The following is a 115,343-nucleotide window of genomic DNA, read 5'->3' as shown; positions in this document are numbered from 1 at the left end:
TTGATCAATACCAACGGCGAGGAACGCCGGGCCGGGCTGGAGCGTCGGGTGGCGAGCACCAACAGCTTCAATCAGTTTGCCTACCGTTCGCTTGAGACAGCCAGAAACGAAAACGCCGCGGGGAGCGGCGTGGTCGGGGTAGCGGAAGAATTTGATTCGTTGTGGAAGTCGCTGTAACGGGGAGCCCAAAAGCAAAAGATCGCAGCCTTCGGCAGCTCCTACTGGTGTCCACATACCCATGTAGGAGCTGCCGAAGGCTGCGATCTTTTGATCTTTTTAGAGCTGCCCGTCGCGATCCCGGAAGCCCAGCAGATACAGCACGCCATCCAGCCCAAGGGTGGAAATCGCCTGCTTCGCTGATTGCTTGACCAGCGGTTTGGCACGGAACGCTACACCCAGCCCGGCAATCGCCAGCATCGGCAGGTCGTTGGCACCGTCACCCACGGCAATCGTCTGCTCCAGACGCAAACCTTCCTTATGCGCCAGCTCACGCAGCAGATCCGCCTTGCGTTGCGCATCGACAATCGGCTCGACCGCCACGCCAGTAACTTTGCCATCGACCACAGCCAGTTCGTTGGCGAACACATAGTCGATGCCCAGCTTGGCCTGCAGTTGCTTGGCGAAGTAGGTGAAGCCGCCCGACAGAATCGCCGTCTTGTAGCCCAGACGCTTGAGTTCGGCGAACAGGGTTTCGGCGCCTTCGGTCAGGCGCAGCGAGGCACCGATGGAGTCCAGCACGCTGACGTCCAGACCTTGCAGCAAGGCCAGGCGCTCTTTGAAGCTGGCGCGAAAGTCCAGCTCGCCGGCCATCGCCCGCTCGGTAATCGCAGACACCTGGTCGCCCACACCGGCGGCCTTGGCCAGTTCGTCGATGACTTCGGCTTCGATCAGCGTCGAGTCCATGTCGAAGACCGCCAGACGGCGGTTACGGCGGAACAGCGAATCTTCCTGGAAGGCGATGTCGACGTTCAATTCTTGAGCAACGCTGAGGAATTCGGCCCGCAGCGCTTGCGGATCCGCAGCCTCGCCGCGCACGGAAAACTCGATGCAGCCCTTGCCCTTGTCGGCCGGAGTGTCCAGCGGCATGCGCCCGGACAGGCGATCGATATGATCGATGTTCAGTCCATATTTGGCGGTGATCGAGCTTACGCGCTGCAATTGCTCGGCGGTCACTTTGCGGGTCAGCAGGGTGACAATGTGGCGTTTCTTGCCCTGATTGCCGACCCACTGCTGGTAATCCTCTTCGGACACCGGCGTGAAACGCACCTGTTGCTCAAGCTCATAGCCTTTGAACAGGATGTCCTTGAGCACCGAGTTACCTTGTTCGGTATCGGGAATTTCAACCAGGATGCCAAACGACAGGGTGTCGTGGATCACCGCCTGACCAATGTCGAGAATGTTCACACCACCCTGGGCCAGAACGCCGGTAATGGCCGCAGTCAGACCCGGACGGTCGACTCCCGTGATGTTTATCAGGACGATTTCGCGCAAGGCGCACCCCCGCAGGTGGAAAAAAACCGCATTCTACCCATTTTCAGTGACCATCGGGCACCGCGAGCGCTTTGACGGCCTAGGGCCTGTCGCTATACTGCGCGTCAACTTCACGGACAAAGAGCCGAGCTCAAGTGAACCGGCCCACGCCAGTAAAAACCGATAACTTCTTTCTGCTGATCTTCCGGGCACTGCGTCATCGCCGTGTACCGATCGCATTGCGCATTGCCAGCCATAACGTGATCCTGGTCGCTCTGGCCCTGGTGATCTATGCCTGTGTGATGGGTTTGCAGTTCAAGCAGGCCATGCACGAGCAGGCGGATGCCCTGGGCGAAAGCCTGACCACCCAGACCGCGACCTCGGCCACGGAACTGTTGGTGTCCAATGACATCCTCAGCCTGAACGTGCTGCTCAACAACCTGACCAAGAACAAACTGGTGGCCCACGCCGCCATCTACAGTGTGGATAACCGCATCCTCGCCGAAGCCGGTCAGCGCCCCAAGCATAGCCTGCTGGGCGAAGCCGAGGGCATGTACCAGAGCAAGATCACCTTTCAGGACGTGACCGCCGGGCAACTGCGCATCAGCCTGGACATGGACCAGTTTCAGCAGCCGATGACCATCAGCCTGCAAAGCATGGGCATTCTGAGTGCGATTCTGCTGGCGCTGTCCCTGGCCTTGAGTCTGCGCCTGGGGCGCAATCTCTCCACACCGCTGATGCAACTGCGAGTGTGGCTGCGCAATATCGACGAATACACCCCGGCCACCGAGCGCCAGGATGAAGTTGGCGACCTCGCTCGCCAGCTGCACGCCAACTTCGCGCCGGAGCCTGCCGAGCCCGAGCCCGTGCCAGAACCTGAGTTCGACGACAGCGATTACGACGACGAAACCGATCCGGCCTTCGAAGTGCGCAACCTGCGCGATCCGAGTTTCGACGAAACCAGGCCTGTCGCCGGCCTCAAGCCTGCGCCGCGGCGCATTGTCAGCACCGTCGAAGACGATGATGACGAAGATCCGTTTGCCGACCTGCGTGATGACTCGACAGACAGCGCACCGAAACCAGTCGTAAAGCCGCAGGTATCGAATCTGCCGCAGCACAGCGCAGTACTGGCCGTGCAGCTGGGTGCGCAAGATCAATTGCGCCGCCTGCCCCGCGCACGCCTGGAAGAGCTGCTGAAGCGCTATCGCGATTGCCTCGATCAGGCTGCGTCGCTTTACCAGAGTGAGCTGCACACATTGAATGATGGCAGCACGCTGATGCTGTTCCACACCGAAGACAGCGGCGACGATTACCTGACCAACGCCATCTGCTGCGGTGAGTTGCTGCGCGCCTTGGGTCATCAGTTGCAGATCGAAGTCGCCGACAGCGGCATCACCCTGCAATTGCAGCTGGGTCTGACGCTGGGTGACGAGTTGTTCGGCATGAGCCAGATCGACTTGCTGCTGACTGAAACCGCTCAGGATGCACTGGCCCTGTCGCAACACAGCCGCAACCTGCTGCTGGTTGAACGCAAGATCAGTGACGACGCGCTGATTCGCCAGCGTGCGCGGATCCGCCCGATCGCCAGCCCTGAAGGTGCATGTTGCGTAGAGCGTTTGATGGAGCCTTATCCGTCGATGCTGGAACGGCAACTGGCACGGATGCACGAGCGCCGGGCGTAAACGCTAGCCCCCCGCTATAAAGAAGCCCGCAGATGAGTGATTGTCTACGGGCTTTTTGGTGACCGTCTGAAAAGATCGCAGCCTTCGGCAGCTCCTACAAACGCATGCACCTGCAAGGCCGCGGTCTACACGGTCCCTGTAGGAGCTGCCGAAGGCTGCGATCTTTTGATCTGGGCTTTTTGTTGCCTGTCCCGACGCCTTCGCGGGCAAGCCCGCTCCCACATTGACCTCTGCGAATAAAAAACCTGTGTACGACAGAAATCCCTGTGGGAGCGGGCTTGCTCGCGAAGAGGCCATCAGAAGCACTGAAGATTTCATTCCGCAGAAACAACAAAGCCCGCATCAATGGCGGGCTTTGCTTTGGATCAATCCAGGCTTAGAACCTGAACACTTCCATATCCGTGCGAATCGGCGAAGCCATCGGGATTTTCGGCTGCTTCTCCGGTTCTGCTGCCGGTGTCACAGGTTTGGCAGCTGGCTTGCGAGGTGCTTCGGCGATCGGCGGCTGGTTCGCCAGTGGCTTGAGCGCCGTCGACAGCTGCTCGGCCAGACGCTGCAGCAACACACCCTGAGCCTGAACCTGAGCCGCAGTCCCGCCGGTGTGCTGTTCCTGCAGATGAATGATGCGGTTATCACGCACCTGACCACGACGGTCAATCAGCCGCCATTGGGCATCAAGGATCGCCGGTTGCGATGCACCCGAGTCCAGACGCGTGATCGTCAGCAGCACCTGAACATCCGGCGTGAAGCCTAATGTCGCCGGTGCCAGGACAACGCGCTGGCTGTCCAGATGGCCGGCGACCTGACGCAGCAACAGCTGATCGATGTCGGAAGACAGGCTACCCGCCCAACGACCATCAGCCGAAGCTTGCAGGCTGCCATCGGGCTGACGCTGCAACAAGGTTTCGCGTTGCAGGTAGTCGGCAACCGTTACCGGGCCCAGCAATACCGCCATGCCAGCGCTTTGCGCAGGCTGAGCCGGACTTCCGCTGTCCAGCTGATACAGCGACACCGGTTGGTGAACGCTGCAACCCGCCAGGCCAAGTACGCCGGCGAGCATCAAAATAAAAGGAAGGCGCAGAGCAGTCATCGTCCCATCCAGGTGGCTGCCACAAGGCTAACCACAGTGAAAATACTCAAAAAATATGAAGAACGCTCGGCTACGCCGGCGCTTGAAAGGCCATATCATCCGTGAATATGCGTTCCGACTCCAGCGGCAAAGCGTCGATCTACGCTTTAAATCGTAGATCGAGCGCTCTAGGACGCTTAATTGAGGTTTTCGACGAACAGCGCATCAACCCTCTGAAAGCCACGTGGCAGTTTGTTACCGCGACGTCCACGCTCACCTTTGTAGTGTTCGAGGTCGTCCGCCTTCAGTGACAAGGTACGTTTTCCGGCCTGCAGCACCAAAGTGGCACCCTCCGGCAAAACGGCAATGTCCGTGACATATTCTTCGCGACTGGCAACACGTTCACCGGAAATTCCGATGATCTTATTCCCTTTACCTTTACCTAATTGTGGCAGATCGCTGATTTTGAAAATCAGCAGGCGACCTTCGGTGGTCACCGAGGCCAGCCAGTTGTGCTCACGATCGGCTACCGGGCGCGGCAGAATCACTTTGGCGTTGTTCGGCAAACTCAGCAGGGCCTTGCCCGCCTTGTTCTTGGCCTGCAGGTCTTCACCCTTGACCACGAATCCGTAACCGGCGTCGGAGGCGATCACGTACAGCGAATCGTCTTCAGGCATCAGCACGCATTCGAAACTCGCCCCTGGCGGAGGCGTCAGGCGGCCGGTCAGCGGCTCGCCCTGGCCACGGGCCGAGGGCAGCGTGTGTGCAGCCACCGAATAGCTGCGACCAGTGGAGTCGATAAACACTGCAAACTGGTTGGAGCGACCGGGCGCTAAGGCCTTGAAACCATCCCCGGCCTTGTAGGAAAGCCCGGTGGCGTCGATTTCGTGCCCCTTGGCAGAGCGAACCCAACCTTTTTCCGACAGAACTACGGTCACTTTCTCGTTCGGCAGCAGATCGTGCTCGGTCAAGGCCTTGGCTTCTGCACGCTCGACGATTGGCGAGCGACGGTCGTCGCCATACGTTTCGGCGTCCTTGATCAGCTCGGTGCGTACCAGCTTTTTCAGCTTGGCTTCGCTGCCCAGCAGGGCTTGCAGCTTGGCCTGTTCCTTGAGCAGTTCATCCTGCTCGGCACGCAGCTTCATTTCTTCCAGTCGCGCCAACTGACGCAAACGGGTGTCGAGGATGTAATCGGCCTGGATTTCGCTCAGGGCGAAACGCTCGATCAGTGCGGCTTTCGGGTGTTCCTCGGTGCGGATGATGTGAATCACTTCATCCAGATTGAGGTAAGCGATCAACAAACCGTCCAACAGGTGCAGGCGACGCTCAACCTTGTCCAGGCGGAATTGCAGACGACGACGCACGGTCTGCACCCGGAACTCCAGCCACTCGACCAGCAAGGCCCGCAGGTTTTTCAACTGCGGCTTGCCGTCCAGACCGATGATGTTGATGTTGACCCGATAGCTCGACTCCAGCTCGGTGCTGGCGAACAGGTGCTGCATCAGCGCGTCGTGATCGAAGTTTTTGCGTGCACCCGGAATAATCACGATCCGGCATGGGTTTTCGTGGTCGGACTCGTCGCGCAGGTCAGCGATCTGCGGAGCCTTGGAGGGCTTGGCCTGCATCATGCCCGCGATCTGTTCCAGCACCTTGGCACCGGACACCTGGTGCGGCAGCGCGGTGACGATGATATCGCCGTCTTCAATGTGGTACACGGCGCGCATGCGCACCGAGCCCTTGCCGGTTTCGTAGATTTTCAGCAGGTCGGTGCGCGGCGTGATGATTTCCGCTTCGGTCGGGTAATCCGGGCCCTGGATGTGTTCGCAGAGCTGCTCGACCGTGGCTTTAGGCTCATCGAGCAAGCGCACGCAAGCGGTCGCGACTTCGCGCAGGTTATGCGGCGGTACGTCGGTGGCCATGCCCACGGCGATACCGGTGGTACCGTTGAGCAGGATGTTCGGCAAACGGGCCGGTAACACCAAAGGTTCTTCCAGCGTGCCGTCGAAGTTCGGCCCCCAGTTCGCGGTGCCCTGGCCCAGTTCGCTGAGCAGCACTTCGGAATAACGCGACAGCCGCGCTTCGGTGTACCGCATCGCGGCGAAGGACTTCGGATCGTCCGGCGCACCCCAGTTACCCTGGCCGTCAACCAGCGTGTAGCGGTAGCTGAACGGCTGGGCCATCAGGACCATGGCTTCGTAGCACGCCGAGTCGCCGTGCGGGTGGAACTTACCGAGCACGTCACCGACGGTACGCGCCGACTTCTTGTGTTTGGAATCGGCGTCCAGCCCCAACTCGCTCATCGCATAGATGATGCGCCGCTGTACCGGTTTCAGGCCGTCGCCGATATGCGGCAAGGCACGGTCCATGATCACGTACATGGAGTAGTTGAGGTAGGCATTTTCGGTGAAGTCAGCCAGTGACCGGCGTTCTACACCGTCCAGGCTGAGATCAAGGGAGTCGCTCATGCGGGCCTCATCGGTTCGTTGTCTGGCGCAGCAGCATGGTGCCACCGCGCTGGGTAAATTCAAGTTTGTTCAGTGCGCTCATACCAAGCAGCACCTGATTGCCGTGCAAACCGGGCGCCACCAGCGCGCGAACGTCACGCAGCACGATGTCGCCCAATTGCAGGCGGTCGAGCCGGGTTCGATAACCCTCGCTCAAGCCATTGGCCGTGCTCAGGGTCACCCCGAAGCCTTTTTCCAGTTTCAGTCGCTCGGCCATTTCGGCCGGGATCGACACATCGGTCGCGCCGGTGTCGAGCATGAAATCCACCGGCTGGCCGTTGATCTGGCCAGTGGCGACAAAATGCCCCTGACTGTTACTGATCAGCTTCACTTCGATAAAACCTTCGCCCTGTTCGGAGCTGACCACCCCATTCGGGTTTTGCTGGCGCTCTTCCCATTGACCGAAAAACCGTGTTGCCAGAAACAACGCCGCGCACCAGGCCAGTACCATCAATACTCGACCGGCGCGTTTGCCTGGCGGTTGTTGACTCATGGCTTGGCACTCCAGCCACCTTCAGGCGCGGCAAAGCGCCAGACAATCGGGCGTTTCTCGCCGTCGACGCGCGCACCATTATTGTTGTCGATACCGACCCAGGCGCCATCGGCGTCCACGATCAACGCTTCCGCCAGCCCGAAGGGCTGTGGATAACGACGGTTTTCCTGCAAGGCCTCGGTGGCAAACGACCAGCAGCGCTCCACCTTGGCTGTCGCTGCATCACGGCGGCAAACCTGAAAGACGTTGCGCTCAAGGGTAAACAGCTTGCCGTCGAACAATGACAGATCGGCAAGATCCCGGGAGCGCGTTCTGGCCTTGGGAAACTGCGCTGGTTGCATCTCCACCCCGGCTTCACTCAGCAGCACACACCCCCCCTTGCAGTCCCAGACCGTTTGCTGGCGCTTGATCATCAGCAAACCGCGGCGCTCACGTTCGGCGGCCAGCCACAGCGTGTCACCGGCCGGATTGATCGCCAGCCCTTCGAACAATGCATTGAAGTGCAGCAGCATGCCGCTGGCCCGTGCTTCGCGTACCAGCATCGGCGAGATTTTCAGCCAGGACGCAGGCCCGATTGGCGGAACTTGCAGCACCGCGGCGTGCGCTTCGCTGACGATGTAACGATTGCCGGCGCTGTCGCAGGTGATACCTTCGAAATCCAGGTTCCCGCCCCGCACGAACGATGCCACCCAAGTCCGTGAACGCAAGCCCCAAGGCAAACCGCTATCGGGCGCCACGGGTACGTCGATGCGCACGGTTTCGGCTTGCCAGGTGTTGTTGCGGGTGTCGAGGCGATAGATTTGATCATCGTCCCGATCCGAAACAGTCCACAGGTCCTTGCCGCACTGGGCCAGCCCCGACAGATTGCCGCCGCGCATGCCGTCGACGGCATGCTCGGATAACAGGCGCAGCTCGGGCGCAGGCTCCGCCGAAACCGTTACCGAGGTCAGCAGCAACGCACACGCCAGGGCCCAGCCAAATCGCATCAGCCCAGAACCTCGGCCAGGTTGCCCTTGGACTCCAGCCAGGACTTGCGATCACCAGCGCGTTTTTTCGCCAGCAGCATGTCCATCATTTCCGAGGTCGCGTCGAAATCTTCCAGCGTCAACTGCACCAGACGCCGAGTGTTCGGGTCCATGGTGGTTTCGCGCAACTGCGGCGGGTTCATTTCACCCAGACCTTTGAATCGGGTGACCTGTGGTTTGCCGCGTTTCTTCTCGGCTACCAGGCGATCGAGGATGCCATCGCGCTCGGCCTCGTCCAGGGCATAGTAAATTTCTTTGCCCAGGTCAATACGGTACAGCGGCGGCATGGCGACGTAGACGTGACCGGCATCCACCAGCGGACGGAAATGCTGGACGAACAAGGCACACAGCAATGTGGCGATGTGCAGACCGTCGGAGTCGGCGTCGGCGAGGATGCAGATCTTGCCGTAACGCAGCTGGGCGATGTCCGCCGAGCCCGGATCGACACCGATGGCCACGGCGATGTTGTGCACTTCCTGGCTGGCCAGCACTTCACCGCCGTCGACTTCCCAGGTGTTCAGAATCTTGCCGCGCAACGGCAGGATCGCCTGAAATTCTTTGTCCCGCGCCTGCTTGGCCGAACCGCCGGCGGAATCACCTTCCACCAGGAACAGCTCGGAGCGCATCGGGTCCTGCCCGGCGCAGTCAGCGAGTTTGCCCGGCAGTGCCGGCCCTTGGGTAATGCGTTTACGCTCGACCTTCTTGCTGGCCTTCAGACGACGGCCGGCGTTGTTGATCGCCAGTTCCGCCAGCAGCATGCCGGTTTCCGGGTTGGCGTTGAGCCACAGGCTGAAGGCATCCTTGACCACACCGGAAACAAAGGCCGCCGCTTCACGGGATGACAGGCGCTCCTTGGTCTGACCGGAGAATTGCGGTTCCTGCATCTTCATCGACAAGACGAACGCGATACGCTCCCAGACGTCTTCCGGCGCCAGCTTCACGCCACGCGGCAATAGGCTGCGGAACTCACAGAACTCGCGCATCGCATCGAGCAAGCCCTGACGCAGACCGTTGACGTGCGTACCGCCCTGGGCTGTCGGGATCAGGTTGACGTAGCTTTCCTGAACGCTGTCGCCGCCCTCGGGCAACCACAGCAACGCCCAATCGACCGCTTCTTTGTTACCGGCCAGGCTGCCGCAGAACGGCTCGTCCGGCAGGCGTTCGAATTCGCTGACCGCGTCCACCAGATAGGAGCGCAGGCCGTCTTCGTAATGCCATTCGACTTTCTCGCCGGTGGCCTTGTCTTCAAAACTGACCAGCAGCCCCGGACACAGAACGGCTTTGGCCTTGAGCACGTGTTTGAGGCGGCTGATGGAGAATTTCGGTGAATCGAAATACTTCGGGTCCGGCGCAAAGAACACGCTGGTGCCGGTATTGCGCTTGCCGACGGTGCCGACCACTTCCAGCTCGGTCTTTTTGTAACCGTCGGCGAAAGTCATCTGGTATTCGTTGCCGTCGCGTTTTACACGCACCCGGACTTCGGTCGACAAGGCGTTGACCACAGAAATACCCACCCCGTGCAGACCGCCGGAGAACTGGTAGTTCTTGTTGGAAAACTTGCCGCCCGCATGAAGCTTGGTGAGGATCAGCTCGACACCCGACACACCCTCTTCAGGGTGAATGTCCACCGGCATGCCACGGCCGTCATCGCTGACTTCCAGGGAGTGATCGGCATGCAGGATGACCTGTACCGATGTCGCATGCCCGGCCAAGGCTTCGTCGACGCTGTTGTCGATGACTTCCTGGGCGAGGTGGTTCGGCCGACTGGTGTCGGTGTACATGCCGGGGCGTTTGCGCACCGGGTCGAGGCCCGAGAGGACTTCGATGGCGTCTGCGTTATAAGAGCTAGCGCTGGGAGTGGCCATGGGGTCTCGTCGTCCGCCTGTAAAAAGTGTTCTGTGAAAAAGAGGCGACGACTCACAGTGCAGTGAAATCAATCGCCTGATACAAATCTGCGCCGATGCCGGCGAAACTCAGCATTGCCGGCAATTGCTCGGCAAAACCCTGGAAACTATGGTCGCCGCCCGCCTGGATGCGCAAGGCGCAGGCCCGGTAATACTGCTGGGCGAGGCGATAATCCAGCGTTTCGTCGCCGGTCTGCAACCATACTTGAAACCGCTGCGGATCCTTGGGCGCCGGCACTTCCAGCTCGGCCAGGGCCGTTATGTGGTCGTGGGTCAATTCCCAAGTCTCATCGGTGTACAGATTTTTCTGCGTTCCCAGGAACCCGTCGAACATCCGGTGTGGGCTGACGGCAGGGTTGATCAACAGGGCTTTCAAGCCATGGCGCTCGGCCAAGTGAGTCGCATAGTAGCCGCCGAGTGAGCTGCCGACCAGCAGTGGCCGCCCCAGCTCGGCAATCGCCTGCTCCAGCTGACCGATGGCCTCGCGGGGATGGTGATGCAAGGCCGGCACACGCAACTGATCGCTCAAGCCCAGCCGTTCCATCACATTAATCAACTGACAGGCCTTTTTCGACGCCGGCGCGCTGTTGAAACCGTGGATATAAAGGATCGAACCGGACATTTGAGCTCCCTGTGCGTCGGGTAAAGAGGCGCAGTTTACAGGGTGTCGGGAAAATCGGGGATATGCGTGGAAATCAGGTTGCCTGAGCGAACACCATCGCGGGCAAGCCCGCTCCCACAAGGATCTTAGGCGCTCACAAATCCCCTGTGGGAGCGGGCTTGCCCGCGATGGCCGCGCCTCGGTCTTTGGAAATGACAAATAAATCAGTAGCCGTTAGAGCCGTAATCGATTTGAAAATCGAAACCGGTGACACGCTCAACGCCTGTTTCGAGCTGGCCATCCGGCAACAACCGCAACCATCGATACCCCGGCGCCTGCTCGCTCACCTTGAAATCATCACTGCCCGGCTCGAACTGAATGCAGGTCGAGGGTGATGCGATCAGGCGCACACCGTTGCGCACCTGGTCAATTTCCTGATGCACATGCCCCCACAACACCGCTCGCACCTGTGGAAAGCGATCCAGCACCGCAAACAACGCTTCTGGATTGCGCAAGCCAATGGGCTCCATCCAGGCACACCCGATCGATACCGGATGATGATGGAAACACACCAGATGATGCCGCTCCGGTGCCTCACTCAACGAGCGAGCGAGTAACTGCAATTGCTCATCCTGCAAATACCCCGGCACCGACCCTGGCACCGCCGAATCGAGCAACGTGACCCGCCAGTTGCCGATGTCCACCACCGGCTCCAGCAGCGCACTTTGCACCGCTGCTTCGGCCATGATCTGCGGCTCGTCATGATTACCGGGAATCCAGCGGGCCGGCGCATCGATCTGCCGGGTCAGGTCACGAAACAGCTGATACGACTCCAGTGTCCCGTCCTGGGAAAGATCGCCGCTGGCAATCATCAGATCAATCTGCGGCTGCTGCTTCAATACCAGCTCAATGACCTGTTGCAGGCTGTCGCGGGTATTCATGCCCAGCAATGTCCCGTTCGCCTCGGCAAACAGATGGCTGTCGGAGAGTTGCACCAGCAACGCCGGATCGGCGGTAGTCAATGTGGATACGCTCGGCAAGGCGTTCTCCCAAGGCGTGATCACGGGATGGGTAAGTGCCGCAATTATGCTGGGGGACGATCAAAAGAGGAAATCTGTGAACCGGACGCAGTTCACAACTACACAGGGCTCTTAGCGCACAACGGCGTACTCGTGACCGCAAGCCAGGCAATGGCTCAGCCATTCCCCCAGGAACAGATTGAGCTGAGCCTTTTCATCCGGCTGATGCATTGCGGCGTTCGGGTAAGGATAGATGCCCCGGAAGCGTCGTGCATGTTCAGCGCTGACCACTTCGGCCATGCACGCGTCGTGATACACCTGAACTTCCAGTTGAGGCACCGGCAGCCACGGCAGGCTGTGTTCCTGGCGTATTTGCAGGGTCGTGGTGTACGGACAGACCTGCAGCACTTCGAGGGCCAGCACGCCCAGCATCTGGTCGCCATGGGTGACGGCGATGCGCCGCGCCTCCGGTTCGCTACGCATATCCGGTAGCAGTCGCATCAGGCGCGCGTAGTTGGCCTCGCAGGAGGCTTGCAGCCCCACGAGGTCGATCCGGTAGCGATCGCGCAGCTTGTTTACGACCATAACCCCCTCACTTCAACGCGGTTCAAAGCCAGCCATTGCAAGGCAATGATGCTTGGCGCGTTGGCAATACGTCCGTCGCGTACGGCTTGCAGGGCATCTTCGAACGCCCAGACCGTGACGCGAATATCTTCTGCCTCTTCCTCCAGCCCATGCAGGCCGCCAACCCCGGTTGTCTCGCAACGCCCCAGGTACAAATGCACAAATTCGTTACTGCCGCCCGGCGATGGAAAATATTTGGTCATCGGCCAGAGCGCCCCGAATACAAGCCCAGCTTCCTCCTGCGCTTCGCGGTGAGCAACTTCTTCCGGTACTTCATCCTTGTCGATCAGACCGGCGACCAGTTCGATCAGCCACGGGTTATCGATCTTGCCCATGGCGCCGACGCGAAACTGCTCGATCAACACCACTTCATCGCGCTGCGGATCGTAAGGCAGCACGCACACCGCATCATGGCGAACAAACAGTTCACGATTGATCTCGCGACTCATGCCACCGGCGAACAATTCGTGACGCAAGTGCACGCGGTCGAGCTTGTAGAAACCCTCGTAGCACTTTTCGCGCCGAACGATATCAACGGCGGTCGGAATGGCGTTGGCAAAATCAGTCATGACAATCCTCGTTTACTACAAATCCGTTACGAGGCTCCTTTTTGTTACTTGCAACCTCGACTTCGCGCCATCCTAACGCGCCCGCGATGTTTGATGCAGCCCCTTTCCAGTCAGCGGGATAGACGGTGAGGGCGAAACCAACTCTAATTAGCTTAGTGGCGAACTGACTGCTTCGTTGAGAGTCGAAGCGGGTAACTTTTCGCCTTTCCCTGTTTTATGAAGGACGCCCATGTCGCTTTTTAAAATCGCCTCCGTGGCCGCCATCGCCCTGACCCTGGGCGCCTGCCAGAGTTTGTTCCAGCCCAACTATCGGGCGCCGCTGGAAACTACCCGCGACGCATCGGAACAGTTGAAACCAGGCTGTGCCAACCCTGAATGCCCGTTGGTGAATATCGATACGCTGCGTTTCCCCGATGAGCCTGCACTTGACGGCATCATCGAAAAACGCCTGTTGCAAATGACCCGCACCTCACCCGAAGCCCCCGTAGCGCCAACGCTGGCGGCGTATCGCGAGCAGTTCTTGAGCAGTGCCGGGCCGCGCTACAGCAGTTACCTGCAAGCCAAGGTACGTGAGCAGCATGACGGCTTGGTGATCGTTGAATTATCCAGCTACCTGGACACCGGCGGAGCCCATGGCACGCCGGGCCGCGGTTTTATCAACTATTCACGTCAACAGCATAAAGTGCTGACCCTCTCGGACATGTTGATCCCGGGACAGGAAGAGGCGTTCTGGAAAGCCGCCCAAGTGGCGCACAACAGCTGGCTGATCAGCACCAAGCTCGATCAGGAACCGGAGTTCGTGAAGAGCTGGCCCTTCGTGAAAACCCAGAATGTGGCGCTGACCTACGGCGGGGTGATCCTCAAGTACGAAGTGAGTACCCTTGCGCCTTACGCATTGGGCCACGTCGAACTGAAGATCCCCTACCCGCGCCTGAACGGTATTCTCAAGCCTGAACTGTTTCCCGGCCGTAGCTGAAGGCCCGACCGAGCAGCAGTTGCAGCAACCCTGCCAGTACCAGCGACGGCAGGGTTGCGCCGATGTCCGGATAGAGATTGGCCAGCAGATGATAGGTGCTCACCCCGCCCAACCAGGCGAGCAATGCTGGCCAGCGCAATGCAGCTGACACTACGTGAGCGCTGCGCCTGCGCAGGATGAAATGATCCACCAGCACCACGCCGAACAGCGGCGCAAACACCGAACCGATCAACAACAGGAAGTTCTGGTACTGGGCCAATGGCGCCAGGCAGGCGATCAGCGTGCAGATGACGCCGATGGCCAAGGCCAGATGCTCGACTTTCAAGCGCAACAGAATCCCGCTGGATACCGCCGCCGAGTGAATATCGGCAAAGGCATTTTCCGACTCATCCAGCAAAATCAGCAGCAATGGAATCCCCAGGCCTGCACCGGCCAATGCCAGCAGCAAGGCATTCACTTCGCCGCTCGGCGCGAACGCCAGGGTGTAGGCCACGCCCAGGCTCATCAGCCAGAAGTTACCGATAAAGAAGCCCAGCGCCGTACCGCCGAAGACGTTTTTCGCACGCTTGCCGAACCGCGAATAATCGGCAATCAGCGGCAGCCAGGACAGCGGCATGGCGATCGCAATGTCAAAGCCCACGGCGAACGGCATCGAACCATCACCGGCCTGCGCCCACAACGCCGCAAGGTCGGCTTTGGCGAACAGGTTCCAGGTCAGCCAGATACACGCGGCCAGCAGCAGCCAGATACCCCACTTGCGCAAGATCTTGCGCACGAAGGTCAGTGGCCCGCTGACGGCCAGCAAAGTCGCCAAACCACCGAAGAAAACTGTCCAAAGCAGCGCACTCGACAACAGGCTGCCTTCGCTGAATGCGCGGGCGCCGAGCAGGCTGGCAGCGTCGCGCATCACGATGATTTCGAACGAACCCCAACCGATCAGTTGCAGCAGGTTCAACACCGCCGGAAGACTCGCGCCATGACGGCCCAAGCTGAGTTTGAGTGCCGCCATCGACGACAGGCCGGTGTCGCTGCCGATCACACCGACGGCGGCCAGCAACAGAACGCCGACCAGCGTGCCGAGAAAAATCGCCAGCAACGAGCCAGACAGGCCCAGACCCGGTGCGAGCAAAGCGCCGGTCTGCAACACCATCAGGCCGATGCCAAGGGAGAACCACAGGGAACACAGATCACGGCCGCCGAAGACACGTTTGTCGATCGGCACCGCGGTATCCGGGGAGTAGGTGCTGGGTTGGATGCTCAAGGGGTGTTATCTCAGAGGGACATTTGTTGTTTTTGGGATCGCTATCGCCAGCAGGCTGGCTCCCACAGGGGACTTGTGAACACCACAAATCCAGTGTGGGAGCCAGCCTGCTGGCGATGAGGCCCTTTCAGGCCCCACCTTTTGAGGTTAGATCAAACCTTCTTGTACAACTGACTGCCTTCCTGCTTGAACCTCTCGGCCTGTTCCGCCAAGCCCTGGGCGATTTCCGCATCGACGGTTTCGATCCGCTGGTTGGCCGCGTATTCACGGACTTCCTGGGTGATCTTCATCGAACAGAATTTCGGCCCGCACATGGAGCAGAAGTGCGCGACCTTGGCCGAATCCTTCGGCAGCGTTTCGTCGTGGTACGAGCGCGCAGTGTCCGGGTCCAGGCCCAGGTTGAACTGGTCTTCCCAACGGAATTCGAAACGCGCCTTGCTCAAGGCGTTGTCGCGAATTTGCGCCCCCGGATGCCCCTTCGCAAGGTCGGCAGCGTGGGCCGCGATTTTGTAGGTGATGATCCCGGTCTTCACATCATCCTTGTTCGGCAGGCCCAAGTGCTCCTTCGGGGTCACGTAGCAAAGCATCGCGCATCCGAACCAGCCGATCATGGCCGCACCGATACCCGAAGTGATGTGGTCGTAGCCCGGCGCGATGTCTGTGGTCAGCGGGCCGAGGGTGTAGAACGGCGCCTCGTCACAGCACTCGAGCTGCTTGTCCATGTTCTCCTTGATCAACTGCATCGGCACGTGGCCCGGGCCTTCGATCATGGTTTGTACGTCATGCTTCCAGGCGATTTTGGTCAGCTCGCCGAGGGTTTCCAGCTCACCAAATTGTGCCGCGTCGTTGGCGTCGGCAATCGAACCCGGACGCAGGCCATCGCCCAGCGAGAAGCTGACGTCGTAGGCCTTCATGATTTCGCAGATGTCTTCGAAATGGGTGTAGAGGAAGTTTTCCTTGTGGTGCGCCAGGCACCACTTGGCCATGATCGAACCGCCACGGGAGACGATGCCGGTCACGCGTTTGGCGGTCAGCGGCACGTAGCGCAGCAATACACCGGCGTGGATGGTGAAGTAGTCGACGCCCTGCTCGGCTTGCTCGATCAGCGTGTCGCGGAACAGCTCCCAGGTCAGGTCTTCAGCGGCGCCGCCGACTTTCTCCAGAGCCTGATAGATCGGCACGGTACCGATCGGCACCGGCGAGTTACGGATGATCCATTCGCGGGTTTCGTGAATGTGTTTGCCGGTGGACAAGTCCATGACCGTGTCCGAACCCCAGCGAATGCCCCAGGTCAGTTTCGCCACTTCTTCTTCGATGGACGAACCCAAGGCGCTGTTGCCGATGTTGCCGTTGATCTTCACCAGGAAGTTACGGCCGATGATCATCGGTTCCAGTTCGGTGTGGTTGATGTTGGCCGGGATGATCGCGCGACCGCGGGCGATCTCTTCACGGACAAATTCCGGCGTGATGATTTTCGGCACGCTGGCACCGAAGCTGTAGCCGGCGTGTTGCTGATCCAGCAAACCTGCGGCACGAGCCACTTCAAGCTTCATGTTTTCGCGGATGGCGACGTATTCCATCTCGGCGGTGATGATGCCCTTACGGGCGTAGTGCATCTGGCTGACGTTGGCCCCGGCCTTGGCGCGGCGCGGGTTATTCACGTGGGCGAAACGCAGTTTGGTCAGCTCCGCATCGGCGAGGCGCTCCTGGCCGAAGTTGGAGCTCAGACCCGGCAGACGCTCGGTGTCGCCACGGGATTCGATCCAGGGTGAACGCACATCGGCCAGGCCTTTGCGCACGTCGATGATGACGTTGGGATCGGTATAGGGGCCCGAGGTGTCATACACCACCACCGGCGCGTTGATTTCGCCGCCGAAGTCGGTCGGGGTTACGTCCAGGCTGATTTCGCGCATCGGCACAAGGATGTCGGGGCGAGAGCCCTGGACATAGATTTTTTGCGAGCGGGTAAACGGCTGAACCGATTGCTGATCGACCTTGGCCGAGTCACTCAGGTTGGTTTCGATTTTTGATTTTGTAGTCATCACGGGCTCTCCAGACACACATCCAGGCAGTGGATTTTTGTCGGAGCGAACCTGTAAACGAATGGACGCACGGGCGCTGGGAAAACCAGCTGGTGCTGTGCTCGGTGCTCGAGGGGTATTCGATTGTCGAACAACATCCCGGACGAAGCACAAGAGGACTCGCCGGGTGACGAGAAATCTTGTTCCCTACGCAGGCGCTAACCTGATCAGGTTCAACGGGATCCGAAATTATTCGATCTCAGCCTCATAGCAAGGCACCCCGACAAGAACCCGGCCAGTCTAGACACAACCGGCAAAGAACGCCAACTCCGCAGCAAACACCATGATGAATGGCGCAATTACCGGATTGTTGCCGTGCCCGCGTGCAACTACACTCGCTACGCCGTGCCGCGCCTTGACGCTGCAGGGCGCCGCGCCGTAGCCTTGGCGCTCAAATTATCAGCGTAATTTTTAGGGATGGCCTCATGCTGCGCAAACTCTCACTGGCCCTTGCCGTGTCTTGTGCGTCCAATGGAATGGCCTGGGCAGCTGAAGCGCCTTTATCGACCAAGACTGACCTGGTCAGCGTCTATCAGGAAGCGGTGGACAACAACGCCGACCTCGCCGCCGCCCGCGCCCAATACGGCGCTCAGAAGGAAGTCGTGCCCCAGGCCCGCGCCGGGCTGTTGCCCAACCTGTCCGCCGGTGCCGACCTGAACAACACCCGCACCTCACTCGACCAGCCATCGCTGACCTCGACCCGCAGTGGCACGGTGTATCAGGCGACTCTCGCGCAACCGATTTTCCGCGCCGATCGCTGGTTCCAGTTACAGGCCGCCAAGGACGTTAACGAACAGGCAGCCTTGCAACTTTCGGCCACTGAACAGAACCTGATTCTGCAAAGTGCCGAAAGCTACTTCAACGTGCTGCGCAGCCAGGACACTTTGGCCTCGACCAAAGCCGAAGAAGCGGCGTTCAAGCGTCAACTCGACCAGTCCAACGAGCGCTTCGACGTCGGTCTGTCGGACAAGACCGACGTGCTGCAATCCCAAGCCAGTTACGACACGGCGCGGGCCAACCGGATTCTTGCTCAACGTCAGGTGGATGATGCGTTCGAAGCGCTGATCACCCTGACCAACCGCCAGTACAACTCGATCCAGGGCATCGTCCACACCTTGCCGATCCTGCCGCCGGCACCGAACGATGCCAAAGCCTGGGTCGACACCGCCGCCAAGCAGAACCTGAATTTGCTGGCCAGCAACTACGCGGTGAGCGCCGCCGAGGAAACCCTCAAGCAGCGCAAGGCCGGACACGCGCCCACCCTGGATGCGGTCGCGCAATACCAGAAAGGTGACAACGACGCCCTCGGCTTTACCAACCCGAACCCGAACGGCGTGCGTTACGGCGGCGATGTCGAGCAGCGCACGGTTGGCCTGCAACTGAGCATCCCGCTCTACAGCGGCGGGCTGACCAGCTCGCAGGTGCGTGAGTCCTACTCGCGGCTGACCCAGTCCGAGCAGCAACGCGAAGCGCTGCGTCGTCAGGTCGTGGAAAACACCCGCAACCTGCACCGCGCCGTCAACACCGACGTCGAGCAGGTACAGGCCCGCCGGCAGTCGATCATCTCCAACCAGAGCGCGGTGGAAGCGACCGAAATCGGTTATCAGGTGGGAACGCGCAACATCGTTGACGTGCTCGATGCCCAGCGTCAGCTGTACACCTCGGTGCGTAATTACAACAACACCCGCTACGACTACATCCTCGACAACCTGCGCTTGAAGCAGGCCGCCGGCACCTTGAACCCGGGGGATTTGCAGGACCTGACGCGTTACCTCAAACCCGACTACAACCCGGACAAGGACTTCCTGCCACCGGATCTGGCCAAGGCTGCGGCGGAGCAGTTGAGGGCTAATCCGGCTCAATAAAAGCAAAAGATCAAAAGATCGCAGCCTTCGGCAGCTTCTACGCGCCCGTTGGGCGCTGCCGAAGGCTGCGATCTTTTTTTCAGGCGACTCGGTCTAACGCTCGATCAACCGCCCCAACCCATCCAGCAACCGCTGCAACGCGCCCTGATTGGTGCGCATCACTTTCAGCCCCGCCTCTGCCATCCGCTGCGCATCGCTCGGCAATTCGAACAGTCGCTGCACCGCCAGCGCCAGACCTTCGGCATCATCGACCTCGGCCAACGCCCCGGCACTGCGCAACTGCGCGGCGATTTCGAGGAAGTTGAACAGGTGTGGCCCGCTGAGCACCGGTTTGGCCAAGGCCGCCGGTTCCAACAGGTTATGACCGCCGTTGGGCACCAGGCTGCCGCCGACAAAAGCGCTGTCGGCCAAGGCATAGAGAAACAGCAACTCGCCCATGGTGTCGCCCAACAGCACCGAAGTGTCTGCGGTAACCGGCTCGCCCGTCGAACGCCGCACCGTGGCGAATCCCTGCTGCCGGCACAACTCGAACACCGGGTTGAAACGCTCCGGATGACGCGGCACCAGAATCAGCAAGGCATCGGGATGATTGGCCAGCAGCCGACGATGGGCGGCCAGCACCACGTCGTCTTCGCCTTCATGGGTACTCGCGGCGATCCAGACCGGACGCTCTTGCGCCTGCCACTGCCCACGCAACTCGGCGGCACGTTGCAGCAGTTGCGGGTCGATGGTCAGGTCGAACTTGATCGAACCGGTCACTTCGACGGTTTCCGGGCGCGCGCCCAAATCGCGGAAGCGCTGTGCCTCGGCTTCGGTCTGTACCGCGAACAGGCTCATCTCGGCGAGCATCGGCCCGGTCAGTTTATGGAAGCGGCCATAGCCTTTGGCCGAACGCTCGGACAGTCGTGCATTGGCCAGCGCCACGGGAATCCCGCGCTTGGCGCATTGGTGGATATGGTTGGGCCAGAGCTCGGTTTCCATGATCACCGCCAGTTTCGGCCGGGCTCGATCAAGGAATCGCTTGGCTGCGCAGGGCAAGTCGTAAGGCAGATAGCAGTGCTGAAGGCGCGGCTCGTTGGCGAACAATGCCTGGATCCGTTCGGACCCGGTCGGGGTCATGCAGGTGATGGTGATCGGCAGCGTCGGATACCGTTGCAGCAAGGCACGAATCATCGGCGCCGCGGCGATGCTTTCGCCCACCGACACCGCGTGTACCCAAATACCGCCCGGCTTCATTGCCGGTAGCGCGAGGGAGAACCGTTCGCCAATGCGTTTGGCGTACGCCGGTGCTTTGCGCGCCCGTAGCCAAAGCCGAATCGCTACCAATGGCAGCCCCAGGTAAAACAGCGCGGTGTAGAGAGTTCTATTCATGGCGGCGGAGTTTATCGGTTTTTTAGCCAATCGCCTGCAAGTGCACGGCAAAACGTTCAGCCAACCAACGGGCCGCCGGGCCCAGGGGTTCGTCGCGACGCCAGACCAGTTCGACAATCAACGCTGGCGGCGTCCATTCGCTGACCAGTTCGACCATCTGATTCTGATACGCCGGGTACTGCACCACATGTCGCGGCAACCAGGCCCAGCCAAGACCGCGCATCACCCATTCAGCCATCACATAGAAACTGTCGGCGCGCCAGACCTGCGGGCTGGCCGGCTCACTGCCGGGATAGACGCTGGATTGCGTGGACATCAGCAACTGTCGATGCTGCGCCATTTGCTGGCAATCGACCTGCGCCTGCTTCGCCATGGGATGCCCCACGCCGCACACCGTAACCATTTCGACGCTACCCAGCACCCGCCGCTCGAGGGCTTCGGGAATTTGCTCATGATAAAACAGCAAGCCCAGATCAGCCCGGCGCTCCACCAATTTGCGCGCGACATCACCCTGGGCGGCGCTGGTCAGCTGCACTTCGAGGCTGGGAAACTTTTCTGCCAGAGCCTCGAAGCTTTCAACCACTGCTTGATAGGGCATCGCCTCGTCCTGAGCCACACGCAGACTCGCTTCCTGGCCGCGCATCATCGCCAGCGCCCGGCCATTGAGGCGCTCACATTGGCGCAGTACTTCCCGCGCCTCCTCAAGCAGGGCGGTGCCGGCTTCGGTGAGTTTCGGCTGACGACCACTGCTGCGATCGAACAGGCTGACGCCCAGGTCCTCTTCCAGCAGCGCAATCGAACTGCTGACCGCTGACTGTGCCTTGCGCTGATCCCGCGCCACCGCGGAAAACGAACGTTGTTCCGCGACGCTGACAAACAAGCGCAGTTGTTCCAGATTCCATTGCATGTTCATGGCTCAACCCATCTTCAGAACAGATAGGTAATGACTTTACCGCATCTGGCGAATCTCTAGAATGCCGACCTCAGAAAGCAACGCTTCACACGAGGATTGACCCATGACCGCTTACTACTACCTGGCCATCGCCATCTGCGCCGAAGTGATCGCTACTGTTTCGATGAAAGCGGTCAAAGGTTTCAGCACGCCATTGCCGTTGCTGTTGGTCATCGTCGGTTATGGCATTGCTTTCTGGATGCTGACCCTGGTGGTGCGCAGCGTTCCGGTGGGCGTGGCCTACGCGGTGTGGGCCGGTATGGGGATCGTGATGGTCAGCGTCGCGGCTCTGTTTATCTACGGGCAGAAGCTGGATGTGCCAGCGATGCTGGGGATGGCGCTGATTGTGCTGGGCGTTGTGGTTATTCAGCTATTCTCGAAAACCGCGGGGCACTAAGGCCCTAAGCACTTTCCATTGTGGGAGCGAGCCTGCTCGCGATAGCGGTCTTGCATTCAACCCTTATGTTGCATGTGCCGGCCCCATCGCGAGCAGGCTCGCTCCCACAGGTTTTGCATCCATCCGATTGATCACCAACAATCCCCTTTTCTTCGAGTCTGTATACTGCGCCCTCGTCTTGAACACTGAGGTCGTTGCATGCCATCCGTTATTTCCACCGACGTTCTGATTGTCGGCGCTGGTGTCGCCGGCCTCTGGCTGAATGCGCGCCTGCGCCGCCAGGGTTTTTCGACCGTGCTGGTGGAAAGCGCCAGCCTCGGTGGCGGGCAGAGCGTGAAATCCCAGGGGATCATCCACGGCGGCGCCAAGTACGCGTTGCACGGCGCCCTGACCGGCGCCTCGGAAGCCATCGCCGACATGCCGCGTCGCTGGCGTGAAGCGCTGGCCGGCGACGGTGAGCTGGACCTGTCTGGCGTGCGTCTGCTGTCCGACGCCCATTACCTCTGGTCCCCCGGCACCCTCGCCGGCAACCTCACCAGTTTCTTTGCCAGCAAAGCCGTGCGCGGGCGGGTCGATCAGGTCAAGGGCGAACAATTGCCGCCAGCCCTGCAAGACAAGCGCTTCAAGGGCAAGGTCTATCGCCTGGCGGAACTGGTGGTCGATGTGCCAAGCCTGATCCAGCGCCTGGCCGATTTGGCCGGTGACGGTCTACTGGCCGGCCAGCACATCGAACCGCTGCTGGAAAACGACGAACTGGTCGGCTTGAAAGTCGACGAACGCGAGATTCGCGCCCAGCGCATCGTTCTCAGCGCCGGTGCCGGCACCGCCGATCTGCTCACGGCGCTGGGCCTGAGCCAACCGGCCATGCAGCGCCGTCCCCTGCACATGATCATCGTCAAAGGCCCGGGCCTCAAACCGCTGTACGCCCATTGCCTGGGCGGCGGGCCGAAGCCGCGCATCACCGTGACCACCCACCCGGCCGCCGATGGCCAATGGGTCTGGTACCTGGGAGGCGACATCGCCGAAGCCGAAGGCGTGGCGCGCGATCCTGCGGCGCAAATCGCCACGGCGAAAAAAGAACTCGGCAACCTGCTACCGTGGATCGACTTGAGCACCGCGCAGTGGGCGACCTTGCGGGTCGAGCGCGCCGAGCCGCTGCAATCAGGCCTGACCCGCCCGGACAATGCCTTCCTCGCCGAGCAGGACCGCCTGCTGGTGGGTTGGCCGACCAAACTGGCCCTGGCGCCGGATTTCGCTGACCGCGTCCTCGCCGCGCTGCAACGCGACGGCATCCAGCCGAGCCATCCGGCGCCGCTGCCGGAACTGCCAAAACCGCCGATGGGCGTCCCTGCCTGGGAGCAACTGCTGCCATGAGCCAACCCACCCTGCACGATCTGCATCGCCCTTTGGGCAGCACCGGCCTGCTGGTTTCGCCCCTGGGCCTGGGCACGGTGAAACTTGGCCGCGATCAAGGGGTGAAATACCCCAATGGCTTCCAGATCCCCGGCGATGACGAAGCGCGCATGCTGCTCAAACTCGCGCGCGACCTGGGCATCAACCTGATCGACACCGCGCCGGCCTATGGCCGCAGCGAAGAGCGTCTTGGCCCGTTGCTGCGGGGTCAACGTCAGGACTGGGTGATCGTCAGCAAGGTTGGCGAAGAGTTTGCCGACGGCCAGTCGCACCACGACTTCAGCGCCGCCCATACGCGCCTCTCGGTGGAACGCAGCCTGCAACGGCTGGAAACGGATGTTATCGATCTGGTGTTGGTGCATTCCGACGGCAACGACCTGGCGATCCTCAATGACAGCGAGGTCTATACGACCCTCGCCGAGCTCAAGCGCGAAGGCAAGATTCGCGGTTTCGGGTTTTCCGGTAAAACCGTCGAAGGCGGCTTGAAGGCTCTGGAACAAGGTGATTGCGCGATGGTCACCTACAATCTGAACGAGCAGAACGAGAAGCCGGTCATTGACTATGCTGCTGCTCACGGCAAAGCGATCCTGGTCAAAAAAGCCTTGGCCAGTGGCCACGTCTGCTTGAGTCCGGGTGTGGACCCGGTGCGCGCCAGCTTCGAGTTGTTGTTTGAACACCCGGGTGTGGCCAGTGCTATTGTCGGGACCATCAATCCGCTGCACCTCGCCCACAACGTCGCGACCGTTGTCCAGGTCCTTCGTAGCCATTGATGCCGCCCACGCGGCCTTAAGCAGGAGCCGACATGCCGCGTACGCTGATAAGAAAGAACCCGAGCAACTTCAAGACCCTGCCGTTATTCGTCGAAGCGACACCCGAAGGCCTGAGTTACCAGAGCGTCGGGATGCCGCTGAATTTCTCCCAGACCCTGCAACGTCGCCGCCCGGTGACGGTGCCCGACAGCGAGCGGTTTGCCCTGGAGCTGGCGAATCTTGGGGTTTCGGTGCGCCTGACCCTGCATTGGCGGAATCGCGATTACTGGGTGTTGGTGCGTCAGCGCCGGCAGGACCGCGGCGATGTGGTGCTCAAGCTGATCTCGGGTTACGTGCCGGCCCATGAACTGACCCTGCCGCTGCACACGGCGACCCAGGAAATCGCCGAAGAGTGCCTTCTGGAAACCCCGGAAGGCTGGCTCAGCGGGCGTTTCAACGACACCTGGCTGCCCGCACCCTACTCATCCGCCCTGCATTACCGCGAAGCCCTGCCGTTTCGCCTGACACCGCTGTCCGGCTCGGCACGGCCGGTGCGCTGCGCCAACATGCCGCTGATCGAGCGTCCTCGGGCCTACGTGCATTTGCCGACCGCGTCGCTGCAATTGATCTACGACTTGCGCCTGGATGTGCCCAAGGAAGCCAAATCCCTAAGCCTGTTTCATGTCGACGAACGACTGGAAGGCGATCAACTGGTGGCCCGGCTCGATCGCAAACGTCCCGATTTGTATCTGATGCCACTGCAGGACGGCCAGCCGATGGCCGAGCTGTATACCCTGAAAAAAGATCAGTTGTACCCGGCGAGTACCCGCGGGCTATATCTGGCGGAGAGTTTTGCCCGACAGGAAGGATGGCTGGTGAAGGATGAGCGGATTCGCTGGAAAGACTGGGTGCGGCAACAGGGTTTGACCCCGCCGGGGAAGGATTCGGGTTTAGCCCGCCTGCATGGAAAAGCAAAGCAGCTGCTGAAAAGAATCGTGCCGCGCAAGAAAGTCAGCTCTTAAGCAAAAAGATCCATTGAAAGCAAAAGATCGCAGCCTTCGGCAGCTCCTACGGGGTTATATGCACACCCATGTAGGAGCTGCCGAAGGCTGCGATCTTTTTCATGATCCTTCCCACAGAGTGGGAAGGATCATGTTCGGTCAGTGATTGCGGATCTTCTCGACAATCGCCGTGGTCGAGCTGTTTTCCACCAGCCCCAGCACTTTCACAGCCCCGCCGTAAGCAGTGACGATGTCTGCGCCAACCACTTGCTCGATCCCGTAATCGCCGCCCTTGACCAACACATCCGGCTTGACCTCGCGCAACAGGTTTTCTGGCGTGCCCTCAGGGAAGCTGATGACCCAGTCCACGGCGCCCAGACCGGCCAGTACGGCCATGCGACGGTCGACACTGTTGATCGGCCGACCCGGCCCTTTCAAGCGGCTCACCGACGCATCGTCGTTGACCGCCACGATCAGACGATCGCCTTGGGCACGCGCCTGTTCGAGGTAGGTCACGTGGCCGGCATGCAGGATGTCGAAGCAGCCATTGGTGAACACAATCTTCTCGTTGTGTGCACGTGCATCGTCGACTGCCAGCAACAGCTGCTCCAGCCCCAACACACCACGCTCGGAACCTTCTTCACGCTGGATCGCACGACGCAATTCCGGGGCACTGATGGCCGCGGTACCGAGCTTGCCGACCACGATGCCTGCCGCCAGATTGGCCAAGGCCACCGCGTGGGGCAGTTCTTCGCCAGCGGCGATCGCTGCCGCCAGGGTAGAAATCACCGTGTCACCGGCACCGGTCACGTCGAACACTTCACGGGCACGGGCCGGCAGGTGCAGTGCCGGATGATCCGGGCGCAGCAAGGTCATGCCGTGCTCGCCACGGGTCACCAGCAAGGCGCCGAGGTCGAGGTCGTGCATCAGCTGCGCGCCCTTGCTCACCAGCTCGTGCTCATCGGCGCAACCACCGACAATGGTTTCGAATTCGCTGAGGTTCGGGGTGATCAGGCTCGCGCCGCGGTAGATCGAGAAATCCTTGCCCTTGGGATCGGCCAGCACCGGAATCCCACGAGCACGGGCAGCCTGGATCAGCACCTGATGGTTTTTCAGCGCGCCTTTGCCGTAGTCGGACAGCACCAGCACCTTGATGCCTTCGAGCAATTCGTCGACTTGCTCGCCCAGCGCCAGGGCGTCGGTTGCGAAAGGTTCTTCGAAGTCGATACGCAGCAATTGCTGGTGGCGGCTCATCACCCGCAGCTTGACGATGGTCGGCTGGTGGGCGATGCGCTGGAACAACGCCCGCACGCCGGCACCTTTGAGGCTGTTGACCAGGCTGTCGGCAGCCTCGTCGTCGCCGGTCACGCCGACCAGCGAGGCCGGCGCACCGAGCGCGGCAATGTTCAGGGCAACGTTGGCGGCACCGCCCGGGCGGTCCTCGATTTGCTCGACCTTGACTACCGGTACCGGCGCCTCAGGGGAAATCCGTGAGGTACCACCATGCCAGTAACGGTCGAGCATGACATCGCCGACCACCAGGACAGGGGCCTGATCGAATCGTGGCATGGATAACTTCATGGAAACTCCAGGGGCAATAAAAGCGTCGCGGATAATAACATAGCGAAAGAATGCGGCCGCACCCGAGCACACAGGCTCAGCGGCGGTCATTCTGTGGAGGGGCATCCAGCGGACGCACCCAGAAAAGTTCATGTCGGCGCACCGCTTTGCGGAAGAACTCGTCTTCACCTGTGCGGGGCCAGCAACGCCCGGCCAACAACCGCTGAATCACCCGGCGCAGACGTCTTTTGAGCGGTGGACGGCCCTGCAAGTCGTGCTGCATGCCTAAGGCCATGGCTTTGTCCAAGCGGGTTGGCGCGTCCAGCAACGGACTCCATAGCCCATCAGCCGGCAACGACTCGATGGTCGGCGGCAGGGCAATGCCATAACCCGCCGGGCCCATCGGCCAGCGGTCGTTGTCGTGCAGGTGATTGGCATAGAGCAGCAGGGTGCGCGGGCGCCAGGTACTGAGTTCAATCGCGTCCATCAAGGCGCGCGTGCTGGCGACATGATCGCTGTGGGGATCCAGTTCGGGATGGGGTGTCAGCACCGCGTCGGGACGGTGATGCTCAAGCAGACGCGCCAGATCAGCCACCAGGTTGCGCCAATGGGGCTGACCATCGACGTCACCCGGCAGGCGCAGGGCATTGTGCCGACGCACGTCACGTATATCGCTCTCCCCCGACTCCCGGGAACCGAAGCTTTGCTCCGGCTGCTGCGCCATCGCATTCAGTTGCAAGCAGTAATAGCCCAATTGCACACACTGTTGTTGCGCCACCCCGCCCCACAGCGGCACTGCCAGGCTATCCCAACTGCGCAGGCGCCCCTTCAGACGGGCGGCCTGAGCGGCGTCGAGGCCCATATCGCGATAGTGTTCGGCCTCAATCTCGCCTTGGGTCAGTGTGACGATAGCCACCTCGGACGCCCGGCTATAAAGACCAAAAGCAGCCAGTTCAGCATCATCGGCATGGGGGGCGATGATTAGCAGACGCTGCTGAGCAAAATCCGGATTATTCAGGGCGTGCAAAGTTGCCTGTGGCGCCAGGCTGCAAAAGCGTCCACGTAAGGTCAGGGTCCCGGCAGCCAGCGCCGAACCTTGCCCGGAAAGATTGAGAAAACGCTCTCCCGCGACACCGCGCTCCAGATCCTGACGGTCGTCACCGATCCATACCTGGGGGTCAAGAAAGCGACCCAGCCAATGGCTCTTGACCCGCACCTGCAAAACCAGGGTTTGCGCCACGCCAAAGTCCCCCGTCACCTGCAAGGCACCATTGACCAGGGTGGTGGGGAACTGCGGCGTATCCGCCGGGAAGTCATAGCGATAATCGTCGCCCGGGGCATAGAACAGATGGTCGGCGAACCAGGCTTCATGGGCGATCCAGCCCAACAGCAGGAACAGCGGCAACGGCCACCAGGCGACAAAAATGCCAAATAATAATGCAGCCAACAACGCACCGATCAGCACCACACGTTTGCGTTGGCGATGGCGTTTAAGCAATTGTTGCTTGCGTGCGCTCATGACTGCCTGTCCTCGCTCAAACCTGATAGACCGGAACCCGGTGACACCAGCGATCCTTGTATTCGCGATCGGCGCGGCCGAACGAGTAACGCAGCGGCTTGCCCACGGCGCGGGCCTGCTCCCATGCGGCTTGGGTGTTGACGAAACTGAGTACACTGCCAGGGCTGAACTCGCGGTTTTGCGGGTCGACACCGCCGTTAATGTATTCCAGGCTGACCCACTTGGGCGCCTCGACCCGGTACAGAATCTGGATCGCCACCGGTTCGTCGTTCAGGTAGATCAAGGACCCGGTCATAAACTCACGCAACAGGCTGAACACTTCAGAAAGACGCGCCTTGCCCGGTGCTTCAAAGTTCCAGCGGCGCTGGAACAGGTCAGCATAGATGGTGGCCTGTTCGCTGGCGCTCAGCTCCAGCATCGGTCGGATGATGCCACCCGCCTCTTCAAGCAAACGCTGGTCACGACGCTGGTTGTAGCGAAATTTCTTACTGTAGTCCTCTGGTTCACGAGCCAGCGCCAGGCCTTCAGGTTGCTCAGCGAGACCGGTGATGTTTGGGGCATTGAGTTCGGACACATAACGCGCGCGATGCCGCACACGAACCTGGACGTCTTCGGCAACCGGCAGGATGATCTCGGCATTGCCAAGATCGAGCAGGCCACGTTTGCCCTCTCGCTTGAGCACTTCCTTGGACAAGGCCACATGACGGCCCCAGGTCGGCATCGCGGCGCACAACTCACCGTCGACGAACCAGCCCAGATAACGCACCGGGATGCCTACCAGCCCCGCCAGACGCTCAACCACGTCGGGATGAGTCGCCACGCTGCCGCCGAACTGTTGCCAGGCCTGGCTATAAGCCGTTGCATCGATGGGCGCCCAGCCGCTTTCTCTCCAGGCTCGCCAGTAACTCAAAATCAAACGTGGGACTCCGTCATCGCCTCGTCGGTGCTTTCGACGAAGTCCTTCTCGTGCAGGCGTGCGTAGTGACCGTTCAACGCCAACAACTCGGCGTGGGTGCCGCGTTCGACGATGCGGCCCTGGTCCATCAACAGGATCAGGTCAGCCTTCTCGATGGTCGACAAGCGGTGAGCGATCACCAGCGTGGTACGGCCCTTCATTACTTGTTCCAGAGCTGCCTGAATGTGGCGCTCGGATTCGGTGTCGAGGGCCGAGGTAGCCTCATCGAGAATCAGCAATGGCGCATTCTTGAGCAGTGCCCGGGCAATCGCCAGACGCTGGCGCTGACCGCCGGAAAGCAGCACACCGTTTTCGCCCACAAGGGTGTCGTAGCCTTGAGGCATTTGCTCGATGAACTCGGCGGCGTAGGCATCTTCGGCTGCCTTGCGCACATCTTCGAACGGTGCGCCGGCGAGGTCGCCGTAGGCAATGTTGTTGGTGACACTGTCGTTGAACAGGGTGACCTGCTGGGTCACCAGGGCAATGTGACGACGCAGGTTGGTCAGCTTGTATTCCTCGACATCCATACCGTCGAGCAGGATCTGGCCCTTGTCGTGGTGATAGAAACGCGGAATCAGGTTGGCCAAGGTGGATTTGCCGCTGCCTGAACGCCCCACCAAAGCAACCATCTGGCCCTCTTCGGCGGTAAAGGAAATATCGTTGAGCACGAGTTTCTCGGTGCCCGGGTACTGGAAGCTCAGGTTACGCACTTCCAGGCGACCGCTGACGCGCACCATTTCCTTGGTGCCCGTATCGACTTCCGGTTCTTCGTCGAGCTGCTCGAAGATGCTCTCCGCACCGGCCAGTCCTTTCTGGATCGTGGCGCTGACTTCCGACAACTGACGAATCGGCTTGGGCAACAAACCGGCAGCGGTGATGTAAGCAACCAGTTCGCCAGCAGAGGCATCGCCGCGAAGGTAAAGCACCAGATACATCAACACGGCCATGCCGATGTAAATCACCAGTTGCAGCATTGGGGTGTAGATCGATTGGGTGCGGGTCATGCCCAGGCTGCGGTTCATGTTGTCGGCGCTGGCCTTGTGGAAACGCTCGATTTCGTAAGTCTCACCGCCAAAGCTGCGAACCACGCGGTAGCCCTGGATCGTCTCCGAAGCCACATGGGTCACATCGCCCATCGCCACCTGGATTTTCTTGCTTTGCTTGCGAAATTTTTTGCTGGCGCTACTCACCAGAATCGCGATGACCGGCAGGATCGCCAGCAATACCAGGGTCATTTTCCAGTTGCTGTACAGAAGGTAACCGAACAGGAACACCACCGTCAGGCCTTCACGGATCACCACTTTGATCGCATCGGTGGCGGCACCGGTGACCATGGTCACGTTATAGGTAATACGGGAAATCAGGTGACCGGAGTTGTTGTTGTCGAAGTAGCGGTTAGGCAGGGTCAACAGGTTGTCGAACAAGGCGCAACGCAGGTCGTGGACCACGCCACGGGCAACCTTGGCCAGGTAATAGTTACCCAGAAATGAGCCGATACCCTGGTAGACGGCAATCAGCACAATCAATAACGGTACGCCGAGTACCAGCGAGACACCCAGAAACTTGGTGTCATTGGGTTTTTGCAAGGCGTCGAGAAAATGTTTGAGCATGTCCGCCAGCATCGGCTGGCTAGATGCGAATAGCACGAAGCCGATAATACTGAGGGCGAAAGCGCCCCAGTACGGGAGCACGTATTTCAGCAACCGCAGGTAAATCTTCATGCTTGATTGCTGGTCGGAATTGGCCATTCGGCACGCCTCGTACGTTTGAAAAAGACAGACAACCTGTGGATTGTAACAGCGAACGAATTACAACATAGGCTCAGCCCGGACGCGGCGCCGAAAACGCTTCAGCACTTCGCTACCGGGCCAGGAGTATCAGTAGCTGAAACACTCCAGAGGGAAGTTTTGGTTTGATTGCTACCACGAGTGGCCAATACGATACTCAAGGCAATCGGTAACCAGGTGATCAACCAGTCCGCGTTGGGCTTGAGCCAGAGGCCGATGCCATCGGTCATCAACGACGTCCCGGAAAACACCCAGAGCGCCAGCAACACCTGCCCCAGTGGCTGCGCGCGCGAAACCCAGCCACGCCAGCCAACCACCAGCCACAGCCAGCCGAACAGCAGTAGGCCAGGCACACCGAGCCGCACACCGATATCCAGAAAAAGATTGTGGGGATGTTTGAATGCCTGTCCGATTTCAGGGACAGGAATCAGGTACTCATGAAATCCCAACCCCATCACCCAGTGGTCCAGCATCAATTGAACGCCACCGCGCCACAGCTCGGGACGAAAAGAAACGCCACGCTGCATGAGGATTTCCGGCTTGAATACAGCAATGGACGCCAACCCCAAAACCGTCAAAATCATCAGTCCGCTACCCAGGCGCGACGGTCGCGCCACGCCCATCACGAACAGGCAGGCCAGCAAGCCGATCCATACACCACGGGTTTGGCTAAAGCCCAGGAATAACGCATACCCCAGCGCCGGAATCAGCAGCAACACCATCACCCAGGGATTGAAGCGCTTGGTCTGCAGCGTGAAAACGCCAAGAATCGCCAGAGCCCCCACCCCGTGCGCGGCCATGATCGCAGTGTCCCACAAGCCAATGGCAATCAGCCTGCCGCTAAACGGCTGAGCGGACGTTTCATAAAAGTAGACCCAGGAAGCCGCAGCAAAAAAACCGCCGATAATCGATGCGTACAACAACATGGATTCCAACCGCCACTTGCGGTTCTGGGCAGCCAGTAGCACGCCTAAGAGGGCAAGGGACACGTAGAGCGTCACCTTGCTTTTGCCGACAACGTTAGCGCCCCCCTCAACCATCAGCACCAATAATGTCCAAGCCACGAAAATGGCGAAGAGGATGCACTCCGGTTGCTTGAGCATCAGCCGAAAATCCCGATGGAACAGCGCCAACATGGCGGGTAACCAGAGCAGGAAAATTATCATTTGGTGATAAAGCTTATTGTCCGGCAGTACCCATGCCCCGCACAGCAGCACGAAAAGACCGATAGACGCCCACGCCGCCAGGGCATTCCTATCGATCAGTTTTTTCATTCCTGTCAGCATTCGGCTTTACCCAGCATTCGATTGGCGACCCGCTGCAACTGGGCCTTGTCGGCGTTCTTCCAGCCACCCTTGATACAGTAGTGTTCAGAGAGGTAATGGAGAAAATTACGCCGCAACCGATCATCGAGCGGCCATTGCGGGAAAGTGCGTGCCAGTTCCACCACTTGCTCGGCGTTATCGGCATGCATTACCAGCCCCTCGATATTGAAAAACGCCTGACCCAGGGTCAGCACGGGCTTACCCAAGAGGAGGCTTTCCAGGCCAACCGTCGAGTTCAGCGTGATCACAAACTCACTGGACTCGATCAACTGCTGAGTGGCGTTGCCGTTGGCGAACAACAGACGCTCGTGAGTACGCTCATGCAACTCAGGATACGTTTCGCGACTGGATGGATGCTCCTTGAACACCACTGTCAATCCAGTCTCTTTGGCCAAGCGCTCGCCCAAGGCGAACATCTCGCGCATGTTCTTGATCCAGGGAGAAAACAGCCGAACCTGACTATCGCGGTCGTCCTGGAACGGAATAAAGACGAACTGCTCCGGCAGCACAATCGGTGCCGGGCCACTGGTACGAGGCTGGCGTGGAATCAGCACGGGCGCCGCCTGATTTTCAGGAACCGAATAAGGATAGTTGAGATAAAAACCGGCCTCGCGCGGAACGGCGTTCAGGTAGTTCACGCCCTGCGGATCAACGGTTGTGGTATCGGGCAACAAGCCGTTCTCGAAAAAGAACGTCTTACAACCCGCCGGCGCCAAGGCCGTCAGCAATCGGCAGTAACGATGGGAACCATTCCAGAACACCAGCGCGTCGGGGCGCTCACGATCAAGCAAAGCCTGGGCACGCAGCGCCATCCAAATCAGCTCAAGACGTAACAACAGACGATACAAGCGACCATCGTTTTTGTTCTTGACGCGTCGCTCCTCGCATTTTTCTTCGATCAGGCTCAGCCAGTCGATTCGCGAAAGCACTCTGGAAGTCTGCGACAACCTTGGCCAAGGCATCTGTGGTGGGGTAACGACTTTACCTTGTAGCTCGGTCTCGTTGAGTAACCGATTGAAATAGAGGCCTTGATGCTTGGCCAAGGAAATGAACAGCATTGTCGTCATAGGGTGTCCAAAAAATAGGCCGCATCCACCCGCCAAAGCGCAATATAACCATGTGCGACAAGTCCGCAGACATCAACACCCTGTTATTCGCCCGTCCGCGTATGGAAGTATAAAACCAAGAATCAGAAGCAAGCACTCTGTGGTATTGCGCCAGGCACCCCCGTGAACGGGCAACTGCCTCTTAAAAAGTGCGGCGATTGTACCACAGCGGTTTTTTGCGGCATGCGCACTGCGGTAACATAGGCGGCTGCCCATCCCATCAGGCCAAGCCTTTGGAGCCTTGATGCAAACGCTCGACCATACCGCTTATCTCAACATGCGCGAGGGCGCCGACGTTCTCGAGGCCGATGGTAAAGGGGATAAAGTTTTGTGCCTGGCCGATGGCTCGATGCTCAAGCTGTTTCGCCGCAAACGCCTGCTGACATCTGCGCTTTGGGCGCCTTACGCCCGGCGCTTCGCCGACAACTGCCGAGCACTGCGCGAACGCAATATCGAATGCCCAACGGTACGCCAGGTTTATCGCATCCCAAGCATCGAGCGCGATGCCGTGCATTACGATCCTCTGCCAGGTCGCACGCTGCGTCAGTTGCTAGGCACCGATAACAACGAATTTCTTCGGGCACAACTGGGTGAGTTCATTGCACGCCTGCATGAGGACGGCATCTACTTTCGCTCCGCGCACTTGGGCAATGTGGTATTGACGCCTGAAAACACGCTGGGGCTGATTGACATCGCTGACCTGCGCGCCTATCGCAAGCCGCTGCGCAAAGGCCTGCGCCTGCGCAATTTCAAGCATATGTTGCGCTATCGCCAGGATCGCGAGTGGCTACTCAAGGACAACCAGTTCCTTGAGCATTACCTGAACCACCAACGTGTGTGCAGTGGACGGGAATTGAGCCTGGCGCTCACCCCTTAACCCTTCAAGCCATCAGTGTCAGCCGGCGGCAGACAGCCTGAAGGTCTCGAAGTCACGCGCAGGGTCTGCGCCTCGCAACAAGTTATCAACCAGTTGAATGGTCTTTGCCAAACCCTGAGAACCGTATACCAGGTGGTAATCGGCAAAGCGTCGGGCTTGGGCCACATGCCCCGGATAATCCTGCTCAAGCGCTTGTAGCTGGCGGGAAAACTCATGCTCATCGCGCACTTGAAGCCCAAAAAACAGCGAGTGAGAGAAAATATCCACATCGCCGCCCGCATTCACATGGATTACCGGCCGGCCCGCCAGCCCTGCCTCGATACCAGCATTGGACATGATATTGACGACAACGCTGGCCTGCGCCAGAGCGTCCGCCAGTGAACACTTGCTGTCCAGCAAGTCGATGTTGGCTAACTGCGCAGCGGCATCGCTCCAGAATTGCGCCTTGCTGCGCGGATGACGCTTGAACAGCACGCGATAATGCGGATGCTGCTCGGCCCAGTCGCGCAGTAACTGATAGGTGCGCTGGTAGCCCGACTCTTTTTCCCGATCAGGGCCAACCCCCAGAATCAACAACGTATGGAGAGCAGGATCGGCAACTGGCAGATCATAGGTTTCATCGGCGAGGTAAGAACCGATCAACACCACCGTCGACTCACCGAATCGCAATGTTCTTTCCTGCAAGGCAACCAGCGAACTATGGCCAAAGACGCCGTAATAGTCGTAATCGTTCATCCCCAGTCGCCGTGAAGATTCCAGCGTCGTGGCATGGGCCAGTTGCAGCAATCGGGCACCACGCGCAGCCAATGCCAAGCGCAGGAACGGCGCATGAAGACTACCGTTGCGTTCGTTGATCAGTACCTTGGGCGAATACGTCGTCACCAGCCACTGGGCATGGGCGGCGTACACCAGATAACGCAGCGGCACAGACTGCGGCGGCGCCAGGAGCATGCGCTGGGCGCAGGCGTCCGATGGAGAACGTAACGCGGCCTCTGTCAGGTGGTGCCCGCGCTTGCGCAAGCCCTCGATCAGAATATTCTTGCGTTGCAGCGCCATGGACTTTGGTGCCGAATGCAACAACAGCACCTCACAGGGTGCAGCAACCACCGAAGCACTCAAGCACGCCTTGGCGCGTATCCCGACCGCCACATCCACCAGCACATCACGAATCAGGCGCAAAAGACTGCCACAGCGACCATGACGCTCGCGCAGCAGCTTCCAGCGATAACGATCCAGCTCACGCGCTTTTTGTGTCCAGCCCCCCTCAGCCTGGAGCGCACTTGCCTCAGACGGTGGCGCGCTCACTTGAACAATAACCGGATGGCTTTGCGGGTATAGGACCAGCGCGTCAGAGAGCGCAGATCGGCGCGCACGGCGCGGGCATAAAAAGCCTTGGCGTTGACATAATCGCCGGCACTGTAGCAATCGCGGAACAACGACAGGCAGCGCTGAGCCAGGAAAGCCTGGCGCAGGTCCTGCAGTTCTTGAGGCATTCGGGCCGAGGAAAATACTTCATCAACCATCCCCACGCCCGCCGCCAGGCTTTGCTTGAGGTCATGGCGCATGCTGTCGCCATGCTTGTAGATCAACGCCAGGGGCTGATCGAGCACACTGCACGGGAAACGCGCCAGCACCTGCGCAAACACCGGAATATCTTCAACGTTGCGCAAGTGCTCAGGATAGTTGCCCGGCGCGAACACTTCGCGATGCATCGCGCAGGCGCCGTTGGACAGCGATACCGTCTTGTCCAGCAAGTAGCCACGCACACGCTGGCGCGGGGTAGCTGGCAAGGGTTTGACTGCGTGCTGGACACGACGACCGTCGTCGAACACCGACCAGTGACCGCCAATGATCAAACGGCTGTCAGGGTTGCTGGAGATATGCCGGGGCAACGCAGCCAGCGCACCAGGCGCCATCTCATCATCGGCATCGAGGAAGATCAGGTATTGCCCCCGAGCCTCCTCGATCCCGCGATTACGCACCGAAGACAAACCGCCATTGGGTTTGCGCAGAGCTCTAAAGCGTCCCGCATGTTCAGTCAGGAGCTGCTCCAGAACTTGTGGCGTCGCGTCAGTGGACCCGTCATCGATTACCAGCAACTCAGCCTGGGCATCACCCAACTGCGCCAACACCGAATTCACCGCACGCGGCAAGGTTTTGGCGTAGTTATAAGCAGGAATAACGATACTGATCAGCACGTCAGTCAACCGCATACTCGTTCGCACCTTCTTTGACCACCAGAATGTCTTCCATGATCAGGTACTGCAGGTCGGAGCCGAAGAACATGTTCAAGGCGTCGGTCGGCGAGCAGATCATCGGCTCGCCACGACGGTTGAGCGAGGTGTTCAGCGACACGCCGTTACCGGTCAGCACTTCCAGCGCCTTCATCATGTCGTAGTAGCGTGGGTTGTATTCGCGCTTGAGCACTTGGGCCCGGGAGGTGCCGTCTTCGTGGACGACTTCCGGCACGCGGGTTTTCCACTCTTCAGCCACTTCGAAGGTGAAGGTCATGAACGGCGCAGGGTGATCGATCTTGATCATTTGCGGCGCAACGGTGTCGAGCATCGACGGGCAGAAAGGCCTCCAGCGCTCGCGGAACTTGATCTGGTGGTTGATGCGGTCAGCCACACCGGTCGCGCTCGGGCAACCGATGATCGAACGACCGCCCAAGGCACGCGGACCGAACTCCATGCGGCCCTGGAACCAGGCCACCGGGTTGCCGTCGACCATGATCTTGGCGATGCTTTCCGGCATGTTCTCAAGCTTGCGCCATGCAGGCTTGCTCGGGTGACGGGCACAGGCGGCGAGCACGTCTTCGTTGCTGTAGGACGGGCCGAGGTAGACGTGTTCCATCTTCTCGACCGGCACGCCACGGGCGTGGGACACGTAAGCCGCAGCACCAACCGCGGTACCGGCATCGCCGGACGCAGGCTGAACGAACAACTCTTTGATGTCGTCGCGGGCAATGATTTTCTGGTTCAACTTGACGTTCAACGCACAGCCACCGGCGAAGGCCAGCTTGCCGGTTTCCTTGAGCACATCGCCCAGGTAGTGGTCGATCATCTGCAACGCCAGTTTTTCGAACAGCGCCTGCATGCTCGCGGCGTAGTGGATGTACGGCTCGTCGGCGATGTCGCCTTCGCGCTTGGGCCCCAGCCACTCGATCAGCTTCGGCGAGAAGTAGAAACCTTTGCCCTTCTCTTTATAACGGCGCAGGCCGATGACGTTGGCGTAGTCGGTGTTGATCACCAACTCGCCGTTTTCGAACGAGGCCAGACGCGAGAAATCGTATTTGCTGGCGTCGCCGTACGGCGCCATGCCCATGACCTTGAACTCACCGTCGAGCATCTCGAAACCGAGGAACTCGGTGATCGCGCCGTACAGGCCGCCGAGGGAGTCCGGATCGAAGAATTCCTTGATCTTGTGGATCTTGCCGTTTTCGCCGTAACCGAAGAAAGTCGTGGCGTACTCACCCTTGCCATCAATCCCGAGGATCGCGGTTTTCTCTTTGAAACCGGAGCAGTGATAGGCACTGGAGGCGTGGGCAAGGTGGTGCTCGACCGGCTCGATCTTGATTTTCTTCGGATCGAAGCCCAGTTGCTCGAGGCACCAGACAATCTTGTTGCGATAGCGCTTGTAGCGACGGTTGCCCATCAGGATCGCGTCGAGGGCGCGGTCCGGGGCGTACCAGTAACGCTTGGCGTAGTGCCAGCGAGCCTTGCCGAACAAGCTGATCGGCGCGAATGGAATCGCTACCACATCAACGTCGGACGGCTTGATGCCAGCCTGCTCGAGGCAGAACTTCGCCGATTCGTAAGGCATGCGGTTCTTTGCATGTTTATCGCGCACGAAGCGCTCTTCTTCAGCCGCAGCGACCAGCTTGCCGTCGATATACAGGGCTGCGGAAGGATCATGGCTAAGGGCGCCGGACAGGCCAAGAATCGTCAATGCCACAGGGGTCTAGCCTCTTTAGTCTGCATGCAGGCGCAACGCGCCTCAAAAATTAATGTGCCCTCGCAAGGGGCGAGAGACAGCTAAAGGGCGGGATTATAGCTTAAAAGCGGTGGCAAGCCTCTAGCGAGAAGTGGCAAGCCGGCGCGTTGACAGATGAAGGACCTCGACATAGACTCCTGCGCAAATGGACTGGGGGATCCCGGTCGGCGTTGTGGCCTCGGTGAGTTTCACCGGGGCTTTTCGCTTTCTCAGAGAGGGAAAATCTTTAAACCCCAGTTCTCGAAACCCTCCCCCACATTGTTACGCCCACCACTGCAGTAGAACTTGCGCTTGAGTACATCAAAGGCACGATTTTCTTGCCCAGACCGCAAAACGCTCATACCAATGGGTCTTGCAACAAGATCCGCTAGTTGTAACCCCGTAGAATTCACTTGCTTGGTTGCAAAGACAATATCGAACGGCAACTGAATGCCCAATCGATTCGCGCCATCGCACATGCGACGAAACTCCAGTTCAAGCTCGTTATCCTCCCGCTTCCCTCGACGCTCGAAAATCACATGAGTTAAAACGCTCTGCTGATTCTTTTCTTGTAAGTACTCATAAAGCGTTTCCAGACAGAAGCCGAGTGCGACGTGATAAGGATTGTGGACAGGACCTTGTTTTTCGCGAAGGGCAGCTTTGTCAATAACACAACTGATCAGAACGAAATTGCTGGCCTCAATGATGCCCGTCAACTCGTCGAGAAAGGCATGTTTGTGTTGCCTCGACGTGAATAGACTGGAGAATGCTCCCTTTTCTTTTCGAATCTCCAATTCATGCAGACCGATTAGATCGTGCCCCATATGATTAAATTTAAACTTCTGAAGGGCAGGAATAACCTTCTCGCAATAATGCCTTTTATGAAACACACAAAATGCCAGAACAAACATTGGATAGTTTGGATCTAATGTTTGCATCCCATGATCGCCGCTCTCATCTACATAGATTATGAAATCGCTGTACCTTCCGAGCGGAGGTAAAAGCTTTTTCGCCTCAACATTAATTTTAGCGTCGCTTTCGTTTTCGCTTTCAAAAAGAACAAACTGTTGAGAGTGCAAAATCGAGGTCGACACGAGCTATTCACCCTTTGTTTTTCGAGCCAGATACGCTAGGTGTAGCACCCACACGCAGGAATACAAAAGAGTTACCCGTGACCCGGACGCCCGTAAATCCTGATATTGCCGTAGATTGCCTGCCGGTAAATGGTGTACGGCAAGGCAACCGTGTCCAGTGCACCTGACAAGGTCAGATCCAGCAAGACAACCTGCACCAGAATACCGGTGGGATCAGGCGGCGCATGCAGTCGGCAAAAATTGTGGGCCAGACCGCTATAGATGCGAGGGATGGACTGGCAGTAGGTTTTTTGTTTTCTGAGGCCACGGGCGGCCTCCTCGTCACCCTGCAGCACTGTGACGGCGGTTCCACAGCCGGATAGCGCCAGTGAGAAAGTGCTCAGCAACATAGCCATTTTTATCGTCAATATCTGCCCTCCGAGAACGTCAGGCAAACTAGCATCGTGGCTATTCAGGGAACAGTTCACGGGGTCTGTAGATCATGTAGGACGGTTCATAAGAACTTGTCCTCTAGATCTCGGGAGACTGATCTGCCGCCATCGCGGGCTTGCCCGCGACAAGGTCAAAGACCCGACTCAAGCAGCGCTGGAAATGTCTTTGGGCAAACGCTGATCAATCACCCGATACAACGCACTACTCTCGGGCCAATTGCGCATGAACCGCGCCCGATCCCGCGCATACGCCGGGGCAAAGCTACTGAGCGAGCTATGCTGACACATCGAATCCAGATCGATCAGCGCCCAGCGATCCTGCTGCCAGAACAGGTTATGGCCCTTGAAATCGCCATGGCTGATGCGCTCGCGAATCAGCTCGGCGAACAGGTGATCCAGGGCCTGCAGCTCCGCTTTCGGCGCGTCGCCGCTTTCCACGTAGGGTGCGAAGCGCTCGATGATGTCCGGACCCGGCAAATATTCGGTCACCAGGTACGCCCGGCTGCGCAGCCAGAGAAAACGCTTCTCCCACAATGCCAGTGGCTTGGGCGTGGCGATGCCCAGAAATGCCAGGCGATTGCCTTCACGCCATGAGTGCCAGGCGCGGCTCGGGCGCCAGAAACGTTTGAGCCAATGGGCAAAGCCCTTGATGTTGTAGCGTTTGACCAGCAATGTGCGACCCGCCACTTCGACCTTGCCGACGCTCGCGGCGCCGCCGGTCTTGTACAGATGGCCTTGATCGAGCAAGGCATCGGCCTGCTCCAGCACCGGCAACATCGCCGCCTCCTCTTCACGGCGAATCGCCCGCAAGCCGAACGCCCCGCGCTGGACGCAGAACAACGTGCATTCGCGGCCGACCTTGATCAGGAAATCCTTCAAACGCCAGCGACGGACCTTGTCGATCTGCTTCTGCAACGCTTCCATGGGCAAGGCATGCTCGCCGTTTCCCAGCAGGTAATACACCAGCAATTCTTCGGTGAAGGGTTCCAGCGATTTGGGCAACTGGGCGAAAAACACCCCGAGGTTTTCCAGGACTTTGTGCTGTGACAGTGGCTTGCCAGCCGTCTCGGCACAGATGCCGGCGCCATCGATCAAATACAACTGACCGCCATGACGCAGCAGGTTGTCCAGATGCAGGTCTTCCTGCCACAGGCCTTTGCTGTGCAGATGAGCGATCGCACCCAACGCCTCGGCCAGCACGGCTGATTGTTCATCCGCCAGCACTGGCAAGTGTTCGACCTGTTTCCAGGCGTCCCCCAGGCTCTCGGCGCCCTCAAGGAAATCGAACAACAACCAGCCGCCCTCGCCGTCCTTCAGGCCATCCGCCAATAACAACGGCGTGGTCAACCCCTGAGCGGCGAGTAAACGCACACCGTCCAGCTCACGCTGAAAATGCCGCGCCGCTTTACCGCCGACCAGCAATTTGGCCAGCACCGGCCGGCCGCGCCAGACGCCGGCGCCCACATAACGCTGCCCCGGCAACACCCGCAGCAGGCTCAGCAATTGCAACTCTGCAGCCCCTGCGGCATCGGCCAGTGGAATGCTTAGAGGCAGGCCTGGGCTGCGGCCCGCATGTTTCAGTTCGGACAAACGCATCAACGCGTCTCCTTGTGACTACGCCGCGCACTCAGGCGCGATACCCAACTGTCCACCAGCGAACTGTTCAAGGGTTGATCCAGATAAGCCGCCAACAACTCGCGCAGCTGACTTTCGCTCCATTCCGACGCCCGACGCAGCAACGGCTCCAGGTCCTTGACCCGATCACGTTGGCCAAACAGCAATGGCCGGGTTTTTTCCAGGTCGATCAACTGAGCCTGGTAACCGTCACCGGTGGCCTGGAGAAAAATATGCTTGGGATAGAAGCACCCGTGCAGTTGACGCTCCTCATGCAGGCGTCGCGCCAGTTGCCCACAGGCTTTCAGAATTGCCGTGTGCTGCGCCGCGCTCAGGTTAGACCAGCGCTGCAACAGTGAATCCAGATCATCCCAACCGTCCAGCGCACGGGTCAGCAGAATCGCCCGGACTTCGCCGCCGACTTTGCGCTCACCGAAGAACGCCGCCTGCAACGCCGGAATGCCCAGTTTCTGATAACGCCTGATGGTGCGAAACTCACGGGCAAAACTTGGCTCGCCAAAGGGAGAATGCAATGTACGCGTCAGGTAGTTGCACTGGCGCTTGAGGTAGTAACCATGACCTTCCAGCTCTAGCCGAAATACACTGCTCCAGCCACCACCGACGGTATTGGGTTCATCCACCGCCTCGAGCTGTTTGGCCCAGAGTGCGTCGAAGGTGCCGAGGCCATGACGCTCAAGCAGCGCACGGTCTTCAGCAGCCAGAAAATCAGTCATTCGCGTCCCTCGAAAAATCTCACCACGTGCCGAATCCGTTTCTTGTCGGCGGCATCGAGCCGGGTGCTTTGGCGGTATTGCAGGTAGAAGCGCAGGCGCTGGGTGGCCGACAGATGATATTTGGCCACTTTGTCCAGACACGCCAAGTCTTTGGTGATCCGGTACTTGAGCCAGAAGCCGCGCCAGAAATCACCGTTGGGGCAGTCGATCAGAAACAGCCGCGCCTCATCGTCGATCAGCAGGTTGCGCCATTTCAAATCATTGTGGGTAAAACGATGATGGTGCATGGTCCGGGTATAGCCCGCCAGCTGTTGACTGATGTTGTCGACCCAGGCGCGGTCCGCCAGTTTCGGGTCATGTCGGTCAGCCAGGGCCGATAGATCTTCGGTATTGGGCAGTTCGCGCGTGATCATCGCCCCACGGTCGTATGCCACGCCGCGCCGCTCCAACCCCCAGGCCACTACTTCGGCGGTGGGAATTCCCCACTTGGCAAAACGCTTGAGGTTCTGCCACTCGGCCTTCACCCGTGGCTTGCCCAAATAACGGCGCAGGCCTTTGCCGGCGCCGACATAGCGCTTGACGTAATAGTTGACGCCATTGCGCTGGACGCGAATGACCTCGGACAGTGGATCACGGGTCAGTCGCTCGCCTTCGAGCGCGAACACCGCGTCAAGACTGCCGAAGTCTTCTGCCAGATCGCTGTAAGCAGGTTCCAGTGTCCAACCCGACATCAGAGCGCATCCCCGTATCGCTGCTTACGCTCGTAGAGCTTGTTGGCCTTGCCTTCGAGCCATGCCAGCAGTCCCGCTTCTTCAGCCAGAATCTGGCGCAGGGGCTGTTGGAAGTACCCCTTGAGGAAACGCAGTTTGTCGCGACGGGTCAGGCCAATGTCGAGCGCCGAAAAATACAGCGCCGCCAGGTCCTTGTTACGCCAGCGTTGGGTAATCGTCGGACGGGTCTGGGCACGGTGCAGATCGATCACCGACAGCTTGAAGTCGTCGGCTGTCACTGGTTTATCGGTGTGCAGCAGGAAGTGACAGATGTAGCAGTCGCGATGGTTAACCCCGGCGCGGTGCATCATGCCGGTCATGCGCGCGACCTCGGCGATCAAGGCGCGCTTGAGTTTTGGCTCGGGCGGTTGCTTGACCCAGTCGATGCTGAAATCTTCGAGGCTGACGGTGGGCGCCAGCTCTTGTGTGACGATGAACGAATGCTGGTCCGCCGGATTGCTGCCCTTTTCGCCGTAAGCGACAGCGGTCATGGTCGGCACGCCGACTTCTTGCAGGCGCTGAATGGCCTTCCACTCCTGGCCCGCGCCAAGCACTGGCAGCTTGGCGGTCAGCAGGTTTTTGAAAATCTCGCCCCAGCCGATGCCACGGTGGATTTTCACGAAGAACCCGTGACCGTCCACTTCAGTACGCAGTGTCCGGCGCGCTTCAAGCTCGCGGTACACCTCGCCCTTGAGGGCCTCGACTTCGGCGAACGGATCGCGCCCGGCCCAGAGGCTCTTGAACGGTTCAGCCAGCATCAACTTCATTAAGCGTGCTCCGCCAGAATCACATCGGCCGCGTGCTGCGGCATGCTGTAGAGGTCGGCCGTCTCGGCGAAAGCCAGACCGTTGCGGCTCCAGGCCGCCCGTGCATTTGCGTCATTCAACATGCCGGTCAGGTATTGCGTCAGTTGCGCCTGATCGAAGGGTTCGTCCAGCACCAGGCCTGCGTCGGCCTCGGCGATGTAATGGGCATAGCCGCACACCGCGCTCACCAGCACCGGCAAGCCGGCCACCACCGCTTCAAGCAGCACCGTCCCGGTGTTTTCGTTGTACGCCGGGTGGATCAACAGATCGGCACCGAGCAGGAAACGCGGGATATCGCTGCGGCCCTTGAGGAACTGCACGTTGTCGCCGAGCCCCAATGTGGCGCTCTGCAACTGGAATACTTTGGGGTCGTCCTGGCCAATTACAAACAGCCGGGTGCGCTTTCTCAGTTCGGCGGGCAAGGCGGCCAGCGCCTTGAGGCTGCGGTCCACGCCTTTGGTCTTGAATCCGGAGCCGATCTGCACCAGCAACAGTTCATCATCTTTCAGGTTGAACTCGCGACGAAACCCGGCACGGATCTCGGCGGCATTGGTCGGCGCGCGACGGTCCAGAGAAATACCCGGCGGCAGCAAATGGAAGCGCGCAAGCGGCGTGTCGTAATGCTTGATGAACAGCGACTGCTGGACTTCGGAAATCATCAGCACTTCGGTTTTGGCGTCCTTGGCGAACACCGCGCGCTCGTACTCGGCGAAGTGCCGGTAGCGGCCCCAACGACGGTACAGCGAGTTGCGCAGGTTTTGCGCCTTGTCTTCGAAGCAGCCGTCGGCAGCGTAGTAAACGTCCAGGCCCGGCATCTTGTTGAAACCGATCAAGCGGTCCACCGGACGCTTGACCAGATCGGCCTCCATCCACTCAGTGAGCTTCTCGTTGCGCCGATGATTGAAGAACGCCTTGACCGGTGCCACCAGTACTTCGAAACCCGGCGGAACGTCGCCTTCCCAGATCAGCGTATAGACACGAATCTGATGACCGCGTTGCTGACACTCCAGGGCGATGCGCATGAAGTCGCGCTGCAAACCGCCAAAGGGAAAGTACTTGTACAGGACAAATGCCAATTGCATCAGCGCAGCTCCTCAGCCAGTAACAACGTGCTCAGTCGGCTCGCGACACGCTCGGGATTCAGACGCGTGAAGCACAGGGGCCACTCGCGTTTCAGGTCGAACCGACGGGCATCGTCGGCCGTCGGTTGATAGGTGCATTTCTTTTGCAGGCACGGTGCGCAGGGGAAGTCGCTGGCCATGTGAATCTGCGACTTGCCGTACGCGCCGGTCAGGCCCGGGTTGGTCGGGCCGAACAGCGACAGGGTCGGCACGTCCAGCGCCGCAGCGAGGTGACCGAGACCGGTGTCCACCGCTACGCAGGCTTGCGCTCCGGCCAGGACTTTGCCGACACCCGCCAGGTTCAGTTTGGGCAGCACCTCGACATGTCTCATATCTTTGGCGATGCGCTCGGCGCGGGCCTTTTCGACCGGATTACCCCACGGCAGCTTGACCGCTACGCCAAGGTAACCCACACGCTCGGCCAACTCGCGCCAATAGGCTTCTGGCCAGTGCTTGGTGTCCCAAGTGGTGCCATGGAGAAACACCACGTATGGATTCTTGCGCGGCAATTCCACCAGTCGTTCGACGTTCAGGCCATAGTCGCCCAGCCCCTTAGGCAGGTCGTAACCCAGTGCGACCGCGAACAGCTGGCGCACTCGCTCTACCGCGTGCTGCCCACGGGCCACGGCCAGACGTCGGGAATAGAAGCGCGCAGCGATGGGTTCGCGGGCCGAGTTTTTGTCCAGCCCGGCCACTGGTGCTTTGGCGTAGCGAGTCAGCAACGCGCTTTTCAGCAAGCCCTGGGCATCGATCACCAAGTCATATTTGGTCGCGCGAATGCTTTGCTTGAAGCGCTTCCACTCGCCACTCTTGATGGTCTGCCAGATGTTCTTGCGCCAGCGACGGATCGCCACCGGAATCACCTTGCCCACGGCCGGGTGCCAGGTCGGAATCTCGGCGAAGCCTTCTTCCACCACCCAGTCGAACGTGATGCCGGGGATCGCCCGCGCCGCGTCGGTCAACGCTGGCAACGCGTGAATCACATCGCCCAGCGAAGAAGTCTTGATCAACAGTACCCGCAAACTATTTGACCTCGACCACAGTGCCCAGCAACCGCTGCAAGGCTTCGTTCACCGCTTTGGGCATGAGTTGGCGCAAGCAATTGTAATGACCGAAACGGCAGGTGCGATCGAAGCACGGACTGCATTCGATGCCCAGGCGCACGATCTCGACGTGCTCGGCCAACGGTGGTGTGAAACCCGGCGACGTCGAGCCGTACACCGCCACCAACGGGCGGTTCAGCGCGGCAGCCACGTGCATCAGGCCGGAGTCGTTGGAGACCACCGCATCGGCGCAGGACAGCAGATCGATGGCCTCGGCCAGGGACGTGTCGCCACTGAGGTTCACCGACTCTTCACGCAAACCCGGAATCAGCCGCGCACGAATGTCTTCGCCTACCGCATGATCGTTTTTCGAGCCGAACAGCCAGACTTGCCACCCTTCACGGATCTTCGCTTCGGCGACCTTGGCGTAGTGCTCGGACGGCCAGCGCTTGGACTCGCCGAACTCGGCACCGGGACACAGCGCCAACACCGGACGGTCGAGGGCCAGACCGAACTTGGCCAGCGCACCGTCGCGGGTCACCGGGTCGATCTGCAGGCTCGGCCGTGGATACGGCTTCGGCAACTCGACGCCGGGCTCAATGGCCAGGGCCATGAAGCGTTCGATCATCAGCGGGTAACGTTCTTTGTCGAGCGTGCGCACGTCATTGAGCAGGCCGTAGCGGAATTCGCCACGCCAGCCGGTGCGTTTCGGGATACCGGCGAAAAATGGCACCAGCGCCGACTTCAGGGAGTTGGGCAGCAGGATGGCCTGGTCGTACTGACCGGCCAGGGATTTACCGATGCGCCGACGCGTCGCCAGCTCCAGCACGCCGTGGCCGAGCGGGAAGCTCAAGGCCTGGCGTACTTCGGGCATGCGCTCGAGAATCGGCCGGCTCCACTCGGGGGCCAGCACGTCGATTTCGCACTGCGGGTGGCGCTGCTTGAGACACTGAAAAAGTGTCTGCGCCATCACCATGTCACCGACCCAACTGGGCCCAACGATCAGAATTTTCATGTGGTTTCCAAAAACGAGCCGGGGAGGCATACGCCTCCCCGCCTCGAGAATCCAGCACCTTCGGGGTGAACCGTCAGGTCATTTGGACGAGCCGATTGGGGCTCGTCGGATCAATTTAATACACATTCATGTCAGTCAGCATAAACCTCTGTGGCGAGGGAGCTTGCTCCCGCTGGGCTGCGCAGCAGCCCCAAAACTTGCCACCGCATTCTCACTGACAGACCGCACAAGCTGATTGGGGAGCGCTTCGCACTCCAGCGGGAGCAAGCTCCCTCGCCACAAAAGCCCGCATCCACAATTTCGTTGCTCAGCTTAACCCCAGTTCGCGCCAGATCCGCATTACCTGCTGTCGTTCATCCACGAACTGGTCGCCCGGTATTACACCGGCGTCCTTCTGCAAGGCCTCCCGGTGAGCGGCGGAGCGGAAGGCCTTATAGGCTTCACGCAACAGGCTGGCGTCTTCGGCGGGCATCAGCCCGACCTCCTCCAACCCTTCCAGAATGCGGATATTGTCGGTATAGCGCAGCAATGACGGATGCGCTTCAGACCATGCCAGAGCCGCGTATTGCACCATAAATTCAATATCGACGATACCTCCGGCATCCTGCTTGAGATCGAACGGCGCCGTGGCATCGAAGGCATTTGCCGCGGTGCCCGCCGCCGTGCTCTTGCTGCCGAGATTATCGCGCATCTTGGCGCGCATTTCGCTGACCTCCTGGCGCAAGGTCGGCAGGTCCCGCGGCTTGGCCAATACTGCGGCGCGAACCTTCTCGAAGGCCTGGCCGACATCCTGACTGCCCACCAGCACCCGTGCCCGCACCAGCGCCTGGTGTTCCCAGGTCCAGGCTTCGTTTTCCTGATATCGGGCAAACGCCCCCAGGGAACTCACCAGCAAACCAGACGCACCGGACGGCCGCAGGCGCATGTCCACTTCATACAGCTGGCCGGAGTTGGTCTGCGCCGTCAGCAAATGAATGATGCGCTGCCCGAGCCGGGTAAAAAACTGTGCGCCGTCGATAGGCTTCGGCCCGTCGGTTTCCGCCTGCGGATCGCCGTCGTGGATGAACACCAGATCCAGGTCCGAACTATGCCCCAGCTCCAGACCGCCGACTTTCCCATAACCGACAATGATGAAACCAGGGTCGCACAAGCTGCCGTCGGTGCGCAGCGGCGTGCCGTACTTGGCCACGGTCTGGCGCCAGGCCAGGGCCAGCACTTGTTCGAGGATCGCTTCGGCGAGCCAGGTCAGGTAATCACTGACCTTCATCAAGGGCAGGCTGCCGGCGATTTCCGAGGCGGCGACGCGCAAGCGGTGCGCCAGTTTGAAATGCCGCAGGGCTTCCATTTGTTGCTCGAGGTCATCTTCGGGAATCCGCGTCAGACGCTCGCGCAATTCAGCGGCCAATTCCGGCGCCAGTGGCGGCTTGAACAACCGGCCTTCGTTGAGCAATTCGTCGAGCAGCAGCGGAAAGCGCGTGATCTGCTCGGCAATCCATGGGCTCGCGGCACACAGCGTCAGCAGGCGGCGCAGGGCCCCGGGGTTCTCGGTCAACAACACCAGATAGGCGGAACGACGCGCGACAGCTTCCACCAGCGGCAGCACCCGCTCCAGCACCAGATCGGGATTGGCATGTTCCACAGCCTGAGCCAGCAAGCGCGGAATAAAAGCATCGAGGCGTTCCCGCCCCAGGCGCTGCATGGCGCGCAATTGCGGGCTGCCACGCAGACTGGCCAAGGCTTTCAGCGCCTTGGAGGCGTCGGCGAAACCACCCTCTTCCAACTGACGGCACGCGGCCTCCTCGTCCTGCGCCTCCTCCCACAGCGGCAGCCATTCCCCGCCGACCACCACTTCGCTCTCGGCGCCGTCCTCTTCATCAGGATCTGCAATCACCTGAGCAAAGTGCCAGGCCACCCGGCCACGCCAGTACATCAGCTGTTCATGGAACGCCGTCCAGTTGGCAAACCCGAGCATAAAGGCAATGCGCGCCTGATCCTGTTCACCATCCGGCAGCATCTGGGTCTGGCGGTCGGCAATGGCCTGGATCGCGTGTTCGGTGTAACGCAGAAATTCGTAGGCTTCGCGTAACTCGCTGACCACCGCTGGCGGCAGGTAACCCTGACCTTCGAGGGTGCTCAGTACTTTTAATAGAGGACGCTGCTGCAGGCTCAGGTCGCGGCCACCGTGAATCAGCTGGAAGGCCTGGGCGATAAATTCGACTTCACGAATGCCGCCGGAACCGAGTTTGATGTTGTCGGCCATGCCCTTGCGCCGGACTTCCTGCTGAATCAGCTGCTTCATGGTGCGCAGCGCTTCGATCGCCGAGAAGTCCAGGTAACGCCGGTAAACGAACGGGCGCAGCATCTCTTGCAGTTGCGCCCCCGCCACTTGATCGCCGGCCACCACGCGCGACTTGATCATCGCGTAGCGTTCCCAGTCGCGCCCCTGATCCTGGTAGTACTGTTCCAGCGCGTTGAAGCTCAGCACCAGCGCGCCGGACGAACCGTAAGGCCGCAAGCGCATGTCGACGCGAAACACGAAACCGTCGACGGTCATCGGGTCCAAGGCCTTGATCAGACGCTGGCCGAGGCGAATGAAAAATTCCTGGTTATCCAGCGACCGCTTCACACCGACGGTTTCGCCGCCCTCGGGGTAGGCGAAGATCAGGTCGATGTCCGACGACAGGTTCAGCTCCACGGCACCGAGCTTGCCCATACCGAGGATGACCATCTGTTGCGGCTCGCCGCTGCGCCGCCCGGTAGGCGTGCCGAATTGCTGGCAATGGCGCTGATACAACCACCGATAGGCCTGATCGATGCTGGCATCGGCCATGTCCGAGAGGTCGCGGCAGGTCTGGATCAGATCAGCCTGGCGGGTCAGGTCGCGCCAGATGATCCGCACTTGGTGGCGTGCGCGCTGACGACGCAAGGCGCGGCCGAGCTGGTCGTCGGTTTCGGCAGCGCTCACTGCCGTCGCAATCTGTGCGCACAATTCGCCCGGCGCAAAGCCACGGTCCAGCTCGCCGGACTGCACCAGTTCCAGCAACATCAAAGGGTCACGCACACTCTGTTCGATGACAAAGTCGCTGGCCGCGGTGACACGGGCAAATTGCGCCCAACGCCCAGGCGTCCAGGCAGACAGGCCATGATCGTCGGGAAGAAGCGCGACGGCCGTACGGAACGACTGCTCGGCACGGGTGACAAAGGGCAGGAGTACGCCGGGCAGTTCGGCAAGCGAAGGGAGGCTCATGGTCTATCCTTGATCGGCGTGTGAAGGGCTGCATGTAGTGATTTGTGAAAATACGCTACCTGACCGACTGTCGAACAAAGGTTAGAAATAGCTGAAATTTGTTTATTTTTGGCAGCGATCATCAAGCCTTCACCTTTTTTGGTTGGCAAAAGACCAACCTTAACGATTATTCTCACAACGCAGCCGGAGGCCACAAGCCGATCTTCTGTAGTTTTACTACTCGTCTATACATTCGAAAGGCTGAAATGCCCGATGATTTGTAGTAAAACTACACGCCGCCGGAACATACCTCTCGGCAATCCAAGAATTTATATCGTCTGCCCACAAGGCCAGTCGCAAACTCAGGCAACCGATTCTGGAAGCCTTTCCGCCCTGGAGCAAGCCATGCAAGACCTCGATCCCGTCGAAACCCAGGAATGGCTGGACGCCCTGGAATCGGTTCTCGACAAAGAAGGCGAAGACCGTGCTCACTATCTGATGACCCGTATGGGCGAACTCGCGACCCGTAGCGGCTCGCAGCTCCCTTACGCCATCACCACGCCGTACCGCAACACGATTCCCGTCACCCACGAAGCACGCATGCCTGGCGACCTGTTCATGGAACGCCGCATTCGCTCGTTGGTACGCTGGAACGCGATGGCCATGGTAATGCGTACGAACCTGAAAGATTCTGACCTGGGTGGTCACATCTCCAGCTTCGCCTCCAGTGCGACCCTGTATGACATCGGCTTCAACTACTTCTTCCAGGCCCCGACCGACGAGCACGGCGGCGACCTGATCTACTTCCAGGGCCATACCTCGCCAGGCGTTTACGCCCGCGCATTCATGGAAGGCCGCATCACCGAAGACCAGATGAACAACTTCCGCCAGGAAGTGGACGGTCAGGGCCTGTCGTCCTACCCGCACCCTTGGCTGATGCCTGACTTCTGGCAGTTCCCGACCGTATCCATGGGTCTGGGTCCGATCCAGGCGATCTACCAGGCTCGCTTCATGAAGTACCTGGAACACCGTGGCTTCATCCAGCCGGGCAAACAGAAAGTCTGGTGCTTCCTGGGCGACGGCGAGTGCGACGAGCCGGAATCCCTGGGCGCGATCTCCCTGGCCGGCCGCGAGAAGCTGGACAACCTGATCTTCGTCATCAACTGCAACCTGCAGCGCCTCGACGGCCCGGTTCGCGGCAACGGCAAGATCATCCAGGAACTCGAAGGCGTGTTCCGCGGTGCTCAGTGGAACGTGACCAAAGTCATCTGGGGCCGTTTCTGGGACCCACTGCTGGCCAAAGACGTCGACGGTATCCTGCAACGCCGCATGGACGAAGTCATCGACGGCGAGTACCAGAACTACAAAGCCAAAGACGGCGCGTTCGTGCGTGAACACTTCTTCAACACGCCAGAACTCAAGGCGATGGTTGCAGACTTGTCCGACGACGAGATCTGGAAGCTCAACCGTGGCGGCCACGACCCGTACAAGGTCTACGCGGCGTACCACGAAGCGGTCAACCACAAAGAACAACCGACCGTCATCCTGGCCAAGACCATCAAGGGTTATGGCACCGGTGCCGGCGAAGCGAAAAACACCGCGCACAACACCAAGAAAGTCGATGTCGACAGCCTGAAGTTGTTCCGTGATCGTTTCGATATCCCGGTCAAAGACGACGAACTCGAAAACCTGCCGTTCTTCAAGCCGGAAGAAGGCAGCGCCGAAGCCCGTTACCTGAGCGAGCGCCGTACCGCACTGGGCGGTTTCGTGCCTCAGCGTCGCGCCAAGAGCTTCAACATTCCAACCCCGCCACTGGACACCCTCAAGGCGATCCTGGACGGCTCGGGCGACCGTGAGATTTCCACCACCATGGCCTTCGTGCGGATCCTCGCGCAACTGGTCAAGGACAAGGAAATCGGTCCGCGCATCGTACCGATCATCCCGGACGAAGCCCGTACCTTCGGTATGGAAGGCATGTTCCGTCAGTTGGGCATCTACTCGTCCGTCGGCCAGCTCTACGAGCCAGTCGATAAAGACCAGGTGATGTTCTACAAGGAAGACCAGAAAGGTCAGATCCTCGAAGAAGGCATCAACGAAGCGGGCGCCATGAGCTCCTTCATCGCTGCCGGTACTTCGTACTCCAGCCACAACCAGCCAATGCTGCCGTTCTACATCTTCTACTCGATGTTCGGCTTCCAGCGTATCGGTGACCTGGCCTGGGCCGCTGGCGACAGCCGCACCCGTGGCTTCCTGATCGGCGGCACCGCCGGCCGGACCACGCTGAACGGCGAAGGCCTGCAACACGAAGACGGTCACAGCCACATCCTGGCTGCCACCATCCCGAACTGCCGCACCTACGATCCAACCTACGGCTACGAGCTGGCGGTGATCATTCAGGACGGCATGAAGAAGATGACCGAAGAGCAACAGGACGTCTTCTACTACATCACCGTAATGAACGAATCCTACCAGCAGCCCGCCATGCCGGCCGGTGCCGAAGAAGGCATCAAGAAAGGCATGTACCTGCTTGAGGAAGACACCCGCGAAGCGGCGCACCACGTTCAGCTGATGGGCTCCGGCACCATCCTGCGTGAAGTCCGTGAAGCGGCGAAGATCCTGCGTGAACAGTTCAACGTCGGCGCTGACGTGTGGAGCGTTACCAGCTTCAACGAACTGCGTCGCGATGGCCTGGCCGTTGAGCGCACCAACCGTCTGCACCCGGGCCAGAAGCCTAAGCTGAGCTATGTGGAAGAGTGCCTGAACGGCCGTAAAGGTCCGGTCATCGCCTCTACCGACTACATGAAGCTGTTCGCTGAGCAAATTCGTCAGTGGGTCCCGTCCAAGGAATTCAAAGTCCTGGGCACCGATGGTTTCGGCCGCAGTGACAGCCGCAAGAAGCTGCGTCACTTCTTCGAAGTCGACCGTCATTTCGTGGTGTTGGCAGCCCTGGAAGCCTTGGCTGACCGTGGTGACATCGAACCTAAAGTGGTGGCTGAAGCCATCGCCAAGTTCGGTATCAACCCGGAAAAACGCAACCCACTGGACTGCTGAGGAGACACTCTGTGAGCGAACTCATTCGCGTACCTGACATCGGCAGCGGTGAAGGTGAAGTAATTGAACTGTTTGTGAAGGTCGGCGACCGTATCGAAGCCGACCAGAGCATCCTGACACTTGAGTCGGACAAGGCGAGCATGGAAGTGCCTGCGCCGAAGGCCGGTATCATCAAGAGCCTGAAAGTGAAGCTGGGCGATCGCCTGAAAGAAGGCGACGAACTGCTGGAACTGGAAGTCGAAGGTGCCGCCGCGCCGGCTCCTGCGGCTGCCGCTGCGCCTGCTGTCAAGGCTGAAGCTGCGCCTGCTGCCGCCGCCAAAGCGCCGGCCGCTCCAGCTGGCGCGCCTGCTGCTGCCAGCGTTCAGCAAGTGCACGTGCCGGACATCGGTTCCTCGGGCAAGGCCCAGATCATCGAGATCCAGGTCAAGGTCGGCGACACCGTCGCGGCTGATCAGTCGCTGATCACCCTGGAATCCGACAAGGCGAGCATGGAAATCCCGTCGCCTGCCGCTGGCGTGGTCAAGGCCATCAGCGTCAAACTCAACGACGAAGTCGGCACCGGCGACCTGATTCTGGACCTGGAAGTGGCGGGTGCTGCTGCACCGGCCGCACCAGCCCAGGCTGCTGCGCCTGCTGCCGCTGCTCCAGCGCCAGCCGCTGCGGCTCCGGCGGCTCCGGTTGCCGACACCGTTCAGGACATTCACGTCCCGGACATCGGTTCGTCGGGCAAGGCCAAGATCATCGAAGTGCTGGTCAAGGCTGGCGACACCGTCACTGCCGACCAGTCGCTGATCACCCTGGAATCCGACAAGGCGAGCATGGAAATTCCATCGCCTGCCGCTGGCGTGGTGGAAAGCGTTTCCATCAAGCTGGATGACGAAGTCGGTACTGGCGACCTGATCCTGAAGCTGAAAGTCAAAGGCGCGGCACCTGCTGCGGCTCCGGCTCCAGCCGCTGCTGCTCCGAGCGCTCCTGCCGCTGCACCTGCTGCTCAGGCCTCGGTCGCACCTGCTGCTGCGCCTGCCGCTGCTCCAGCCAAGCCTGGTGCAAAAGTTCACGCCGGCCCTGCCGTGCGTCAACTGGCCCGCGAATTCGGCGTCGAGCTGAGCGCCGTTGGCGCCAGTGGTCCGCACGGTCGCATCCTGAAAGAAGACGTGCAGGTTTACGTCAAGGCCATGATGCAGAAGGCCAAGGAAGCACCGGCCGCTGCTGCTGGCGCAACTGGCGGCGCGGGCATCCCGCCGATTCCGGTCGTGGACTTCAGCCGTTTCGGCGAAATCGAAGAAGTGCCGATGACTCGCCTGATGCAAATCGGCGCGTCGAGCCTGCATCGCAGCTGGCTGAACATTCCGCACGTGACTCAGTTCGATTCGGCTGATATCACCGAGCTGGAAGCGTTCCGTATCGCTCAGAAAGCCGTTGCAGAGAAGGCTGGCGTCAAGCTGACCATCCTGCCGCTGCTGCTCAAATCCTGCGCGCACCTGCTCAAGGAACTGCCGGACTTCAACAGTTCGCTGGCGCCAAGCGGCAAGGCGATCATCCGCAAGAAGTACGTAAACATCGGCTTCGCGGTCGACACCCCTGAAGGCCTGCTGGTACCGGTCATCAAGAACGTCGACCAGAAGAGCCTGTTGCAACTGGCAGCCGAAGCCGCTGCGCTGGCCGCCAAAGCCCGCGACAAAAAGCTCACCGCTGACGACATGCAAGGCGCCTGCTTCACCATTTCCAGCCTCGGCCACATTGGCGGCACCGGCTTCACGCCGATCGTCAACGCGCCGGAAGTAGCGATCCTCGGTGTTTCCAAGGCAACCATCCAGCCAGTCTGGGACGGCAAAGCCTTCCAGCCGAAACTGATGCTGCCGCTGTCGCTGTCCTACGATCACCGTGTGATCAACGGCGCCGCTGCTGCACGCTTCACCAAGCGTCTGAGCGACCTGCTGGCGGACATCCGCACCATCCTGCTGTAACACCGGCCGGCCCTCCCTCATCGGAGGGCCAGTCGCGTTCCATGTTTTCCGAGCGCCACGCTCGTACCTCAACCCCGCCAATTTGGCGGGGCTTTTTTTGCCCTGTAGAAAGCCCTCCTCTGCACCTTATTCCTACATTCATGGCTTACACCGCCTACAACTCGAGTCCACTTCCGCCCGATATTTTTTGCGAGCCAATAACTAGTCTTAGTTAGGAGAGTTTTCCAATAGAAACTTCGATAACTTATTCCGCTTAGTTAGCATTACTTCGAATGGACTCGAACATGTTCAAACCGACTGTTGGCCCTATTGTTGGCCACACTACAACTAATCACACCCGTATTTTCTTGCGCGGCGAATTGCAGAATGACGCCTTGGTATTTGCAGGTATTCGTTATCGACGCGCCGGTGAGGAACATTGGTCCAAGGGCGTATTTGCAAAACTGACCATCTTGCGCGACATGTCCGATGTGATTGCCCTCAACGATCTCATCACTGATACCGCCTATGAATACCAGGCGGGCTGGTTCAGCCCCATGAGCCCGGTGCATACCGTGGAGACGATCCAGGAACTGCCACTGCAATGGCCGCGAGAGATCTACCACTTTCGCACGCAATCCAGCAAAACCACCACACCACGGGCCTATATCGCAGGCTCATGTCGTTACCTGCGAATGACCGCCGGCATTGCGTTCGCTCCACATTTGGGCGATCGGATCTTTGCCTCGATCACAAGCCTGGCGGAACGCGCCGAGCCGCCGATCAGCGCCATGCTGATGACTGGCGACCAAATCTACGTCGATGACCTGAACCTCGTGGCCCCCGACCGGGAATACAAAGACATCCTCAGCAAATACCGCACCGCTTTTTCTCAGCCGCATATCTCGAAGTTAATATCCGGCGTGCCGACTTACATGATCCTCGATGACCATGAAATTGAAGACAACTGGCCCGCCAATGAAAGCAAGGCCGATGCCTACTTATACGAAAACGCCATGGCGGCGTATGAGTTATATCAAGCCAGCCACAGCCCTGCTTATGAGTTGCTTGCCAACGGGCAAGTAAGCAAGAAACTGAAACAGTATTGGTATCAATTCTCCGATGGCGATATCGAATGGTTTATCACCGACAGCCGAACCCGACGCAATCTGTCGGCCAGCGACCGGCGCATCCTTGATGAAGAACAGGAACAGGCGCTGCTCAAATGGCTGACCAACAGCACGGCCCGGGTCAAATTCGTGGTCACCAGCGTCATGTTCTACCCCGACCGCAAACTTAACGGCGATGACGCCTGGAAAGCCTTCCCGGAACAACGACTACGGCTGCTGGAGACGATTCGTACACGCGGCATCAAAAACGTCTTGTTCATTTCCGGCGATGTCCACGGCTCACTGACCAGTCGCCTGACTCACAGCGCCGACCCGGATTTTGAAGTTCACACCATCGTGTCTTCACCGCTGTACAACAGCAAACTGCTGCCGTATGCCAAGGCATCGACCTTCATCCTCGACCAGGCGTTGGCCCGAACGGCCGCGGGAGATTATCGGCATGAGCTGACCAGTGAAGTGATCAGCCAGGATAACTTCGCGCATCTGGTCGTCGATGCTGAACAGGTCCGCGTCAATTATCACGATCGGGATGGCAAGTTTCTGCAGTCGATAAGCATCAGGTTGCGTTGACTAACGGAAAAGATCGTAGCCTTGCAGGAGCTGCCGAAGGCTGCGATCTTTTGACTCACAACATTACTTTTCGACGCCTCACTGGAGAAATCTTCGCGCCTGCCGACATATTCTTATAGCACTTGGCCTTCATGTCTCTTGTCAGTGGGTGTCGCAATGATGCAACCTTGCCGCAGACAACAGTAAAGAGGGCGAGAGCCCGGCGCGATCAGCCTATTCGAAGCGAGTTTCCCTCCATATGAAGAGCCAACCCGATGCCGCCAGCCGTATGGTGGCCGAGGTAGTGACGCAGTTGCCAGTGCCCTCGCGGCTCGGCATGCTGCGTTTCGAACGGCTGAATGAACCGAGCTGGGCGCTATTGTTTCTCGACCCCAATTGCGAACGACAATTCGGCTTGCCGGCAGTGGAGCTCTGCGCCCTGGTCGGCTCGCCTTACGCCAGCCTGATGGAGCCCGAAGCGCGCTATCAGCTGCATGACACGATCCAGCAGCAACTCACCGAAAGCCCGCATTACCTGATCCGCTACACTTTGCACACCGCCGCAGGCGTACTGAGCCTGCTGGAACTGGGCGAAGCTTACAAACAACACAATCGACACCTGCTGCGCGGCTATCTGATGGTAGTGGACGGCCTGTTCATCGATGAGCCGCTGCTGCCGGTACTGGATCTGGAAACCCAGAATTCACGCCTGCAAATCGCCCTGGAACTCAATCAGCGCGCCCAGCAGGAACAACTGCAGCACCTGGACCGGGTGCGTGCCCAGCAAGATCTGATTCTGCTGCTGACCCGCCAGCGCTACAGCACCAACAATTCCCTGCAAGAAGCCGCCGAGCTGATCACCCGCAGCGCCTGCGACATCTATGAAATCGACTGCGCCAGCCTGTGGAACCTCGACGGCTCACTACTGACGCCGATTTCAGCCTATCACCGCGCCACCCGCAATCACCGACTGCCGAAGCCGATCGATGCCAGTGGTTTCCCCGATTACCTCGAAGCCTTGCACACCGGCCGTGCCATCGATGCCCACAACGCCATGCGCGACCCGCGCACCCGGGAAATAGCCGAAAGCCTGCGCCCGCGCGACGTCAATGCCATGCTCGACGCCAGCATCCGCGTCGATGGCCAAGTGGTCGGCGTGCTCTGCCTGGAGCAGATCGGTGCGACGCGCGCCTGGCAGTCGGACGAAATCGCCTTTGCCGGCGAGCTGGCGGATCAGTTCGCCCAGGTCATCAACAACCACAACCGCCGCACCGCCACCAGCGCCCTGCACCTGTTCCAACGTGCGGTAGAGCAAAGCGCCAACGCCTTTCTACTGGTCAATTGCGACGGCGTGGTGGAATACGTCAACCCGAGCTTCACGGCGATCACCCAGTACTCCACCGAGGAAGTCCACGGCCAGCGGCTGTCGGAACTGCCGGCGCTGGAAAACCTCAGCGAACTGTTGTTCGACGCGCCGTCGGCGCTGGCCAAGAGCAACAGCTGGCAGGGCGAGTTCAAGAGCCGACGCAAAAACCTCGAACCCTACTGGGGCCAGCTGTCGATTTCCAAGGTCTACGGCGACAACCGTGAGCTGACGCACTACATCGGCATCTACGAAGACATCACCCAGACCAAGCTCGCCCAGCAGCGCATCGAGCGCCTGGCTTACACCGACAATCTGACCAACCTCGGCAACCGCCCGGCGTTCATCCGCAACCTTGATGAACGCTTCGCCCGAGACAGCGACACGCCGATCAGCCTGCTGCTGGTGGACATCGACAACTTCAAACGCATCAACGACAGCCTCGGCCACCAGACCGGCGACAAACTGCTGATCAGCCTGGCCCGGCGCCTACGCAACAGCCTGAGCCCGAGCGGCAGTCTGGCGCGTTTCGCCAGCAACGAATTCGCAGTGCTGCTGGACGACACTGACCTCTTGGCTGGCCAACAGGTCGCCAACCAATTGCTGGCGACCCTCGACAAACCGATGTTCGTCGATAACCAGCTGATCAGCGTCACCGGCTCCGTGGGCCTGGCCTGCGCGCCGCTGCACGGCCGTGATCCCCAGACGCTGATGCGCAACGCCGGCCTGGCGCTGCACAAGGCCAAGGCCAACGGTAAACATCAGGTGCAAGTGTTCACCGAAGCGCTGAATGCCGAGGCCAGCTACAAGCTGTTCGTCGAGAACAACCTGCGCCGCGCCCTGACCCAGAACGAGCTGGATGTGTTCTACCAGCCCAAGCTGTGCCTGCGCAGCGGTCGCTTGCTGGGCATGGAAGCGCTGCTGCGCTGGAACCATCCGGAAAAAGGCATGATCCGCCCGGACCAGTTCATCAGCGTTGCCGAAGAAACCGGGCTGATCATCCCGATCGGCAAATGGATCGCCCGCCAGGCCTGCCGCATGAGCAAAGAACTGACCGCCGCCGGCCTGGGTAATCTGCAAGTGGCGATCAACCTGTCGCCCAAACAGTTCTCCGACCCGGACCTGGTGGCGTCCATCGCCAACATCCTCAAGGAAGAAGAACTGCCGGCGAATTTGCTGGAGCTGGAGCTGACCGAAGGCCTGCTGCTGGAAGCCACCGAAGACACCCACTTGCAGCTCGATCAGCTCAAGCGTCTGGGCCTGACCCTGGCCATGGACGACTTCGGCACCGGTTACTCGTCGCTCAGTTACTTGAAAAAATTCCCGATCGACATCATCAAGATCGATCGAAGCTTCATCCACGAAATCCCGGACAACCAGGACGACATGGAAATCACCTCCGCGGTGATCGCCATGGCCCACAACCTGAAACTCAAGGTCGTGGCTGAAGGCATCGAGACGGCCGAGCAGTTGGCCTTCCTGCGCCGCCACCGCTGCGACGTCGGCCAGGGCTACCTGTTCGACCGACCGATCCCCGGTTCCGAGCTGATCGAAAAGCTCAAACGCTACCCGCGCGGCCCGATCGCCTGACAGCACACCGCCCCCACATTTTGGGTAGTGATTAACTTGGCATCATTGGGCACACTGGCGGTCTGTTTATTTACATCTCAACCTGACTGAGAGGACTGATCATGGTTCTGCGCTCGGAAATCCTGGTGAACAAAAACGTGCTCCCAACTAAAGAACAAGCTCTGCCCGGCCGCGAAACCCCAATGACCGTGCCGGAAAAACACTTCGTCCACGACGCCCCGCTGCTGGGCCCGTTCGCAATGGACGTGGATTTCGCGATCTTCGGCCTGGGCTGCTTCTGGGGCGCGGAGCGCAAGTTCTGGCAGCGCGAAGGCGTGGTCAGTACAGCGGTGGGTTACGCCGGCGGCTTTACCCCGAACCCGACGTATGAAGAAGTCTGCTCGGGCCTGACCGGCCACAGCGAAGTGGTGCTGGTGGTCTACGAGCCGGCAAAAGTCAGCTATGAAGAACTGCTGAAGATGTTCTGGGAACTGCACAACCCAACCCAGGGCATGCGCCAGGGCAATGACATCGGCACCCAGTACCGCTCGGTGATCTATGCCACCAACCCGGCTCAGTTGGCCGCCGCCAAGCACAGCGAACAAGTATTCCAGGCCGAGTTGACCAAGGCTGGCAAAGGCACCATCACCACCGAAATCGAAGAAGCGCCAACGTTCTACTTCGCCGAGGCGTATCACCAGCAGTACCTGGCGAAAAACCCTGAAGGGTATTGCGGGATTGGCGGTACAGGCGTGACCTGCCCGATCTAAATCCCAAAAAGCAAAAGATCGCAGCCTCGTTTCACTCGACAGCTCCTACAGGGAATACGCATTCCGATGTAGGAGCTGTCGAGTGAAACGAGGCTGCGATCTTTTGATCCTGCTTGTCGATTGACCCTATTCGGCAATTAACCAATCCATCTGCCACCCACCCTGGGTCTGCCCAAGCTTCTTGGACAACCACGGCAGCAACTCACGCAATTCCTCTTCCAGCCCCCACGGCGGATTGGCAATCGCCAACCCCGAACCATTCAGGCTGTTGGGCGTATCCAGCGGATGCACCAACAACTCAACCCGCAACAACTTCGGCGCGCCCGTGCCGGCCAGATCCTGATAGAACCGCCGCAACATGCGCTGATCCTTCACCGGGTACCAGATCGCAGCCACGGTTTGCCGCATCCGGCCAATGGCCTCTTTCAACGACGCCGCACAACGCTGCATCTCATCAAGCTGCTCGAACGGCGGATCAATCAACATCACCGCCCGCTTCTCCTGCACCGGCAACATCGCACGCGGCACATGCCAGCCTTCGCCCAAGTGCACCTTCACCCGACGATCACCGGCCATATTGTCCTTGAGCAGCAAGCCATCTTCGGGGTGCTTCTCGTTGAGCATCACCCGATCCTGCGGCCGCGTCAGCCGTCGCGCCAACTCCGGCGACCCCGGGTAATAGCGCAACTGGCCATCCGGGTTCATGTCGTGCAGCACCTTCATGTAATCGGCAGTCAGCGCCGGCAAATCCGGCTGATCCCACAACCGCGCGATCCCTTCCAGGTACTCGCCGGTACGACTGGCCTGATCGCCCTGCAGGTCATACAGACCAATACCGGCGTGAGTGTCGAGATAGGCAAACGGCTGCTCCTTGCGCGACATCAGGGCGATGAGGCGGGTCAAAGTCAGGTGTTTGAACACATCGGCGTGATTGCCGGCATGGAAGGCGTGACGATAATTCATGATTGCTCCTGCGAAGGCCGGGAAGTTTACCTTGTACGGGGCCGAACGTCAGGACCTCACAGCCGAGCGGACAATCTGCGCGGCAATCATCCCAACGCAAGAGCAAGGGCGTGATCACAACCCCCTGTAGGAGCTGCCGAAGGCTGCGATCTTTTGATCTTGATCTTGCTCTTGTGGCGAGGGAGCTTGCTCCCGCTGGGCTGCGCAGCAGCCCCAAGAAACCTGAGACCACCACAAAACCCTGTGGCGAGGGGGCTCGCCCCCGTTCGACTGCGCAGCAGTCGCCAAACCAAACACCGCGGTTTGCCTGGCAAAACCGGATCGCAGGTTCTGGGGCCACTCCGCAGCCCAACCGGAGCAAGCTCCCTCGCCACAAAAGCCGCTCGGCTCTAGTCCGAAGGCCGAGCCTGCAACCGCCGCCCAATCACATCCAGCACATCACACCCATCGCGCAATGGAATGGCGCAGAGCAAGGCAAAGTCACTGAGAATGAACGACTCACACTCAACCGAACCGCGCATCGATATGTTTTCCAGCACCTGGGTGACGGCGCGGATTCGATAGTTGGCAGCGTCATACAAAACATCGAGCGGCGCGTGGGTATCGACGAACAGCGTGGGCATGTCGGTGCAGTTGCCGGTCAACGCCATGAAGCGGTTTTCGGGATGAGGGGTTATTTTTTCGTAGGGTGGATCTGGGGTCAGTGTTTTCATTTTTTGGGACCTTTGGCGGATAAATTTAGGCTACCACCGGCCTTTCCTACGGGCTTGGGTGGCAGCCGTACGCGAGAGTAGGAAACTGAGGAGATCCACCAAAACTCAGCCACGCCGAAGCGTGTCCCGCGTACAGCCGCCGCGAACGATGTTACGGGCACAAATTAAGTGCCGCAATCAAACGACAGCGCTGATGCGCGGTAAATCTCCAAGGGTTCCTACACCCTGCCACTGCATATGCAGCGACAGCCGAAGACTATCCATGGATCTCACCTCGCACCAGTTCATGGAAACCGATACGTTTTGAAGGAAACTTCCGACGACCTTGCCCAGAAATTTCGCCCTACGCTATCGCCAATACGCGCAATTCTATTTTTATACCCGAATTTAGAATTGCCACCCTTATCTGAAATACATATAAATACTCAACCAAAAGCACACCAACAAAAATCAGAAAAATTATTATCTAAAAAACACTTCCTTTTATCGCAACCCCTCAAATTCTTTTATAGCGATGGGCCGCCGTTTCTCATTCGATTTGTTAAACCAAGATTCAGCTTCTTTTTGATTCTGCGGAACACCATGTAAACCGAGTAAATATATTCGCCCAACTTCAAACTGGGCATTATGTTCCCCGGCATGAGCGGATTCCAAGAATAATTGCAGCGCCAATTTTTCATCTGGAGGGCCTCCGACACCATCACGGTGCATTATCGCCAAGCTTGTCTGAGCGAATAAGTTTCCCTGCCCAGCAGATTTTCCGTACCACAGCCTCGCCTCTGCATCACTTTGATCGACACCGAGCCCCTCTTGAAGCATCTTTGCTAATCGCCACTGAGCAAAAGCGCTACCGTTATCAGCTGCTTTACGATACCAGGACGCAGCAATCTCATTGTTTTTTTCTACGCCATTACTTCCATCTTCATAAATCTGAGATAGAGCAATATATGAAATTATATGCCCTTGTGCAGCGGCTTCATTATAAAGCTTCAGCGCCAACTCATCATTCCTAGGGATTTTTTTGGAGTAACTGCCACGCAGATACAGTTGGGCCAAACCGAATTTCGCATCCGCATTCCCCTGATCAGCAGCTCGCTGATACCAAGTGAACGATTCTTCCTCATCTTTACCAGACCACGAAGTCGACAGATGCTTCCCCAATGCAACTTGCGCTATATCATTCCCCTGTTCAGCTGACTTACGAAACCAATAAAAAGAAGGCTCTTTCCCCAGCTCTACCGCCCCGCAGAGATTTTTGCTTGCTGCCTGTCCAAAGGCCAATTGGCCAAGTGCGTCCCCCGCCAATGCAATTTTATGTAGTTGCGCCGCCTCTGGATCACACTTCCCCGTTTCCATAGCTACCAACAATTCACTCGACTGGCTAGCGAATACATGACCAACGGACGAAGCCGCTATAAAAACCGAAAAAAACACATTTCTTCTAAACTTACTCACAGAAACCACACCTTCCATAGCACCATAACTTAGGTAATCGAAACAACAATCACGCCATCTCGCCACTGCAAAGCAGAGCGATTTCCAAACTTGACTTTTTTATAGCAACATCGGGACGGATTTATTTTTTATTCAGGAACCCCCTCAAACAGCGACAAATCTCGAAAAGTGGAAAACATAAGCCCCTCCTGTGCTCCATGAAAGTACACGAAAAAAAATCGTGCGCCTTGGGATATTTTTTACTCACCAAAAATATCAACAAGATGACTCAACCATATTTCTCCTGAGTCCCATTCGTGCCAGTAGCAGTAGCAGCAGCTCATCTTTTTTAGCAGAAACTCTCGCAATTCTATCTCGGTCATATGCCTCTCGAGCAGAGCAGCAATTTCATTTTTCACAACCGAAATTGTTTCGGATGTTGAGTCAGACAGGAAAGATCTAACAACATCATCCGCTGTGTGAAATTCACACATCCAGTCCTCATGAAAATAGGCTCCCAAGAACTGGTAAAGCTGCGAAAACGAATTATCGATCACTTGCATACCCCGTATATATAATATAGCCGGACGGCGATTCGTTAGTTCTCTGGAGTATTAACTTTACAACAGATAAAGACTCAAGTTCTCCACTGCGCCGAACAACTCCAACACCTACCGGCGCCGACATTGGCTGTGTAATAATGAGCCTGCGCGCATTACCGTTCATAAAATCATCTATTAGTTCTTTATTTCTATCCATGACGCTTGAAACTGTGGCCTCTGCGGCAGTTTGATTAGGAAATGTCGATGCGATTGGTATATGTGGCTCTGCCTCGAGCCTTTCTCGCAACTGGGCTTCGGTCCGACCAATATGTTTCTCAATGAGATGGCCTCCCTGAGCTTCGTGTGCAGCCAAACCACCGCCCGGAACAATTACGCTAAACGGTCCTTCAGGATCACCGGGGCAAGGTAGACACGCCAACCCCAACGGATCAACCCACCCCGTCGGGTTCGGCGTGTACTGGTACTGGTTCAGCCCACCCGCCAACTTGATCGGGTCCGGCGTCAGGTAGCGACCAATCTCCGGATCATAGTACCGATTCCGGTTGTAATGCAGACCACTCTCGGCATCGAAATACTGCCCCTGAAAACGCAGTGGCTGGTCGAGCTGCTCGCCTCCACCGAGGGCCAGACGTGTGACCTTGCCGTAGGCGTTGTATTTCGCCGACCACACGATCTCGCCACCAAAATCCGTCAGCTCCTGCGGAGTGCCGAGGTGGTCGAGTTGATAGTAGAACGGGCAGGCCTTGCGCGGGCCTTTGCCGTCGAGCATGGCCAACGGACGGAAGCTACCCGGTTCATAGATGTAACTGCGGTAATGCTCGCGGCTGCTTTCAGCAACGAGGTTATCGCCCTGCCAGAAAAACTCGGTGGTGTGGCCATCAACGGTTTTGGCGATACGACGGCCGAAGGCGTCGTAGCGGTAATTTGAGCTACGACCGTCCGGGGCGGTGACGCCGACCAGCCGGTGCTGGCCGTCGTAGCGGTATTCGGTGACGAGTTTCTGCCCGGTGCCGCGACGCTCGCGGATCAGATTGCCGAAGGCGTCGTAGTCGTAATGCCGGTCGCCCTGCATCAGCAGGCGATTGCCCTTAACGGTCGCCGCGCCGGGGCGGTCCTGCATCAGCAGGTTGCCGGCCGGGTCGTGGGCAAAACTTTCCGGCGGCTGGTCGCGGGTGTGGCGCACGCGGGTCAGGCGGTTGAGCGGGTCGTATTGGTAATTGCGCTGGCCGTGGCGGGTGTCGGCGATGTGGTCGAGATTGCCGTTGGCGCTGTAGGCATAGTCGCGGCGGTACAGGTTTTTTTGCTGTTGGCTGACGGCGTGGGCCTTCAGTCGGCCCTGGTCGTCGTAGGCATATTCGCTGAGCAGCAGGCCCTGCTGGCGGTTTTGTTCGCGACCGGCGAGGAAGGTGTGCGACGTAAGCCGCGCGCCATTGAGGTCGATGGCCGTCAGCGCCCCGCCCTTGGCGTGGTGGTAGTCGAGTTTGCTGCCATCCGGCAGGCGCAGGCGGTTGAGCTGGCCGCAGGCGTCGTAGCCGTAACGCAAGGTGCCCCAGCCCTGGTGCTCGGTGATCAAGCGGTCCTGCTGGTCGTACTCGAACTCCAGCGGATGATCGTGGCCATCATCGACGCTGGTCAGTCGGCCGAGGCTGTCGTAGCGGTATTTAACCTGGATGCCGTCGGGCAGGGTCTTGACCAACAGGCGCCCGGCCGAGTCCCGCTTATAAACCGTGATCAGCTGCGAGCCGTCATCGCCGAACTCGGTTTTCTCCAGCAGGTGGCCGTTGAGGTCGTAGGCGTACGCGGTACGGCGGCCGTCGAAGCCGGTTTCCTGTCGGATCAATCCGCTAGGGGTGTAGTCCAGCCGATAGTGTTCGCCGGCTTCGTTTTCGATGTCCGTGAGCAGCAGCTGCGCGTTGTCGTAGCGGTACTGGAGCTGGGTGCCATCGGGGTTGATCCGGCGGCTGACCAGGTGCAGGTCGTCGGCGTATTCGTAGCGGGTGACGCGGCCCAGTTCATCGCGTTCGGCGGTGATCTGACCGTAGGCGTTGTAGCTGAAGCCGCGCGTGGCGCCGGTCGGCAGGGTGGTCTGAATCAGTCGGCCGACGGCGTCCCATTGGTAACGAGTGACGGCACCGTGTTCGTCCTGACGGGCAATCCTTCGGCCCAGTACGTCGTAGGAAAAGCGCCGCTGACCGCCGTCCGGCAACGTTTCCTCGACCAGTTGGCCCAAGGCATTCCAGACGAACACATGCCGGCTGGTGTCCGGGTAGCGGATCGACAGCAGCTGACCTTTTTCGTCGTAGTGATAGTGGGTGACCTGACCGTCAGGATCGGTCGCTTCCGTGATGTCGCCTTGGGCGTTGCGCTGGTATTTCCACACGGCTTGGCCGCGATAGCGCGCATGCAGGAAACCGTTGCGATACTCGTAGGCCGTTGGCTCGTCTTCGGCCGGAATCAGCGCCACCAGCCGTCCGACTTCGTCGTAACGGTATTCAGTGAAGGCGCCGAGCGGATCCTGCTCGGCCACCAAGCGGCCCTGATCGTCATAGGCCTTGAGGTGTTCGCCACCGTCCAGCTCGACCTTGCGCACCAGCCGTGCCCGGTCGTCGTGGACGTAAACCTCTTCGCTGCCATCGATGTTCTGGACGGTGACGCGGCCCTGGTCATCCCAGACGTAGCGCGTATCCATCTGCGAAAACGACGCCCAGTGCCGGATGCAGCGTGCCGCCTTGCCAGACCGTTCCCACTCCCAGAAGAAACTCGCCCCACCGGTCAGTTGCCGCTGCAAAATCACGTGCCGGTCGTCGTAGTCGTAGTGTTCGCTCTCGCCGGCGGCGTTGCTCGCCTCGATCAGTTGAGCGCATTCGTCGTAGCGGTAACTGACCAGCGTTTGCTCGGTATGCCAGGCCTCGGCGAGGGTCTGCGCGGGGACAAACACCTGATAGTCGACGGCGATCAGATGGGCACGGTCATAGCGCAACAGCAAGGCGCGACCGGCGCCGTTGTCGAGGTGCTGGATGCGTTGCTGGCGGTCGCGGGTGATGCGCAGGCGGTTGTCGTACGCGTCGCTAATCGCGGTCAGAAAACCGTTGTGAAAGTGGTAAAAACGGGTTTCTTCGCCGGCCTGGGCGAGAATCAGTTCCTCGGGGTCATCGCCGAGATAAATCGCCGCGCGTGACAGGCTGTTGTGGATCGCCGGGCGTTCGCGGTTTGGCAGCGGAAAGGTGGTGCGGCGGTTTTCGTGGTCGATCCAGATGACCTGATCGCCGTCGATTTCCAGCCGATGGGCGAGCGAATGACTCCAGCCGAAACCGAGGCCGCAGTCGACTTCTGCGGCGCTGGTGCGATAGAGCCGGGTGAAGTCGAACGGCAGGACTCCGTCCAACGAAGCATCAGTGAGAGTCAGCAGTTCTTCGCCGGTGACCATCGACACCGGGCATTTGTTGGTGGCGGTTTTATCGACGGAGTCGGCGCTATCACCGTTGGGGTTTGTGGCTTGTTTTGAGACATCGTCGTGGTGTTCGTTTTGCTTGAGCGTGGTGTTGCGTTTGGCATCCCAGCGCAGTTGCATCCGACCTTTTTTCAGACCCGCTGCAACACCGCGTGCGGCGACTGCTTTGTACTGGTTGACGTACTTCATGAAGGTGGTGAGGATGCTGAATGTCGCATCGACGAAACGCATCGCCAGACCAGCCAGCAACGCCCCGTACTTGATCCCGCGAAATGTGAGATAGGCCTTGGCGACGGGTATACCGACACCCGTCCAGGCCAGCGCCAAAGCAATCAGAATATCGATCAGGACCGAGACAATGACTTGGCTGGCCACCTCTGCCGAGTTACCAGCCATTTCGCTAGGCGGTAACGCCGAAAGCCAAAGACTCGCAGCACGAAACAGCAGACAAAGCGCCGCTTCATCGCTAGCCAGCAACATGGCTTTTTCAATCGTTGCTGGTGATTGCTTCGCCAGATCGATGAGTTGCTGCGCACTACTGCCGAGTTGTTCAAGGTGAGCGCCTGGATTCTTAAGGATGTCAAAGACAAGGCTCAGTCCATCCCAAACGCCCATGACTGCTGCCCAACCTCCCGCCAGCATTCCGTTACCAGCGGCCACAAAAGTCGACTGCGACCACTGCGGTTTGAACCCCTCCCACTCTTTGCGCAGCCAGCCTTCCAGCTCTGAGGTCAAGCCATCGTAAGACGAGAAAAGATCATCGATTTGAGCCGGGGTAACTTCACTCTGGACATGAACACGATAGAACTTGCCGGGTGTACCTTCGAACTGTCCTTTACCGTTTTCATCAAGCGTGACCGGTGTGATCTCGCCGCCATCGACAGCAATCACATCAAGCGAAATATTCCCCAGCGGAATGTCATAAACCGATTCAAACTTGCTCTCGATTTCCAGAATTCCGCTCTTCGGGCACTGCGCAAGGCTGGAGAAAAAATCGTCATCACGACTGCTCACCGCGGTGGTGGTATTACCAAGTTTTATGAGCCGCTCCATGTCCATCAGCGACGGCATATCCGTAGCTCGGCTGACCCTGTCCACATTCCTGCTCAAGAAGCTGCCAAGTTGCTGGCGATACAAACTCAAGGTGTCTTTGAAACCGTCGAGCTCCTGCTCGATGCGTGCGATCTGATCCATCAGTTCAGCTCCGTCATCAGGTAATCCACCAAGGCTGATTTCGGTGCTTGAGGCAGGTCCGGCGTCTCAAGAAGGCTCGCAACTTTGTGCCGCAATACACTTTCGGAAAACGCTTCGTAAAGGTCTGGGCGGTCTTCGCTCAACCACTTCATCAAGTTGTTGATGCGGGTTGTGGTGGACTCGATGGCGAGGTGTTTGAGCAGCGATTCAGAAACGTCCCACCACGGGAAAACCCTGGAGGCTTTCAATGCACTGCCGCCGATATCGAGCGGTTGCCCATTGATCAAACAACGGTCGATGACAGGCATTAACTGCGTGGCGTTAACGTCGGCAGACTGAAGAATCGACAACAAATAACGCCCATCCCAGAAGCGAAAAAACACCGCGTTGCCGTTTGGTAAAAGAACTTGAGTGAGGCTGCGCAAATGCTCGACCAGCACTTCTTGAGAGGCAGAAGAAACCGCCAGCCAACCCCAATCTCGGGACTCAGTGGCGGCGACCCACTCCAGAAACTCACCGTCAGCCGGGACGATTCCCACAAAGGGCATCACCGCTTCCCACTCGGCATACGCGGTATCGGCCCAGATCGGGCTCGGTGCTTGAGCGGTGATTGAGCGTTGCCAGGCTTTAAAGGGTTCAGCCGCACTGGCACTGCTGAAAATCGCGAACAGTTGCTCCGACGGTTTCAGTGGCTGGCGTTCCAGCCAGGCGCGAGCTGACAGGACATCAGGCGGCACAGACACCGTCCTTGCAGCGCTCGCACTCTTCGCAAAACGGCGCGTCGCTTTTCAGGCTAAGGATCTGTGCGGCACTGAGCAGCGCCGTCGGGGCGGCGGCGAGTTTCAACGGAACATCTGGCAAGCTCGGCGCAGCAGCCATGGCCGCCATCGGTGCACCACCGACCACAATCGGCACGCTGCTGAAAATCCCGCCAGGGCCGATGTTGATCCACTGTCCGCCCGCCTGAATGGTCGCGCTGGCGCCGCCATCGATGACCACTTGCTGGCCGGCGCTGACGTGGAATTGCTGGCTGGCGTTGAGGGCCTGACTGGTCACGCGAATGTGCCGGTCGCCGATCACCACCAAATGATCATCAAGTCGCACTTCGGTCTGGCGCTGACCGTGGGTGATGCGTTTTTCGTCAGCCTTGAGCTCATGGCGGGCGGTGCCGGTGACGACGATGCTGCGCTCGTTGTCGACCTGCACCTGTTGATCGTTCAGTACGTGCTGAGTCCAGTTTCGCTGGGCGCGCAGGTAGATTTCCTCGCCGCCCTTGCGATCCTCGATGCGCAATTCGTTGTAACCACCGCCACCGGGACTACTTTGGCTACGGAAAATGCTGCGGGTCTTGTCCGCAGGCAGATCGAGGGGCACCGGGGTTGCGGCGTTGGGCAGGCAACCCATGACCAGCGGCTTGTCGGCATCGGCGTCGACGAACCCCACCAGCACTTCCATGCCGACGCGCGGAATCATCACGCTGCCGTAGCGGTCGTGTGCCCAGCCAGTGGCGACACGCAGCCAGCAACTGGAATGCTCGTTGAGCTGACCGTCACGGTCCCAGGCCAGTTGAACCTTGACCCGACCGTACTCGTCGCAATGGATTTCGCTGTCAGTCGGGCCGGTGACCACGGCAGGTTGATAGCCGAGCATGCGTGGCTTTTCCGGCCCCAGCGCGGGGCGAAAAGCAACGTCCCACGGCGTCGCCAGAAAGGAATTGCGATAACCCTGGAAATCATCCGGGCTGTCGCTGGTGGCCGACTCTTCAAGGACCTGCGGCTGCCGACCACGGTGTTCAATTTCAGTGATCAACCACAGGTCATTCCACGTTTGACGCGGGTGTTCGGCGAGGTGTAGGAAATGCCCACTGACCAAAGCAGATTCGTCGCCGCGACCTTCGGCTTGGCGGTAATCCGCGCCGTGGCGCTCCAAGGCCCGTTGAGCCAGATGTTTACCGTGTTCGCGATCGGTGAATTGGCCGGGGAAGTGGTAGTCCTCAAGCTCCGGTCGCTGTTCGCTGTCGAGGCGGCTTTCGAGTTGCAGGCGTGGTTTACGGAAGTCGTAGTCCCGGCGAGTGACCGCCGTAGTACGGGTTTCCAGGCGCACGTTGAACCGCTTGATCGCTGGCGCATCCGCTGCCATCCCACTGCCTGGCAAGTACAGCGTCGGCTCGGGTAACCGGGGGAAAACCGTCTGGTCATCGCCGAATACCAGCAAGTGCCCGTCGGGGCTGTGCTGGAAATGGTAATGAATGCCTACCTCGGCACACAGACGCTGAATGAATGCCAGATCGCTTTCGGCGTACTGAACGCAGTACTCGCGCTCGGGGTAGTCGCTGCCGAGCCGGAACTCGAAGGCATCACGCTGGATGCCGTGGTCTTTGAGGATTTGCGTGACGATGGTCGGCACGCTTTTGTGCTGGAAAATCCGCTGATTGATACGCTGACCGAGGTACGCCAGACGCGGTACGAGACTGATTTGATAGCCCGTCAGACGTTGGCCGGAATCGCTCTGGCCGACGCGAAAAATCTGACCGTGAATACCGGAACCTTGCGCATCGAAACTCAGAAACGCCTGACGATGCAGTAGGCTTTCGAGGTCAATGTCGGGCCGTTCGCTGACCAGTTCCAGGTCAAAGCGATAGGGTTGGCTGATGGCTTCCTTGCCCGTGAACTCAAGTACCTTGAGCTCATTCTGGACGCCGTCGAGGGTCAACGTGAAACGCGGTTGATTGGCAGGCGCGAACATCCGATGTGTCTCTGCAGAATGAAGGCGGGCGATTCTGCATGAGCGACAAGGGCTGTTGACGGAGGGACAAGGAAATCAGATTCGCCCTACTTTTTTAGGGATTTTTCCTTCAAAAATCAGTGTGTTTGGCTACAGACATTTCCCTCAAAACCACCACCAGCCCTTGTGGGAGCGAGCCTGCTCGCGAATGCGGGTGTTCATTCAACATTGATGTCGACTGACTCGACGCCATCGCGAGCAGGCTCGCTCCCACAGGGGATCTTCGATACCTCAGGTCTGGCGCCAACCCCAAAAAAAACGGCCCGCCTCCAAAAGGAAGCGGGCCGTTCTCATGTCGGCGAAAGGTCAGAGCATCAGCTCATCCCCATCACTTGTTCAGGCGGAAATCTGCCTCGGCAGCCGCAAAGCGCTGAAGCATGCCGTGAGTCGGCGTGCCCAGCTTGCTGACGATGTAGATCGCCAGGCTGGCGAAGATGAAACCAGGGATGATTTCGTACAGGCCCAGCAGTTCGAAGTGTTTCCAGACGATCACGGTGATCGCGCCGACCAGGATGCCGGCCAGTGCGCCGTTGCGGGTCATGTCTTTCCAGATCACGGAGATCAGGACAACCGGACCGAACGCAGCACCGAAACCAGCCCAAGCGTAGCTGACCAGACCCAGTACACGGTTTTCCGGGTTAGCCGCCATCGCAATGGCGATCAGGGCAACCAGCAGCACCATGGCGCGACCGACCCAGACCAGTTCAACCTGGGAAGCGCTTTTACGCAGGAAGGTTTTGTAGAAGTCTTCGGTCAGGGCGCTCGAGCACACCAGCAGCTGGCAGCTCAGGGTACTCATCACCGCTGCCAGAATGGCCGACAGCAGTACACCGGCAACCCACGGGTTGAACAGGATTTTTGCCAGTTCGATGAACACACGCTCGTGGTTTTCACTCACTGGCATCGCCACGGCAGGGTGGGCCGAGAAGTAAGCGATACCAAAGAAACCTACCGCGACGGTGCCGCCCAGGCACAGGATCATCCAGGTCATGGAGATGCGACGAGCGTTAGCGATCGACTTGACCGAATCCGCCGCCATGAAACGCGCCAGGATGTGCGGTTGGCCGAAGTAGCCCAGACCCCAGCCCATCAGCGAGATGATGCCGATGAAGGTGGTGTTTTTCAGCATGTCGAAGTTGCTGGCGTCTTGCGCTTCGATGGCCAGGAACGTGGTGTCGATGCCGCCAGTCGCCAGCAGCACGATGATCGGCGTCAGCAGCAGGGCGAAGATCATCAGTGTGGCTTGTACGGTGTCAGTCCAGCTCACTGCCAGAAAACCACCGACGAAGGTGTAGGCAATCGTCGCCGCAGCACCGGCCCACAGTGCCGTCTCGTAGGACATGCCGAAGGTGCTTTCGAACAGACGGGCGCCAGCCACGATGCCGGAAGCGCAGTAGATGGTGAAGAACACCAGGATCACGACCGCAGAGATGATCCGCAGCAGGCCGCTTTTATCTTCAAAACGGCTGGAGAAGTAATCCGGCAGGGTCAGTGCATCGCCGTTGTGCTCGGTCTGCACGCGCAGACGGCCGGCAACGAACAGCCAGTTCAGGTAAGCACCGATGATCAGGCCGATGGCGATCCAGCTTTCAGAAAGACCGGACATGTAGATAGCGCCTGGCAGGCCCATCAACAACCAGCCGCTCATATCGGAAGCGCCCGCAGAGAGTGCGGTCACGACGCTGCCCAGGCTACGACCGCCCAGAATGTAGTCAGAAAGGTTGTTGGTGGAGCGATAGGCCATGAAGCCGATCAGCACCATTGCTGCGATGTAGATCACGAACGTGATCAGGGTTGGATTGCTTACGCTCATTGAGTTACGCCCTGGCATTGTTTTTATGTAGCAGCGGCTGGTGAACCGCTCGCAAACGACGACGTTTGACGGACGATTCGGGGTCCCGCGCATTTATGACTGATGTTTCCCCAGGAAAGCCATCAGCCGGCACACCGATCTTTTTGACCGGTTGCACCTTGGCCGCGAATGCTATTCAACAAAGCAAATAAGGTGCAACCAGTTTCGTGCGAATAAGTTGCACCTAGTCGGATTTTCTTGAAAAGGGTCGGTTTTTGCTCCTTTTCAGGGCGTTTTCCAGGTTGTACTAGAACTAAAAGCACCAAGCCGGCGCGGGAGGGATGTACCAGAATCAGTTTCCTGACGAGCTGCTTATTATTCCGACAAAAAAAGGGTTGCACCCGGTTGCACCTCGACCGACGCACAGCTAATCTTGCCGCCAGCTGATGCCACGCGGTCGTGGCAAACATGAGGATAAAAATATGGCTACCACCACTCTTGGGGTCAAACTTGACGACCCGACCCGCGAACGCCTCAAGGCCGCCGCGACCTCGATTGATCGCACGCCGCACTGGCTGATCAAGCAGGCAATTTTCAATTACCTGGAAAAACTCGAGGGTGGTGCAACCCTGTCCGAGCTGAACGGTTTGAACGGCAAGGAAGTTGACGAAGCGGGCGAGATCCACGTTGATCACGCCCATCAGTGCTTCCTGGAATTCGCCGAAAGCATCCTGCCGCAATCAGTGCTGCGCGCCTCTATTACTGCCGCCTACCGTCGCCCGGAACCTGAAGTGGTGCCGATGCTGATCGAGCAGGCGCGCCTGCCGGCAGCGATGGCGGAAGCCACCAACAAGCTCGCCGCCTCGATTGCCGAGAAACTGCGCAATCAGAAAAGCGCCGGCGGCCGTGCCGGGATTGTTCAGGGCCTGTTGCAGGAATTTTCCTTGTCGTCCCAGGAAGGCGTAGCGCTGATGTGCCTGGCCGAAGCGCTGTTGCGTATTCCGGACAAAGGCACCCGTGACGCGCTGATCCGCGACAAAATCAGCACCGGCAACTGGCACCCGCACCTGGGTAATAGCCCGTCGCTGTTCGTCAACGCCGCCACCTGGGGCTTGCTGCTGACCGGCAAACTGGTCGCCACCCACAACGAAGCCGGCCTGACCTCGTCCCTGAGCCGCATCATCGGCAAGAGCGGTGAGCCGATGATCCGCAAGGGCGTCGACATGGCCATGCGCCTGATGGGCGAGCAGTTCGTCACCGGCGAAACCATCGCCGAAGCCCTGGCCAATGCCAGCAAGTTCGAAGCCAAGGGCTTCCGCTATTCCTACGACATGCTGGGTGAAGCCGCACTCACCGAGCATGACGCCCAGAAATACCTGGCCTCGTACGAACAAGCCATTCACTCGATCGGCAAAGCCTCCCACGGTCGTGGGATTTATGAAGGCCCGGGCATTTCGATCAAGCTGTCCGCACTGCACCCGCGTTACAGCCGCGCCCAGTACGAGCGCGTGATGGAAGAGCTGTACCCGCGCTTGCTGTCGCTGACCCTGCTGGCCAAGCAATACGACATCGGCCTGAACATCGACGCCGAAGAAGCCGACCGCCTCGAACTGTCGCTGGATCTGCTGGAGCGCCTGTGTTTCGAGCCGCAACTGACTGGCTGGAACGGCATCGGTTTCGTGATCCAGGCGTACCAGAAGCGTTGCCCGTACGTGATCGACTACGTGATTGACCTGGCTCGCCGCAGCCGTCATCGCCTGATGATTCGCCTGGTGAAAGGTGCGTACTGGGACAGCGAAATCAAGCGCGCTCAGGTCGAAGGCCTGGAAGGCTATCCGGTCTACACCCGCAAGGTGTACACCGACGTTTCCTACATTGCCTGCGCACGCAAGCTGCTGTCGGTGCCGGAAGTCATCTACCCGCAATTCGCCACGCACAACGCCCACACGCTGTCGGCCATTTACCACATTGCCGGTCAGAACTATTACCCCGGTCAGTACGAGTTCCAATGCCTGCACGGCATGGGTGAACCGCTGTACGAACAAGTTGTAGGCAAAGTTTCCGAAGGCAAGCTGAACCGTCCGTGCCGCGTGTACGCTCCGGTTGGCACTCACGAAACACTGCTGGCGTACCTGGTGCGTCGTCTGCTGGAAAACGGCGCGAACACTTCGTTCGTCAACCGCATCGCCGACCAGTCCATTTCGATTCAGGAGCTGGTGGCCGATCCAGTGGCCAGCATCGAGCAGATGGCTACGCTGGAAGGCGGCTTCGGCCTGCCGCACCCGCGTATCCCGCTGCCGCGTGATCTTTATGGTGTCGAGCGCGCCAACTCCAGCGGCATCGACATGGCCAACGAACATCGTCTGGCTTCGCTGTCGTGTGCTTTGCTGGCCACCGCTCATAACAACTGGAAAGCGGCGCCGATGCTCGGCTGCGCGTCCAGCAGCGAAACCCCTGCGCCAGTCCTGAACCCGTCCGATCTGCGTGACGTGGTGGGTCACGTGCAAGAAGCCACTGTCGAAGACGTCGACAACGCAATTCAGTGCGCCCTGAACGCCGCACCGATCTGGCAGGCCACCCCGCCGGCCGAACGCGCCGCGATTCTGGAACGTGCCGCCGATTTGATGGAAGGCGAGATCCAGCCGCTGATGGGCCTGTTGGCTCGCGAAGCCGGCAAGACCTTCGCCAACGCCATCGCCGAAGTGCGTGAAGCCGTGGACTTTCTGCGTTATTACGCGGTGCAGGCGCGCAACGATTTCACCAACGACGCCCACCGCCCATTGGGTCCGGTGGTCTGCATCAGCCCGTGGAACTTCCCATTGGCCATCTTCAGTGGTCAGGTCGCTGCTGCCCTGGCCGCCGGTAACCCGGTACTGGCCAAGCCTGCGGAACAAACCCCGCTGGTGGCGGCTCAAGCCGTGCGTTTGCTGATCGAAGCCGGTATCCCGGAAGGCGTGCTGCAACTGCTGCCGGGCCGTGGCGAAACCGTCGGCGCCCGTCTGGTCGGCGACGATCGGGTCAAAGGCGTGATGTTCACCGGTTCCACCGAAGTCGCTCGTTTGCTGCAACGCAACGTCGCCGGTCGTCTGGACGCTCAGGGCCGTCCGATTCCGCTGATCGCCGAAACCGGTGGCCAGAACGCGATGATCGTCGACTCCTCGGCGCTGACCGAACAGGTGGTGATCGACGTGGTGTCCTCGGCCTTCGACAGCGCCGGCCAGCGTTGCTCGGCGCTGCGGGTACTGTGCCTGCAGGAAGATTCCGCTGACCGTGTCATCGAAATGCTCAAGGGCGCCATGGCTGAATGCCGTCTCGGTAATCCAGAGCGCCTGTCCGTGGACATCGGTCCGGTGATCGACGCCGAAGCCAAGGCGGGCATCGAGAAGCACATCCAGGCCATGCGCGACAAAGGTCGCAACGTGTACCAGGTGGCCATCGCCAACAGCGAAGAAGTCAAACGCGGCACCTTCGTGATGCCGACCCTGATCGAACTGGAAAGCTTCGACGAGCTGCAACGGGAGATCTTCGGCCCAGTGCTGCACGTGGTTCGCTACAAGCGCAAAGAAATCGATCAACTGATCGGCCAGATCAACGCTTCCGGCTACGGCCTGACCCTGGGCGTACACACTCGCATCGACGAGACCATCGCCAAGGTGATCGACAACGTCAACGCCGGTAACGTCTACGTGAACCGCAACATCGTCGGTGCTGTGGTTGGCGTGCAGCCGTTCGGCGGTGAAGGCCTGTCGGGTACTGGCCCGAAAGCCGGTGGTCCGTTGTACCTGTACCGCCTGCTGTCGACACGTCCTACCGATGCGATCGAACAATCCTTCGCTCGCGGCGATGCTATCGCTGCACCGGACGTCCGCCTGCGTGATGCCATGAGCAAACCGCTGACAGCGCTGAAAGCCTGGGCCGACAGCAACAAGTTCGCTGACTTGAGCACCCTGTGCGTACAGTTCGCGGCGCAATCGCAAAGCGGGATCACCCGTGTTCTGGCGGGCCCGACCGGCGAGCGCAACAGCTACGCCATCCTGCCGCGCGAACACGTGCTGTGCCTGGCGGACGTCGAAGGCGATCTGCTGACCCAATTGGCTGCGGTATTGGCCGTGGGCGGCTCGGCGGTATGGCCGGACGCTGAACCGGGCAAGGCCCTGTTCGCACGCCTGCCGAAAGAAATTCAGGCGCGGATCAAACGGGTTGCCGACTGGACCAAGGACGAAGTGGTGATTGATGCGGTTCTGCATCATGGCCATTCCGACCAGTTGCGTGCGGTCTGCCAGCAAGTGGCCAAGCGTGCCGGAGCGATTGTTGGGGTTCATGGTTTGTCGCAAGGTGAGACCAACATTGCGCTGGAGCGCCTGGTGATCGAGCGGGCGTTGAGCGTTAACACTGCTGCTGCGGGTGGTAATGCCAGTTTGATGACGATCGGCTAAATCGCAATAAGACCGGGCATCTGCAATGGGTGCCCGGTGTTTTAGAAGCAAGATCAAAAGATCGCAGCCTTCGGCAGCTCCTACAGGGGATCGTGTTTCTCTGTAGGAGCTGCCGAAGGCTGCGATCTTTTGCTTCTCCATCACCAAGATCAATCATCCTGTTCACCCCACCCTTCCCACGCCTAGACTCGGTCCATTCCAAGAAAAGGTAGGCCGCCATGTCCGAGACGTTGCTCAGTTCCCGCAATCTGGCTTTCGAGCTGTATGAAGTCCTTGATGCCGAGGGCCTGACTCAGCGTGAGCGGTTCGCCGAGCACAACCGCGAGACCTTCGATGCGGCTATCGGCACCGCCCGCAGCATCGCCGAGAAGTTCTTCGCCCCGCACAACCGCAAGGGCGACGAGAACGAACCGCGCTATGAGGACGGCCAGGCAATTCTGATTCCGGAAGTGAAACCCGCGGTGGATGCCTTCCTCGAAGCCGGTTTCCTCAACGCCGCGCGCAGTTTCGACGCCGGCGGCATGCAACTTCCTACGTTGCTGTCGCAAGCGTGCTTTGCGCACTTTCAGTCGGCCAACGCGGCGTCGACCTCCTACCCGTTCCTGACCATGGGCGCGGCGAACCTGATTGAAAGCTTCGGCACCGATGAGCAGAAGCAACGCTTCCTGCGACCGATGATCGATGGCCGCTTCTTCGGCACCATGGCCCTCACCGAGCCCCATGCCGGCTCATCGTTGTCGGATATTCGTACCCGCGCCGAGCCTGCGTCCGACGGCACCTATCGACTCAAGGGCAACAAGATCTTCATCTCCGGCGGCGATCACCCGCTGTCGGAAAACATCGTGCACATGGTGCTGGCCAAACTGCCGGACGCGCCGGCCGGGGTGAAAGGTATTTCGCTGTTTATCGTGCCCAAGTTTCTGGTCAACGATGACGGCAGCCTGGGCAAACGCAACGACGTGTTGCTGGCCGGGTTGTTCCACAAGATGGGCTGGCGCGGCACCACGTCTACCGCGCTGAACTTCGGCGACAACGGTGACTGTGTCGGCTATCTGGTGGGCAAGCCGCACCACGGTTTGAGCTACATGTTCCAGATGATGAATGAGGCGCGGATCGGCGTCGGTATGGGCGCGGTAATGCTGGGTTACGCCGGGTATCTGTACTCCCTGGAGTACGCTCGCGAGCGTCCACAAGGTCGCGTCCCCGACAGTAAAGATCCGACCACCGCCCCCGTGGCGATCATTCAGCATGCCGACGTCAAACGCATGCTGTTGACGCAGAAGGCTTATGTAGAAGGCGCGTTCGACCTTGGGTTGTACGCGGCGCGACTGTTCGACGACACCACCACGCTTGAGAGCGAAGCCGAGCGCAAACAGGCTCATGAATTGCTGGATTTACTGACACCAATCGTCAAATCCTGGCCATCGGAGTTTTGCCTGAAAGCTAACGAACTGGCAATCCAGATTCTCGGCGGCCACGGTTACACCCGCGAATACCCGGTGGAGCAGTATTACCGCGACAACCGTCTGAACCCGATTCATGAAGGCACTCACGGCATTCAGTCGCTGGACTTGCTGGGTCGCAAACTGGCACAGAACGGTGGTGCGGGGCTCAAGCAATTGATCCGTCTGATTGCCGATACCGCCGAGCGCGCTCAAACGTATGAATCGTTAACCGCGCTGCGTGAGCCGCTGGAGAAATTGGTGGCCCGCCTGCAAACGGTGACCATCGGCCTGTTGACCGATCTGGCTCAAGGCAAGGTCAACAGCAGCCTGGCGAACTCGGCGCTGTACCTGAAAGTGTTTGGGCATACGGTGATTGGCTGGCGTTGGTTGGAGCAGGCGATTCGTGCGCAGGAAGGATTGGCCAAGGGCAATGTAGCGGATGAGAGCTTCTATAAAGGCAAGCTGCAGGCGGCGCGGTATTTTCTGACGTGGGAAGTACCGGGTTGTCACCATGAGCTGGCGATTCTTGAGGCGCGGGATGATGTGTGCCTGACGATGCTGGATGAGTGGTTTTGATCGGGCATAGATTGGCGTAACGGCCACAAAAAAGATCGCAGCCTTCGGCAGCTCCTACAGGTGTACGCCATTCCCCTGTAGGAGCTGCCGAAGGCTGCGATCTTTTGATCTTGATCAGCTCAACTTGAACCCACCCATCTGCCGCGCCAAATCATCCGCCAACCGCTGCAACATCTGACAATCCTCACGGCAAGCCCTGACTTCCCCCGCCGTAGCCCGCGCCAAATCAGAAATCCCCTGCACATTCCGGTTGATCTCTTCCGTCACCGCCGACTGCTCTTCCGTCGCCGTGGCCACCTGATGGTTCATGTCGCTGATGCGCTCGACCTGCCCGGTTATCGCCGTCAACGACGCCCCGGTGCGCTGGCTCGACTCAACACCGGTGCCGGTCGCCGCTTGCCCGGCGTGCATGGAAGACACCGCATTCTCCGCACCCTGCTTGAGGCTGCCGATCATCTGCTGAATCTCGTCGGTGGACGACTGAGTCCGCCGCGCCAATGTCCGCACTTCATCGGCCACCACCGCAAACCCGCGCCCCATGTCCCCGGCCCGCGCCGCTTCGATAGCCGCGTTCAAAGCCAAAAGGTTGGTTTGCTCGGAAATCCCGCGAATCACCGCCAACACCTGATCGATGGACGCTACTTGATGGGCCAATTCGCCCACCGCACCGGCAGCAATACCAATCTCCTCGGACATGCTTTCGATATGCCGAATCGACCCACCCACTACTACCCGTGCCTGAAGTGCTTCATCCCGCGCGGTTTGCGAAGCAACGGCCGCGTTGCCAGCGTTCTGTGCAATTTCCTGCACGGTCAGGCCCATTTCGTGGACGGCGGTGGCGACCATGTCGGTCATTTCCTGCTGGCGGCCCGAGCGTTCGGCCGTGTTATCCACCACCCGCGCCACTTGGCCGACCGCCGTGCGCAAGCGCTCACTGGTGGCCAGGACTTCGCCGATCATGTCGCGCTGACTCTCCAGGAACCGATTGAAGCCGCGAGCGAGGTCACCGAGTTCATCGGCGCGGCTGGAATCTAACCTGTGGGTCAAATCTCCACCACCGCTACCGATGGCTACCAGCGCCGCTGTTACCTGACGAATCGGCCGTACCAATCCACGGGCCAGCAACACCACCAGCATCAGGCAAACCAGTGCCACTGCCAAACCAATGCCGCTGCTCATCCACATCGCGCGGCGGGCTTCGGCGTAGATCTGCGACTGCGGCACTTCGGCCACCAGGGTCCAGCCCAGATCACGCAGCGGCAGGCTCAATGCCAGAAAATCTTCGCCATCGCGGACAAAACTGCTGGTGGCGAACGCGGTGGAGGTAGAGAGCTGCCCCATGACCGCTTGCGCCGCCGAGGCACCGATCTGCTCGACCAGCGTGCGTTTGCCGCTGAACTGCGTCTCGGGGTGAATCTGGATCAAACCGTCGGCGCGCACGAGATAGACCTTGCCGCGTTCACCGAAGTTGAAATTCTGGATCAGCTCCGACAGCTCTTTCATGCTCAGGCCCAGCCCGGCGACGCCCACGACTTTGCCGGCCTGCTCGACCTTGAGGTCGATGAACAGCGCCAACTCACCGGTGGCGGTGTCATTGTCGATGTTGAGGGTGCGCGGCTGGTTGCTGTCGAGGAACGAATAGAACCAGGCGTCGCTGGGATTGGAACGGCTGAGCGTCCGGTCCAGGCCTTTTTCAGTGAAGTAATGGCTTGAAGCGGCCCCGATAATCAGCGCGGTAAAGGCTTTATGTTCGGCGCGGATGCCTTCCAGATAGTTCACGAAGGTGTCGGTCTGGGCGCTGTTCTCGCCCCCGGCCAACCAGTCGCGCACCATGCTGTTACTGGCGATGTCTTTCGCGGCGGTAAGAGGTTGAACGAGGATTCGTTCGATGTCGTTGCGCATCGCTTCGATGCTCGACGGCAGCGCTTGTTCGACCAGATAGCGCTGGGCGAGGCGGTTGACCACGAGGGTATAAACGCCAACCACGATCAGAATACTGACCAGCAGGGCGGTGCCCATGCTCAGGATCAACTGCCATTGAATACTGCGTCGCCAGAACTGCATGGAGCACCCCCAAAGAATAAGAGGCTGAAACACTGCAACAGCCATGCCGATTGTATACAACCCAAACGACAATTTATTCTTTGGTTGTGCGCAAAGCTGATCAGGCCTGATTGATGGTCTTGGCGATCACTTCAACCGTGGCGCTGACTTGCTCTTGGTAACGGTCGAGTTCTTGCTGGTGACGCTTTTGCATTTCGATCTGCTGCGAGCACAGATTCATCGCCGCCAGCACCAGCAAGCGGTCACCGATCAGCGTCGGGTATTTCTTTTTGGTCTCGGCCAAGGCGGCCTTCAACATTAATGCGGCGTCCAGCAGGGTCTGCTCTTCCCCGGCCGGCGCCTTGATCGAATAGTCCTCCCCCAGAATCGAGACGACTTTTACCCCTGCGGCGCCGTAACTCATGCGCTGACAGGGCCGGCGCTGACGCGCTCAACCAAGGCCTGAATGCGTGCGGCGGTGGCGCCTTGCTTCTCTTCCTGTTCCATCAGGCTCAGTTGCAGGCTTTCGTTTTCATCCTTGACCTGGGCCAGTTCCGCGCTCAGGGATTGATTGGTGCCGAGCAGAGTCTGATTCTGCTGCACCAGGTCGCTGACCAGTTGTTCCAATTGGCTTAGGGATGCTTCCAACATTTTGATTTTCCGGGCATTTTCAAAGGGCGCGTACGATAAAGAAAAGTCACCATTGACGCCAGGGTTATTCGGGCGCAAGGCCTTGATTTTGCTGGCGGGCGACCGTCCTCGCGAGTCTTAAAGACTGTGTTTGGCGGCTCTGGTTCCTGCACTTCGTCGCCGCGGTCCTTCTGCAACAAAAGCGCGCAGCGTCTCAAGACTTTAGTCGTATGACCGATAAGCCATGCATACAGCAGTCTCAGCCCCGCACGGATGCGCTTTTTTCGGTGAACACCATGTCTTTACGAAATATGAATATCGCACCGCGGGCGTTCCTCGGTTTTGCCTTGATTGGCAGCTTGATGCTGGTTCTGGGAGTGTTCGCGCTGAACCAGATGAGCAAGATTCGCGGCGCCGCCGAGGAAATCACCTCGAACAGCGTACCGAGCATCAAAAGCCTCGACGAGTTCACTCAGCTGACCCTGCGCCTGCGCGTGCTGTCTTACCGCCTGTTGGTCAATCGTGAGCCGGACGTCCAGCAGAAAACCATGGACCTGCTGGAAACCCGTAACCAACAGATTCGAGCCGCTCAAGCCATCTACGAAAAACTGATCGCCAGCCCGCAGGAACGTGCGGCCTATGATCAGTATGTGCAGTTGCTGGGGCAGTATCGCCAGATCGAAGACCGGATGAAGAGCCTGTCGCGCAACAATCAGATCGACGAACTGCGTACGCTGCTCAATACCGATTTGCTGACGAATTCTGAAGCCGTCAACTCCGTGCTCAACCGTTTGCTGGAGATCAACACTCAGCAGACCCTCGACACCAATCAGCAAGCCGTCGACCAATACTCCTCGGCCTTCAACCTGACGGTGACCCTGCTGGTCATCGCCACCGGCCTGACTCTGCTATTCGCTTGGCTGCTGACCAACAGCATCACCAAGCCAATCGCCAACGCCCTGAGCGCCGCCGAAGCAATCGCCGAAGGCAACCTGACGCGCCCGATCACGGTCGACGGTGAAGACGAAGCCGGTCGCCTGCTGGCCGCCATGGCGAAGATGCAGGAAAAACTGCGCGACACTCTGCAACGGATTTCCGGTTCGGCCACGCAACTGGCGTCCGCCGCGGAAGAGCTCAACAGCGTCACCGATGAAAGCGCCCGTGGCCTGACCCAGCAGAACAACGAAATTGAACAGGCCGCCACCGCCGTCAATGAAATGACCAGCGCCGTGGAAGAAGTCGCCCGCAACGCCGTGAGCACCTCCGAAGCCTCGAAAAACGCCACCACGTCGGCGGGTGACGGTCGTGACCTGGTGCAGGAAACCGTGAGTGCCATCGAGCGCATGAGCGCCGACGTACAGAGCACCGCCACCCTGATCGGTGATCTGGCCAATGAGTCGCGAGACATCGGCAAAGTGCTGGACGTGATTCGCGGCTTGGCCGACCAGACCAACCTGCTGGCATTGAACGCAGCCATCGAAGCAGCCCGTGCCGGTGAAGCCGGTCGTGGTTTCGCAGTCGTTGCCGACGAAGTGCGTGCCCTGGCCCATCGCACCCAGCAGTCGACCAGCGAAATCGAACGCATGATCGGCAGCATCCAGAGCGGCACCGAACACGCCGTGGATTCGATGCGCAACAGCACCGAACGCGCCGAGTCGACCTTGAATATTGCCCGTGGTGCAGGCATGTCGCTGGACACTATTAATAGCGCCATCGTCGAAATCAACGAACGCAACCTGGTGATCGCCAGCGCGGCCGAAGAGCAGGCACAGGTGGCCCGTGAAGTGGACCGCAATCTGGTGAACATTCGTGACCTGTCGGTGCAATCGGCCACGGGCGCCAACCAGACGAGCGCGGCCAGCAACGAGCTGTCGCGCCTGGCGCTGGACCTGAACAACATGGTTGGGCGGTTTAGCCTCTAAACAAAGATCGCATCACTGCCGAAAAGCTCGCAGCCTCGTTTCACTCGACAGCTCCTACAGGTTCACGCAGATCCTTTGTAGGAGCTGTCGAGTGAAACGAGGCTGCGAGCTTTTGATCTGCAAAAGCTTTTTGACAGCATCACATTTCAACAGGTTAGAATCGCTGGCACGCAGACTGCATGGTCAGTTTGCGCCCGCCTTTAGCTTTCTGGAGTATTGCCTTTGAATGCGACGACCATCAACAGCCTGTTCTTGATCGGCGCGTTGCTGGTAGGTGCGAGCATTCTGGTGAGCTCACTTTCATCGCGCCTCGGTATCCCGATTCTGGTGATCATCCTCGCGGTGGGCATGTCGGCCGGTGTCGACGGTGCCGGCATTATTTTCGATAACTATCCAACGGCTTATCTGGTCGGCAACCTCGCCCTGGCAGTGATCCTGCTCGACGGCGGCTTGCGCACCCGGGTGGCGAGTTTTCGCGTGGCGTTATGGCCGGCGCTGTCGCTGGCCACGGTCGGGGTGTTGATTACCACCGGACTGACCGGAATGGCGGCGGCGTGGTTGTTCGACCTCAATATGATTCAGGGCCTGCTGATCGGCGCCATCGTCGGCTCCACCGACGCCGCGGCCGTGTTCTCCCTGCTGGGCGGCAAGGGCCTGAACGAACGGGTGAGCGCGAGCCTGGAAATCGAATCCGGCAGCAACGATCCGATGGCGGTGTTCCTCACCGTGACCCTGATCGACATGCTCGCCAGCGGCGAGACCGGCCTGCACTGGAGTCTGCTGGGGCACTTGGTGCGTGAGTTCGGCATCGGCGGTGTGATCGGCCTCGGCGGTGGTTGGCTCATGCTGCAACTGGTCAACCGTATCAATCTGGCCACCGGCCTTTATCCGATTCTGGTGATTGCTGGCGGTCTGGTGGTGTTTGCCCTGACCAACGCCCTGCACGGCAGCGGCTTTTTGGCGGTGTACCTGTGTGGCCTGGTGATCGGCAACCGCCCGGTGCGCAGTCGCCACGGCATTTTGCACATGCTCGACGGCATGGCCTGGCTGGCGCAGATCGGCATGTTCCTGGTGCTGGGGCTGTTGGTTACGCCCCATGACCTGCTGCCGATTGCCTTGCCTGCACTGGGCCTGGCGCTGTGGATGATTCTGTTTGCCCGCCCGCTGTCAGTACTGGTCGGCCTGTTGCCCTTCAAGGCATTCCATGGCCGCGAGAAGGCATTCATTTCCTGGGTTGGCCTGCGCGGTGCCGTACCGATCATTCTGGCGGTGTTCCCGCTGATGGCGGGGCTACCCAATGCTCAGCTCTACTTCAATCTGGCGTTCTTTATCGTCTTGGTGTCGCTGCTGGTGCAAGGCACAAGCCTGCCTTGGGTTGCCAAGCTTTTGAAAGTGACCGTCCCGCCAGAACCTTTGCCGATCTCCCGATCGGCGCTGGAAGTGCATGTCACCAGCGAGTGGGAGCTGTTCGTGTATCGCCTCGGTGCCGAGAAATGGTGCATTGGATCCCCTCTTCGCGAGCTGAAAATGCCCGAAGGTACCCGTATCGCGGCCCTGTTTCGTGGCCAACAACTGCTCCATCCGTCGGGTAGTACGGTGCTCGAAGTCGATGATTTGCTCTGCGTCATCGGCCATGAACACAACCTTCCGGCCCTCGGAAAACTCTTCAGTCAGGCTCCGCAACGGGGTCTGGATTTGCGCTTCTTCGGCGACTTCGTACTCGAAGGAGACGCCCAGCTGGGCGCGGTTGCTGCCTTGTACGGGTTGAAAGTCGAAGGCATCGATCCGAACATGTCCCTGGGCCACTTCATTGCCCAGAAAGTAGGCGGTGCGCCGGTAGTCGGTGACCAGGTGGAATGGAACAACACCCTCTGGACCGTCGCTGTCATGGAAGGGAACAAGATTGGTAAGGTAGGCGTCAGATTCCCCGAAGGAAGTCGCCCCGGACCGGGACTCTTCCTCTAAACTCCATTCTTCGTCTCGTTTTCGATCGGTCTCTATGTCAACCCTGCGCACTGTTTTCATCATGGCCCTGCTGGGCTTGAGTCTTTCCATCAGCACGCTGCAAGCCGCCGAACCGCCGTCCAGCGAAGCCGTGCAGGCGAGCCTGAACAAGATCGCCGACCGCAAACTGCCGGAAGCCGATCAAAAGGCCCTGCAAGCGGTCTTGCAGAGCACGCTCACCCAACTCAACAACCAGCGCGATTACGATCAGAAGCTGATTGATCTCAAGCAGCAGCTGACCAATGCGCCAAAGCAGAACATCGAGAACCAGCGCGAACTGACCCGCCTCAAGGCCACCAAAGTGGTGCCGGTGGCGCAACGCTATACCAAAGAGACCATTCAGCAGCTTGAGCAATTGCTGACCGAGCGCTCCACCCAGCAAAGCGATCTGCAGAAAGCCCTGGCCGAAGCGAACAGCCTGATCATCACCGCCCAGACTCGCCCCGAGCGCGCCCAGGCCGAAATATCTGCCAGCCAGACACGCATTCAGCAAATCAACAACATCCTCAAACTCGGCAAGGACAGCGGCAAGACCTTGACCGCCGAGCAACGCGATCAGCTCAACGCCGAACTCGCGGCGCTGAACGCCTTGATCCCGCTGCGTCGCCAGGAACTGGCCGGCAACAGCCTGTTGCAGGATTTGGGCAACAGCCAGCATGACCTGCTCACGGAAAAATCCAATCGCCTGGACCAGGAGATCCAGGAGCTGCAAACCCTGATCAACCAGAAGCGCCTGGCCCAGTCTCAAGAGACCGTCACTCAGCAGTCCATCGAAGCGCAGAAGGCCGGCGGCAGCAGCCTGCTGGCCACCGAAAGCGCGGCCAACCTGAAGCTCTCCGACTACCTGCTCAAAAGCACCGACCGCCTCAATGAAGTCACCCAACAGAACCTGCAGACCAAGCAGCAACTGGACAGCGTGACCCAGAGCGACTCGGCGCTGGACGAACAGATCAACGTGCTCAAGGGCAGCCTGCTGCTCTCCAAGATTCTGTACAAACAGAAACAGGCCCTGCCGCGTCTCAAGCTCGACCGCGATCTGGCGGATCAGATTGCCGACATTCGCCTGTACCAGTTTGAGGTCAGCCAGCAGCGGGAACTGCTCAGCAACCCGACAACCTATGTCGACAACCTACTGGCGACTCAACCGCCCGAGCAAGTCACCCCGCAACTGCGCAAGAGCCTGCTGGAACTGGCCACCACCCGTGCGGACCTGCTGGAGCGTTTGAATCGCGAATTGAGCGCGGTGCTCAACGAATCCATCACGTTGCAACTCAATCAGAAACAACTGCTCAGCACCGCGCAAAGTCTAAGGGCGACGCTGGATGAACAAATGTTCTGGATTCCCAGCAACAAGCCGCTGGATCTTGAGTGGATACACGCCGTGCCGGAACGCCTGGAACGTCAGGTCACTACCCTGCCGTGGGCCTCGAGCCTGAGTGAGCTGACCGATGGCCTGACCCAGCGGCCGCTGCTGTTCCTGCCGCTGGCCTTTCTGATCGGGGCGCTGCTGTGGCGCCGAAAAAATCTGTATGCCCGCCTGAACAAAGTTCACCTGGACATCGGCCATTTCAAGCGCGACAGCCAGTGGCACACACCGCAAGCGATTCTGATCAACATCCTGCTGGCGATGCCGGTATCCCTGGGTTTGGCCTTGTGCGGCCTGGCGCTGCAGATCGACGCCCGCGGGCAGAACGCCAATATGGGCGCGGCGCTGCTGCAAATGGCCCAGGCCTGGCTGGTGTTCTACACCGCCTACCGCATCCTCGCGCCGGGCGGCGTCGCCGAATTGCATTTCCGCTGGGAAAAACCGCAAGTCGAATTCCTTCAAGGCTGGATACGCCGACTCGGCCTGGTAGTGATGGCCCTGGTGGCGGTGGTGGCGGTCGCCGAGTTGCAACCGGCGATACTGGCCGATGACGTGCTCGGCATGCCGGTGGTGCTGACTTGCTACGCCTTGATGGCCTGGCTACTCAGCCGCCTGCTGGTCAGCAGCCCGACTCACCAGAATGCTTCACTGTTCCGCAAGGCCGTGGGTGTTCTGTTCACAGCCCTGCCAATCGCGTTGTTCGTCGCCGTGTGCTTTGGCTACTACTACACCGCGCTGAAACTCAGCGACCGGTTGATCAACACGCTGTACTTGCTGATGTTCTGGCTGGTGATCGAAGCCACCTTCGTCCGTGGTCTCAGCGTTGCCGCACGGCGCCTGGCCTATCAACGCGCACTGGCCAAACGTCAGGCTGCGAAAGAGGCTGGCGACGGCGAAGCGGTGATCGAAGAGCCGACTCTGGACATCGAGAAGGTCAACGAGCAGTCCCTGCGCCTGATCCGCCTGGCCCTGCTCGGCGGTTTCATCGCGGCGCTGTATTGGGTCTGGTCGGACCTGATCTCGGTGTTCTCGTACCTGGACAACATCACCCTCTACGAATACACCAGCGGCACCGGCGCCAACATGAGCATGGTGCCGATCAGCATCGGCGACATGCTTGGCGCGTTGATCATCATCGGCATCACCTTTGCGCTGGCGCGCAACCTGCCGGGCTTGCTGGAAGTGTTTGTGCTGTCGAAGCTGAACCTGGCCCAAGGCAGTTCCTACGCCACGACCACGCTGCTGTCCTATGTGATTGCCGGCGTCGGTTTCGTCTCGACCCTGTCCACGCTCGGCGTGAGCTGGGACAAGTTGCAATGGCTGGTGGCCGCACTGTCGGTCGGCCTCGGTTTCGGGATGCAGGAGATCTTCGCCAACTTCATCTCCGGCATCATGATCCTGTTCGAACGCCCGGTGCGGATCGGCGACACCATCACCATCGGCAACCTGTCGGGCACGGTGAGCAAGATCCGCATCCGCGCCACGACCATCACCGACTTCGACCGCAAGGACATCATCGTCCCCAACAAGACGTTCATCACCGGGCAACTGATCAACTGGTCCCTGACCGACACCATCACCCGGGTCACCCTCAAGCTCGGTGTCGACTACGGCTCGGACCTGGACCTGGTGAAAGAGCTGCTGCTCAAGGCTGCCCGGGATAACCCGCGCGTGCTGAAGGATCCGGAACCCCACGTGTACTTCCTGAACTTCGGCGAAAGCACCCTCGATCACGAGTTGCGTATGCATGTGCGCGACCTCGGCGACCGCAACCCGGTGCTCGATGAGGTCAACCGCTTCATCAATCGCGAGTTCAAGAAGCAGCACATCAACATCTCGTTCCGGCAGATGGAGGTCTACCTCAAGAACCTTCACGGCCAGGAATACAAGATGGTGCCGATCGAGCCGGAAGCCAAAACCATCGTGCCGGTGGTCGACAGCAAACCGCGGCGCGAACCGCCACCTGTCGAACTCGACTAACCGCGCTATCCCTAGCAGAATGCTCGGACATTCTGCTGGAGATGGCCGTTGAAAGCCCTCGACGAACTGACCTTCGACAATCGCTTCGCCCGCCTGGGCGATGCGTTCTCAACCCATGTGCTGCCCGAGCCCATCGCCGCTCCGCGACTGGTGGTCGCCAGCTCCGCCGCCATGGCGTTGCTGGACCTGGACCCGGCCGTGGCCGAGACGCCGGTGTTCGCCGAACTCTTCGGCGGCCACAAGCTCTGGGCCGAGGCCGAGCCGCGGGCAATGGTCTATTCCGGGCATCAGTTCGGCTCCTACAACCCGCAGTTGGGCGACGGTCGCGGCCTGTTACTGGGCGAGGTCTATAACGACGCCGGCGAGCATTGGGACCTGCACCTCAAGGGCGCCGGTCAGACGCCTTATTCACGCATGGGCGATGGACGGGCGGTGTTGCGTTCGTCGATCCGCGAATTTCTCGCCTCCGAAGCCCTGCATGCCCTGAACATTCCTACTACTCGCGCGCTGTGCGTGATCGGCTCCGACACGCCGGTCTGGCGCGAGAAACAGGAACGCGCGGCCATGGTCCTGCGTTTGGCACCCAGCCATGTGCGCTTCGGGCATTTCGAATTTTTCTACTACACCAAGCGCCCCGAGCAACAGAAAGAACTCGGCGAGCACGTGCTGGCCATGCATTTCCCGCACTGCCTGGAACAGCCGGAACCGTACCTGGCGATGTTCCGCGAAATCGTCGAGCGCAACGCCGAGCTGATCGCCAAATGGCAGGCCTATGGGTTCTGCCACGGCGTGATGAACACTGACAACATGTCGATCCTGGGCATCACCTTCGACTTCGGCCCATTCGCCTTCCTCGACGACTTCGACGCCCACTTCATCTGCAACCACTCCGATGACCAAGGCCGCTACTCCTTCAGCAACCAGGTGCCGATCGGCCAGTGGAACCTCAGCGCCCTCGCCCAGGCCTTGACGCCGTTCATCAGCGTCGAAGCTCTGCGCGAAACCCTCGGCCTGTACCTGCCACTGTTCCAGGCCCACTACCTGGACCTGATGCGCCGCCGTCTCGGTCTAACCACTGCCGAAGACGACGACCAGAAACTGCTGGAACACCTGCTGCAACTGATGCAGAACAGCGGCGTCGACTACAGCCTGTTCTTCCGCCGCCTCGGCGATGAGTCACCGGAACTGGCCCTCGCCCGTTTACGCGATGACTTCGTCGACCTCAAGGGTTTCGATGCGTGGGGCGAGCTTTACATCGCCCGGGTTGCTCGTGAAGGTGTGGTTGACCAGGAACAGCGCCGCACGCGCATGCATGCGGTCAATCCGCTGTACATCCTGCGTAACTATCTGGCGCAAAACGCCATCGATGCTGCAGAGAGTGGCGACTACTCGGAAGTTCGCCGCTTGCACGCGGTGCTGAGCAATCCGTTCGAGGAGCAGCCTGGAATGGAGCGCTACGCCGAGCGGCCGCCGGAGTGGGGCAAGCATCTGGAGATCAGTTGTTCGTCGTGAGTGCAGATAGGCCCTTTTCGCAACCGAATAAGAGAGTGGTCTAAAACCTATCTCCTTGATAAAGACCACCTTCAACTCCAGATCAGTTCCATAGACTGCCCAACTGAGAGCCAATCATGACCGACCCACTCCTCATCCCCTGCCCCCACTGCAACGGTCTGAACCGCATCCCCGCCGAGCGCCTCAACGACCATCCAAAATGCGGTCGCTGCAAGGCCGAGGTCTTGCTGAACAAACCGTTCGAATTGAAACAAGGCGATTATGCCAGTCAGATCAAGGGCGACCTGCCATTGCTGGTGGATGTGTGGGCAGACTGGTGCGGGCCATGCAAGTCGTTTGCGCCGGTGTTTGCGCAGGCGGCGGGGCAGTTGGCGGGCAAGTGTCGGTTGGCCAAGCTGGACAGCGAGGCGAATCAGCAGTTGTCGGCGCAGTTGGGGATTCGCTCGATCCCGAGCCTTATTCTGTTCAAGAACGGCCGGGAAGTGGCTCGCCAGAGCGGGGCCTTCCCGTTACCGCAATTGATGAGCTGGTTGCGTAGTCAGGGGATCTGATAGCAACCTGAAAAAGATCGCAGCCTTCGGCAACTCCTACATGGAAATCGGCGTTTAACCAATCCTGTAGGAGCTGCCGAAGGCTGCGATCTTTTGCTTTTCAGGTGTTTTCCAGAAGGTTGTGCAGATCGACAAATTGCAGAGTCAGTTTGTGCCGTGGGTCGAGATGGATCAGCGGCGTGTTGGCCTGATGGGATTCGCGCATCCGCACCGAACTGGCCAGGTACACCGGCAACACCGGTAGCCCTTCGGCGATCAGTTCGTCGAGGATCTGTTGAGGCAAACTGGCGCGGGCCTGGAACTGGTTGACGACAATGCCTTCAACCTCCAGCCCTTCGTTGTGGTCCTCCTTCAATTCTTCGATTTCCGCCAGCAGGCCATATAGCGCCTGACGCGAGAAACTGTCGCAATCGAAGGGAATCAGCACACGATCAGCGGCGATCAACGCCGACACAGCATAGAAATTCAGCGCTGTCGGTGTATCGAGGTAGATTCGGTCGTAATCGCCGTCCAGTTCCTCGAGCAATTTTCGCAGTTTGTTGATCTTGTGCTTGGCCTCAAGCTTGGGCTGCAAGTCAGCCAGCTCGGCGGTGGCGGTAACGACGTGAAGGTTGTCGAATGGAGTTTCGTAAATATCGACCTGGTTTTTCTTCGAGAACGGCCCGGAGGACAGCGTCTGCTTGAAGAAGTCAGCGATCCCCATCGGGATATCATCACCGGTGAGTCCCGTCAGGTATTGAGTGGAGTTGGCCTGGGCATCGAGATCCACCAACAGCGTGCGATAGCCTTCGCTGGCACTGACCGCCGCCAGATTGCAGGCAATACTTGACTTGCCCACGCCACCTTTCTGATTGAACACCACGCGCCGCATGTCAAAACCTCCGTGTATCAAAGAATGACCGAGTGTAGTAGTCCACGGCGCTGCTTAGCTACCTCGCTGGCATCGGGACTACACAGTCATTGGTAATTTCCATCGGAAAAAGCCGCCAACTCGCCCATCGACAGCCGATAGAGCTGACAGACATGTCCGGCGCAACGTGGATAATGGCCAAACGACAGCTTTCTGGCGAACCAGACGGTACATTTCGTTGCACAAAATGTAACCAGCATTTGCTACACGCCCGCCGCACCGGGATAATGCGCGCCACTCGGCGTTAAGCGCCACGTAAGGTCTGCCGCGATTTTTGCGACTCACCGCGTCAAAAGGAAGCCCGCAGGGGCGGGATGAATGTCTGTGATCAACTTCAACATCGCCCAATGGCGCGCGTGGGCCCCCGGGCTTGAAAGCGTGGATGACTGGCAGGCCTGGAGCCGGCAACCGATCGTGCTCGAGCGCAGCGATGCCGCCCCCGATGTGTCGTTTCTGCCGGCCATGCAGCGTCGGCGACTCAGCCGTCTGGCGCGGATGGCGTTCAGCGTCGGCTGGCCTTTGGCCGATGGTCGCCAGGACCTACCGTTGGTCTTTATTTCCCGCCATGGCGAAACCCCGCGCACCTTCGACATTCTCAGCGATCTGGCGACTGATCAACCGTTGTCGCCCACTCAGTTCAGCTTGTCGGTGCACAACGCGGTGATCGGCCTGTGGTCGATCATGCGTGGCGAAACCAGCGAAATGACCGCCCTCGCCGCGGCTGGCGATGGCCTTGAACACGGCATGCTAGAGGCGGCGGCGCTGCTTGAGGAAGGCGCGCCCGCGGTACTGCTGGTGGTGACAGAAGAGCAACCGCCCGCAGCCTACTCGGCCTGGATCGACGATGTGCCATTCCCCTACGCGGTGGGCCTGTTGATTACGCCTGGCAATGAGTGGCAGCTGTCGCTGAACAGCACCTCGCAAGCGTTGTCCAAAACCCACTGGCCCCATGCCCTGAATCTGTTGCGTACCCTGCTCGGCCAGCAAACGACCTGCCAACATGCCTGGAAAAATCGTGTATGGACCTGGCAACGCAACCTGTGACCGATAAAAACCGCGACGCCTATTACTGGCGCCTGCTGGCCACTGCCGCAAGCTTCACCCTGTTCGGGTTGGGCGGGCTATGCCTGCGATTGGTGGTATTCCCGCTGCTGAGCTGCCTGCCGGGAGACGCTCAGGCCCATCGTCAGCGTGCCCGACAGACAGTGAGCCGCTGTTTCTGGTTTTTCATTCGGTTCATGGCTCGTACTGGCGTGCTGACTTATGACATCCAGGGCGCGGAAAAACTCGGACGGCCAGGGCAAATGATCGTTGCCAATCACCCCTCGTTGATCGATGTGGTGTTTTTGATCGGCCTGGTGGGCCACTCCAACTGTGTGGTCAAGAAAAGCCTCTGGGAAAACCCGTTCACCCGCGCCCCGCTACGCCGCACCGATTACATCAGCAACGATGGCAGCATGGACATGCTCGACGCCGCTGCCGACGCGCTGAAAAGCGGTCAGACCCTGATCATCTTTCCAGAGGGCACCCGCACCCAACCCGGTAAACCGCCGGCCTTTCATCGGGGGGGCGCGGCAATCGCCCTGCGCGGTGCGAGAATCCTCACCCCGGTGATCATCAAGGTCAGCCCGACCACATTGACCAAGGCCGAACCCTGGTATCGGATTCCCAAACGCCGCGTGCACTTCAGTTTTCGCGTCGGGGCCGATATAGACCCACAGGCCTTCGCTACGCAAGGGCCTGCGCCTCAGGCCTCGCGCAAGCTCAATGACTATTTGCACCATTACTTTATTAAGGAGCTCGCCGAAGATGAGCGATCTGCACCGTGAGATAAAAGAACTGATCATCGATGCCCTGGGCCTCGAAGACATCAGCGTCGACGACATTGGCGATGACCAGACCCTGTTCGGCGAAGGCTTGGGCCTGGACTCGGTAGACGCCCTGGAACTCGGCTTGGCCATCCAGAAAAAGTACGGCATCAAAATCGATGCCGACGCCAAGGACACCCGTAATCACTTCACCAACGTGGCGAGCCTTGCGGCGTTCGTCACTGCAAAACAGGCAGCTTGAGACCGGACCATGCAAACTCGTGACGATATTTTCAATACCCTGCGCGATGCTCTGGTCGAACTCTTCGAGCTGGAGCCCGAGCGCATCAGTCTGGGGTCCAACCTGTATCAGGATCTGGAAATCGACAGCATTGATGCGGTCGACCTGATCGATCACATCAAACGCCAGACCGGCAAGAAAATCGCTGCCGAAGAATTCAAATCGGTGCGTACCGTCAGCGACGTGGTCGAGGCGGTCTACCGCCTGGTTCAACCCGCCGCATGAGCCGACTGATCGGCCTCGGCCTGCTGCTGGCAGGCCTGTTGTACCCCTTTGCGGTGTATTTCGGCATGGAGCATTTTGCCCCGTGGCAGTTCGGTCTGCTGCTGGGTAGCCTGTGGCTGGCGCGGGCGCTGACTGGCGAGCGGCGGCCTGGCAGCCTGTGGATGGCCGTGGTCGCCATCGCGTTCTGCCTGTTGCTGGCGCTGTTCGACAGCCCGGTGATGCTGCGCTGGTACCCGGTGCTGATCAGCGCGTTCATGCTGGCGCTGTTCGGCCTGAGCCTGAAATATGGCCCGCCGATGATTGAACGTCTGGCCCGTCTGCGAGAGCCGGAGTTGCCGGCCAGGGCCATTCGCTACACCCGCCAGGTGACGATTGCCTGGAGCGTGTTTTTTCTCTGCAACGGCTTGTGCGCCGCTGCCCTGACCCTTTGGGCGCCGCTGAGTTGGTGGATGTTGTACACCGGCCTGATCTCCTATGGATTGATCGGCCTGATGTTTGCCATTGAATGGCTGATACGACAACGGGTAAGAGGCCGCCCATGAATTGGATAACACTTGAGCAACTGTTGCTCAAGGCTCAGCCGGACCGTGCCGTGACGGTCGAACCGGCGTTGAATCATGCGCAATTGTGCGAACAGGCCCTGAGCCTGGCTGCCGGCCTGCAAGTGCAAGGCGTACAGCGCATCGCCGTGCACCTTGAAGACGCTGCCGACCTGGCCATTGCCCTGCTCGGCGCCTGGCGTGCCGGGGTCAGCGTACTGCTGCCCGCCGACCTGCAAGCGCAGACGCGCCAGCGCTGGTCGACCGAGGTCGATCTGTGGCTGACCGATCAGGCTACCGACGCGCACCTGAGCGATTATCGGCATCCACCGCTGCCGGCCAACCCGCTGGATCTGGATTGCTGTCAACTGAGCCTGTGCACCTCCGGTTCCAGTGGTGAACCCAAGCGTATCGACAAAACCCTGCGCCAATTGGCCAATGAAGTCGAAGCGCTGGAGCACCTGTGGGGCGCAGATCTGGGCGAGGCCTGCATCATCGGCAGCGTTGCCACGCAGCACATCTACGGGTTGCTGTTTCGGGTGCTGTGGCCGTTGTGCGCCGGGCGCTCGTTCGTCCGCAAGCAATTGGCCTTCCCGGAAGACTTGCAGCGCGCCAGCCGCGAACACCCGGCCTTCGCCTGGGTCGCCAGCCCGGCGCTGCTCAAGCGCATGGGCGACAACCTCGACTGGTCAGCGCTGAGCGCGGTGCGCCGAGTGTTTTCCTCTGGTGGCGCGTTACCCGCCGAAGCGGCGCAAAGCCTGCATGAGCGCCTGCAACAATGGCCGACAGAAATCTTCGGCAGTTCGGAAACCGGCGGCATCGCCTGGCGTCAGGGCCAGCATCTCTGGCAGCCCTTCGCCGATGTTACGCTGAGCCAGGACAGCGATGGCGCCCTGCTTATCGCCTCACCGTACTTGCCGGCCGGCCATATTGAACACACCGCCGATGCCGCGCGCATCGCCGCCGACGGCCGTTTCGAGCTGTTGGGTCGGCTGGACCGAATCGTCAAACTGGAAGAAAAACGTATTTCGCTACCGATGCTTGAACAAGCACTGATGGCTCACGACTGGGTCGCCGAAGCGCGCCTCGGTGTGGTTCAGGAAAACCGCGCTTCATTAGGGGCGCTGCTGGTACTCAGCGAGCGAGGCCTGCGTGCCTTGCGCAATCAGGGTCGACGCAGCCTGACTCAAGCCTTGCGTCAGCACCTGAGTCAACATTGTGAAACGCTGGCCCTGCCACGCCGCTGGCGCTTGTTGCGGCAGCTACCGCTGAACGCGCAAGGCAAACTGCCCCAGGCCGAGGTGGAAGCCTTGCTGCTGGCACCCCGTCCAACAGCGCCGGAAGTGCTGGAGCAGCTCGAAGTCGATGGCGAGTGGAGCCTGCAACTGGCAGTCCCGCCAGACCTGGCGTATTTCAGCGGCCACTTTCCCCGAGCGCCGGTATTGCCCGGTGTGGTGCAGGTGGATTGGGCATTGAGCCTGGGCCAGCAATTGATGGATCTGCCGGAAAAATTTTCCGGTATGGAAGTGCTGAAATTCCAGCAACTGGTACGCCCCGGTGATGAAATCCAGTTGCACCTGCGCTTCGACTCGGCGCGCAGCAAATTGTATTTCGCCTATCGCAATGAAACCGCCACCTGCTCCAGTGGGCGGATTTTGCTGGAGGCGTCAAGCGATGCATAACCTGTGGCGAGGGAGCTTGCTCCCGCTGGGCTGCGAAGCGGCCCCCAAATCAACCAACGCAGACTTCATTGCGAGCGCTTCGCACTCGAACGGGAGCAAGCTCCCTCGCCACAGTAAGCGCCTTCAAAACAAGGGTTCTGTGGAGGTTTCTGATCATGCATAACCCCTGCGCAATCATCCCGGTCTACAACCACGAAACCGCAATCACCGCCGTGGTCGATGCGCTGCTTGCCAGCGGCCTGCCCTGCATTCTGGTGGACGATGCCAGCAGTCCTGCCTGCGCCAAGGTGCTTGACCAACTGGCCCGGCGGGACCGGGTTTACCTGATCAGGCTCACCGTCAATCAAGGCAAGGGCGGCGCGGTGATGACCGGTTTGCGCGAAGCGTCGCGCCTGGGCTTCAGCCACGCCTTGCAGGTGGACGCCGACGGCCAGCACGACCTGCAAGACGTTAAAGTCTTCATCGAACATTCACGCGCCCACCCCGACGCGGTGATTTGCGGTTATCCGCAATACGACGCCAGCGTGCCGAAGGGCCGTTTATACGCCCGCTACCTGACCCATGTGATGGTCTGGATCAACACCCTGTCATTGCAGATTCGCGACTCCATGTGCGGCTTCCGTGTCTACCCATTGCCACCGACCCTGGCACTGATCGACTCGGCCAGGATCGGCAAGCGCATGGACTTCGACTCCGACATCCTGGTGCGCCTGGCCTGGCGCAATCAGCCGATGCAGTGGCTGAAAACCAGGGTTCATTACCCTCTGGATGGCGTCTCGCATTTCCGTCTGTTCCACGACAACGTACTGATTTCGAGCATGCACACCCGGCTGTTCTTCGGCATGTTGCTGCGCGCACCGGTAATCCTCTGGCGACGGTGGCGAGCATGAGCGACAACGCAGACAAACAACACTGGGCCGACCGCCAGGAGCGCGGCAGCTTCTGGTTGATGAAGTTCACTGCGCTTTGCGCAAAAGTCTTGGGTCGCCGACTGCTGAGCCCGCTGCTGTACGGCATCGTGCTGTACTTTTTCCTGTTCGGACGCAGCGCCCGCCAAAGCGCCTGGCAATACCAGCAGCGGCTTGCCGACTGGAGCGGTCGTAGCGAATTGCGCCCGACCCATTGGCGGGTGTTTGGCCAGTTCATGGCCTTCGCCGATTCCATGCTCGACAAACTCGATGTGTGGAACGGCAAGCTGAGCATCGATCAAATCGAAATCATCGACCCGGCGCTGCTGCGCAATAAACTGCGCGGCACACGCGGGCAAATGCTGGTAGGCGCGCACTTGGGCAATCTCGAAGTCTGCCGGGCGCTGGCCGAGATCGGTGAGAAAGTCACCATGAACGTGCTGGTGCACACCAAGCACGCCGAACAATTCAACCGTCTGCTGGGCGAAGCCGGGGCGACCAATCTGCGGCTGATTCAGGTCAGCGAGCTGGACCCGGTGATCATGCTGCAACTGCATGAACGCCTGGAGCGCGGCGAATGGCTGGCGATTGCTGGCGACCGCGTGCCGCTGCATGGCGGGCGTAGCGTGAGCGTGGATTTCCTCGGTCATCAGGCCGCGTTCCCTCAGGGCCCATGGTTGCTGGCAGGCCTGCTGAAATGCCCGATCAACCTGATGCTGTGCCTGAAGAAACCCACTGGCGACTATCGACTGACCCTCGAACCGTTCGCCGACGCCATCGTGTGGAAACGCAGCGACCGCGAACAGGTCATTCATCAGTGGGCCTCCCGCTACGCCGAACGCCTGGGTCACTATTGCCTCGAAGCACCCCAACAATGGTTCAACTTTTACCCTTTCTGGAAGACCGATGACGACGCCAACGCTTGAGCCGGTAACCTTCGGCGAACTCCCTTTGCGCATCGAAGACGTGTTGGCCCTGGCCAACCGTCAGGTGCCGACGCAGTTGCAGGGCGACCCCGAGTTTCGCCAGCGCATCGCCAAGGGCCCGCAATTCCTTGATTCCCTGTTGGACAAGGAAGGCGTGATTTATGGCGTGACCACCGGTTATGGCGATTCCTGTGTGGTGGCGGTGCCGCTGCACCACGTCGAAGCCCTGCCCCGTCATCTGTATACCTTCCACGGTTGCGGCCTGGGCAAACTGCTCGACGCCCAAGCCACCCGCGCGGTGCTGGCGGCGCGTTTGCAATCGCTTTGCCAAGGCGTTTCCGGAGTACGCGTGGAACTGCTGGAGCGCCTGCAAGCCTTCCTCGAACACGACATTCTGCCGCTGATTCCGGAAGAAGGTTCAGTGGGCGCCAGCGGTGATCTGACACCGCTGTCCTACGTCGCCGCGACCTTGTCCGGCGAGCGCGAAGTGATGTTCCGTGGCGAGCGTCGACAAGCCGCCGACGTACACAGCGAACTGGGCTGGGAACCGCTGGTATTGCGCCCCAAAGAAGCGCTGGCGCTGATGAACGGCACCGCCGTGATGACCGGCCTCGCTTGCCTGGCTTACGCCCGCGCCGATTACCTGTTGCAACTGGCCACGCGCATTACCGCGCTGAACGTGGTCGCGTTGCAGGGCAACCCGGAGCACTTCGACGAGCGTCTGTTCGCCGCCAAACCGCATCCGGGGCAGATGCAAGTCGCTGCGTGGTTGCGCAAGGATCTGGCGATCGATGCGCCGACTGCGCCGCTGCATCGCCTGCAAGACCGCTATTCCCTGCGTTGTGCGCCGCACGTGCTCGGTGTATTGGCCGACAGCCTGAACTGGCTGCGCTCGTTCATCGAGATCGAACTCAACAGCGCCAACGACAACCCGATCATCGACGCCGAAGCCGAACGCGTGCTGCACGGCGGGCACTTCTACGGCGGCCATATCGCGTTCGCCATGGACAGTCTGAAAACCCTGGTGGCGAACGTCGCCGACTTGCTCGACCGCCAGCTCGCGCTGCTGGTGGACGAGCGTTACAACCATGGCTTGCCAAGCAACCTGTCTGGCGCCACCGCCGATCGCGCGATGCTCAATCACGGCTTCAAGGCGGTGCAGATCGGCACCAGCGCCTGGACCGCCGAAGCCCTGAAAAACACCATGCCGGCCAGCGTCTTCTCGCGCTCCACCGAGTGCCACAACCAGGACAAGGTCAGCATGGGCACCATCGCCGCCCGCGACGCCATCCGCGTGCTGGAGCTGACCGAACAGGTCGCCGCCGCCACGCTGCTGGCCGCCAATCAGGGCGTCTGGCTACGCGGCCAGGCTGAAGATGCGCGGCCACTGCCATCGGCCCTGGCCGCGATGCACGAAGAGTTGGCCAAGGACTTCCCGCCGGTCATCGAAGACCGTGCCCTGGAAGGTGAATTGCGCCTGTGCCTGCAGCGCATCGCCGAACAACACTGGAGGCTGCATGCGTAGCAAGGGAGTGCTGCACACCGACACGGAAATCCTCGTACCGTTCTTTGACGTCGACACCATGAACGTGGTCTGGCACGGCCATTACGTCAAATACCTGGAAGTCGCCCGCTGTGCGCTGCTGGACAGGATCGGCCACAACTATGACGCCATGGTGGCATCGGGTTACGCGTGGCCGGTGATCGACTTGCAGCTGCGCTATGTGCGCGGCGCGGTGTTCGGCCAGAAGCTGAATGTGCGCGCCAGCTTGGTGGAGTGGGAAAACCGCCTGAAGATCAATTACCTGATCAGCGATCTGGCCACCGGCGAACGCCTGACCCGCGCCTGTTCCGTGCAGGTCGCCGTCGACATGAGCAGCCGTGAAATGCAGCTGGCGTCACCGAAAGTGTTCACCGATGCGGTTGAAAGGATGCTGCCATGAATTCGCTGTTCAAATGCCTTGGCGCTTTAGCGTTGCTCGGGCTCTCATCATTGGCGCAGGCCTTCGATCTGCAACAGCTCAGCGATCAACTGGCCAAACCCGATGTGATCCACGGCAGCTTTATCCAGGAAAAACACCTGCGCGCCCTGCCCCAGCCGCTGACCAGCAAGGGCACCTTCGTTCTGGCAAAAAACCATGGCCTGCTCTGGCTGCTGAAAACCCCGCTGCAACAGGACTACCGCATCAGCGACAAAGGCATTGCCCGGCGTGATGCCAGCGGCTGGCAAATGCTGCCGAACAAGAGTGCCGGCGCCGAACAGAACCGCTTGTTCCTCGCGGTGCTGCAAGGCGACAGCAGCGGCCTGCAACGGGATTTCGAGCTTTCGCTGAGCGGCGATGCACAGCGCTGGAAGCTGACCCTGATCCCACGTTCGATGCTGCTCAAGCAGGTGTTCAATCAGATCAACATTGACGGCAGCGAACTGGTGCACAGCATCGAGCTGCTCGAAACCCAGGGTGACCGAACCCTGTTGCGCATGCAGGACAGCACCAGCGCACAACCATTGAGCGATGCGGAGCAACATGACTTTGCCGAGTGAACGGATGCTCCCGCGGCTGTTTCTGGTCCTGCTGTTGGCGGTGCTCGCGCTCGCCGGCTGGCAATGGCGTGACGGTGCACCGCTGTCGGCGAACCTGATGGAACTGGTGCCAGGCACCGCGCCGGACGCGCTGGAACTGCGCGCCGAACAACGCATGCAAGAACCGCTGAACCGGGAAATGCTGGTGCTGGTCGGCCATCAAGACCGCCAGCAAGCCATCGCCATGGCGCAAAAACTTGGCGAGCAATGGCAGGCCAGCGGCGTCTTCGAAAAGGTCCAGTGGAACCTGCAAGCCGACTTGCCCGCATTGCGCAGCCAATTGCTGCAAGGCCGACTGGCGATGCTGTCCGCGGCCGACCGGCAGCAACTCATCGAGCACCCTGACGCCTTTATCCAGCAACGGGTACAAGCCCTGTTCGACCCGTTCACCGGCTTCAGCCTGGTGCCGGGCCAGGACGACTGGCTCGGCCTGACCGGCCGCATCCAGAACAGCCAGCCACAACACGGCTCGGTGCAACTGGACATCGGCAGCGGTACGCTGGTTGCCGATGCCGACGGTAAAAGTTGGGTGATGCTGCGGGCGCGAACCGCCGGCAACGCGTTCGACATGAACCTGCCGCTGCAAGTGGCTGACCTGCTCCAACACAGTCGCGAAGAAGCCGCCCAGGCGGATGTGCAACTGCTCGCCGCCAGCGGCCTGTTGTACGCCGCCAGCGGTCAACGGCAAGCCGCGCGGGAAATGACCTGGGTCGGCGGCGGCGCCACGGTCGGGATTCTGTTGCTGCTGTTGCTGGCCTTCCGGCGTTGGCGGGTGTTGCTGGCGTTCGTCCCGGTGCTGGTGGGCATGTTGTTCGGTGCTGTGGCCTGCGTGGCGCTGTTCGGCCACATGCATGTGATGACGCTGGTGCTGGGCTCAAGCCTGATCGGCGTGGCGGTGGATTACCCACTGCATTACCTCTCGAAAAGCTGGAGCCTGAAACCCTGGCACAGCTGGCCGGCGTTACGCCTGACCCTACCGGGGCTGACCCTGAGCCTGATCACCAGCTGCATCGGCTACCTGGCCCTGGCCTGGACACCGTTCCCGGCCCTGACCCAAATTGCCGTGTTCTCCGCCGCAGGCCTGCTTGGCGCCTACCTGTCGGCAGTGTGCCTGTTGCCGGCGCTGCTCAAGGGCGTGGATCTGCGGCCAGCGCAATGGCCGATGCGCATCGCCGAGAAGTTGCTGGAGCTGCGTGAGTCATTGCTGAAATACTTGCGCACGCCGGTCCTGCTGGCACTGCTGATCGCCTTCTGTGTCGGCGGTCTGTTGCAGTTGCAGAGCAAAAACGACATTCGCCAATGGGTCGGCACACCGCAGCAACTGACTGACGAAGCCCAGACCATTGCACGCATCACCGGCTATCAACCTACCAGCCAGTTTTTCCTGGTGCGCGCGGCCAATCAGCAGGCGTTGCTCGAACGCCTGACGGCACTGAGCGAGCGTCTGGATCAACTGGTCAATCTGGAAAAACTCCAGGGCTATCTGTCGCTCAATCAACTGGTCAGCCAACCGAGCGAACAGCGCAAAGTGCGTGAAGCACTGAACAAGCTGCCGCAGTTCTGGCAACCGTTGCTCGACCTCGGCGTGCCGGCCGCCGCGTTGCAGGCCGAGCTGGCTACGTTGCAGGCGCTGCCCACCGAAGACATCGACACAGCGCTGGCCGGTCCATTGGCCGAGCCCTACCGCACCCTGTGGCTGGGGCCGACCGATGACGGCGTGGCGGCGATGGTCAGCCTGCAAGGCTTGAACAATCCCACGCTGTTGCGGGTTCAGGCGCTGGACTTGCCGGGTGTGGAACTGGTGGATCGCCTCGGCGAACTGAACCAGGTTTTCGCCGCCACTCAAATCAGCGCCGCTGAATTGAAACTCGCCTCCTGCGTGTTGATCGTGCTGGTGCTGATCCTGCCATTCGGTTTCGGTGGCGCGCTGCGAATCGTCTCCCTGCCGTTGCTGGCGGCCCTGTGCAGCCTGGCAAGCCTCGGTTGGCTCGGTCAGCCGCTGACATTGTTCAGCCTGTTTGGCCTGTTGCTGGTGACGGCGATCAGCGTCGATTACGCGATCCTCATGCGCGAACAGATCGGAGGCGCCGCGGCGAGTCTGCTGGGCACCTTGCTGGCAGCGGTGACCACTTGGCTGTCGTTCGGCCTGCTGGCGGTGTCCAGCACGCCGGCGGTGAGCAACTTCGGCCTGTCGGTGAGCCTCGGCCTGGCGTTCAGTTTCATCCTGGCGCCGTGGGCCGGACGCCAAATCCATGCCGCCCCAGTTACGGAGCCGGCAGCATGATGGTTGCGGTGTTCTGGATGATGGCCCTGGTGTTGTTCTCCGTGGCCACCCGTGTCGGTCGTCATTTCGGTCTGATTCCGATCGTCAGCCAGTTGCTGCTGGCGACCTTTGGCCTGCCCTTGTTGATGTATTTCTGGATCGAACCGGGCTGGCACCTCAGCGGCGTCGACCTGATTTCGCCGGGCTGGCTGAAGAACCTCTACAGCCTGAGTTTTGCCTTGCTGCTGGGGCACATTCTCAGCGACGTGATCGACCTGCGCCTGGAACGCCAGAGCCTGAAAATCGCCCTGCCGAGTTTCTGTATTCCGTTCGCCTGCGGGCTGGCGACAGCGTTCTGGCTGTTGCCGCCGCAGCCGTGGATCAGCTCGCTGGCGGTCGGTCTACTGTTCGCCATCACCGCAATTCCGGTGTTGTATCTGTACCTGCGACACATCAACTACCCGCCCGCCGCCACCCGGCGTCTGGTGCAAACCGCGATCCTGATCGACCTGACCTGCTGGACCCTGTTCGCGTTCGCCCAGGGCAGCCTACACCTGAGTAGCCTTTTGCTGCCGCTGGCCGGCGCCTGTCTGCCGTTGTTGCTGCGCCTGCTCGGGTTGCGCCAACCGTTGCTGTACAGCGGCTGCTTCTTCGCGCTGCTGGTTATCGCCGAACACTTCAAACTCAATGCGCTGATTTTCGGTATCGGCTATCTGCTGTGCATGGCCGCGCTCAAGGTGCCATTGGTGCTGCCATTGTCGGCGGCGTGGATGAGCCGTTTGCAGACCTGGATCGCCATCCCGCTGATCCTCACGTTCGGTATCGTGCAGATCAACGTGCACAGCGCCATCGATAGTCTCAGCGGCGTGCAACTGGCCGCGCTCCTGCTGTTGCCAATCGCCAGCAAACTGTTGGGCAACTGGCTGGGCCTCGGCTGGGCTGGCGCCTCGTTTGAAGGTGCCAGCCGCTGGCGGGAAAGCCTTTTACTGAATATTCGCGGCTTGAGCGAGATCGTCTTTCTCAACCTGCTGCTGCAACAACAGCTCATCAGCCCGGCGCTGTATTTCGCGCTGATGTTGATGGGCCTGATCGCAACCCTGCTGCCGGCATTGGCCGGCATGCACCGAATCCCTTTGAACATCGCCGCCCCGGCAAGGAGCACCCGTGCCAACAGTTGAAATGGAACGTCGTCAGGTACTGGTGATCGGCGCCGGCCCCTCGGGCGCCATCGCCGCCGCGCTGCTCAAGCGTAAAGGCCATGATGTGCTGATGATCGAGCGTCAGCATTTCCCACGGTTTTCCATCGGTGAAAGCCTGCTGTCCCACTGCCTGGATTTTGTCGAAGAAGCCGGCATGCTCGAGGCGGTCAATGCGGCTGGTTTCCAGCGCAAAAACGGTGCGGCGTTCGCTTGGGGCGATCAGTACAGCACCTTCGATTTCGGCGACACGTTCACCAATGGCAAGCCGACGACGTTCCAGGTCCAGCGCGCCGACTTCGACAAGCTGCTGGCCGATCAGGCTGAGCTGCAAGGTGTCGATGTCCGTTACGGCGAAGCCATCGTCAGCGCCGATTTCAGCCTGGCGAAACCGCAGCTCGACGTACTTCGCGAAGACGGCAGCCAATACCGCGTCGAAGCCGACTTCGTGCTCGATGCCAGCGGCTACGGTCGCGTGCTGCAGCGCTTGCTGGACCTTGAAGCACCGTCGAACTTCCCGGTGCGCCAGGCCGTGTTCACCCACGTCGAAGACTGTATCGACAGCCCGGCTTTCGACCGGGAGAAAATCCTCATCACCACCCATCCGACCCAGCGTGATATCTGGTTCTGGACCATACCGTTCAGCAACGGCCGTTGCTCGGTGGGCGTGGTGGCAGCCGCCGAACACTTCAAAGGCCGCACCGAGAATCTGGACGACTGCCTGCGCGGCTTCATTGCTGAAACCCCAAGCCTGGCCGGTGTGCTGAACAATGCCGTGTGGGATACGCCCGCACGGACCATCGGCGGTTATTCGGCCAACGTCAAAACCCTGCACGGCCCTGGTTTCGCCCTGTTAGGCAACGCGGCGGAGTTTCTCGACCCGGTGTTCTCTTCCGGTGTGACCATCGCCATGCGTTCGGCGAGCATGGCCGCCGGGGTGCTGCACCGCCAACTGCAAGGTGAAAGCATCAACTGGCAGACCGAATTCGCCGAACCGCTCAAGCGCGGCGTCGACACCTTCCGTTGCTACGTCGAAGGCTGGTACGCCGGGACCTTTCAGGATGTGATTTTCTATCAGGGCGGCGCAGCGGAAATCCGCCGCATGATCAGCTCGATCCTCGCGGGTTACGCCTGGGATGAACGCAACCCGTTCGTCAGCGAACCCAAACGTCGGCTGCGGATGATCTCGGACCTGTGCGCACAGGAACCGACATGAGTTACTTGAGCGACAACTACGTCGAAGAAACCCGTTTCGGTTTCTGGTTTCTGCGCAGTCACACCTGGCAGCACCATGTATTGCGAGTGGCGATCAATGATTTGCGCGACCTGTTCAGCGCGCCATTGCCCACCAACCCGGTATTGCTGGATGCCGGTTGCGGCCAGGGCAAGTCGTTCCAGTACCTGCGCCAGACCTTCGCGCCTCAACGCCTGATCGGGCTGGATGCCGATCCTCACAGCCTGAACCTGAGCGGTGAAGAAGCGACTCGTCAGGGCATGGATGTAGAACTGATCGGCAGTGACTGCGCGAGCATCAACGTGCCGGACGCCAGCGTCGATCTGCTGTTCTGTCATCAGACCTTCCATCACCTTGTCGAGCAGGATCAGGCCCTGGCCGAGTTCTATCGGGTGCTCAAGCCGGGCGGCTATTTGCTGTTCGCCGAGTCCACCGAGGCTTACATTGATACGTGGGTGATTCGCTGGCTGTTCCGCCACCCGATGCACGTGCAGAAAAGCGCCGCCGGCTACCTGGACATGATTCGTCGGCAGGGTTTTGAATTCGGCCCGCAGAACGTGTCTTACCCTTACTTGTGGTGGAGTCGCGCCAAGGATTTCGGCCTGCTCGAACGCTTCGGCTTGCGCCAGCCAAAACCCTTTGGCCAACGGGAAGAAACCCTGGTCAATGTAGTCGCGCGCAAGCCTCTTGAAGGGTGTGCCTGATGATCCGTTTCCTGCTTCTGGGTTGTGTCCTGTTGCTGAGCGCTTGCGCCAGCCAGGCACCGCTGCCCGAGCGAACCCCGAACCTGGCGTTGCCGCTGCAACTGCACATCGAACGGCAGATGGCCGAACAGCGTCAGGACTGGCTGCTGGTGATCCAGCGTGAAGGCCCGGGCATTCGCTGGTCGATGATGGACCCTTTGGGAATTCCCGTGGCACGGCAGAAACTGATCGATGGCCAGTGGCAGGCCGACGGTCTGCTGCCGCCCAATCCGGAAGCCCGGGAGCTGTTCGCCGCCTTGTTGTTTGCGTTGACCCCTGCGGGCGAGTTGCATCGCAACTATCCCGCCGCCCGGCAGGATGGCGGGCAACGATCCTTGTCACCACGCTGGAACATCCGCTATTCACAACCACTGAGCTTTGAATTGAACGTATCCCAAGGCCTGCACTATCGCGTCACTCCGTTAGGCGAGCACACGCCATGACAGCTTATCTGAACGCCCTCGGGGTAATCTGCGCCCTGGGCCGCGACAAGCAGGAAGTCGCCCGCAACCTGTTTGCCGGCGATTGCTCGGGCATGCGCAGCGAGGCCGGCTGGGTGGCGGAACGCTCGCTGCCGGTGGCGGCGGTGCGCGGCGAGCTGGCGCCGATTCCGCCTGAGCTGGCGCATCAAAGCAGTCGCAACAATCAATTGCTGCTGGAGGCTGCGCTGCAAATTCGCGAAGACATCGAGCAAGCAATCCAGACTTACGGCCGCGACCGTATCGGCGTCATTCTGGGCACCAGCACCTCGGGCATTCACGAGGCCAGCAGCGGTCTGGCCCATTACATCCGCGAGCATCAGTTCCCCGCCGACTATGACTATCAGCAACAGGAACTCGGCGCACCGGCGACGTTTCTCGCCGACTGGCTGCAATTGAGCGGCCCGGCCTATGTGATTTCCACCGCCTGCACCTCCAGCGCCCGTGCGCTGATGAGCGCCCAACGACTGCTCGATCTGGGCATGTGCGACGCCGTGTTGTGCGGCGGTGTCGACAGCTTGTGCAAGCTGACTCTCAACGGTTTCTCGGCCCTGGAAGCGGTGTCCGAGCAGCGCTGCAATCCGTTTTCGGCCAACCGCAACGGCATCAACATTGGCGAAGCGGCGGTGCTGTTTCTGATGAGCAAAAACGCTGGCAACCGCCAACCGATTGCCCTGCTGGGCAGTGGCGCCAGCTCTGATGCACACCATATTTCCGCGCCGGAACCGACCGGCCGTGGCGCCCTGCAAGCGATGCGCAAAGCCTTGAGCCGCGCAGGGCTGCAACCGCAGCAGATCTGTTACCTGAACCTGCACGGCACCGCCACGCAACACAACGACGCCATGGAAAGCCTGGCCGTGACGACGCTATTCCCGCAAGGCGTGCCCTGCTCATCGACCAAACCGATGACCGGCCATACCCTCGGCGCTGCCGGTGCGCTGGAAGCGGCGTTCTGCTGGTTGAGCCTGAGTGCGGACAACCGCGAGCACGCCCTGCCGCCCCACGTCTGGGACGGCCAGCCCGACCCCGAATTGCCGGCCCTGCGTTGGGTGACCCCGACTGACCACCTGACGTCCATTGCACCTCGCTACCTGATGAGCAATTCCTTTGCCTTCGGTGGCAATAACGTCAGCCTGATTATCGGAGACGCTCCATGATTACCTGGCCGCTCGCCGAACTGCTGCCCCACGCTGGCGACATGATCCTCATTGAGCAAATCCTGTCGTTCGATGACGAGCAGATTCACACCCGACTCACCGTCAAACCCGGCGGCCTGTTCAATCGCCCCGACGGCAGCCTGCCGGCCTGGGTCGGCATCGAACTGATGGCCCAGAGCGTCGCCGCGTACGCCGGCTGCCATGCGCGCCAGAAAGGCAATGCAGTGGAACTGGGTTTCCTGCTCGGCACCCGTAAATTCGAATGCAACGTGGAACACTTCCCCGCCGGCACCGAGTTGACCATTCATGGGATACGCTCGCTGGAAGACGACAATGGCATGGGTGTGTTCGAATGCCACCTCACTGCCCCCGGCATCCACGCCACCGCCCGGCTGAACGTGTTTCGCCCGCCCCAGGCCGCGCACTATCTTCATGAACCCCAAGGAGTCGAGTGATGACTGAATCCGTACTGGTCACCGGCTCCAGCCGTGGTATCGGCCGCGCCATCGCGTTGCGTCTGGCCCGGGCCGGGCATGACATCGTGCTGCACTGCCGCAGCGGCCTTGCGGACGCCGAAGCCGTCAAGGCCGAAATCGAGGCCTTGGGCCGCAACGCGCGCATCCTGCAATTCGACGTGTCCGACCGTGCCCGTTGCAAAGCTGTTCTCGAAGCCGACGTCGAAGCCCACGGCGCCTATTATGGCGTGGTGCTCAACGCCGGCCTGACCCGCGACGGTGCTTTCCCGGCCCTGAGCGAGGAGGATTGGGATCTGGTGATGCGCACCAACCTCGACGGTTTCTACAACGTGCTGCACCCGGTAATGATGCCGATGATCCGTCGTCGCGCCGCCGGGCGGATTGTCTGCATCACTTCGGTTTCCGGGTTGATCGGCAATCGCGGGCAAGTCAATTACAGCGCGTCCAAGGCTGGTCTGATCGGCGCAGCCAAGGCGTTGGCGATCGAACTGGGCAAGCGCAAAATCACCGTCAACTGTGTCGCACCCGGCCTGATCGACACGGCGATGCTCGACGAAAACGTGCCGGTGGAAGAACTGATGAAAATGATCCCCGCACAACGCATGGGCACCCCGGAAGAGGTGGCTGGTGCAGTTAATTTCCTGATGTCGGCGGAAGCGTCGTACATCACCCGGCAGGTTCTGGCCGTCAATGGAGGCCTGTGCTGATGAAGCGCGTTGTCGTCACCGGCATGGCCGGCATTACCTCACTGGGCAGCGACTGGGACACCATCGCCGCCAACTTCGCCGCCAACCGCAGCGGCATCCGCCGCATGGACGAGTGGGATCGTTTTACCGAACTCAGCACACGCCTGGCCGGGCCGATCGATGACTTCAAAGTGCCGGGCCACTGGACCCGCAAACAACTGCGCAGCATGGGCCGCGTCTCGCGGCTCGCTGTTGGTGCTGCTGAGCAAGCGTTGGCGGACGCCGGGCTGCTGGGTGACGAGTCGATCAAGGACGGGCGCATGGGCGTCTCCTGCGGCTCGTCCACCGGCAGCACCGACGAGATCAAGGCGTTCGGCAATATGCTGCTCAACTCGGTGGCCGAAGGTTTGAACGCCAACTCCTACGTACGGATGATGCCGCACACCACAGCGGCCAATGTCAGCATTTTCTTCGGCCTCACCGGCCGACTGATCCCGACCTCCAGTGCCTGTACCAGCGGTAGCCAAGGCATCGGTTACGCCTACGAATCAATCAAGTTCGGCCGCCTGCCGCTGATGCTCGCCGGCGGCGCCGAAGAGCTGTGCCCGACCGAAGCCATGGTGTTCGATGCGCTCTACGCCACCAGCCTGAAAAACGACGCCCCGCAAACCAGCCCTCGCCCCTACGACACCGACCGCGATGGCCTGGTGATCGGTGAAGGCGGCGGCATGCTGGTGCTCGAAGAGCTCGAACACGCCCTGGCGCGCGGCGCCCGCATCCACGCCGAGATCGTCGGTTTCGGTAGCAACGCCGACGGCCAGCACGCCACCCGCCCGGAACAGCTCACCATGCGCCGAGCCATGGAGCTGGCACTGGAAGACGCCGGGCTGCAGCCTTCCGACATCGGCTACGTGAACGGTCACGGCACCGCTACAGAACAGGGCGACATTGCCGAAACACTGGCCACCAGCGCGTTGTTCGGCGAACACATGCCAATCAGTTCGCAGAAGAGTTTCCTCGGTCACACCTTGGGAGCCTGCGGCGCGCTGGAGTCCTGGTTCAGCATCGAAATGATGAACCGCGACCAGTACGTACACACCTTCAACCTCGATGAGGTCGATCCGCAATGCGGCAAGCTCGACTACCTGCGCGGTGAATTCCGGCAGATGAGCAACGAGTACGTGATGAACAACAATTTCGCTTTTGGTGGGGTCAACACCTCGTTGATTTTCCGCCGCTGGTCGTAATCGAATAACTCAGGGTCAAGGAGACCTCCATGCACTTCAAGAAACTCGCTGCAGCCACCGCTCTGCTGATCTGCGCATTGCCGAGCATCAGCCAGGCCCGTGACACCGCGGTGTATCTGCCTTTTGACAAAGCCGTCGCCGAAGCAACCCGCGCCGGCAAAATCGATGGCAGCGTGAAGTTCTACCTGGCAGGCAATACACCGACTGGCAACGTCACCGTCCTCAGCGCCGGCGCTGTAACCAACAAGAAAACCAACGCCTTCAACAAGTCTGACGAAGTGGCCTGCGAATGGGTCGCGCAATCGGCAATCATCAGCCTGCACCAGGCAGCGAAAAACGCCGGCGCCAACGCCGTGACCAACATCGTCAGCTTCTACAAGAAAAATGAGCGCAAGGATGCCAAGACCTATGAGTGCCACGCTGGGGCGCTCATGGCGGGCGTTGCGCTGAAAGGGGATTTGGCGAAGGTTCAGTAACCCCTGACGCGGACTAGCCGCGACACGTTCAGGTTTACCGATTGCGTTGATGCTTGGGGGCTGGCGCAGTGCCTTGAACATCATGATCAAAAGATCGCAGCCTTCGGCAGCTCCTACATAGATCGGCGTAGGAGCTGCCGCAGGCTGCGATCTTTTAGAAGTTGATCACATCCCCTCAACCTTACGCGTCAACAACTCCACAAACGCCTTGGCCATCGGCGACTTCTGATCCTTGCGCTGCACCAGCCACACTGCCGACACCGCTTCCGGATCCAGTAACGGCCGATAGACAACACCATCAATACGCATCCGCTGATACGACGCCGGCAACACCGACACTCCCAAACCTGCCGCCACCAACCCGATAATCGTCATCGCCTCGCCAGCCTCTTGGGCAAAGTGCGGGCTGAAACCGGCATCCCGCGCCAGGCTGAGCAGCTGTGCATACAAACCACTGCCATAGCTGCGTGGGAAAAATACGAACGGTTCGAGGGCCAAGGCTGAGAGAAACAGGCCCTGTTCGCTATCGGTGACTAACGGATGCTTCGAACTGAGCACCGCCACCAAAGGCTCACGCATCAGTTCCACCACGCTGAGCGAGTCCGGCAGCCCAAGCGGCCGCATGATCCCGACTTCAATCGACTCATCCACCAACGCATCGGCGACCTGGGTGCTGCTCATTTCCCGCAGGTTGAGATGCACCGCCGGGAAGCGCTGGCGAAACGAAAAGATCGCCTGGGGAATGGTCGTGTTGAACGGTGCCGACGAGGTGAAGCCGATCTTCAGTTCACCCAACTCACCGAGTTGTGCCCGCCGTGCAACATCGGCCGCTTTGTCGACCTGAGCCAGCACCAACCGCGCCTCTTCCAGGAACAACCGCCCCGCCTCACTGAGCTCGACCCGACGATTGGTACGCTCGAAAAGCCGCGCGCCGACCTCCTGCTCCAGCGCCTGAATCTGCTGGCTCAGCGGCGGTTGCGAGATGCCCAGCACCTGGGCGGCGCGGCCGAAATGCAATTCTTCGGCGACGGCAATGAAGTAGCGCAGGTGACGCAATTCCATGTGAACTCCATTAGGTCGCTAAACCTATCAAACAGGTCGAACAATATATTGGATAGAAACATTAGCCGGCTATATGATTTTTCCATTGCCTGACCGGGCTGCGCCCTCCGAGGTTCGAAGTGAAAACTGCTGTCGCCCCACTCGCCCATGAAATTCCGCCCACTGCGCTGGATGATGTCGTCACCGAGCGAAGCGAGATCTACATCGAAAAAGGCACGCCGATGTTCATGCGCACGGTGCTGGCGCTGTTCTCGGGCGGCTTCGCGACCTTTGCCCTGCTGTATTGCGTGCAGCCGATGATGCCGCTGCTGTCCCACGAATTTTCCATCAATGCTGCGCAGAGCAGCCTGATCCTGTCGGTCGCCACCGGCATGCTCGCCATTGGCTTGCTGATCACCGGCCCCATCTCTGATCGCATCGGGCGTAAACCGGTGATGGTCGCCGCGCTGTTCGCCGCCGCTCTCTGCACCATGGCCAGCGCAATGATCCCGAGCTGGCAAGGCGTGCTGGTGATGCGGGCGCTGGTGGGGTTGTCGTTGAGCGGTCTGGCGGCGGTGGCGATGACTTACCTGAGCGAAGAGATCCACCCACAGCACCTTGGCCTGGCCATGGGTTTGTACATCGCCGGCAATGCCATCGGCGGCATGTGTGGGCGGTTGATCGTCGGGGTATTGATCGACTTCGTCAGCTGGCACACGGCGATGCTGGTCATCGGTGGCCTGGCGCTGATTGCCGCAGCGGTGTTCTGGAAGATCCTTCCCGAGTCGCGCAACTTCCGCGCCCGCTCGTTGCATCCGCGCAGCCTGCTCGACGGCTTCACCATGCACTTTCGCGATGCCGGCCTACCACTGCTGTTCCTTGAGGCGTTCGTGCTGATGGGTGCGTTTGTCACGCTGTTCAACTACATCGGCTATCGCTTGCTGGCCGAGCCGTATCACATGGATCAGGCCTTCGTCGGGCTGCTCTCGGTGGTGTACCTGTCGGGCATCTACAGCTCGGCGAAAATCGGCGCCCTGGCCGACCAGCTCGGCCGGCGCAAAGTGCTCTGGGCAACCATCGTGCTAATGATCGCTGGCCTCGCCATGACCATGCTCACGCCGTTGCCGGTGGTGATCATCGGCATGCTGATCTTCACCTTTGGCTTCTTCGGCGCGCATTCAGTGGCCAGTAGCTGGATTGGTCGCCGAGCGATCAAGGCCAGAGGACAGGCGTCGTCGCTGTACCTGTTCAGCTATTACGCCGGGTCGAGTATTGCCGGTACTGCCGGGGGCGTGGCCTGGCACTTGGGTGGCTGGAACGGGATCGGGTTGTTTATTGGCGGGTTGTTGGTGATTGCGCTGTTGGTGGCATTGAAGCTGGCGAAGTTGCCGCCGTTGGGTGATGTGAAAGCTTAAAAGCAAAAGATCGCAGCCTTCGGCAGCTCCTACATGGATCGCTGTACATCCGTAGGAGCTGCCGAAGGCTGCGATCTTTTGATCGTTAAATAAAAACGCCCGGCATAAGCCGGGCGTTTTTTATCGGGCCACGATCACTCGTGATACTGCGCCGACAGTTCATGCACTGCGCGCAGGAAGGCGCCAGCATGTTCCGGATCGACTTCCGGGGTGATGCCATGACCGAGGTTGAACACGTGGCCGCTGCCCTTGCCGTAGCTGGCGAGAATGCGACCAACTTCGGCGCGGATGGCTTCTGGCTTGGCGTAGAGCACGGTCGGGTCCATGTTGCCTTGCAGGGCGACTTTGTTGCCGACGCGCTGGCGGGCTTCACCAATGTCGCAGGTCCAGTCCAGGCCCAGCGCATCCGCGCCAGCGTCAGCGATGCTTTCCAGCCACAGGCCACCGTTCTTGGTGAACAGGATGACCGGAACTTTGCGGCCTTCGTGCTCGCGGATCAGGCCGCTGACGATTTTGCGCATGTAGGCCAGGGAGAATTCCTGGTAGGCCGCTGCGGAGAGGTTGCCGCCCCAGGTGTCGAAGATCTGCACCGCTTGCGCGCCGGCCATGATCTGGCCGTTGAGGTAGCTGGTGACTGATTGCGCGAGTTTATCCAGCAGCAAATGCATGGCTTGCGGGTTGTCGTAGAGCATGGCCTTGGTCTTGCGGAAGTCTTTCGACGAACCGCCTTCGACCATGTAGGTGGCCAACGTCCATGGGCTGCCGGAGAAGCCAATCAGCGGCACGCGGCCGTTCAGTTCACGACGGATGGTGCTGACCGCATCCATGACGTAGCCGAGGTCTTTGTGCGGATCAGGAATCGGCAGGGCTTCAATGTCAGCCAGGGTGCTGATGACTTTCTTGAAGCGCGGACCTTCACCGGTTTCGAAGTACAGGCCTTGACCCATGGCGTCCGGGATGGTGAGGATGTCGGAGAACAGGATCGCCGCGTCCAGCTGCGGATAGCGGTCGAGCGGCTGCATCGTGACTTCGCAAGCGAACGCCGGGTTCATGCACAGGCTCATGAAGTCACCGACCTTGGCACGGCTGGCGCGGTATTCAGGCAGGTAGCGACCGGCCTGACGCATCATCCACACAGGGGTGACGTCTACGGGTTGCTTGAGCAGGGCGCGAAGGAAACGGTCGTTCTTCAGGGCAGTCATGTCGGCATCCGGAAAAAAAGTGCGGGCATTTTCTCAGAGCGCGACGCAAAAGGCACGGTTGCAGGTCAGCCTTTTGTCTATCGGGTCAATTTGTCGCGGGGGAACTCCTTCTTCGCAACACCCCAAAACC

90 protein-coding genes, 2 pseudogenes and 1 riboswitch (1 of these 93 cut by a window edge) are annotated in these 115,343 nt (G+C 59.8%); of the genes and pseudogenes, 44 read left to right on the top strand and 48 right to left on the bottom strand.

What is annotated here, in order from left to right:
* A protein-coding gene (locus tag ACZ89R_RS20830; RefSeq protein WP_429544725.1) for a molecular chaperone crosses the window boundary here: on the top strand, positions 1-177 show its 3' portion. Its footprint begins 1,614 nt before the window's first position; 177 of the gene's 1,791 nt are visible here — the last part of the coding sequence; the start codon falls outside the window, past its left edge; it ends in the stop codon at positions 175-177.
* A 99-nt stretch (positions 178-276) separates the two neighbouring features.
* On the opposite strand, the gene serB is transcribed toward ACZ89R_RS20830, so the two are convergent.
* Entirely contained in the window at positions 277-1,491 is a 1,215-nt protein-coding gene (gene serB / locus ACZ89R_RS20825) for a phosphoserine phosphatase SerB (RefSeq protein ID WP_123500121.1), read from the bottom strand.
* 134 nt (positions 1,492-1,625) lie between these two features.
* Here serB and ACZ89R_RS20820 point away from each other — a divergent pair, with 134 nt between their 5' ends.
* A complete protein-coding gene (locus tag ACZ89R_RS20820) occupies positions 1,626-3,152 on the top strand; it encodes an AhpA/YtjB family protein (RefSeq protein ID WP_429544726.1) in 1,527 nt (508 codons plus the stop codon).
* A 376-nt stretch (positions 3,153-3,528) separates the two neighbouring features.
* Here the strand turns inward: ACZ89R_RS20820 and ACZ89R_RS20815 are convergent, their stop codons facing one another.
* The 9 genes from ACZ89R_RS20815 to ACZ89R_RS20775 form a co-directional block, all read right to left on the bottom strand.
* A complete protein-coding gene (locus ACZ89R_RS20815) occupies positions 3,529-4,242 on the bottom strand; it encodes a PqiC family protein (protein ID WP_008074671.1) in 714 nt (237 codons plus the stop codon).
* Between the two features lie 176 nt (positions 4,243-4,418).
* Positions 4,419-6,686, bottom strand: a complete 2,268-nt coding sequence (gene parC / locus ACZ89R_RS20810) for a DNA topoisomerase IV subunit A (protein ID WP_429544727.1) — start codon at positions 6,684-6,686, stop codon at positions 4,419-4,421.
* Positions 6,687-6,693: 7 nt separating this feature from the next.
* Positions 6,694-7,218, bottom strand: a complete 525-nt coding sequence (locus ACZ89R_RS20805; protein ID WP_429544728.1) for a retropepsin-like aspartic protease family protein — start codon at positions 7,216-7,218, stop codon at positions 6,694-6,696.
* A complete protein-coding gene (locus ACZ89R_RS20800) occupies positions 7,215-8,204 on the bottom strand; it encodes an esterase-like activity of phytase family protein (protein WP_429544729.1) in 990 nt (329 codons plus the stop codon). Before ACZ89R_RS20800 ends, ACZ89R_RS20805 begins: the two co-directional genes overlap by 4 nt.
* Entirely contained in the window at positions 8,204-10,108 is a 1,905-nt protein-coding gene (gene parE, locus ACZ89R_RS20795) for a DNA topoisomerase IV subunit B (RefSeq protein ID WP_123500112.1), read from the bottom strand. Before parE ends, ACZ89R_RS20800 begins: the two co-directional genes overlap by 1 nt.
* Positions 10,109-10,160: 52 nt before the next feature.
* A complete protein-coding gene (locus ACZ89R_RS20790) occupies positions 10,161-10,769 on the bottom strand; it encodes a YqiA/YcfP family alpha/beta fold hydrolase (protein ID WP_123500110.1) in 609 nt (202 codons plus the stop codon).
* Between the two features lie 203 nt (positions 10,770-10,972).
* Positions 10,973-11,788, bottom strand: a complete 816-nt coding sequence (cpdA, locus tag ACZ89R_RS20785) for a 3',5'-cyclic-AMP phosphodiesterase (RefSeq protein ID WP_123500108.1) — start codon at positions 11,786-11,788, stop codon at positions 10,973-10,975.
* A 111-nt stretch (positions 11,789-11,899) separates the two neighbouring features.
* Positions 11,900-12,352: a DUF1249 domain-containing protein gene (locus ACZ89R_RS20780; protein WP_123500106.1), complete on the bottom strand. Its 453-nt coding sequence runs from the start codon at positions 12,350-12,352 to the stop codon at positions 11,900-11,902.
* The gene (locus tag ACZ89R_RS20775) at positions 12,343-12,960 is read right to left on the bottom strand and encodes an NUDIX domain-containing protein (RefSeq protein ID WP_123500105.1); all 618 of its coding nucleotides are present in this window, start codon (positions 12,958-12,960) and stop codon (positions 12,343-12,345) included. Before ACZ89R_RS20775 ends, ACZ89R_RS20780 begins: the two co-directional genes overlap by 10 nt.
* Positions 12,961-13,189: 229 nt before the next feature.
* Here ACZ89R_RS20775 and ACZ89R_RS20770 point away from each other — a divergent pair, with 229 nt between their 5' ends.
* A complete protein-coding gene (locus ACZ89R_RS20770; protein ID WP_123500103.1) occupies positions 13,190-13,936 on the top strand; it encodes an RsiV family protein in 747 nt (248 codons plus the stop codon).
* Here the strand turns inward: ACZ89R_RS20770 and cytX are convergent.
* Entirely contained in the window at positions 13,905-15,197 is a 1,293-nt protein-coding gene (gene cytX / locus ACZ89R_RS20765) for a putative hydroxymethylpyrimidine transporter CytX (RefSeq protein ID WP_123500101.1), read from the bottom strand. The genes ACZ89R_RS20770 and cytX overlap by 32 nt on opposite strands.
* A 152-nt stretch (positions 15,198-15,349) precedes the next feature.
* On the bottom strand, positions 15,350-17,239 hold the full coding sequence (thiC, locus tag ACZ89R_RS20760) for a phosphomethylpyrimidine synthase ThiC (RefSeq protein ID WP_429544730.1): 1,890 nt from the start codon (positions 17,237-17,239) through the stop codon (positions 15,350-15,352).
* Positions 17,240-17,405: 166 nt separating this feature from the next.
* Positions 17,406-17,511, bottom strand: a riboswitch (TPP riboswitch).
* A 192-nt stretch (positions 17,512-17,703) separates the two neighbouring features.
* On the opposite strand from thiC, the gene ACZ89R_RS20755 reads away from it, so the two are divergent.
* On the top strand, positions 17,704-19,143 hold the full coding sequence (locus ACZ89R_RS20755) for a TolC family outer membrane protein (RefSeq protein WP_427625095.1): 1,440 nt from the start codon (positions 17,704-17,706) through the stop codon (positions 19,141-19,143).
* Positions 19,144-19,236: 93 nt separating this feature from the next.
* On the opposite strand, the gene waaA is transcribed toward ACZ89R_RS20755, so the two are convergent.
* On the bottom strand, positions 19,237-20,514 hold the full coding sequence (gene waaA, locus ACZ89R_RS20750; protein WP_429544731.1) for a lipid IV(A) 3-deoxy-D-manno-octulosonic acid transferase: 1,278 nt from the start codon (positions 20,512-20,514) through the stop codon (positions 19,237-19,239).
* Positions 20,515-20,536: 22 nt separating this feature from the next.
* On the bottom strand, positions 20,537-21,427 hold the full coding sequence (locus ACZ89R_RS20745; protein ID WP_218397159.1) for a LysR family transcriptional regulator: 891 nt from the start codon (positions 21,425-21,427) through the stop codon (positions 20,537-20,539).
* A 103-nt stretch (positions 21,428-21,530) separates the two neighbouring features.
* On the opposite strand from ACZ89R_RS20745, the gene ACZ89R_RS20740 reads away from it, so the two are divergent.
* From ACZ89R_RS20740 to ACZ89R_RS20725, 4 genes are all read left to right on the top strand, one after another.
* Complete coding sequence (locus ACZ89R_RS20740) at positions 21,531-21,863, top strand: DMT family transporter (protein WP_008004867.1); 333 nt, start codon at positions 21,531-21,533, stop codon at positions 21,861-21,863.
* A 198-nt stretch (positions 21,864-22,061) separates the two neighbouring features.
* Positions 22,062-23,237, top strand: a complete 1,176-nt coding sequence (locus ACZ89R_RS20735) for an NAD(P)/FAD-dependent oxidoreductase (protein WP_429544732.1) — start codon at positions 22,062-22,064, stop codon at positions 23,235-23,237.
* A complete protein-coding gene (locus tag ACZ89R_RS20730; protein ID WP_429544733.1) occupies positions 23,234-24,046 on the top strand; it encodes an aldo/keto reductase in 813 nt (270 codons plus the stop codon). The genes ACZ89R_RS20735 and ACZ89R_RS20730 overlap by 4 nt, the downstream gene beginning before the upstream one ends.
* 32 nt (positions 24,047-24,078) lie before the next feature.
* Positions 24,079-25,047, top strand: coding sequence for a metal ABC transporter ATPase (locus ACZ89R_RS20725; RefSeq protein ID WP_429544734.1), 969 nt, complete (start codon positions 24,079-24,081; stop codon positions 25,045-25,047).
* A gap of 138 nt (positions 25,048-25,185) precedes the next feature.
* Here ACZ89R_RS20725 and hldE read toward each other — a convergent pair whose 3' ends face one another.
* The 6 genes from hldE to ACZ89R_RS20695 all read right to left on the bottom strand — a co-directional run bounded on the left by hldE (position 25,186) and on the right by ACZ89R_RS20695 (position 33,239).
* Positions 25,186-26,607 (bottom strand): bifunctional D-glycero-beta-D-manno-heptose-7-phosphate kinase/D-glycero-beta-D-manno-heptose 1-phosphate adenylyltransferase HldE, encoded by a 1,422-nt coding sequence (gene hldE, locus ACZ89R_RS20720; RefSeq protein WP_429544735.1) that lies wholly within the window; start codon positions 26,605-26,607, stop codon positions 25,186-25,188.
* Positions 26,608-26,683: 76 nt separating this feature from the next.
* A complete protein-coding gene (locus ACZ89R_RS20715) occupies positions 26,684-28,105 on the bottom strand; it encodes a PIG-L deacetylase family protein (protein WP_429544736.1) in 1,422 nt (473 codons plus the stop codon).
* 16 nt (positions 28,106-28,121) lie between these two features.
* Positions 28,122-29,018: a GNAT family N-acetyltransferase gene (locus ACZ89R_RS20710; protein ID WP_429547828.1), complete on the bottom strand. Its 897-nt coding sequence runs from the start codon at positions 29,016-29,018 to the stop codon at positions 28,122-28,124.
* Positions 29,018-30,808 carry a lipid A export permease/ATP-binding protein MsbA gene (msbA, locus tag ACZ89R_RS20705; protein WP_429544737.1) on the bottom strand — a complete coding sequence of 597 codons (1,791 nt, stop codon included), beginning with the start codon at positions 30,806-30,808 and terminating at the stop codon, positions 29,018-29,020. Before msbA ends, ACZ89R_RS20710 begins: the two co-directional genes overlap by 1 nt.
* A gap of 101 nt (positions 30,809-30,909) precedes the next feature.
* Positions 30,910-32,121 (bottom strand): O-antigen ligase family protein, encoded by a 1,212-nt coding sequence (locus ACZ89R_RS20700; protein WP_429544738.1) that lies wholly within the window; start codon positions 32,119-32,121, stop codon positions 30,910-30,912.
* Positions 32,122-32,126: 5 nt separating this feature from the next.
* Positions 32,127-33,239 carry a capsular polysaccharide export protein, LipB/KpsS family gene (locus tag ACZ89R_RS20695; protein WP_429544739.1) on the bottom strand — a complete coding sequence of 371 codons (1,113 nt, stop codon included), beginning with the start codon at positions 33,237-33,239 and terminating at the stop codon, positions 32,127-32,129.
* A gap of 283 nt (positions 33,240-33,522) precedes the next feature.
* Between ACZ89R_RS20695 and ACZ89R_RS20690 the strand changes: the two genes are divergently transcribed.
* Positions 33,523-34,155: a BUD32 family EKC/KEOPS complex subunit gene (locus ACZ89R_RS20690; RefSeq protein ID WP_429544740.1), complete on the top strand. Its 633-nt coding sequence runs from the start codon at positions 33,523-33,525 to the stop codon at positions 34,153-34,155.
* An 18-nt stretch (positions 34,156-34,173) separates the two neighbouring features.
* Here the strand turns inward: ACZ89R_RS20690 and ACZ89R_RS20685 are convergent, their stop codons facing one another.
* The 13 genes from ACZ89R_RS20685 to glnE all read right to left on the bottom strand — a co-directional run bounded on the left by ACZ89R_RS20685 (position 34,174) and on the right by glnE (position 50,002).
* The gene (locus tag ACZ89R_RS20685) at positions 34,174-35,460 is read right to left on the bottom strand and encodes a capsule biosynthesis protein (RefSeq protein WP_429544741.1); all 1,287 of its coding nucleotides are present in this window, start codon (positions 35,458-35,460) and stop codon (positions 34,174-34,176) included.
* Positions 35,457-36,368: a glycosyltransferase family 2 protein gene (locus ACZ89R_RS20680; RefSeq protein ID WP_429544742.1), complete on the bottom strand. Its 912-nt coding sequence runs from the start codon at positions 36,366-36,368 to the stop codon at positions 35,457-35,459. The genes ACZ89R_RS20685 and ACZ89R_RS20680 overlap by 4 nt, the downstream gene beginning before the upstream one ends.
* On the bottom strand, positions 36,355-38,109 hold the full coding sequence (locus ACZ89R_RS20675; RefSeq protein ID WP_123721527.1) for a carbamoyltransferase family protein: 1,755 nt from the start codon (positions 38,107-38,109) through the stop codon (positions 36,355-36,357). Before ACZ89R_RS20675 ends, ACZ89R_RS20680 begins: the two co-directional genes overlap by 14 nt.
* Before the next feature lie 248 nt (positions 38,110-38,357).
* Positions 38,358-39,221: a DUF3800 domain-containing protein gene (locus tag ACZ89R_RS20670; protein ID WP_429544743.1), complete on the bottom strand. Its 864-nt coding sequence runs from the start codon at positions 39,219-39,221 to the stop codon at positions 38,358-38,360.
* A 71-nt stretch (positions 39,222-39,292) separates the two neighbouring features.
* Complete coding sequence (locus tag ACZ89R_RS20665) at positions 39,293-39,628, bottom strand: YceK/YidQ family lipoprotein (RefSeq protein ID WP_429547829.1); 336 nt, start codon at positions 39,626-39,628, stop codon at positions 39,293-39,295.
* Between the two features lie 168 nt (positions 39,629-39,796).
* On the bottom strand, positions 39,797-41,248 hold the full coding sequence (locus tag ACZ89R_RS20660) for a lipopolysaccharide kinase InaA family protein (RefSeq protein WP_429544744.1): 1,452 nt from the start codon (positions 41,246-41,248) through the stop codon (positions 39,797-39,799).
* A complete protein-coding gene (locus ACZ89R_RS20655) occupies positions 41,248-42,000 on the bottom strand; it encodes a lipopolysaccharide kinase InaA family protein (protein WP_429544745.1) in 753 nt (250 codons plus the stop codon). The genes ACZ89R_RS20660 and ACZ89R_RS20655 overlap by 1 nt, the downstream gene beginning before the upstream one ends.
* Positions 41,997-42,731: a lipopolysaccharide kinase InaA family protein gene (locus tag ACZ89R_RS20650; protein WP_429431734.1), complete on the bottom strand. Its 735-nt coding sequence runs from the start codon at positions 42,729-42,731 to the stop codon at positions 41,997-41,999. The genes ACZ89R_RS20655 and ACZ89R_RS20650 overlap by 4 nt, the downstream gene beginning before the upstream one ends.
* A complete protein-coding gene (gene rfaP, locus ACZ89R_RS20645) occupies positions 42,731-43,537 on the bottom strand; it encodes a lipopolysaccharide core heptose(I) kinase RfaP (RefSeq protein WP_192346040.1) in 807 nt (268 codons plus the stop codon). Before rfaP ends, ACZ89R_RS20650 begins: the two co-directional genes overlap by 1 nt.
* Positions 43,537-44,658, bottom strand: coding sequence for a glycosyltransferase family 4 protein (locus ACZ89R_RS20640; protein WP_429544746.1), 1,122 nt, complete (start codon positions 44,656-44,658; stop codon positions 43,537-43,539). The genes rfaP and ACZ89R_RS20640 overlap by 1 nt, the downstream gene beginning before the upstream one ends.
* Positions 44,658-45,719, bottom strand: a complete 1,062-nt coding sequence (gene waaC / locus ACZ89R_RS20635) for a lipopolysaccharide heptosyltransferase I (protein WP_008074629.1) — start codon at positions 45,717-45,719, stop codon at positions 44,658-44,660. The genes ACZ89R_RS20640 and waaC overlap by 1 nt, the downstream gene beginning before the upstream one ends.
* A gap of 1 nt (position 45,720) precedes the next feature.
* On the bottom strand, positions 45,721-46,755 hold the full coding sequence (waaF, locus tag ACZ89R_RS20630) for a lipopolysaccharide heptosyltransferase II (protein WP_063341776.1): 1,035 nt from the start codon (positions 46,753-46,755) through the stop codon (positions 45,721-45,723).
* Positions 46,756-47,062: 307 nt separating this feature from the next.
* Positions 47,063-50,002 carry a bifunctional [glutamate--ammonia ligase]-adenylyl-L-tyrosine phosphorylase/[glutamate--ammonia-ligase] adenylyltransferase gene (gene glnE, locus ACZ89R_RS20625; protein WP_429544747.1) on the bottom strand — a complete coding sequence of 980 codons (2,940 nt, stop codon included), beginning with the start codon at positions 50,000-50,002 and terminating at the stop codon, positions 47,063-47,065.
* A gap of 384 nt (positions 50,003-50,386) precedes the next feature.
* Between glnE and aceE the strand changes: the two genes are divergently transcribed.
* The 5 genes from aceE (at position 50,387) to msrA (ending at position 60,359) form a co-directional block, all read left to right on the top strand.
* Positions 50,387-53,032 carry a pyruvate dehydrogenase (acetyl-transferring), homodimeric type gene (gene aceE / locus ACZ89R_RS20620; RefSeq protein ID WP_429544748.1) on the top strand — a complete coding sequence of 882 codons (2,646 nt, stop codon included), beginning with the start codon at positions 50,387-50,389 and terminating at the stop codon, positions 53,030-53,032.
* Between the two features lie 11 nt (positions 53,033-53,043).
* Complete coding sequence (aceF, locus tag ACZ89R_RS20615; protein ID WP_429544749.1) at positions 53,044-54,999, top strand: dihydrolipoyllysine-residue acetyltransferase; 1,956 nt, start codon at positions 53,044-53,046, stop codon at positions 54,997-54,999.
* Positions 55,000-55,283: 284 nt separating this feature from the next.
* On the top strand, positions 55,284-56,678 hold the full coding sequence (locus ACZ89R_RS20610) for an alkaline phosphatase D family protein (protein ID WP_429544750.1): 1,395 nt from the start codon (positions 55,284-55,286) through the stop codon (positions 56,676-56,678).
* 238 nt (positions 56,679-56,916) lie between these two features.
* A complete protein-coding gene (locus ACZ89R_RS20605) occupies positions 56,917-59,610 on the top strand; it encodes a sensor domain-containing phosphodiesterase (protein ID WP_429544751.1) in 2,694 nt (897 codons plus the stop codon).
* A gap of 101 nt (positions 59,611-59,711) precedes the next feature.
* A complete protein-coding gene (msrA, locus tag ACZ89R_RS20600) occupies positions 59,712-60,359 on the top strand; it encodes a peptide-methionine (S)-S-oxide reductase MsrA (RefSeq protein WP_007903246.1) in 648 nt (215 codons plus the stop codon).
* A gap of 126 nt (positions 60,360-60,485) precedes the next feature.
* Here msrA and ACZ89R_RS20595 read toward each other — a convergent pair whose 3' ends face one another.
* The 8 genes from ACZ89R_RS20595 to putP form a co-directional block, all read right to left on the bottom strand.
* The gene (locus ACZ89R_RS20595; protein WP_095630877.1) at positions 60,486-61,322 is read right to left on the bottom strand and encodes a 23S rRNA (adenine(2030)-N(6))-methyltransferase RlmJ; all 837 of its coding nucleotides are present in this window, start codon (positions 61,320-61,322) and stop codon (positions 60,486-60,488) included.
* A 389-nt stretch (positions 61,323-61,711) separates the two neighbouring features.
* The gene (locus tag ACZ89R_RS20590) at positions 61,712-62,035 is read right to left on the bottom strand and encodes a hypothetical protein (protein ID WP_429544752.1); all 324 of its coding nucleotides are present in this window, start codon (positions 62,033-62,035) and stop codon (positions 61,712-61,714) included.
* Positions 62,036-62,518: 483 nt separating this feature from the next.
* The gene (locus ACZ89R_RS20585) at positions 62,519-63,490 is read right to left on the bottom strand and encodes a tetratricopeptide repeat protein (RefSeq protein WP_429544753.1); all 972 of its coding nucleotides are present in this window, start codon (positions 63,488-63,490) and stop codon (positions 62,519-62,521) included.
* Positions 63,491-63,729: 239 nt separating this feature from the next.
* The gene (locus ACZ89R_RS20580) at positions 63,730-64,032 is read right to left on the bottom strand and encodes a contact-dependent growth inhibition system immunity protein (protein ID WP_429544754.1); all 303 of its coding nucleotides are present in this window, start codon (positions 64,030-64,032) and stop codon (positions 63,730-63,732) included.
* Positions 64,016-68,677 carry an RHS repeat-associated core domain-containing protein gene (locus tag ACZ89R_RS20575; protein ID WP_429544755.1) on the bottom strand — a complete coding sequence of 1,554 codons (4,662 nt, stop codon included), beginning with the start codon at positions 68,675-68,677 and terminating at the stop codon, positions 64,016-64,018. The genes ACZ89R_RS20580 and ACZ89R_RS20575 overlap by 17 nt, the downstream gene beginning before the upstream one ends.
* Positions 68,677-69,414, bottom strand: coding sequence for a DUF4123 domain-containing protein (locus tag ACZ89R_RS20570; RefSeq protein WP_429544756.1), 738 nt, complete (start codon positions 69,412-69,414; stop codon positions 68,677-68,679). Before ACZ89R_RS20570 ends, ACZ89R_RS20575 begins: the two co-directional genes overlap by 1 nt.
* On the bottom strand, positions 69,404-71,422 hold the full coding sequence (locus ACZ89R_RS20565) for a type VI secretion system Vgr family protein (protein WP_429544757.1): 2,019 nt from the start codon (positions 71,420-71,422) through the stop codon (positions 69,404-69,406). The genes ACZ89R_RS20570 and ACZ89R_RS20565 overlap by 11 nt, the downstream gene beginning before the upstream one ends.
* 367 nt (positions 71,423-71,789) lie before the next feature.
* Positions 71,790-73,274, bottom strand: coding sequence for a sodium/proline symporter PutP (gene putP / locus ACZ89R_RS20560; protein WP_429544758.1), 1,485 nt, complete (start codon positions 73,272-73,274; stop codon positions 71,790-71,792).
* A gap of 461 nt (positions 73,275-73,735) precedes the next feature.
* On the opposite strand from putP, the gene putA reads away from it, so the two are divergent.
* Both putA and ACZ89R_RS20550 read left to right on the top strand, forming a co-directional pair.
* On the top strand, positions 73,736-77,689 hold the full coding sequence (gene putA / locus ACZ89R_RS20555) for a trifunctional transcriptional regulator/proline dehydrogenase/L-glutamate gamma-semialdehyde dehydrogenase (RefSeq protein WP_429544759.1): 3,954 nt from the start codon (positions 73,736-73,738) through the stop codon (positions 77,687-77,689).
* Positions 77,690-77,907: 218 nt separating this feature from the next.
* Positions 77,908-79,710 carry an acyl-CoA dehydrogenase gene (locus ACZ89R_RS20550; protein WP_429544760.1) on the top strand — a complete coding sequence of 601 codons (1,803 nt, stop codon included), beginning with the start codon at positions 77,908-77,910 and terminating at the stop codon, positions 79,708-79,710.
* Positions 79,711-79,824: 114 nt separating this feature from the next.
* On the opposite strand, the gene ACZ89R_RS20545 is transcribed toward ACZ89R_RS20550, so the two are convergent.
* From ACZ89R_RS20545 to ACZ89R_RS20530, 4 genes and pseudogenes are all read right to left on the bottom strand, one after another.
* A complete protein-coding gene (locus tag ACZ89R_RS20545) occupies positions 79,825-80,556 on the bottom strand; it encodes a methyl-accepting chemotaxis protein (RefSeq protein WP_476241497.1) in 732 nt (243 codons plus the stop codon).
* A 135-nt stretch (positions 80,557-80,691) separates the two neighbouring features.
* A pseudogene (locus tag ACZ89R_RS20540) lies at positions 80,692-81,729 on the bottom strand (HAMP domain-containing protein); the annotation flags it as partial.
* A gap of 145 nt (positions 81,730-81,874) precedes the next feature.
* Positions 81,875-82,177: a cell division protein ZapA gene (locus ACZ89R_RS20535; protein WP_007903196.1), complete on the bottom strand. Its 303-nt coding sequence runs from the start codon at positions 82,175-82,177 to the stop codon at positions 81,875-81,877.
* Positions 82,174-82,404: a hypothetical protein gene (locus ACZ89R_RS20530; RefSeq protein ID WP_007903194.1), complete on the bottom strand. Its 231-nt coding sequence runs from the start codon at positions 82,402-82,404 to the stop codon at positions 82,174-82,176. Before ACZ89R_RS20530 ends, ACZ89R_RS20535 begins: the two co-directional genes overlap by 4 nt.
* A 209-nt stretch (positions 82,405-82,613) precedes the next feature.
* On the opposite strand from ACZ89R_RS20530, the pseudogene ACZ89R_RS20525 reads away from it, so the two are divergent.
* The 6 genes and pseudogenes from ACZ89R_RS20525 to trxC all read left to right on the top strand — a co-directional run.
* Positions 82,614-83,450, top strand: a pseudogene (locus ACZ89R_RS20525) (MCP four helix bundle domain-containing protein); the annotation flags it as partial.
* Positions 83,433-84,305, top strand: a complete 873-nt coding sequence (locus tag ACZ89R_RS20520; RefSeq protein ID WP_371317140.1) for a methyl-accepting chemotaxis protein — start codon at positions 83,433-83,435, stop codon at positions 84,303-84,305. The pseudogene ACZ89R_RS20525 and the gene ACZ89R_RS20520, both read left to right, overlap by 18 nt.
* Positions 84,306-84,527: 222 nt before the next feature.
* A complete protein-coding gene (locus ACZ89R_RS20515) occupies positions 84,528-86,270 on the top strand; it encodes a potassium/proton antiporter (RefSeq protein WP_007903190.1) in 1,743 nt (580 codons plus the stop codon).
* A 34-nt stretch (positions 86,271-86,304) separates the two neighbouring features.
* On the top strand, positions 86,305-89,655 hold the full coding sequence (gene mscK, locus ACZ89R_RS20510; RefSeq protein WP_429544761.1) for a mechanosensitive channel MscK: 3,351 nt from the start codon (positions 86,305-86,307) through the stop codon (positions 89,653-89,655).
* A gap of 48 nt (positions 89,656-89,703) precedes the next feature.
* On the top strand, positions 89,704-91,167 hold the full coding sequence (gene selO / locus ACZ89R_RS20505; RefSeq protein WP_429544762.1) for a protein adenylyltransferase SelO: 1,464 nt from the start codon (positions 89,704-89,706) through the stop codon (positions 91,165-91,167).
* A 116-nt stretch (positions 91,168-91,283) separates the two neighbouring features.
* Entirely contained in the window at positions 91,284-91,718 is a 435-nt protein-coding gene (gene trxC, locus ACZ89R_RS20500) for a thioredoxin TrxC (RefSeq protein WP_218397084.1), read from the top strand.
* Between the two features lie 100 nt (positions 91,719-91,818).
* Here the strand turns inward: trxC and ACZ89R_RS20495 are convergent, their stop codons facing one another.
* Entirely contained in the window at positions 91,819-92,589 is a 771-nt protein-coding gene (locus tag ACZ89R_RS20495) for a ParA family protein (RefSeq protein ID WP_429544763.1), read from the bottom strand.
* Between the two features lie 357 nt (positions 92,590-92,946).
* Between ACZ89R_RS20495 and ACZ89R_RS20490 the strand changes: the two genes are divergently transcribed.
* The 21 genes from ACZ89R_RS20490 (at position 92,947) to ACZ89R_RS20390 (ending at position 111,555) form a co-directional block, all read left to right on the top strand.
* Positions 92,947-93,672, top strand: a complete 726-nt coding sequence (locus tag ACZ89R_RS20490; RefSeq protein ID WP_218397082.1) for a beta-ketoacyl synthase chain length factor — start codon at positions 92,947-92,949, stop codon at positions 93,670-93,672.
* Positions 93,648-94,457, top strand: coding sequence for a lysophospholipid acyltransferase family protein (locus tag ACZ89R_RS20485; protein WP_063341795.1), 810 nt, complete (start codon positions 93,648-93,650; stop codon positions 94,455-94,457). The genes ACZ89R_RS20490 and ACZ89R_RS20485 overlap by 25 nt, the downstream gene beginning before the upstream one ends.
* On the top strand, positions 94,438-94,698 hold the full coding sequence (locus tag ACZ89R_RS20480) for a phosphopantetheine-binding protein (RefSeq protein ID WP_123721556.1): 261 nt from the start codon (positions 94,438-94,440) through the stop codon (positions 94,696-94,698). Before ACZ89R_RS20485 ends, ACZ89R_RS20480 begins: the two co-directional genes overlap by 20 nt.
* Before the next feature lie 9 nt (positions 94,699-94,707).
* Positions 94,708-94,962, top strand: a complete 255-nt coding sequence (locus ACZ89R_RS20475; RefSeq protein ID WP_007903178.1) for an acyl carrier protein — start codon at positions 94,708-94,710, stop codon at positions 94,960-94,962.
* The gene (locus tag ACZ89R_RS20470; protein ID WP_429544764.1) at positions 94,959-95,504 is read left to right on the top strand and encodes a COG4648 family protein; all 546 of its coding nucleotides are present in this window, start codon (positions 94,959-94,961) and stop codon (positions 95,502-95,504) included. Before ACZ89R_RS20475 ends, ACZ89R_RS20470 begins: the two co-directional genes overlap by 4 nt.
* On the top strand, positions 95,501-97,183 hold the full coding sequence (locus ACZ89R_RS20465; RefSeq protein ID WP_429544765.1) for an ApeI family dehydratase: 1,683 nt from the start codon (positions 95,501-95,503) through the stop codon (positions 97,181-97,183). The genes ACZ89R_RS20470 and ACZ89R_RS20465 overlap by 4 nt, the downstream gene beginning before the upstream one ends.
* A gap of 155 nt (positions 97,184-97,338) precedes the next feature.
* Positions 97,339-98,073, top strand: coding sequence for a glycosyltransferase family 2 protein (locus ACZ89R_RS20460; RefSeq protein WP_123499899.1), 735 nt, complete (start codon positions 97,339-97,341; stop codon positions 98,071-98,073).
* Positions 98,070-99,017: an LpxL/LpxP family acyltransferase gene (locus ACZ89R_RS20455; protein ID WP_218397078.1), complete on the top strand. Its 948-nt coding sequence runs from the start codon at positions 98,070-98,072 to the stop codon at positions 99,015-99,017. The genes ACZ89R_RS20460 and ACZ89R_RS20455 overlap by 4 nt, the downstream gene beginning before the upstream one ends.
* The gene (locus ACZ89R_RS20450; RefSeq protein WP_429544766.1) at positions 98,998-100,542 is read left to right on the top strand and encodes an HAL/PAL/TAL family ammonia-lyase; all 1,545 of its coding nucleotides are present in this window, start codon (positions 98,998-99,000) and stop codon (positions 100,540-100,542) included. The genes ACZ89R_RS20455 and ACZ89R_RS20450 overlap by 20 nt, the downstream gene beginning before the upstream one ends.
* A complete protein-coding gene (locus ACZ89R_RS20445) occupies positions 100,535-100,960 on the top strand; it encodes an acyl-CoA thioesterase (protein ID WP_007903171.1) in 426 nt (141 codons plus the stop codon). The genes ACZ89R_RS20450 and ACZ89R_RS20445 overlap by 8 nt, the downstream gene beginning before the upstream one ends.
* Positions 100,957-101,559 carry an outer membrane lipoprotein carrier protein LolA gene (locus ACZ89R_RS20440; RefSeq protein WP_429544767.1) on the top strand — a complete coding sequence of 201 codons (603 nt, stop codon included), beginning with the start codon at positions 100,957-100,959 and terminating at the stop codon, positions 101,557-101,559. Before ACZ89R_RS20445 ends, ACZ89R_RS20440 begins: the two co-directional genes overlap by 4 nt.
* Positions 101,543-103,882 (top strand): MMPL family transporter, encoded by a 2,340-nt coding sequence (locus ACZ89R_RS20435; RefSeq protein ID WP_429544768.1) that lies wholly within the window; start codon positions 101,543-101,545, stop codon positions 103,880-103,882. Before ACZ89R_RS20440 ends, ACZ89R_RS20435 begins: the two co-directional genes overlap by 17 nt.
* On the top strand, positions 103,879-105,039 hold the full coding sequence (locus ACZ89R_RS20430) for a sodium:proton antiporter (protein ID WP_429544769.1): 1,161 nt from the start codon (positions 103,879-103,881) through the stop codon (positions 105,037-105,039). Before ACZ89R_RS20435 ends, ACZ89R_RS20430 begins: the two co-directional genes overlap by 4 nt.
* A complete protein-coding gene (locus ACZ89R_RS20425; RefSeq protein WP_429544770.1) occupies positions 105,026-106,273 on the top strand; it encodes an NAD(P)/FAD-dependent oxidoreductase in 1,248 nt (415 codons plus the stop codon). Before ACZ89R_RS20430 ends, ACZ89R_RS20425 begins: the two co-directional genes overlap by 14 nt.
* A complete protein-coding gene (locus ACZ89R_RS20420) occupies positions 106,270-106,995 on the top strand; it encodes a class I SAM-dependent methyltransferase (protein ID WP_429544771.1) in 726 nt (241 codons plus the stop codon). Before ACZ89R_RS20425 ends, ACZ89R_RS20420 begins: the two co-directional genes overlap by 4 nt.
* The gene (locus ACZ89R_RS20415) at positions 106,995-107,477 is read left to right on the top strand and encodes a hypothetical protein (RefSeq protein ID WP_429544772.1); all 483 of its coding nucleotides are present in this window, start codon (positions 106,995-106,997) and stop codon (positions 107,475-107,477) included. Before ACZ89R_RS20420 ends, ACZ89R_RS20415 begins: the two co-directional genes overlap by 1 nt.
* Positions 107,474-108,670 (top strand): beta-ketoacyl-[acyl-carrier-protein] synthase family protein, encoded by a 1,197-nt coding sequence (locus tag ACZ89R_RS20410; protein WP_429544773.1) that lies wholly within the window; start codon positions 107,474-107,476, stop codon positions 108,668-108,670. The genes ACZ89R_RS20415 and ACZ89R_RS20410 overlap by 4 nt, the downstream gene beginning before the upstream one ends.
* Positions 108,667-109,125 carry a hotdog family protein gene (locus tag ACZ89R_RS20405; RefSeq protein WP_429544774.1) on the top strand — a complete coding sequence of 153 codons (459 nt, stop codon included), beginning with the start codon at positions 108,667-108,669 and terminating at the stop codon, positions 109,123-109,125. Before ACZ89R_RS20410 ends, ACZ89R_RS20405 begins: the two co-directional genes overlap by 4 nt.
* Positions 109,125-109,853, top strand: a complete 729-nt coding sequence (gene fabG, locus ACZ89R_RS20400; RefSeq protein ID WP_429544775.1) for a 3-oxoacyl-ACP reductase FabG — start codon at positions 109,125-109,127, stop codon at positions 109,851-109,853. The genes ACZ89R_RS20405 and fabG overlap by 1 nt, the downstream gene beginning before the upstream one ends.
* Positions 109,853-111,079, top strand: coding sequence for a beta-ketoacyl-ACP synthase (locus ACZ89R_RS20395; protein ID WP_123499924.1), 1,227 nt, complete (start codon positions 109,853-109,855; stop codon positions 111,077-111,079). Before fabG ends, ACZ89R_RS20395 begins: the two co-directional genes overlap by 1 nt.
* Before the next feature lie 29 nt (positions 111,080-111,108).
* The gene (locus tag ACZ89R_RS20390) at positions 111,109-111,555 is read left to right on the top strand and encodes an excinuclease (protein ID WP_429544776.1); all 447 of its coding nucleotides are present in this window, start codon (positions 111,109-111,111) and stop codon (positions 111,553-111,555) included.
* A gap of 165 nt (positions 111,556-111,720) precedes the next feature.
* Here ACZ89R_RS20390 and ACZ89R_RS20385 read toward each other — a convergent pair whose 3' ends face one another.
* On the bottom strand, positions 111,721-112,617 hold the full coding sequence (locus tag ACZ89R_RS20385) for a LysR family transcriptional regulator (RefSeq protein ID WP_429544777.1): 897 nt from the start codon (positions 112,615-112,617) through the stop codon (positions 111,721-111,723).
* A 152-nt stretch (positions 112,618-112,769) separates the two neighbouring features.
* Here ACZ89R_RS20385 and ACZ89R_RS20380 point away from each other — a divergent pair, with 152 nt between their 5' ends.
* The gene (locus ACZ89R_RS20380) at positions 112,770-114,011 is read left to right on the top strand and encodes an MFS transporter (RefSeq protein ID WP_429547831.1); all 1,242 of its coding nucleotides are present in this window, start codon (positions 112,770-112,772) and stop codon (positions 114,009-114,011) included.
* 134 nt (positions 114,012-114,145) lie between these two features.
* On the opposite strand, the gene hemE is transcribed toward ACZ89R_RS20380, so the two are convergent.
* Complete coding sequence (hemE, locus tag ACZ89R_RS20375; RefSeq protein ID WP_429544778.1) at positions 114,146-115,213, bottom strand: uroporphyrinogen decarboxylase; 1,068 nt, start codon at positions 115,211-115,213, stop codon at positions 114,146-114,148.
* Positions 115,214-115,343: the final 130 nt, after the last annotated feature.

The organism is Pseudomonas sp. TE3728 (genome assembly GCF_056279145.1).
Note: the sequence above shows the minus strand (reverse complement) of the source record. Positions and strands in the feature narration are given on the sequence as shown.

Excerpts from the sequence above, each read along its gene's own strand:
- ACZ89R_RS20815 (WP_008074671.1), bottom strand. The coding sequence starts at position 4,242 with ATGACTGCTCTGCGCCTTCCTTTTATTTTGATGCTCGCCGGCGTACTT.
- parC (WP_429544727.1), bottom strand. The coding sequence starts at position 6,686 with ATGAGCGACTCCCTTGATCTCAGCCTGGACGGTGTAGAACGCCGGTCA.
- ACZ89R_RS20805 (WP_429544728.1), bottom strand. The coding sequence starts at position 7,218 with ATGAGTCAACAACCGCCAGGCAAACGCGCCGGTCGAGTATTGATGGTA.
- ACZ89R_RS20800 (WP_429544729.1), bottom strand. The coding sequence starts at position 8,204 with ATGCGATTTGGCTGGGCCCTGGCGTGTGCGTTGCTGCTGACCTCGGTA.
- parE (WP_123500112.1), bottom strand. The coding sequence starts at position 10,108 with ATGGCCACTCCCAGCGCTAGCTCTTATAACGCAGACGCCATCGAAGTC.
- ACZ89R_RS20790 (WP_123500110.1), bottom strand. The coding sequence starts at position 10,769 with ATGTCCGGTTCGATCCTTTATATCCACGGTTTCAACAGCGCGCCGGCG.
- ACZ89R_RS20780 (WP_123500106.1), bottom strand. The coding sequence starts at position 12,352 with ATGGTCGTAAACAAGCTGCGCGATCGCTACCGGATCGACCTCGTGGGG.
- ACZ89R_RS20775 (WP_123500105.1), bottom strand. The coding sequence starts at position 12,960 with ATGACTGATTTTGCCAACGCCATTCCGACCGCCGTTGATATCGTTCGG.
- ACZ89R_RS20770 (WP_123500103.1), top strand. The coding sequence starts at position 13,190 with ATGTCGCTTTTTAAAATCGCCTCCGTGGCCGCCATCGCCCTGACCCTG.
- thiC (WP_429544730.1), bottom strand. The coding sequence starts at position 17,239 with ATGACTACAAAATCAAAAATCGAAACCAACCTGAGTGACTCGGCCAAG.
- ACZ89R_RS20755 (WP_427625095.1), top strand. The coding sequence starts at position 17,704 with ATGCTGCGCAAACTCTCACTGGCCCTTGCCGTGTCTTGTGCGTCCAAT.
- waaA (WP_429544731.1), bottom strand. The coding sequence starts at position 20,514 with ATGAATAGAACTCTCTACACCGCGCTGTTTTACCTGGGGCTGCCATTG.
- ACZ89R_RS20745 (WP_218397159.1), bottom strand. The coding sequence starts at position 21,427 with ATGAACATGCAATGGAATCTGGAACAACTGCGCTTGTTTGTCAGCGTC.
- ACZ89R_RS20740 (WP_008004867.1), top strand. The coding sequence starts at position 21,531 with ATGACCGCTTACTACTACCTGGCCATCGCCATCTGCGCCGAAGTGATC.
- ACZ89R_RS20735 (WP_429544732.1), top strand. The coding sequence starts at position 22,062 with ATGCCATCCGTTATTTCCACCGACGTTCTGATTGTCGGCGCTGGTGTC.
- ACZ89R_RS20730 (WP_429544733.1), top strand. The coding sequence starts at position 23,234 with ATGAGCCAACCCACCCTGCACGATCTGCATCGCCCTTTGGGCAGCACC.
- ACZ89R_RS20725 (WP_429544734.1), top strand. The coding sequence starts at position 24,079 with ATGCCGCGTACGCTGATAAGAAAGAACCCGAGCAACTTCAAGACCCTG.
- hldE (WP_429544735.1), bottom strand. The coding sequence starts at position 26,607 with ATGAAGTTATCCATGCCACGATTCGATCAGGCCCCTGTCCTGGTGGTC.
- ACZ89R_RS20715 (WP_429544736.1), bottom strand. The coding sequence starts at position 28,105 with ATGAGCGCACGCAAGCAACAATTGCTTAAACGCCATCGCCAACGCAAA.
- msbA (WP_429544737.1), bottom strand. The coding sequence starts at position 30,808 with ATGGCCAATTCCGACCAGCAATCAAGCATGAAGATTTACCTGCGGTTG.
- ACZ89R_RS20700 (WP_429544738.1), bottom strand. The coding sequence starts at position 32,121 with ATGAAAAAACTGATCGATAGGAATGCCCTGGCGGCGTGGGCGTCTATC.
- ACZ89R_RS20695 (WP_429544739.1), bottom strand. The coding sequence starts at position 33,239 with ATGACGACAATGCTGTTCATTTCCTTGGCCAAGCATCAAGGCCTCTAT.
- ACZ89R_RS20690 (WP_429544740.1), top strand. The coding sequence starts at position 33,523 with ATGCAAACGCTCGACCATACCGCTTATCTCAACATGCGCGAGGGCGCC.
- ACZ89R_RS20680 (WP_429544742.1), bottom strand. The coding sequence starts at position 36,368 with ATGCGGTTGACTGACGTGCTGATCAGTATCGTTATTCCTGCTTATAAC.
- ACZ89R_RS20660 (WP_429544744.1), bottom strand. The coding sequence starts at position 41,248 with ATGCGTTTGTCCGAACTGAAACATGCGGGCCGCAGCCCAGGCCTGCCT.
- ACZ89R_RS20655 (WP_429544745.1), bottom strand. The coding sequence starts at position 42,000 with ATGACTGATTTTCTGGCTGCTGAAGACCGTGCGCTGCTTGAGCGTCAT.
- ACZ89R_RS20650 (WP_429431734.1), bottom strand. The coding sequence starts at position 42,731 with ATGTCGGGTTGGACACTGGAACCTGCTTACAGCGATCTGGCAGAAGAC.
- rfaP (WP_192346040.1), bottom strand. The coding sequence starts at position 43,537 with ATGAAGTTGATGCTGGCTGAACCGTTCAAGAGCCTCTGGGCCGGGCGC.
- ACZ89R_RS20640 (WP_429544746.1), bottom strand. The coding sequence starts at position 44,658 with ATGCAATTGGCATTTGTCCTGTACAAGTACTTTCCCTTTGGCGGTTTG.
- waaF (WP_063341776.1), bottom strand. The coding sequence starts at position 46,755 with ATGAAAATTCTGATCGTTGGGCCCAGTTGGGTCGGTGACATGGTGATG.
- glnE (WP_429544747.1), bottom strand. The coding sequence starts at position 50,002 with ATGAGCCTCCCTTCGCTTGCCGAACTGCCCGGCGTACTCCTGCCCTTT.
- aceE (WP_429544748.1), top strand. The coding sequence starts at position 50,387 with ATGCAAGACCTCGATCCCGTCGAAACCCAGGAATGGCTGGACGCCCTG.
- ACZ89R_RS20610 (WP_429544750.1), top strand. The coding sequence starts at position 55,284 with ATGTTCAAACCGACTGTTGGCCCTATTGTTGGCCACACTACAACTAAT.
- ACZ89R_RS20605 (WP_429544751.1), top strand. The coding sequence starts at position 56,917 with ATGAAGAGCCAACCCGATGCCGCCAGCCGTATGGTGGCCGAGGTAGTG.
- msrA (WP_007903246.1), top strand. The coding sequence starts at position 59,712 with ATGGTTCTGCGCTCGGAAATCCTGGTGAACAAAAACGTGCTCCCAACT.
- ACZ89R_RS20595 (WP_095630877.1), bottom strand. The coding sequence starts at position 61,322 with ATGAATTATCGTCACGCCTTCCATGCCGGCAATCACGCCGATGTGTTC.
- ACZ89R_RS20590 (WP_429544752.1), bottom strand. The coding sequence starts at position 62,035 with ATGAAAACACTGACCCCAGATCCACCCTACGAAAAAATAACCCCTCAT.
- ACZ89R_RS20580 (WP_429544754.1), bottom strand. The coding sequence starts at position 64,032 with ATGCAAGTGATCGATAATTCGTTTTCGCAGCTTTACCAGTTCTTGGGA.
- ACZ89R_RS20575 (WP_429544755.1), bottom strand. The coding sequence starts at position 68,677 with ATGGATCAGATCGCACGCATCGAGCAGGAGCTCGACGGTTTCAAAGAC.
- ACZ89R_RS20565 (WP_429544757.1), bottom strand. The coding sequence starts at position 71,422 with ATGTTCGCGCCTGCCAATCAACCGCGTTTCACGTTGACCCTCGACGGC.
- putP (WP_429544758.1), bottom strand. The coding sequence starts at position 73,274 with ATGAGCGTAAGCAATCCAACCCTGATCACGTTCGTGATCTACATCGCA.
- putA (WP_429544759.1), top strand. The coding sequence starts at position 73,736 with ATGGCTACCACCACTCTTGGGGTCAAACTTGACGACCCGACCCGCGAA.
- ACZ89R_RS20550 (WP_429544760.1), top strand. The coding sequence starts at position 77,908 with ATGTCCGAGACGTTGCTCAGTTCCCGCAATCTGGCTTTCGAGCTGTAT.
- ACZ89R_RS20545 (WP_476241497.1), bottom strand. The coding sequence starts at position 80,556 with ATGGTCGCCACCGCCGTCCACGAAATGGGCCTGACCGTGCAGGAAATT.
- ACZ89R_RS20535 (WP_007903196.1), bottom strand. The coding sequence starts at position 82,177 with ATGAGTTACGGCGCCGCAGGGGTAAAAGTCGTCTCGATTCTGGGGGAG.
- ACZ89R_RS20530 (WP_007903194.1), bottom strand. The coding sequence starts at position 82,404 with ATGTTGGAAGCATCCCTAAGCCAATTGGAACAACTGGTCAGCGACCTG.
- ACZ89R_RS20520 (WP_371317140.1), top strand. The coding sequence starts at position 83,433 with ATGGCGAAGATGCAGGAAAAACTGCGCGACACTCTGCAACGGATTTCC.
- mscK (WP_429544761.1), top strand. The coding sequence starts at position 86,305 with ATGTCAACCCTGCGCACTGTTTTCATCATGGCCCTGCTGGGCTTGAGT.
- trxC (WP_218397084.1), top strand. The coding sequence starts at position 91,284 with ATGACCGACCCACTCCTCATCCCCTGCCCCCACTGCAACGGTCTGAAC.
- ACZ89R_RS20495 (WP_429544763.1), bottom strand. The coding sequence starts at position 92,589 with ATGCGGCGCGTGGTGTTCAATCAGAAAGGTGGCGTGGGCAAGTCAAGT.
- ACZ89R_RS20490 (WP_218397082.1), top strand. The coding sequence starts at position 92,947 with ATGTCTGTGATCAACTTCAACATCGCCCAATGGCGCGCGTGGGCCCCC.
- ACZ89R_RS20485 (WP_063341795.1), top strand. The coding sequence starts at position 93,648 with ATGGACCTGGCAACGCAACCTGTGACCGATAAAAACCGCGACGCCTAT.
- ACZ89R_RS20480 (WP_123721556.1), top strand. The coding sequence starts at position 94,438 with ATGAGCGATCTGCACCGTGAGATAAAAGAACTGATCATCGATGCCCTG.
- ACZ89R_RS20475 (WP_007903178.1), top strand. The coding sequence starts at position 94,708 with ATGCAAACTCGTGACGATATTTTCAATACCCTGCGCGATGCTCTGGTC.
- ACZ89R_RS20470 (WP_429544764.1), top strand. The coding sequence starts at position 94,959 with ATGAGCCGACTGATCGGCCTCGGCCTGCTGCTGGCAGGCCTGTTGTAC.
- ACZ89R_RS20465 (WP_429544765.1), top strand. The coding sequence starts at position 95,501 with ATGAATTGGATAACACTTGAGCAACTGTTGCTCAAGGCTCAGCCGGAC.
- ACZ89R_RS20460 (WP_123499899.1), top strand. The coding sequence starts at position 97,339 with ATGCATAACCCCTGCGCAATCATCCCGGTCTACAACCACGAAACCGCA.
- ACZ89R_RS20455 (WP_218397078.1), top strand. The coding sequence starts at position 98,070 with ATGAGCGACAACGCAGACAAACAACACTGGGCCGACCGCCAGGAGCGC.
- ACZ89R_RS20450 (WP_429544766.1), top strand. The coding sequence starts at position 98,998 with ATGACGACGCCAACGCTTGAGCCGGTAACCTTCGGCGAACTCCCTTTG.
- ACZ89R_RS20445 (WP_007903171.1), top strand. The coding sequence starts at position 100,535 with ATGCGTAGCAAGGGAGTGCTGCACACCGACACGGAAATCCTCGTACCG.
- ACZ89R_RS20440 (WP_429544767.1), top strand. The coding sequence starts at position 100,957 with ATGAATTCGCTGTTCAAATGCCTTGGCGCTTTAGCGTTGCTCGGGCTC.
- ACZ89R_RS20435 (WP_429544768.1), top strand. The coding sequence starts at position 101,543 with ATGACTTTGCCGAGTGAACGGATGCTCCCGCGGCTGTTTCTGGTCCTG.
- ACZ89R_RS20430 (WP_429544769.1), top strand. The coding sequence starts at position 103,879 with ATGATGGTTGCGGTGTTCTGGATGATGGCCCTGGTGTTGTTCTCCGTG.
- ACZ89R_RS20420 (WP_429544771.1), top strand. The coding sequence starts at position 106,270 with ATGAGTTACTTGAGCGACAACTACGTCGAAGAAACCCGTTTCGGTTTC.
- ACZ89R_RS20415 (WP_429544772.1), top strand. The coding sequence starts at position 106,995 with ATGATCCGTTTCCTGCTTCTGGGTTGTGTCCTGTTGCTGAGCGCTTGC.
- ACZ89R_RS20410 (WP_429544773.1), top strand. The coding sequence starts at position 107,474 with ATGACAGCTTATCTGAACGCCCTCGGGGTAATCTGCGCCCTGGGCCGC.
- ACZ89R_RS20405 (WP_429544774.1), top strand. The coding sequence starts at position 108,667 with ATGATTACCTGGCCGCTCGCCGAACTGCTGCCCCACGCTGGCGACATG.
- fabG (WP_429544775.1), top strand. The coding sequence starts at position 109,125 with ATGACTGAATCCGTACTGGTCACCGGCTCCAGCCGTGGTATCGGCCGC.
- ACZ89R_RS20395 (WP_123499924.1), top strand. The coding sequence starts at position 109,853 with ATGAAGCGCGTTGTCGTCACCGGCATGGCCGGCATTACCTCACTGGGC.
- ACZ89R_RS20390 (WP_429544776.1), top strand. The coding sequence starts at position 111,109 with ATGCACTTCAAGAAACTCGCTGCAGCCACCGCTCTGCTGATCTGCGCA.
- ACZ89R_RS20385 (WP_429544777.1), bottom strand. The coding sequence starts at position 112,617 with ATGGAATTGCGTCACCTGCGCTACTTCATTGCCGTCGCCGAAGAATTG.
- hemE (WP_429544778.1), bottom strand. The coding sequence starts at position 115,213 with ATGACTGCCCTGAAGAACGACCGTTTCCTTCGCGCCCTGCTCAAGCAA.